The organism is Streptomyces sp. TP-A0356 (assembly GCF_001417775.1).
In the GTDB taxonomy this organism is placed as follows: Bacteria; Actinomycetota; Actinomycetes; order Streptomycetales; family Streptomycetaceae; genus Streptomyces.
Genome location: NZ_BBZJ01000023.1, coordinates 168,184 through 254,535, shown reverse-complemented (window position 1 = coordinate 254,535; position 86,352 = coordinate 168,184). Strand labels below are relative to the sequence as shown.

Annotated in this window: 82 protein-coding genes, 1 tRNA gene and 3 pseudogenes; 32 read left to right on the top strand and 54 right to left on the bottom strand. The window is 70.3% G+C overall.

The genetic code is table 11. From position 1 onward, the window contains the following. From ASC56_RS25460 to ASC56_RS25445, 4 genes are all read right to left on the bottom strand, one after another. A partial coding sequence (locus ASC56_RS25460; protein WP_159039703.1) for a type I polyketide synthase occupies window positions 1-3,786 on the bottom strand: 3,786 nt, incomplete at its 3' end. A gap of 125 nt (window positions 3,787-3,911) precedes the next feature. Further along, a complete protein-coding gene (locus ASC56_RS25455) occupies window positions 3,912-4,775 on the bottom strand; it encodes a thioesterase domain-containing protein (RefSeq protein WP_055493852.1) in 864 nt (287 codons plus the stop codon). Then, window positions 4,759-5,025, bottom strand: coding sequence for an acyl carrier protein (locus ASC56_RS25450; RefSeq protein ID WP_055493851.1), 267 nt, complete (start codon window positions 5,023-5,025; stop codon window positions 4,759-4,761). Before ASC56_RS25450 ends, ASC56_RS25455 begins: the two co-directional genes overlap by 17 nt. Before the next feature lie 576 nt (window positions 5,026-5,601). Then, on the bottom strand, window positions 5,602-7,020 hold the full coding sequence (locus ASC56_RS25445) for a carotenoid oxygenase family protein (RefSeq protein ID WP_055493850.1): 1,419 nt from the start codon (window positions 7,018-7,020) through the stop codon (window positions 5,602-5,604). A gap of 144 nt (window positions 7,021-7,164) precedes the next feature. Between ASC56_RS25445 and ASC56_RS25440 the strand changes: the two genes are divergently transcribed. Both ASC56_RS25440 and ASC56_RS25435 read left to right on the top strand, forming a co-directional pair. Continuing rightward, window positions 7,165-7,683, top strand: coding sequence for a PadR family transcriptional regulator (locus ASC56_RS25440; protein ID WP_055493849.1), 519 nt, complete (start codon window positions 7,165-7,167; stop codon window positions 7,681-7,683). Between the two features lie 34 nt (window positions 7,684-7,717). Beyond that, window positions 7,718-8,458 (top strand): annotated as a pseudogene (locus ASC56_RS25435) (IS630 family transposase); the annotation flags it as partial. 81 nt (window positions 8,459-8,539) lie between these two features. Here ASC56_RS25435 and ASC56_RS25430 read toward each other — a convergent pair. From ASC56_RS25430 to ASC56_RS25415, 4 genes are read right to left on the bottom strand one after another with little or no spacing between them, the layout of a single operon-like run. Beyond that, window positions 8,540-8,728, bottom strand: a complete 189-nt coding sequence (locus ASC56_RS25430) for a hypothetical protein (protein WP_055493848.1) — start codon at window positions 8,726-8,728, stop codon at window positions 8,540-8,542. Between the two features lie 19 nt (window positions 8,729-8,747). Continuing rightward, window positions 8,748-9,245, bottom strand: coding sequence for a GPP34 family phosphoprotein (locus ASC56_RS25425; protein ID WP_055493847.1), 498 nt, complete (start codon window positions 9,243-9,245; stop codon window positions 8,748-8,750). After that, window positions 9,242-9,826, bottom strand: coding sequence for an HAD family phosphatase (locus ASC56_RS25420; protein ID WP_055493882.1), 585 nt, complete (start codon window positions 9,824-9,826; stop codon window positions 9,242-9,244). The genes ASC56_RS25425 and ASC56_RS25420 overlap by 4 nt, the downstream gene beginning before the upstream one ends. Window positions 9,827-9,843: 17 nt before the next feature. Beyond that, window positions 9,844-11,076, bottom strand: coding sequence for a sugar MFS transporter (locus ASC56_RS25415; RefSeq protein ID WP_063785002.1), 1,233 nt, complete (start codon window positions 11,074-11,076; stop codon window positions 9,844-9,846). Window positions 11,077-11,234: 158 nt separating this feature from the next. On the opposite strand from ASC56_RS25415, the gene ASC56_RS25410 reads away from it, so the two are divergent. Then, a complete protein-coding gene (locus ASC56_RS25410) occupies window positions 11,235-11,999 on the top strand; it encodes a DeoR/GlpR family DNA-binding transcription regulator (RefSeq protein ID WP_063785001.1) in 765 nt (254 codons plus the stop codon). Window positions 12,000-12,102: 103 nt separating this feature from the next. Here ASC56_RS25410 and ASC56_RS25405 read toward each other — a convergent pair whose 3' ends face one another. Further along, window positions 12,103-12,615, bottom strand: a complete 513-nt coding sequence (locus ASC56_RS25405; RefSeq protein WP_055493845.1) for a hypothetical protein — start codon at window positions 12,613-12,615, stop codon at window positions 12,103-12,105. Window positions 12,616-12,714: 99 nt separating this feature from the next. Between ASC56_RS25405 and ASC56_RS25400 the strand changes: the two genes are divergently transcribed. Further along, window positions 12,715-13,812: an integrase core domain-containing protein gene (locus ASC56_RS25400; protein ID WP_055493844.1), complete on the top strand. Its 1,098-nt coding sequence runs from the start codon at window positions 12,715-12,717 to the stop codon at window positions 13,810-13,812. A gap of 426 nt (window positions 13,813-14,238) precedes the next feature. Here ASC56_RS25400 and ASC56_RS25395 read toward each other — a convergent pair whose 3' ends face one another. Then, complete coding sequence (locus tag ASC56_RS25395; protein ID WP_079102694.1) at window positions 14,239-15,477, bottom strand: IS701 family transposase; 1,239 nt, start codon at window positions 15,475-15,477, stop codon at window positions 14,239-14,241. Window positions 15,478-15,689: 212 nt separating this feature from the next. Between ASC56_RS25395 and ASC56_RS25390 the strand changes: the two genes are divergently transcribed. Beyond that, window positions 15,690-16,097: a type II toxin-antitoxin system PemK/MazF family toxin gene (locus tag ASC56_RS25390; RefSeq protein ID WP_055493842.1), complete on the top strand. Its 408-nt coding sequence runs from the start codon at window positions 15,690-15,692 to the stop codon at window positions 16,095-16,097. 195 nt (window positions 16,098-16,292) lie between these two features. Here the strand turns inward: ASC56_RS25390 and ASC56_RS39945 are convergent, their stop codons facing one another. The 7 genes from ASC56_RS39945 to ASC56_RS25365 all read right to left on the bottom strand — a co-directional run bounded on the left by ASC56_RS39945 (window position 16,293) and on the right by ASC56_RS25365 (window position 24,900). Then, on the bottom strand, window positions 16,293-17,015 hold the full coding sequence (locus ASC56_RS39945) for a DUF6531 domain-containing protein (RefSeq protein ID WP_159039702.1): 723 nt from the start codon (window positions 17,013-17,015) through the stop codon (window positions 16,293-16,295). A 325-nt stretch (window positions 17,016-17,340) separates the two neighbouring features. Further along, window positions 17,341-18,108: a hypothetical protein gene (locus ASC56_RS40715; protein ID WP_159039701.1), complete on the bottom strand. Its 768-nt coding sequence runs from the start codon at window positions 18,106-18,108 to the stop codon at window positions 17,341-17,343. Between the two features lie 77 nt (window positions 18,109-18,185). Further along, the gene (locus tag ASC56_RS25385) at window positions 18,186-21,017 is read right to left on the bottom strand and encodes an RHS repeat-associated core domain-containing protein (protein ID WP_055493841.1); all 2,832 of its coding nucleotides are present in this window, start codon (window positions 21,015-21,017) and stop codon (window positions 18,186-18,188) included. After that, a complete protein-coding gene (locus ASC56_RS25380; RefSeq protein WP_159039700.1) occupies window positions 20,944-21,642 on the bottom strand; it encodes a transposase in 699 nt (232 codons plus the stop codon). The genes ASC56_RS25385 and ASC56_RS25380 overlap by 74 nt, the downstream gene beginning before the upstream one ends. Before the next feature lie 169 nt (window positions 21,643-21,811). Then, complete coding sequence (locus ASC56_RS25375) at window positions 21,812-22,264, bottom strand: hypothetical protein (protein WP_055493839.1); 453 nt, start codon at window positions 22,262-22,264, stop codon at window positions 21,812-21,814. Between the two features lie 27 nt (window positions 22,265-22,291). Beyond that, window positions 22,292-24,496 (bottom strand): hypothetical protein, encoded by a 2,205-nt coding sequence (locus ASC56_RS25370; RefSeq protein WP_055493838.1) that lies wholly within the window; start codon window positions 24,494-24,496, stop codon window positions 22,292-22,294. 5 nt (window positions 24,497-24,501) lie between these two features. Further along, window positions 24,502-24,900, bottom strand: coding sequence for a DUF6507 family protein (locus ASC56_RS25365; protein ID WP_063785000.1), 399 nt, complete (start codon window positions 24,898-24,900; stop codon window positions 24,502-24,504). A gap of 307 nt (window positions 24,901-25,207) precedes the next feature. Between ASC56_RS25365 and ASC56_RS41285 the strand changes: the two genes are divergently transcribed. From ASC56_RS41285 to ASC56_RS38380, 4 genes are read left to right on the top strand one after another with little or no spacing between them, the layout of a single operon-like run. After that, a complete protein-coding gene (locus tag ASC56_RS41285; RefSeq protein ID WP_055493837.1) occupies window positions 25,208-25,402 on the top strand; it encodes a hypothetical protein in 195 nt (64 codons plus the stop codon). Window positions 25,403-25,423: 21 nt separating this feature from the next. After that, window positions 25,424-25,753: a transposase gene (locus ASC56_RS25355; protein ID WP_055493881.1), complete on the top strand. Its 330-nt coding sequence runs from the start codon at window positions 25,424-25,426 to the stop codon at window positions 25,751-25,753. Window positions 25,754-25,783: 30 nt separating this feature from the next. Continuing rightward, window positions 25,784-26,662 carry an IS3 family transposase gene (locus tag ASC56_RS25350; RefSeq protein ID WP_199836058.1) on the top strand — a complete coding sequence of 293 codons (879 nt, stop codon included), beginning with the start codon at window positions 25,784-25,786 and terminating at the stop codon, window positions 26,660-26,662. Beyond that, the gene (locus ASC56_RS38380; RefSeq protein WP_079102692.1) at window positions 26,628-27,719 is read left to right on the top strand and encodes a recombinase family protein; all 1,092 of its coding nucleotides are present in this window, start codon (window positions 26,628-26,630) and stop codon (window positions 27,717-27,719) included. Before ASC56_RS25350 ends, ASC56_RS38380 begins: the two co-directional genes overlap by 35 nt. On the opposite strand, the gene ASC56_RS25345 is transcribed toward ASC56_RS38380, so the two are convergent. The 5 genes from ASC56_RS25345 to ASC56_RS25330 all read right to left on the bottom strand — a co-directional run bounded on the left by ASC56_RS25345 (window position 27,684) and on the right by ASC56_RS25330 (window position 32,379). Further along, window positions 27,684-27,768, bottom strand: a tRNA-Leu gene (locus tag ASC56_RS25345). The genes ASC56_RS38380 and ASC56_RS25345 overlap by 36 nt on opposite strands. A gap of 247 nt (window positions 27,769-28,015) precedes the next feature. Next, the gene (locus ASC56_RS25340) at window positions 28,016-29,557 is read right to left on the bottom strand and encodes an aldehyde dehydrogenase family protein (protein WP_055493836.1); all 1,542 of its coding nucleotides are present in this window, start codon (window positions 29,555-29,557) and stop codon (window positions 28,016-28,018) included. Between the two features lie 285 nt (window positions 29,558-29,842). After that, window positions 29,843-30,790, bottom strand: coding sequence for a beta-ketoacyl-ACP synthase III (locus ASC56_RS25335; protein ID WP_055493835.1), 948 nt, complete (start codon window positions 30,788-30,790; stop codon window positions 29,843-29,845). Window positions 30,791-30,950: 160 nt separating this feature from the next. Beyond that, window positions 30,951-31,079: a hypothetical protein gene (locus ASC56_RS42870; protein ID WP_267887636.1), complete on the bottom strand. Its 129-nt coding sequence runs from the start codon at window positions 31,077-31,079 to the stop codon at window positions 30,951-30,953. Further along, a complete protein-coding gene (locus ASC56_RS25330; RefSeq protein ID WP_055493834.1) occupies window positions 31,054-32,379 on the bottom strand; it encodes an OFA family MFS transporter in 1,326 nt (441 codons plus the stop codon). The genes ASC56_RS42870 and ASC56_RS25330 overlap by 26 nt, the downstream gene beginning before the upstream one ends. A 406-nt stretch (window positions 32,380-32,785) precedes the next feature. Here ASC56_RS25330 and fdhD point away from each other — a divergent pair, with 406 nt between their 5' ends. Then, the gene (gene fdhD, locus ASC56_RS25325; protein WP_055493833.1) at window positions 32,786-33,634 is read left to right on the top strand and encodes a formate dehydrogenase accessory sulfurtransferase FdhD; all 849 of its coding nucleotides are present in this window, start codon (window positions 32,786-32,788) and stop codon (window positions 33,632-33,634) included. Window positions 33,635-33,687: 53 nt separating this feature from the next. Here fdhD and ASC56_RS25320 read toward each other — a convergent pair whose 3' ends face one another. Continuing rightward, window positions 33,688-34,506, bottom strand: coding sequence for a LysR family transcriptional regulator (locus tag ASC56_RS25320; protein ID WP_055493832.1), 819 nt, complete (start codon window positions 34,504-34,506; stop codon window positions 33,688-33,690). Between the two features lie 128 nt (window positions 34,507-34,634). Here ASC56_RS25320 and ASC56_RS25315 point away from each other — a divergent pair, with 128 nt between their 5' ends. Next, the gene (locus ASC56_RS25315) at window positions 34,635-35,354 is read left to right on the top strand and encodes an SDR family oxidoreductase (RefSeq protein WP_055493831.1); all 720 of its coding nucleotides are present in this window, start codon (window positions 34,635-34,637) and stop codon (window positions 35,352-35,354) included. A 4-nt stretch (window positions 35,355-35,358) separates the two neighbouring features. Here ASC56_RS25315 and ASC56_RS25310 read toward each other — a convergent pair whose 3' ends face one another. Together ASC56_RS25310 and ASC56_RS25305 are read right to left on the bottom strand one after the other, a co-directional pair. Then, entirely contained in the window at window positions 35,359-35,886 is a 528-nt protein-coding gene (locus ASC56_RS25310) for an isochorismatase family protein (protein ID WP_055493830.1), read from the bottom strand. Between the two features lie 19 nt (window positions 35,887-35,905). Continuing rightward, window positions 35,906-36,343, bottom strand: coding sequence for a MarR family winged helix-turn-helix transcriptional regulator (locus ASC56_RS25305; protein WP_055493829.1), 438 nt, complete (start codon window positions 36,341-36,343; stop codon window positions 35,906-35,908). A gap of 82 nt (window positions 36,344-36,425) precedes the next feature. On the opposite strand from ASC56_RS25305, the gene ASC56_RS25300 reads away from it, so the two are divergent. The 3 genes from ASC56_RS25300 to ASC56_RS25290 all read left to right on the top strand — a co-directional run bounded on the left by ASC56_RS25300 (window position 36,426) and on the right by ASC56_RS25290 (window position 41,102). Next, a complete protein-coding gene (locus tag ASC56_RS25300) occupies window positions 36,426-37,343 on the top strand; it encodes a zinc-binding dehydrogenase (RefSeq protein ID WP_055493828.1) in 918 nt (305 codons plus the stop codon). A 632-nt stretch (window positions 37,344-37,975) separates the two neighbouring features. After that, window positions 37,976-39,868 carry a sialidase family protein gene (locus tag ASC56_RS25295; RefSeq protein ID WP_055493827.1) on the top strand — a complete coding sequence of 631 codons (1,893 nt, stop codon included), beginning with the start codon at window positions 37,976-37,978 and terminating at the stop codon, window positions 39,866-39,868. Window positions 39,869-39,878: 10 nt separating this feature from the next. Then, entirely contained in the window at window positions 39,879-41,102 is a 1,224-nt protein-coding gene (locus ASC56_RS25290) for a DUF4185 domain-containing protein (protein ID WP_055493826.1), read from the top strand. On the opposite strand, the gene ASC56_RS25285 is transcribed toward ASC56_RS25290, so the two are convergent. Further along, complete coding sequence (locus ASC56_RS25285; protein ID WP_079102690.1) at window positions 41,041-42,078, bottom strand: bile acid:sodium symporter family protein; 1,038 nt, start codon at window positions 42,076-42,078, stop codon at window positions 41,041-41,043. The genes ASC56_RS25290 and ASC56_RS25285 overlap by 62 nt on opposite strands. 132 nt (window positions 42,079-42,210) lie before the next feature. On the opposite strand from ASC56_RS25285, the gene ASC56_RS25280 reads away from it, so the two are divergent. The 4 genes from ASC56_RS25280 to ASC56_RS25265 all read left to right on the top strand — a co-directional run bounded on the left by ASC56_RS25280 (window position 42,211) and on the right by ASC56_RS25265 (window position 47,179). After that, window positions 42,211-43,074, top strand: coding sequence for a LysR substrate-binding domain-containing protein (locus ASC56_RS25280; protein WP_055493824.1), 864 nt, complete (start codon window positions 42,211-42,213; stop codon window positions 43,072-43,074). Between the two features lie 373 nt (window positions 43,075-43,447). Then, window positions 43,448-45,274: a long-chain fatty acid--CoA ligase gene (locus tag ASC56_RS25275; protein WP_055493823.1), complete on the top strand. Its 1,827-nt coding sequence runs from the start codon at window positions 43,448-43,450 to the stop codon at window positions 45,272-45,274. A gap of 190 nt (window positions 45,275-45,464) precedes the next feature. Further along, window positions 45,465-46,301 carry an aldo/keto reductase gene (locus ASC56_RS25270; protein WP_055493822.1) on the top strand — a complete coding sequence of 279 codons (837 nt, stop codon included), beginning with the start codon at window positions 45,465-45,467 and terminating at the stop codon, window positions 46,299-46,301. Between the two features lie 182 nt (window positions 46,302-46,483). Next, window positions 46,484-47,179 carry a glycoside hydrolase family 75 protein gene (locus ASC56_RS25265; RefSeq protein ID WP_055493821.1) on the top strand — a complete coding sequence of 232 codons (696 nt, stop codon included), beginning with the start codon at window positions 46,484-46,486 and terminating at the stop codon, window positions 47,177-47,179. A gap of 130 nt (window positions 47,180-47,309) precedes the next feature. On the opposite strand, the pseudogene ASC56_RS39940 reads toward ASC56_RS25265, so the two are convergent. From ASC56_RS39940 to ASC56_RS25240, 6 genes and pseudogenes are all read right to left on the bottom strand, one after another. Then, a pseudogene (locus ASC56_RS39940) lies at window positions 47,310-47,530 on the bottom strand (short-chain dehydrogenase); the annotation flags it as partial. Between the two features lie 81 nt (window positions 47,531-47,611). Further along, the gene (locus tag ASC56_RS25260) at window positions 47,612-48,541 is read right to left on the bottom strand and encodes a trans-aconitate 2-methyltransferase (RefSeq protein WP_055493820.1); all 930 of its coding nucleotides are present in this window, start codon (window positions 48,539-48,541) and stop codon (window positions 47,612-47,614) included. A 220-nt stretch (window positions 48,542-48,761) separates the two neighbouring features. Further along, complete coding sequence (locus ASC56_RS25255; protein ID WP_055493819.1) at window positions 48,762-49,076, bottom strand: hypothetical protein; 315 nt, start codon at window positions 49,074-49,076, stop codon at window positions 48,762-48,764. 183 nt (window positions 49,077-49,259) lie between these two features. Next, complete coding sequence (locus tag ASC56_RS25250) at window positions 49,260-50,000, bottom strand: class I SAM-dependent methyltransferase (protein WP_055493818.1); 741 nt, start codon at window positions 49,998-50,000, stop codon at window positions 49,260-49,262. 13 nt (window positions 50,001-50,013) lie between these two features. Further along, entirely contained in the window at window positions 50,014-50,319 is a 306-nt protein-coding gene (locus ASC56_RS25245) for a 4a-hydroxytetrahydrobiopterin dehydratase (protein WP_055493817.1), read from the bottom strand. A gap of 85 nt (window positions 50,320-50,404) precedes the next feature. Continuing rightward, the gene (locus ASC56_RS25240; protein ID WP_055493816.1) at window positions 50,405-51,469 is read right to left on the bottom strand and encodes an ADP-ribosylglycohydrolase family protein; all 1,065 of its coding nucleotides are present in this window, start codon (window positions 51,467-51,469) and stop codon (window positions 50,405-50,407) included. Between the two features lie 27 nt (window positions 51,470-51,496). On the opposite strand from ASC56_RS25240, the gene ASC56_RS25235 reads away from it, so the two are divergent. From ASC56_RS25235 to ASC56_RS25225, 3 genes are all read left to right on the top strand, one after another. Next, window positions 51,497-52,324: a helix-turn-helix domain-containing protein gene (locus ASC56_RS25235; protein WP_055493815.1), complete on the top strand. Its 828-nt coding sequence runs from the start codon at window positions 51,497-51,499 to the stop codon at window positions 52,322-52,324. A gap of 66 nt (window positions 52,325-52,390) precedes the next feature. Continuing rightward, window positions 52,391-53,254, top strand: a complete 864-nt coding sequence (locus ASC56_RS25230; protein WP_055493814.1) for a helix-turn-helix transcriptional regulator — start codon at window positions 52,391-52,393, stop codon at window positions 53,252-53,254. Between the two features lie 42 nt (window positions 53,255-53,296). After that, on the top strand, window positions 53,297-54,100 hold the full coding sequence (locus tag ASC56_RS25225) for an SAM-dependent methyltransferase (protein ID WP_055493813.1): 804 nt from the start codon (window positions 53,297-53,299) through the stop codon (window positions 54,098-54,100). 56 nt (window positions 54,101-54,156) lie between these two features. On the opposite strand, the gene dnaK is transcribed toward ASC56_RS25225, so the two are convergent. Together dnaK and ASC56_RS25215 are read right to left on the bottom strand one after the other, a co-directional pair. After that, on the bottom strand, window positions 54,157-56,019 hold the full coding sequence (dnaK, locus tag ASC56_RS25220; protein WP_055493812.1) for a molecular chaperone DnaK: 1,863 nt from the start codon (window positions 56,017-56,019) through the stop codon (window positions 54,157-54,159). A gap of 164 nt (window positions 56,020-56,183) precedes the next feature. Next, window positions 56,184-56,609: an OsmC family protein gene (locus tag ASC56_RS25215; protein WP_055493811.1), complete on the bottom strand. Its 426-nt coding sequence runs from the start codon at window positions 56,607-56,609 to the stop codon at window positions 56,184-56,186. A 259-nt stretch (window positions 56,610-56,868) separates the two neighbouring features. On the opposite strand from ASC56_RS25215, the gene ASC56_RS25210 reads away from it, so the two are divergent. After that, window positions 56,869-59,520 (top strand): VWA domain-containing protein, encoded by a 2,652-nt coding sequence (locus ASC56_RS25210; protein ID WP_055493810.1) that lies wholly within the window; start codon window positions 56,869-56,871, stop codon window positions 59,518-59,520. Between the two features lie 132 nt (window positions 59,521-59,652). On the opposite strand, the gene ASC56_RS25205 is transcribed toward ASC56_RS25210, so the two are convergent. The 5 genes from ASC56_RS25205 to ASC56_RS25185 form a co-directional block, all read right to left on the bottom strand. Further along, window positions 59,653-60,105 (bottom strand): hypothetical protein, encoded by a 453-nt coding sequence (locus ASC56_RS25205; protein ID WP_055493809.1) that lies wholly within the window; start codon window positions 60,103-60,105, stop codon window positions 59,653-59,655. 202 nt (window positions 60,106-60,307) lie between these two features. Next, a complete protein-coding gene (locus tag ASC56_RS25200) occupies window positions 60,308-61,387 on the bottom strand; it encodes an MBL fold metallo-hydrolase (protein WP_055493808.1) in 1,080 nt (359 codons plus the stop codon). After that, entirely contained in the window at window positions 61,384-62,628 is a 1,245-nt protein-coding gene (locus ASC56_RS25195; RefSeq protein WP_055493807.1) for an aminotransferase class I/II-fold pyridoxal phosphate-dependent enzyme, read from the bottom strand. Before ASC56_RS25195 ends, ASC56_RS25200 begins: the two co-directional genes overlap by 4 nt. Before the next feature lie 191 nt (window positions 62,629-62,819). Beyond that, window positions 62,820-63,683, bottom strand: coding sequence for a hypothetical protein (locus tag ASC56_RS42865; protein ID WP_055493806.1), 864 nt, complete (start codon window positions 63,681-63,683; stop codon window positions 62,820-62,822). Between the two features lie 356 nt (window positions 63,684-64,039). Next, entirely contained in the window at window positions 64,040-64,834 is a 795-nt protein-coding gene (locus ASC56_RS25185; protein ID WP_055493805.1) for an RNA polymerase sigma factor SigF, read from the bottom strand. Between the two features lie 304 nt (window positions 64,835-65,138). Here ASC56_RS25185 and ASC56_RS25180 point away from each other — a divergent pair, with 304 nt between their 5' ends. The 5 genes from ASC56_RS25180 to ASC56_RS25160 all read left to right on the top strand — a co-directional run bounded on the left by ASC56_RS25180 (window position 65,139) and on the right by ASC56_RS25160 (window position 69,164). Then, a complete protein-coding gene (locus tag ASC56_RS25180; protein ID WP_055493804.1) occupies window positions 65,139-66,932 on the top strand; it encodes a thiamine pyrophosphate-requiring protein in 1,794 nt (597 codons plus the stop codon). A gap of 82 nt (window positions 66,933-67,014) precedes the next feature. After that, window positions 67,015-67,389 carry a DUF2795 domain-containing protein gene (locus tag ASC56_RS25175; RefSeq protein ID WP_055493803.1) on the top strand — a complete coding sequence of 125 codons (375 nt, stop codon included), beginning with the start codon at window positions 67,015-67,017 and terminating at the stop codon, window positions 67,387-67,389. 106 nt (window positions 67,390-67,495) lie between these two features. Next, a complete protein-coding gene (locus ASC56_RS25170; RefSeq protein WP_055493802.1) occupies window positions 67,496-67,936 on the top strand; it encodes a CBS domain-containing protein in 441 nt (146 codons plus the stop codon). Next, entirely contained in the window at window positions 67,933-68,625 is a 693-nt protein-coding gene (locus ASC56_RS25165; protein WP_371330275.1) for a diguanylate cyclase, read from the top strand. Before ASC56_RS25170 ends, ASC56_RS25165 begins: the two co-directional genes overlap by 4 nt. A 5-nt stretch (window positions 68,626-68,630) precedes the next feature. After that, window positions 68,631-69,164, top strand: a complete 534-nt coding sequence (locus ASC56_RS25160) for a type 1 glutamine amidotransferase domain-containing protein (protein ID WP_055493878.1) — start codon at window positions 68,631-68,633, stop codon at window positions 69,162-69,164. Between the two features lie 292 nt (window positions 69,165-69,456). Here the strand turns inward: ASC56_RS25160 and ASC56_RS25155 are convergent. After that, window positions 69,457-69,752 (bottom strand): annotated as a pseudogene (locus ASC56_RS25155) (DUF6158 family protein); the annotation flags it as partial. Between the two features lie 62 nt (window positions 69,753-69,814). Here ASC56_RS25155 and ASC56_RS25150 point away from each other — a divergent pair. Continuing rightward, window positions 69,815-70,921 carry a Vms1/Ankzf1 family peptidyl-tRNA hydrolase gene (locus tag ASC56_RS25150; RefSeq protein WP_055493800.1) on the top strand — a complete coding sequence of 369 codons (1,107 nt, stop codon included), beginning with the start codon at window positions 69,815-69,817 and terminating at the stop codon, window positions 70,919-70,921. Window positions 70,922-71,039: 118 nt separating this feature from the next. On the opposite strand, the gene ASC56_RS25145 is transcribed toward ASC56_RS25150, so the two are convergent. Next, complete coding sequence (locus ASC56_RS25145; protein WP_055493877.1) at window positions 71,040-72,659, bottom strand: ABC-F family ATP-binding cassette domain-containing protein; 1,620 nt, start codon at window positions 72,657-72,659, stop codon at window positions 71,040-71,042. Between the two features lie 199 nt (window positions 72,660-72,858). Between ASC56_RS25145 and ASC56_RS25140 the strand changes: the two genes are divergently transcribed. From ASC56_RS25140 to ASC56_RS25130, 3 genes are all read left to right on the top strand, one after another. After that, a complete protein-coding gene (locus tag ASC56_RS25140) occupies window positions 72,859-74,352 on the top strand; it encodes a bifunctional phosphatase PAP2/diacylglycerol kinase family protein (RefSeq protein WP_055493799.1) in 1,494 nt (497 codons plus the stop codon). A gap of 206 nt (window positions 74,353-74,558) precedes the next feature. Beyond that, the gene (locus ASC56_RS25135) at window positions 74,559-75,374 is read left to right on the top strand and encodes a class I SAM-dependent methyltransferase (RefSeq protein WP_055493876.1); all 816 of its coding nucleotides are present in this window, start codon (window positions 74,559-74,561) and stop codon (window positions 75,372-75,374) included. 41 nt (window positions 75,375-75,415) lie between these two features. Continuing rightward, entirely contained in the window at window positions 75,416-75,586 is a 171-nt protein-coding gene (locus ASC56_RS25130) for a hypothetical protein (protein ID WP_055493798.1), read from the top strand. 93 nt (window positions 75,587-75,679) lie between these two features. Here ASC56_RS25130 and ASC56_RS25125 read toward each other — a convergent pair whose 3' ends face one another. From ASC56_RS25125 to ASC56_RS25065, 13 genes are all read right to left on the bottom strand, one after another. Further along, window positions 75,680-75,979, bottom strand: a complete 300-nt coding sequence (locus ASC56_RS25125; protein ID WP_055493797.1) for a gas vesicle protein K — start codon at window positions 75,977-75,979, stop codon at window positions 75,680-75,682. Next, window positions 75,976-76,170: a gas vesicle protein gene (locus tag ASC56_RS25120; RefSeq protein WP_055493796.1), complete on the bottom strand. Its 195-nt coding sequence runs from the start codon at window positions 76,168-76,170 to the stop codon at window positions 75,976-75,978. Before ASC56_RS25120 ends, ASC56_RS25125 begins: the two co-directional genes overlap by 4 nt. Next, window positions 76,167-76,940, bottom strand: coding sequence for a GvpL/GvpF family gas vesicle protein (locus tag ASC56_RS25115; protein ID WP_055493795.1), 774 nt, complete (start codon window positions 76,938-76,940; stop codon window positions 76,167-76,169). Before ASC56_RS25115 ends, ASC56_RS25120 begins: the two co-directional genes overlap by 4 nt. Next, window positions 76,937-77,296: a gas vesicle protein gene (locus tag ASC56_RS25110; protein WP_055493794.1), complete on the bottom strand. Its 360-nt coding sequence runs from the start codon at window positions 77,294-77,296 to the stop codon at window positions 76,937-76,939. Before ASC56_RS25110 ends, ASC56_RS25115 begins: the two co-directional genes overlap by 4 nt. Next, the gene (locus tag ASC56_RS25105; protein WP_055493793.1) at window positions 77,293-78,408 is read right to left on the bottom strand and encodes an SRPBCC family protein; all 1,116 of its coding nucleotides are present in this window, start codon (window positions 78,406-78,408) and stop codon (window positions 77,293-77,295) included. The genes ASC56_RS25110 and ASC56_RS25105 overlap by 4 nt, the downstream gene beginning before the upstream one ends. 2 nt (window positions 78,409-78,410) lie before the next feature. Next, window positions 78,411-79,034: a hypothetical protein gene (locus ASC56_RS25100; protein ID WP_055493792.1), complete on the bottom strand. Its 624-nt coding sequence runs from the start codon at window positions 79,032-79,034 to the stop codon at window positions 78,411-78,413. Then, window positions 79,031-79,300, bottom strand: coding sequence for a gas vesicle protein GvpG (locus tag ASC56_RS25095; RefSeq protein WP_055493791.1), 270 nt, complete (start codon window positions 79,298-79,300; stop codon window positions 79,031-79,033). The genes ASC56_RS25100 and ASC56_RS25095 overlap by 4 nt, the downstream gene beginning before the upstream one ends. A 3-nt stretch (window positions 79,301-79,303) precedes the next feature. Continuing rightward, on the bottom strand, window positions 79,304-80,074 hold the full coding sequence (locus ASC56_RS25090) for a GvpL/GvpF family gas vesicle protein (RefSeq protein ID WP_055493790.1): 771 nt from the start codon (window positions 80,072-80,074) through the stop codon (window positions 79,304-79,306). Beyond that, window positions 80,071-80,499, bottom strand: a complete 429-nt coding sequence (locus ASC56_RS25085) for a gas vesicle structural protein GvpA (protein WP_055493789.1) — start codon at window positions 80,497-80,499, stop codon at window positions 80,071-80,073. Before ASC56_RS25085 ends, ASC56_RS25090 begins: the two co-directional genes overlap by 4 nt. A 70-nt stretch (window positions 80,500-80,569) precedes the next feature. After that, the gene (locus ASC56_RS25080) at window positions 80,570-80,914 is read right to left on the bottom strand and encodes a gas vesicle protein (RefSeq protein ID WP_079102689.1); all 345 of its coding nucleotides are present in this window, start codon (window positions 80,912-80,914) and stop codon (window positions 80,570-80,572) included. A gap of 159 nt (window positions 80,915-81,073) precedes the next feature. Then, window positions 81,074-81,985: a non-homologous end-joining DNA ligase gene (gene ligD / locus ASC56_RS25075; RefSeq protein WP_055493787.1), complete on the bottom strand. Its 912-nt coding sequence runs from the start codon at window positions 81,983-81,985 to the stop codon at window positions 81,074-81,076. A gap of 14 nt (window positions 81,986-81,999) precedes the next feature. Then, window positions 82,000-83,847 (bottom strand): transketolase, encoded by a 1,848-nt coding sequence (locus tag ASC56_RS25070; RefSeq protein ID WP_055493786.1) that lies wholly within the window; start codon window positions 83,845-83,847, stop codon window positions 82,000-82,002. Next, on the bottom strand, window positions 83,844-85,181 hold the full coding sequence (locus ASC56_RS25065) for an NAD(P)/FAD-dependent oxidoreductase (protein ID WP_055493785.1): 1,338 nt from the start codon (window positions 85,179-85,181) through the stop codon (window positions 83,844-83,846). Before ASC56_RS25065 ends, ASC56_RS25070 begins: the two co-directional genes overlap by 4 nt. 188 nt (window positions 85,182-85,369) lie before the next feature. On the opposite strand from ASC56_RS25065, the gene ASC56_RS25060 reads away from it, so the two are divergent. Next, on the top strand, window positions 85,370-86,326 hold the full coding sequence (locus tag ASC56_RS25060; RefSeq protein ID WP_055493784.1) for an LLM class F420-dependent oxidoreductase: 957 nt from the start codon (window positions 85,370-85,372) through the stop codon (window positions 86,324-86,326). Window positions 86,327-86,352 lie beyond the last annotated feature (26 nt).

Sequence of the window (86,352 nt, the reverse complement as noted above, 5' to 3'; positions counted from 1 at the left end):
GAAGCCCACGATGTCCTCAAGCGTCCGCAACTCGGCCAACTGCTCCGGACTGGCAGCCGCACCCAAGGCGAACCGCTCGTGCAGCACACCCATGATCTCCACCCGCTTGATGGAATCGATGCCCAAATCCGCCTCGACATCCATCCCCAGCTCCAGCATCTCCGCCGGATAACCCGTCTTCTGCGCCACCACCTCCAACAGCACCGAAGCCACCGTCGCCACGTCAGGCCCCAAAGCGGCAGCCGAAACGGGAGCGGCGGCGACCGGCGCGGGCGCCGGGGCCTGGGCCTGGGCCGGGGTCTGCGCCGGGGCCGGGAGCGCGGCGATGGCGGGTGCGGCGGGGACGGCCACCGACTGCGCCGCGGGGGCGCGGACGGCGGCCGGGGCGGGCGCGGTGTACGCCTCCGGCATGGGCGCGGGGGCGGCCACGGCAGCCGGCGCCGTCCGGGCCGCGGGAGCCGCGCCGAGTTCCAGTCCGGCCAGCTCGCACAGGATCTCGTTGGCGCGCAGGTGGGTGCGGCCGATGGCCAGGCTATGGTCCTTGACGGCGGTGACGCCGGAGAGCACCTGGTCCAGCTGCCCCTTGTCGTAGGCGCGCTCCAACAGACCGGCGAGGCGCTGTGCGCTGTTCAACTGCCCGTTGAGGTACTCGTCGTGCAGCGCCAGGTGGTCGGCGATCACGTTGGCCAGACGGTCGTTGTCCACGGATGCGGTCTCCTGAGCAGTGGGGACGGGTGCGAGGGCCGGGGCGAGGGACGGCGCAGGAGCCGCCACCGGCAGCGTGGCGACGGCCGCGGCTGTGCCCCGTTCGGTGTCGGCCGTCGGCTGGACGGCGGCGGCGACCGCGCCGGGCAGGTGGGCGACCGGCAGCGGCGCCACCGGCTCGGGCGCGGGGTCAGACGCGTTCGGCTCGGACGGCACGGAGAGCGTGGTCGGCGCGGCTGTCCGGTAGCCGTTCTCGATCGCCTGCCGGTACGCGGCCTTCCGCTCCGGCGAGACGTAGTTGATGCCGTTGAGCATGATCGCCATGCCCTTGACCGGCCCTCGCTCCACCGGCGGGGCGACGTACCGGTCCGCGGTGCTCAGCGGCAGCCCCAGGACGGCGAGTCGGGCCACCGCCTGCTTCAGCGCCAGGTCCGCGTCGCGGCCCGGGCCGGCGTCCACAGCCAGCGCGGTGTGGGGGCGCTCGCCGAGAATGCGCCGCACCAGCTGGGTGAGCACGCTCTTCGGCCCGAACTCGACGAAGGTGCGGAACCCGGCCGCGTACATCTCCTCGACCCGGGCGGCGAAGTCCACCGGGTGGATGAGCTGCTCGGCGAGGATCCGGCGATTGGCCGCGAGGTCCGCGCCGTAGGCGACGCCTCGGGTGTTCGCGTAGACGGGTCCGTGCGGCTCGGCCACCTCTGCGGCCTCGACATGGGCCCGGAACGCCTCCACGGCGTGGCCGACGTAGGGGGTGTGGAAGGCCGCGGACACCGGCAGCCGGGACGCCTTGATCCCGGCCTCGCCCGCGGCGGCCACCAGCTGCTGTACGGCCTCGGTGGCGCCCCCGACCACGATCTGGTCCGGCGCGTTGCGGTTGCAGACGTGCAGCCCGGGGATGCCGGCCAGCAGCTCCGCCGCCCGTTCCTCCGGGGCGCTGACGGCGGCCATCGCCCCGGCGTCGAAGCCGGGCTCGGCGGGCGGCGCCATGGCGGCGCCCCGGGCCCTGGCGAGGGCGAAGTACGTGTCGTCGTCCAGCGCCCCGGCCGCCCACAGCGCGGTCAGCTCGCCGAAGCTGTGCCCGAGGTAGCCCTCCGGGGCGAAGCCCAGCTCGCTGAGGTAACGGAACTGACCGGCGGCGAGGGCGCCGATGGCGGGCTGGGCGTACTCGGTGGCGCGCAGTGCGGTCTCCTGGGCCGTGCGCGTGGCCTCGTCGAAAGCGGGCGGCGGGAAGGCGATCCGGGAGAGCGGCTCGGCGCCCCGGAAGTGCCGGTTGGCGCGGTCGAAGGCGGCGCGCAGCGGCGGCAGCGCCAGCACCGCGGTCATGCCCGGGTTGACGTACTGGCTTCCCTGCCCGGCGAAGAGCGCGCCGATCCTGCCGCGCTCCCCGGCCTCGGCGGCGCGGCGACGGAAGAAGACGCCCTTGGGGTGCGACCAGGAGTCGGCCTCCGGGCGGGCGCGCAGTTCGTGCAGCGCGAGCTCCCGCAGTGCCGCGGCGTTCTCGGGGCCCTGCGCGGCGAAGGCGACACGGGCGTGACCCTCGGGGACGGGACCGCCCTGCGCGGGCGCGCCCTCGGCGAGCGCGGCGGTGAGCGCCGCTGTATCGGCGGCGTGCCACAGGTGGACCTGGGCGACCGAGAACATCACCTGGAGGTCCTCGCCGTCGCTGTACTCCTCCAGCACCACGTGGAAGTTGGTGCCGCCGAAGCCGAAGGACGACACGGCGGCCCGGCGCCGCGGGCGGCGCGGGTCGCGGATCCAGGGCCGCAGCTGCGTGTTGACGTAGAAGGGGCCGCCTGTGAAGTCGACGGCCGGGTTGGGCTGGTCGACGTTGATGGTGGGCGGCAGCACCTTGTGGTGCAGGGCCAGCGCGAGCTTGATCATGCCGGCCGCGCCGGCCGCCGCCTTGGTGTGCCCGATCTGCGACTTGACGCTGCCCACGGCCGCGTACTGCCGCTCCTCGGTTGCCGCGGTGACGACGGCGGCGAGCGAGCTGAGCTCGGTGGCGTCGCCGACGGCGGTGCCGGTGCCGTGCGCCTCGAAGAGCTCGACGTCGCCCGGGGAGCAGTCGGCGTCGTGGTAGGCCCGCTCCAGGGCGAGGACCTGGCCCTCCTTGCGCGGGGCGTAGATGGACTTGAACCGGCCGTCACTGGCGGCGCCGATACCGCGCAGCACGGCGTAGACGCGGTTGCCGTCCCGCTCGGCGTCACTGAGCCGGCGCAGCGCCAGCATGCCGATGCCCTCGCCGATCAGCGTGCCGTCGGCGTCCTGGTCGAAGGGCCGGATGCGGCCGGACTTGGAGAGCGCCGGGGTCTTGCTGAAGCAGAGGTACATGAAGATGGTGTTCTCGGCATCGCAGCCGCCCACCAGCATGGTGTCCGCACGGCGCTCCAGCAGCTCACTCACGGCCGCCTTGACGGCTCCCAGCGAGCTGGCGCATGCGGCGTCGACGGTCATGTTGATTCCGCCGAGGTCCAGCCGGTTGGCGATCCGCCCGGCGACCACGTTGCCGAGCATGCCGGGGAAGGAGTTCTCCTCCCAGGGGGCGTAGGCGAGGCGGAACTTCGCCGCGATCTCTTCGGCGTCCCGGTCGGAGAGGCCGCAGCTGCGGACGACCTCCTTCAGGACGGGGGTCTGCAGGCGGGCGGTGAGCGGCTGGGTGAGCTGGTTGGCGCCGGTGATGCCCAGCACGACGCCGGTGCGCGAGGCGTCGTACCAGGACTGTTCCGCCCCGGCGTCCTTGAGCAGGTCGCGGGCGACCACCAGGCTGAGCAGCTGGAGGACGTCGGTGACCTCCAGGGTGTTCGGCGGCAGCCCGAACTCCAGCGGGTTGAAGGGCGTGTCCGGGATGAAACCGCCGCGCTTGGCGTAGGTCTTGTCCGGCACCGCCGGGTCGGGGTCGTAGAACTCGTCGACGTCCCAGTGGGTGGCGGGCACGTCCTCGATGCAGTCGGCCGCCGCGGCGACCTTGGCCCAGAACTCCCGCAGGTCACGGGATTTGGGATAGAGGGCGGACAGACCGACGATCGCGATCGGGTCGCGGGCGAGGCGGCGGTCGAGGTCGGAATCCTGCGAAACGTTCACAGCGAGGCTCTCTCGAGTGTCGGGGCAGGGCAGTGCGGCCCGGCCTCGTTGCGGAGGGTGGGCCTACCGGCGAAGGTTCTGCTGGTACTCGATGCCGAGATACCTGAGGTTCCCGGTATCCGTGGTCAGGCGGCTTCGAGCAACGACGCGATGGCGGCCGCGGCGTCGGGGCGGGTGAGCATGGTGTAGTGGTCGCCCGGGCAGGAGTGCACCTCGAGGCCGTAGGGAGCCAGGGGCTCCCAGCCCAGCGTTCGGTCCCCGGGGATGAGGCTGCGCTCGGCCTTGACCAGCACCACGGGAACCGGTGCCGGCAGCGGACGGTGAGGATTGGTCAGACGGTTGTTGCGCAGCAGGCCGTCAACATAGGTGTCGTAGAGCTTGCGCAGTCCCGGGAGCGGGGTGGAGGGCAGCAGCACCTCGGCGGCGATGGCGGCCTCCAGCACCACCTTCAGGCCGTCGTCGACACCGAGGCCGGCCAGTCGCTCCGCGTCGAGGGGCAGCGGGCGGCCCCGCTTTGCGCCGAGGTACATGGTGAACCAGCCGAGCAGGAGGGGCGGTTCGAGCGCGTCGTCGTCCTGCTTGTACGCCGCGACGGGCGCGATGCTGTCCAGCAGCATCAGCCGCCCTGGACGGCGGTGCGACGCGGACAGACCAACCATGGCGTGCGCCACCACACCGCCGAAGGACCAGCCTGCCAGCACGTAGTCGCCCTCCATGTGGGCAACCCGGAGAGCCGTCAGCAACCGGGAGGCCAGGGCGTCGACCGTGGTGGCGGCACGGCCGCCGGTGAGCGCGGCCTGCCAGTACTCCGGCAGACCTCCCAGGTCGAGCACGGCCAGCCCCACGCCCGTGGGGAGGGCCTCCGCGAGGCCGCGGTGGACGGACGCGTCGAGCGCGCCGGGATGGACCAGGTAGACGGTGTGCCTGCCCGTCGCCGCTACGCGGTAGCGGTGGACGACGGGCCGTTCAGCGCTACGCGGAGGTTGCACGTCGGTCGCTCTCCTCCGCTATGTGAGCGGCCAGGTCCTTGATGGTGGGGTGGTACCACAGCGTCGTCGTGCTGAGCTCGAACCCCAGCCAGTTCTCGATCTCGCCGGCGAGGATCAGGGCTTCCGTCGAGTCGAGGTCCATCTCGTCGAAGTACATCTCCGGCGAGACCTCGGCCTGCTCTGCACCGAGGCGGTGCGCGACCTTCTCGATCAACCACTCCTGCGCCTCGAGCGCGCTCACTGCGGGCATGATGATTCCTTTCCGGGGAAACGGGACGGACCCGAGCGGGACAGAACGCGGTAGGGCTCGCGTGAAGAGTTCTACGGACGGAGGAATTCCGCAGACAGCCGCGAATCATGAGGACGAAAACAGCGGAACAATCCGACCGACTTCACTGGAGACGGCGACCCCATCGCCATCCAGAAGTCGCCGGAACGACAGACCCAAAGCCCTCCTTACCCCCAGTAAGCCCGGATCCAGGTTCGCTCTTCGCTCGCCGACGGCGATGGGACACTTCCGCGACCGGCTCTTTCCAGCCAGTAGTTGAAGCCTAGAGCGGCAGTTATGGACCCTCAAGAGACCACTCGTTAACAGTGGGTATCCATTGTTTTCCGGAAAATGAACGGAGTCAGGATTATTACCGGGCGGTCAGATGGAGAGAAATGGCTTTCCTTAATTCGCGAAAGAGAACACGGCACTCGCCACTTCCAGATGCGCAAGGAATGCCATGGACATGACAAATCTGCGGCCAAATTCCGAACGCGGACGATCTTCCGCGGCCTCAGAATTATCTACTTCCGGAACCCGAATTCACCCGCTGCGGTGCTACCGGAGGAAGGTGCCGTGGAACCCGAACGGGACGGCGTGCGGGACCTCGGCCCGAGCCAGCTCCTGGAAGGTCCGCGCATCGAGCGCCAGGAGATACGACGACGCGGTCGCCGAACGCAGGACGACCGCGAGCACGATCCCGTCGTCTTCCGCTCCGCGCCGCCCGTGACCGCTGGGCGCCGTGACAAAGACGGGCTCGCCGGGGTAGCAGCCCTCCTCCCGCCACAGAAGCGTGCTGCCGTCACCGACGTCGAGCTTCACCAGCTGGTTGAGGAAGTCATCGGTCCGGCGATCACGGGAACCGACACCGTACGCGTAGCGGTAGGCTCGGCCGTTGCGCTGCCCATAGGCGATGCGCGGCAACTCCAGGGATTCCCCCGACAGCTCTTCCGCCGTGACCGTGCCGGCCTCGGGATCCACGGAGAACCGCGTGGGCGTGGCCTGCGGGAGAGCACCCCCGCCACGGAGGGTGTCGAGGTACAGGGCCTCGATGATCGAGGCGTCCCGGTATGCGCACAGGTCGATGAACAGCCGGCCGTTGTCTTCCCAGGAGTTGATGTGGTGGAAGGCGAAACACGCCGGGCCGCGCAACACCGCGCGCACGTGTCCGCTGTCTCGGTCCATGACAATGAACCGAGTTCCGCGCTCCGGCTTCCAGCGGTAATTCTCGATGAACGGCCGACCGCTCAGCAGAAGCCTGAAGGGGTTCACCACCAGGGGAAATTCGACGAGCACTACGTGCCCGGAGGTGATGGCAAAGCTGTGCATATAGGCGGGCTCGTCGACACGGTACCGCCCGAGCAGTTCGCGACGCGGCCTGCCATCATGCCTCTGACGGTACACACGATATTCGCTGCGCCGCGAGAAATGCGTCACGTAATTGACGAGGTCGCCGGTGACCGGGTCCTGGTGGGGGTGCGCCGTCGTCAACTGCCCGCCGAGCCGGTCGTCGTAATCGACCACTCCGACAGTGGCGAGGGTTCCCGGCGCGAACTCGACCGGCAGCGGCGATTCGGTGAGCGCGACGACCTGGTCCCCGAACCTGGCGATGTTCACGTTCGGGTTGACGGGCCGTGTGCGCTGGAAAGGCGTGAAGAAACGGGCGAAGAGACTTCGGCAGGGGTCGGTGGCGAATTCCTGGTAACGGATCCGGCCCTCCCGGAGAACGGCCCGGCTGCTCGGCGTGTCGAGGTAACGGTTGGTGTACTCCACCCGGCCGCCGTCGACGGCGAACCGGTGGACCATGGCCTGTCCGTCGAACCAGTGGCGGAACCCCGTGCCGCCGGCCTCGAACCTGGCGGGTCCGTTCCGCAGCAGCACGCCACTTAACCACTCGGGCAGGCGCCCGCTGACCGGGAGCTCCACTGCATGAGTCTCGTCATCCAGGCTCTGGAAGCCGAGGCCGAACCGCGCCATCACACCACTCCCCGTTGCGCCGTTCCCACAAGAGCCCGGTCCGGGCGGCACAGGGGGGAATTGCACATTGGACCGACCACAGTGGACTATCGACGGCCAGCATCATGTACCGTCCACTGTGGAGTGTCAAGGGAGGGCCGCTTCATGGACAGCCTCAACGCCACAGCCGCCACACTCCTCGGGTTTCTCCACACCGGGGAGGCAAGCGGATACGAACTCGTCGCCATCGCCGAGGAGCTCGTCGGCGACTTCTGGACCGTCACCCGTAGCCAGGTCTACCGCGAACTCGCCGCCCTCGCCGAGCGTGGGCTGGTCACGGCAGGGGACGCCGGACCGCGCGCCCGCGTCCCTTACCGCCTCACCGAGGCCGGGCGCGAGGCGTTCGCACAGTGGATCGTCACGCCCCCGGGCACGGAACAGATCCGCTACCCCCTGCTGCTGACGATCGCCTTCGGCGGTCACCTCGACCGCGACCGGCTGCTGTGCCACGTCGACCACCACCGCACAGTCCACCGGCAACGCCTCAAGACGTACCAGGCGCGTCTGGAGACCGCGGGGATCGACGCCTACCAGCGCGCCACCCTGGCCTTCGGGATCCGCTACGAAGAAGCGGTCCTCGCTTGGATGGACGACCTTCCCGCCATTCTCGGCCCGTCCGACTAGTGTCCTGCGCCGGTAGTCCGTCGTTAGATCTCGTATGAGTTCTCCTGCCGGGGTGCCGGTGCCGCGTCGTGGTCCGAAGTTGGAACCGCTGCTGCTGGGCGATGACGAGCGTGCTGTGCTGGAACGCTTGACGAGGCGGGCCAACTCCGCCCAGGCGCTCGCGTTACGCGCGCGGATTGTGCTGGCGTGTGCCGGTCCTGATGTCCCGCCGATCGTCGAGGTGGCCCGCAACCTGCGGATTTCCGCGGACACAGTCCGCAAGTGGCGACGGCGGTTCCTCGCCGAGCGGCTGGACGGCCTGGCCGACGAGCCCCGGCCGGGCCGGCCACCCACCATCAGCGTCGACCAGGTGGAGGCGGTGGTGGTCGCCACCTTGGAGGAGATCCCGAAGAATGCCACGCACTGGTCGCGGAAATCGATGGCCGAGCACAGCGGCCTGTCCAAGTCCACCGTCGGTCGGATCTGGCGGAAGTTCCAGCTCAAGCCGCACCTGACAGACACCTTCAAGCTGTCCACGGACCCGTTCTTCGTGGACAAGGTCTACGACGTTATCGGGCTGTACTTCAACCCGCCCGAGGGCGCGGTGGTCCTGTCGGTGGACGAGAAGTCCCAGATCCAGGCCCTGGACCGCTCCCAGCCGGTGCTGCCGATGATGCCGGGCATGCCCGAGCGGCGCACCCACGACTACGTCCGCAACGGGCCGACCACGCTGTTCGCGGCGTTCGACGTCGCCACCGGCGAGGTCATCAGCTCCCTGCACCGCCGGCACCGGGCGGCGTGACGGGGCTCCGGGACAGAAGTCAGCTGGCGGCTCATGTGTCCGCCCAACTGACTCCCGCCCTGTGAGCCTGCCCGTCTATGCCCTGGTGCGGGACTGCTTCTGCTTCTTCTGCATCACATTGACACCCGCCAGAACTATGGCGAGTAGTAGTGGCATCACGACCGCAACGGGGCTGTTCCCGAAGAGCGGGGCCACCAGTGCCAGGACCAGCAGGATCACCACTGGGCTCCAGCGCAGGATTGCCTTCTTCTTGCTCTTATTCATGCTGGTTCTGTCCCTCCGTTTAGGTCTCTTCTTCTCGACGGGCCAATGGGTCAGGAGACTTCGTATCGTAGGAACCGCAGTCCACCCAGCACCGCGAAGGCGACCGCATACAGCCCCAGCACAAGGAATCCGGTCCCTTGCCCCATGCCGGTGGCCCCGGTTGCGCCCTCGCCTCGCCGACCCGCCGGCGCAGCGCACCGGGGGCGGCGGCGTGGGCACACTCCTCCTCGACGTGCCGCAGCGCGTCGGGGCCGAGCAACTCCATCCAGACCCAGGGTGCCCGTGCCCGACCGGCCCTGCTGACGCGGCCGAGCAGCTGGTCCTGCACCCCGTCACCCGTCGGGCCCCCGCCACACGGCACGACGCGATCGTCGGACAGCTCCAGTCGGCCCTCGCGGGCGAGTTCGAACAGCGCCGCTCCGACCACCGCGCGTCCGGCCTCGCTCCGGGACGACCAGGGCCAGCCCCCGTCGTCTCCCGGCCCGCACAGGGCCAGCAGGAGAGGGGTCGACGTCACCCGCCCGCTCCCTCCTCCAGGGCCGCGGCGAGGGCGCCGACGCCTGTGAACACATGGCCGTGCATGCCGACCTCACGGGCCGCCCGGACGTTGTCGGAGCGGTCGTCCACGAAGAGGATCTCCTGGGCGGACAGCCCAAGTTCACGGCTGCACCACTCGTAGGCCGCCGGTTCCGGTTTGGCGCTGCCGATCCGGCAGGACAGTCCGACCACGCTGAAGTGTCCGAGCCAGTCCTGGGTGGCCTCGTAGTGGGCGGCGAGCTCCTCGGGGATGTTGGAGAGAAGTCCGAGCCGCAGCCCCCGGCGGGCCACCTCGGCCAGGAAGTCCACGCTCTCCTGGTCGATCTCGCTCCAGCTGGCCAGGTCCGCGGCGATCAGGTCGTCGACCTGGCCGCCGGTCAGCGACATGCCGAGCCGTTCACCCACGCCCTTCCAGTAGGCGGGGCCCTGGACATCACCGCGGTCGTACGGCGGGCGCAGTGACCAGTAGGCGTCCCAGAACCATTCTCCGCTCACACCAGCTGTTCGTTCGATCAGAGCTTGCGACTGCGGAGACTGCACACGTGCCAGGACTCCGAACATATCGAAGAGGACGGCCTTCACGCCTGCACCTCCGAAGGGCTGGCGGCCCCAACGGGGCCGGGGCTCGATGTGGGCAGCCCGTCGGGATCTGGGGCATTCTTGCGCAGCCAGAGGCTGAGCAGCAGGCAGACGCTGGCCAGGGCCAGCAGGACAAGTGGGAGCGCCTTGATGGCCAGGCTGTCGATGACCACGCCGAGCAGCGGCGGGAAGGCGACGCCGCCGATCATCGATGCGGCCATCACATAGGCGCCGGCCGCGGCGACGCTCGGCACCGCCCGGTCCAGCCAGGGCAGGCAGGTGGGGAAGATCGGCGCGATGGCAAGGCCCACTCCGAAGTAGGCGTAGGGCGCCACCGAGGGAAGGGTCGCGAGCAGCAGGAATCCCGCCATGCCCATGCAGCACACTGTCAGGATCGCGGGTGCCGAGAAGCGCAGGCAGAGCGGGACCACGACGAAGCGGCCGATGGTCATGGCCGCCCAATAGGCCGAGGTGGCCGTGGCGGCGGCGGCAGCGCCGTAGCCGACGGTCTCCAGGTGGGTGGGCTCCCATCCGCCGACCCCGGTCTCGATCGCCACGTGGAGCACGTAGATGCCGATGAACGCGGCGATGATCGGCGCGACACGCGCACCTGTGCCGGACGCCGTCTCGGTGACGAGCTCAGGATCCCGCGCGGCCACGCCGCCGAGGGTGAACAGGATGAGCACACAGACGACCGCGACGCCGACGAAGATGGCCGGATACTGCTCGGCGCCGAGCCATCCCACCAGAGCGGGCCCCGCGATGGCACCCACGCCGAAGTGGCCGTTGAGCACGTTGAGCATGGCGGTGCTGCGGCGGCCGAAAGCGCCGGCGAACAGCTGGTTGAGGCCGTAGTCGACGCCGCCGAAGCCGAGGCCGATGACAAAGGTTCCGGCGAGGGCCAGGGGCCAGTTGGGCGCGACGGCGAAGAGCACGGCTCCCAGCGCCATGAGGAGGTAGGAGGCGCCGAGCAGGACGCGGTGGCCCAGTCGCGCACAGAGCACGTGATAGACGAGCACGCCGACCACTGCGGCGGCGAAGTGTCCGCTCAGGCTGAGTCCGGCGACGCCGGGGCTGACACCGAAGTCCTTGCGCAACTGGGGGATCGCCGGACCGTACAGCGCCTGGAGGGCTCCGATCACCACGAAGGCCACGCATGACGCGACGATCGCCAGCGCGGTGAGCTGCCGTTGCGTGACCCCGGACGGATCGGGTCTGCGTGCGGTGGGCATCGAACTCCTCCAGGGATGGTTAGGCGGACATCTGACACACCAGAAAGCCCACATCACATGAGCGGCACGGCTCAATACTCCCACAGATCATGTGGTTTCGAACAGATCCTATGTTCAATCGATCAGGGCTTGTCCACACAGCCGATACCCTCGCTGACATGAACGTGCTGGAGAGACACAACTTCGTGATCGAGCTGCTCATGCGGGAGAACCGCGCCACCGTCGCAGACCTCGCCCATGCGACGGGGGCGTCCGAGATGACGATCCGCCGTGACCTGGAAGTCCTGGAATCGCGCGGTGCCCTGCGCAGGGTGCGTGGGGGCGCGGTGAGCAACCTGCCGGGCGGGGTGGAACCGCCGTACGCCATCCGCGCCATGTCGGGGATGCAGACGAAGGAGCGACTCGCGCGCACGGTTCTGTCGCTGCTGACGGACGGCGAGACGGTCGCCCTGGACACTGGTACGACCCTGGTGGCCGTGGCCAAGGCCATGGAGAACCGGCAGTTCACGGTCACCCCGCTGTCGCTGCACGCCGCCTTCGCCCTCTCGACGTACTCCGACATCCAGCTGCTGCTGCCCGGTGGCCAGATCCGGCCGGGAGAACTCTCCTTCCACGGCCACACACCCGCCGAAACCTTCAAGGAGCTGTGCTTCGACACCTTTGTCCTGGGCTGCTGCGGGGTGGACCCGGCCCACGGAGCCACCGCGTACAACCTCGACGACGTCCGGGTGAAGCGGGCGGCTATCGACGCGGCGCAACGGGTGATCTTGGTGGCCACGGCGGAGAAGCTCGGTCGCGTGGCGCTCGGTCGTATCTGCTCAGTCGACGAGATCGCCCTTGTCGTCACGGACGCTGCCCCGGACAACCCGGTCGTGGAGGCGATGCGGGAGCGGGGCGTACAGGTGGTACACCCGCAGCCCTGAGCTGCCTGGAACGCTGTTCGGTATCGCGATCCACACGACCGTGCCGCCCACCCGGCCGTCGGCGTCGCGGCTGTGCTGCCCGACGGAACCGGAGACCGGGGAGTCACTGCCGGGAAGCGACTGTGGTGTCACGCCGCCGGGAAGGTCCGCAGGCGCTGCGCGAGCTGCGCGCGGTGTCTTCGGGCACGGCCTCGCTGACGAAGGTGCCAGCTCCCAGCTCACCGGCCGCCAGCCGTTTAGGCCGGTCCGGCCGGAAACGGTCGGAGATGATCTGCGCGTGCAGGTGGTTCGGATGCCGGTCTCGCCGGGCCGGTGCCTGTACCCATGTCGCTGTGTAAGGCAACGCCTCTTCCGCGACGTCCTCGAAGCACCGCAGTACGTCGCGGTATACGCCGGCCAGTTCCGCCCGCTCAGCGGAGGCCAAGCTGGGAAGGTCGGGCATGTGCCTGCGGGCGTTGAGATGCACCTCGTACGGCCACCGGGCGGCGAACGGGGCGAAGGCCGCCCCGTGCTCCGACCGCAGCACCACACGTTCACCGGCGCGCTCCTCGGCAGCGAGCGCCTCGCAGAACAGGCAGCGCCCTGGGACCCTGCCCTTGCCGAATACCTCATCCATGCAGGTGGGAGCAGCTACCGCGGGTGTCTGAGCGTCGTGACGCGGTGGACGTCTGCATGCGCCCACGTGAGCACGATCACCGCGACATGATGGGTGGTCATGTTGCTGCGACTGACATACCTGGGCATGACGAACGCGTTCGCGATGCTGCGACTGCTGCCGATGGGTGACCGGGAGAAGGATGTAGAGATCCTGGCCTTGCGCCACCAGGTCGCCGTGCTCGAGAGGCAACTGAGCGGGCAGCGGGTGCAATTCGACGCGGGTGACCGGGCGCTCCTCGCCGCACTGCTCCACGGTCTGCCGCGAGAGGCGCTTCGCCGGATCCGGTTGCTGGTCCGGCCGGACACGGTGCTGCGCTGGCACCGCGACCTGATCGCCCGACGTCACGCCGCCGCCTCCCGGCCCAAGCGAGGCGGCCGACCGCGTACCGTGCATTCCATCCGAGCACTGGTACTGCATCTGGCCAGGGAGAACCCGAACTGGGGTTATCGGCGCCTGCACGGCGAACTGCTCGTCCTCGGGGTGACGGTGGCGGCTTCCACCGTCTGGGAGATTCTCAAGGACGCGGGCATCGACCCAGCGCCCGAGCGAGCCTCGAGCACCTGGGCGGGCTTCCTGCGTTCCCAAGCCGACGCACTGCTGGCATGCGACTTCTTCGAAACGGTCACCCTGACCGGAGCACGGCTGTACGTGCTCGCGGTGATCGAGCACACGAACCGGCGCATACGGATCCTGGGCTCGACTGCTCACCCGACCGCCTCCTGGGTGACCCAGGCCGCAAAGAATCTCGTCATGGACCTCGAGGACACCGGCTGTCGAGCCCGCTACCTGATCAGGGACCGGGACGGGAAGTTCCCCAAGCTGTTCGATGCGGTCCTCCAGGACGCTGGCATCGAGATCGTCCTCAGCGGCATCCGGATACCCCGCATGAATCCGATCACCGAGCGGTGGGTGCAAACCTGCCGCCGAGAACTGCTGGACCGGACACTGATCTGGAACCAGCGCCATCTCCTTCACGCCCTGCGCGAGTTCGAGACTTTCTACAACGAGCACAGGCCGCACCAGGGCCTCGCGAATGCCCGTCCTCTGCGTCCGTTGCCCGAACCAATCGACGATCCGGAGCGGATCGCACGCCTCGACATACGACGACGCGCGAGGCTCGGCGGCACCCTGCACGAGTACGCGCATGCAGCTTGACCAGCACGGATGAGGTATTCGGCAAGAGCAGCCTCCTCGAACGCGGCGTGCCGCTCGGCGAACAGGTCGGCGCTGGCGAATGAGGTGGTGCGCAGATAGCCGATCACCTGCTGCGGCGTCCAGGCCCGAGGGAAGCGGAAGAGGTGCTGGCTGACATCGCTGAAGGCAGAGTCGGCGAGGTCCTCCTCGTAACGGCGGCTCGGCTCGGCGTAGATGCCGTGGCTACCAGCACGGCGATCAGGCCCGAGATAGGACTGGATCAAATCCTTCAGCACAGCGGTCCAGCCGGCATCGTCGGTCCACAGGCTGCCGTCACCCATGAGTGCGAGCGTCGTGTGGGGCTGCGACCCGGTCGGCCATCGCCAGCACGGCGGGGCGATTCATCCAGTTTCTCTGAACTAATACTCCAGCTGTAGATCGTGATCTTCATGGCTGGTTCGCGGCTTGTCGGCGGTTATGACCGGCTTGGGCTCGGGCCTGATGGCGACGTCGCCAGGCGGACCAGCGGAGCCGGTGGGCCGCATCGTGCACGGGCCGGACGATGAGTGTCGTGAACAGCCGCTGGATTTCGTTGCAGGTGAGCGGGATCAGATCGTCCGGGGCGGGGTGACGGGCATGTTCATCAGCGCGAACGACAGCGAGGAAGGCGTGAGCGAGCATGGCCAGGGTGACCCAGCGAGACCACGAGGTGAAGCGGCGGACCTGGTGTTCGTCCAGGCCGGCCAGGCCCTTGCCGGCCTGAAAGGTCTCTTCCACCCGCCACCTCGATCCGGCGACCCGCACCAGCGTGGCCAGGGGCACCGGGGCGGGCGAGAAGCAGCGGTAGTAGGCGAGTTCGCCGGTGGCGCGATTGCGGCGGATCAACAACTGGTGGCTGCCGGCCCGGGGTTCGGCCAGGTCGATGACGGCCCAGTCGTAGAAGCGGTGTCCTTTGGCGCCGGCCCCGGCCGACAGCTTCTGCCAGGCCCGCCTGGGCACCTTCGCGGCCAGGGCATCCGCACGGAACTTCCCGGCACTGGTGGTGACTTCAGCCGAGCAGGCGCTGGCGAGCACGTAGCCGACCTGGCGCTCTTCCAGCGCGGCCCGCAGCTTCGGGTTGCCGCCGTAGACCTCGTCTGCTGCGACCCAGCCCACGCGGTGCCCGGAGTCCAGGAACCGGCCGATCATGCGGGCGGCCAGCTCCGGCTTGGTCGCGAAGACGGTGTCCTCGCCCAGCCCTGCGGCCCGGCAGCGGTCCGCATCGCACGTCCACGAGCGCGGAATGTACAGCTCACGGTCCACCGCCGCGTGTCCGCGGCGGCCTGCGTAGACGAGGTAGACAGCGACCTGGGCGTTTTCGATCCTCCCGGCGGTGCCGGTGTACTGGCGCTGGACACCGACGGTGTGCGTGCCCTTCTTCACGTCCCCGGTCTCGTCGACGACCAGCACCGCATCTTCGTCGTGCAGATGTTCCAGCACGTACTCCCGCACGTCATCGCGCACCATGTCGGCATCCCACTTGGCCCGGCCGAGCAGGTGCTGCATGCCGTCCGGGGTTGCCTGCCCGGCCCACTCGGCGATGCTCCAGCAGTTTTTGCGCGGCAGGTCCGATAGCAGCCCCAGCACCAAGTCCCGCACCCGACGCCGGGGTTCAACCCACGCGAACCGGCCCGCTATCCGGGACATCAGGACCTCGAACGCCTCCTGCCAGCGGGCAGGGTCTACGCTGTGACTCGCGGCCACCGCATGATCTTCAGTCTTCACACACCGATGATCAACGGTGGCCGCGCCCGTCTTCACCGCCCCTCGGTCACGACGTGCGAAGACGGGGCCGCATCCCTTCCGTGTCCCGCACGGGGCACGCAGCGTTCGCCCGCCGTCTCGTGCCAGGAGGACACATGCAACGCGGTGAAGTCTGGTGGGTCGACTTCGATGAGCGACGCCCGGTCGTGCTGCTCTCGGACGAGGAGTCATCCGGGTTCCAGGCGATGCAGGTCGTCGCTCCTGCGGGCATCGACATCAGCGGCCTCGGCGTTGAAGTGGCCGTAGGCCCCCTGGAAGGACTGCCCTTCGAAGGCGTGCTGCGGTTCGCGTTCCCGCATCCAGGCTTTACTCCTTGCACATGGCTGACCACCGTGGCCCGGGACGACCTGGTCGAGCGGGCGGGCGTGTTGTCCTCCGCGAAGCTCAGCGAGGTTGGAGAAGCCCTCCATGCCGCTGGACAGAGGAGGGAGTGGACCCCGATGACGGCTGCCAGACTCCACGAGATCAAAGATGCCCGCCGTCTCGGAGGACTCGACGAGTAGCGGACACCTCTGCTGCCCAACTCGATCTCGTCGATGACCGACGGCGGCCCCCTCTCCGCCCTACTCCAGCAACAAGATCGCGATCTACGGCTGGAGTACTAAGGGCTTGCAGGGAATCAAGGTTGCGTCCCTGCAAGCCCTTAACCTCACGCTTGCAGCAGCGTCGTCTCCGTCGCGGAACAGGGCCGATGAGGTCTACTGAATTAGTCGGCCCTCGGAGTCGTAGACATACGTCCGTACTGTGCCGTCTACTCCAGCTACCTTTGAAAGATAGCCTTGGCTGGTGTAGGAGTACGCGATGTGGCCGCCAGCCGCCAGAGTGACGCCTACCAGCTGTCCCGAGCTGTCAGTGGAGAAGTACGCTACTCGCCCTTCCGCGTCAGCGACAGAGGCTATTCGGCCTGTCGATGTATACGCGAGTTTGAGACCTGCGCCCGCACCGTTCACGACGCTGGTAAGTCGACCGGACTTGTCGAAGTTACGTACCAGACTTCCGTCGTTAGCCTTGAGAGAGTAACTCTCACCTGCTGCGGTGAGCTTGTATGGCGCACCCTCTGGCGACGTATACGTACCGTCGCTCTGCTTGATGAATGGCACTTTGGTTCCGTCGGCATCATCCAAGATGATGGTGTCTGCTGATACCTCGAGCCTAGCTTCCAGGGAAAGCCTCCAACCCTTGCCAAGCATCCCTGACGAGGCGGCTGGATCCCAGTGGTAGTAGCGCGTGAGGTTGAACGGAACACCCTTGCTGGCGACCTCTACATCGACTACCTGCAAGTCGCCTGCTGCTCGGAAACTCTCAACCTTCTGCTCGACTCGGGCGGGCCCAAGGGATGCCGCAGCCGCCTGGGTAACACTCCCTCCAAGCACTGCTGACAAGCCGGCGACAGCAAGGAACGTTGGCATGCGAGAGGCCACAGAACTCACTCCTTGATTCCAGATTTTGGACCTACGAGAAAATGATCACAAACTGGTACCTTGGCGCGAGGAACTTTTAGGTCAAGCTGGTTCCAAACTCAGCCACTCTTGGGATGTGCAAGGTGGCGGAAACTCGATGAGGTTGACCGTGCAAATGACACGCATGAATTCGCACCACACCACCTTGCCGAGGTCTCGCTCCCCCCACTTGCTGAGAACGCCAGTGCTTAACGATGGCATGCGACTCAGCCGTGAACCTGACGAGGGCATCTTTGTCCGGCCAAGAAGCACCCTCGGCAAAGTCAAAAATTTGATGCGACACTGGTTATTCTGTTGAACGCCTAATAGCGACCGCCCCCAGAGGACGCGCGAAGTCATCGGACACGGCACAGGTTGCCTGCCACCCGTAATCATCGAAGAGATGAAAGATTCGAATGGTTGCGTCATCTAGCCCCGACATAACTTGGGCAAACCGGTCGAGGTCAAGGCTTGTCAAGTTGCGACTGTTTACATCTGTCACCATGGCGCGCTCTCTGTAATGGCGCGCCAGGGTCACAGGCGACGCGATCCAGACAGGGTGTTCATCCCCCTCTGAATTGGCTAGCTTTTCTACGGCGATATTTGCCGCATCCCATCCGTCTTCCATTAGTTCTCGACATAGAGCGAGAGCTTGGCCTCCCGAAATAGTTCCCACCGCGCCAATGCTATTCGCTGCCGAATTCTGCCCCACACCGGTGACTGCCGTCGCCGCGAGCGGCGAACGCATGTCATCCGACAGGACAACAAGGATGCGCCATATTTTGAAGCGGACAGAGAAGAAGCGAACGAAGGGTTCAGTACTTTCTGTCAGCGATTGAACAAATCGACCGATATCAAATGTCCTTTGGGGGAGGTCGGCATTTTGCGCTAGACGAGTACTATAGATTCCCGCCATGGACGCGGTTTTGACGCGAGTTGTTTCAATAGTCGCCCCTGGGTATTGTTCAAGGGCTGACGCGGCAAGCTGCGCTGATTCCCACCCTGAGTGGGAAAGTTGTGCGCAGCGTTCCACGGCTTGACCCACGTCCATTGTGACGATATCCGGCACTTCCATTCGCCTGCTTTTCCGTTGTAGGGGTAGGGGGAGGGCGGCCGCGGCTGTATGCCGCGGCCGCCTGGAGTTCGACCCCTCTATGGAGCTGGAACGTGGAACACCTTAGCTCCTTGGACGAGCCCTTCCACCAAGCTCTCGTTGCTTTCCCACAGCTCAGTGCTAAACATGATCGCCGGGTACACCGGCTGGCCAAGAGGGAGCTTCACTTGGAGGATGACGCCGGGAAGATCGCTTCGGCCTTCGGCAGCCCCGCGTGCGTACGACAGGGCCGTCTGCTTCGACGTGCTCCACGAGGTGTAGGGGCTGTTCGTGTTTCCATCGTGGTGTTGCTCCATACTTGCAGATCCACCGCGAGGCTTGGCTATTCCTTGCGCTGCGTCATCGTATGCCGGGCTCGCGATGGAAACGCCGCGGTACAGATAGTTGAATCCGGGCTCCTCAGGAATCGAATCCAGCGAGAAGGAGCTTCCGCCGCGGAAGGCCGGATCATCGGCATGCGCAGCCCCAGGCCCGAAGCGCACGCCCGAAGTGAGGTCTGGCGAGAACTTCCCCTTGAGCCAGTTGAACGCTGGCCCGAGAAGGCTGCTGCTCGCTCCCCCGGCAGCACCAATGAGCAAGTCCCAAGGGTCTGTGGGACGGCAGTGGGCCTGGTTGACGCCCCAGGAGAAGGCTGCCCCAACGCCAGCGTTGACGACCGAGGAGGCGGCGAGTGCGCGCCCGCCGGTAAGACCGAGGCCGCGGGCGAATGCGTTACCGATGCCGGGCATGAGAGCTCCGGCGATGCCACCGGTGATCGCACCTTCGCCGCTCGCCTTGGCAAGGCCGCCCCAAGTGAAGGCGCCGTTGCGATGTTGCCAGGTGTAGATCCCTCCATCAACCACTGCGCCGAATGCGGCGCCGATGCCGGCGCTCACGCACAGTGGACATTCGCCGGAGGGGTCGGCCTGATTGAGCGGGTCGTTGTTGGCGTACGCGTACGGGGCAGGGTTGGCACTGAGCTTGCCAGCAGGGGCGGGGTCGATGGTGGTGAAGCGGCCGGTGCTGGGGGTGTAGTTCCGTGCGCGGAGGTCGAGGCGTCCAGTGAGGTAGGGGTCTGTGTACTGGCCGGTGTAGCCAAAGGGGCTGGTCTGGCCGTTGGTGACGCTGGCTTTGCCGGTGGACTCGCCCCAGGGGCTGTAGGTGTAGGTGTAGTTCTCTTTGCCGGCTGCGTCGTGGACGGCGCGGATGGATTCCTGGCGGTCGTGCAGGAAGTAGAAGGCTCCGCTGCTGCGGTTCATCGCCTGGGGTGTGCCGGACGGGTTGTAGTTGTAGTCGGCGATGAGGGCGCCGGTGTTGTTGGTCTCGGTGGCGATCTGGGGCAGTGAGCCGTTGACGTCCCAGCGTGAGGTGCGGTCGAGCTTGCTGTTTTTGTTGGTGACGGTGCGGTTGCCGTCTGCGTCGTAGACGAAGGCGAAGGTGTCGGCGCCGATGGTGGCGGACCTGACGCGGCTGGCCGCGTCGTAGGCGTACGTGCCCTTGTCGTCTTTGGTGAGGTTGCCGTCGGCGTCGTAGGTCAGGTCCGTTGTCGTGGAACCTGCGACGCGTTTGGTCAGTTGGTCAGCATCGTCGTAGGTATTGCTGACATTGGTGGTGCCTGTTGTGGTGGCGAGGTTGCCGACCGGGTCGTAGGTGTAGGCGGTGCCGCCGGTCCCGTCGATGCAGGAGGCGGCGGTGGAGGTGTCGGTGCAGGCCCGGGTGAGGCGTCCGACTGTGTCGTAGCCGTAGCGGTTGGCCAGGCCGGTGGTGGTGGCGCTGGTGAATTGGTCGGCGATGACGCGGCCGTCTGGGTCCCGGGTGATTGTGCGGGCGCCGGTGCCTTCCGAGATCGAGGCGAGGCGGCCTGCGCGGTCGTAGGTGCGGGCCTCGGACAGCGCCGCGGTCGTCGGTAGCTGGACGGATTTGAGGTTGCCTGCTTCGTCCCAGCTGTAGGTGAAGGTCTTGCCGGCGGTGGTCTGGGTTTTGATGCGGCCGTCACCGTCGTAGTCGTAGGCGATGGCGTAGCCGTCGGGGTAGGTGCGGGTCTTGATCTGGCCGCTGTTGGTGTAGGTGTACGTGAAGGGGTTGGTGGCCCCGGGCGAGGTGATGGTCAGTGGACGGTCTGCGTTGTCGTACTGGAGTGTGCGCGTGCCCGTGCCATCGGCGGTGGTCTTGGGACGGCTGGCGTCGTCGTAGGTGTAGGTGACGGTGGGCGTGCCGTCCGAGTAGACGGTCTTGGTGAGCAGGTTGCGGGCGTCGTAGGTGTTGGTCTGGGTTTGCTTGCGGGCGTTGGTGATCAGCGTGCGGTTGCCGTCGGGGTCGTACTGGAAAGCGGTGAACCGCTGGAGCGGGTCGGTGATCTTGGTGAGGCGGTTGGCGTTGTCGTACTCGTAGCTGGTGGTGTGCTGATTGGCGTCGGTGCGTGTCTTGAGGTTGCCGACCTCGTCGTAAGTGAAGGCCGTTTTCCCGTTGTCGGGGGCCTGGACGCTGGAGAGCTGGTTGAGCTCGTTGTAGCCGTAGTCGGTGGCGTCTTTGCGGGCGTCGGTGGTTCTGATCAGGTTGTTGTCTGCGTCGTAGAGCCGTGTGGTGGTGTTGCCCAGCGGATCTGTGACGCCGGTGACGTTGCCTGCGGCGTCGTAGGTCGTGTGCCACGTGTACTGGGCGGAATCGGCACCGGTGACGTTGCCGCGCGGCTCGACGGTATCGGTCAGGCGGCCGTTGTCGTCGTAGGCGTAGGTGGTCTTGTTGCCCAGCTGCGTCGTCTCGGAGGTCAGGTTGCCGGCGTCGTCGTAGCCGTACAACACGGCGCGTTTGTCCGGGTCAGTGACGGTTTTGAGCTGACCGTCGTCGTCGTAGGCGTAGGTGGTCGCCTGGAGCAGGCCGTCCTTGGTCACGCCCCGAATACACGTCGTCACCGGCGAACCAGCGTGCCCGGACGCCCAGCTCGAGCGCGTTCTTGACCATGGCGGCGGTCTGCTGCAGCTTCGTCGCGAACATGATCCCTTCCGGGACGCCGGCTGCTTCACGGCGTTCCTCGTCCGCAGCCCAGTCTCTCGGGAGATACAGGGCCCGGTCGATGACCACCCGCACCGACTCGGTGACCGCGGCCAGATGCACGGCGACCTGACACAGTCCGACACCTTTGAGCGCGCCGGAGTACTGGCGGCCGGCGCCGACGCAGTCGGTCGAGGACTTCGCGTCCCCGGTCTCGTCCGCGACCAGCACCACTTCCTGACCTACGAGTTCACGCACGACCAAGCGGGCAATCTCCTCCCGGGCCCGGTCATGGTCGAACCTCGCCCGTGACAGCAGGTGCTGTAGCCGGTGCGGGCCTGGATGCCCCAGCGCCTCAGCCAGCGTCCAGCAGTTCCGCGTGTCCACCTCCCTCAGCAGCCCGGTGATCATCTCCGCTGCCGTCGCACGTGTCTCACGCCGCGCGAAGCAGCCCGCGATCGCATCCATTGCCGCCCGGAACACCCGGTCCCAGGCAGCCTGGGCTATCGTGGCCTCCACGGCCACCTGGTCCTGAAACGTCGTCACAAACGTTCATGATCATGGTGGCCGTATCTGTGCCCGCACCCGACCCCGCAAGTCTCCTACCAGCGCCGACGCCGGAACTACAACTGCCGTGTCTGACCAGGATTTTCTGCCGGACTCTTCATCTGTCCTGCCGCTTCCCGGGCCGTGCTCATTCGTTGTCGGCCTGTGGCGACAATTTCAAGGTGAGCTCTGCGCTGGCCAGCATCCGGACGATTTCGATCGGGCGGTTGGAGAATTCCTTGGCTACGACATCGATGGGGTCAACCCGACGAGTCTGCCCATCGAGTCCGGTTGCCTCGATGACATAGCGGAACCCGACGGGCCCCGTGGGATCGTCCACGACGGTCCAGTGCGCGTCGTACTTCTGGATGAGGAAGTCCGCGACATAGGATGCCAGGTCCAAGTGCAGAGTGACCCAGTCGGACTCCTCGAATTCACTCAGAGGGGCCCGAGATACATAGTCGTCCAAGGCTGGAATGACGCTCATCGGGTCGCTGGTATACACATCGAGAGGCACCCCGAGCATGTCCGCAATGTCGATGGCGTTCCGGCGCCTCTCCTCGCTCCAGCCTTGAAGGTCTGGTTCATTCGCGTTTACCACGCCTTGTTCCTTTCATGGGATTCGGAGCTACTTGGGGGCCGGGCCGTACTCGATGAAGATGATGCGAGCCTGTATGAGGTAGTTCCTCAGCGGCTGAGATGGAGGCGCATGCAGGAAGAGCCAGCGTGGATCGAAGCGGGGATTCAGGCGTCGTAGCGTCAGGTCCTTGTTGATTTGCTCAATTATGCCATCATTCAGGGGAACTTCGCCCATCACCGGGCGGGTGCCGCCGTCCTTGAGTTTGATCGTCCTCCATTCAAGATAGTGCTTTACCTCCACAGCCAGAGTACGACCGCCCGGCATATCCACCGGGACATCAACATTGCGGCCACCTGGTGCCTCTACAGGGTAGTAAGGGTGGTCGTGGGTGGGCACGCGATAGTGCCGCTCCGGTGCACCGCCGGCAATCTTGCGGACGTAGTCCTCCGCGCCCTTGTACCGCTCCCGGCTGTGACGCATGCTCCGCATCTCATGCAGAGTGCGGTCAGCGGTGCCTGGCGGGAGCGCACGGCGCGTGTAGTCGGGTTCGCCGTCGGAGCTGCCGTGATGGTGTGCTTCGGGCGAGTGGCTGCCCGCATCGGCGTGTGAATCGTGAGCCTCGTGCGCATCGGCAGCGTCGTGGTCGGCCGAGCTGTGGTCGGCTTCGGAACCGTGAGAGCCGTGTCCTGCCCCTGGGGAGCCGTGTCCGCCTGTTCCGCCACCGGCCCCGGACCGTCCGTACGACTCTGTACCGGCGGATCTGGTGGACGAGCCTTCGCGTGATGCCGTGTGACCGGCGTCGTGTCCGCCTGCCTGCCCCGGTATGTGCCCATACGTATGAGTGGCGCCGGTGCCATGCTCCGCCCGGGCGCCGATCCCGACCAACTCGTGCGATCGGTTCGAGTGGGCGGAGACATCCGTTGCGCCGCGTGACGAATCGGAGATCGTGTGGCTCGGGGACACCTCGCCGTGGCCGCGGTCGGCGGCGGCAGCCTCGTGCGGGGCTTCGGCAAGGTTGGGCGTGCCGTCGGCGTTGATCGGGATGAGCTGGCCGTCCTTGCCCACGCGGTAGCGGTCGTTGAGGTCGAGTACCGCGTCGGGGAACTTCGTCGGAGGCAGCCGAAGGCGGTCGCTGATGTTGGCCAGCACCTCCGAGACCTTCGGCAGGTTCGAGATGGCTTTGGCCGCCTTCATACCGCCGGAGATCGGGTCCAGGACGTCGCCGACCTTGGCCACGGTGCCGGCGGTTTCCGCGATCCTGCCTGCCTTGCCCAGCTTGGCGAGGGCACCGCCGGCGCCTGCGACCGCGGTGAGGATGTTGAAGGAGGCGACGGCGTGCGCGCGGGCCGGGTCCTCGTCCCACATGTCATAGGCGACGAACTGCTTGCCGAACTCCTTCGCGTACGCCTCGCTGCCACGCTGCCAGCCCGAGAGATGGTCACCCTGCCCGGCCGCGTCCATCCCGTAGGCGTAGGCGCCGACGACGGTGCGTCTGAGGCCCTCCCAGGTCTGGTGCTGTGCTTCGGAGCCGTTGATGCCCAGGAGGTTGTCCTCGAGGATGCCGAGACCGACGAAGCCGCCCCAGATGCTGTCCTTAGCGATGCCGTCCCACGCCCAGCTCTTGATGCCGTGGCCCCACCAGTCCAGGCTCCAGCGCTCGTAGGTGCGGCCCTCCGGGCTACCCCACGGCAGGTTCTTCGCGTCCTTGAGCATGGAGGTGCTCACGCCGTACATGCCGGGCGCGTGGCTGCCGTCGTCGGCCACCCAGCCGGGGCGGCACAGCGCCGGGCTGATTGCGCTGATCTTGTTGGCGGCGTTGCGTTCGGCTTCCTGGAAGCCTTCGACCGCCGCCGCCACGCCGTCCATCAGCGCCTGGTGCTTGTCGACCTTCTTCTGGTCGTGGGACCAGTTGTCATCGCCCTCGACGCTGTCGACGAAGGCAATGGCGTCCAGCCTCAGCTGCTTCAGCCGGTCGGCACACGGCTTGGCTTCCGCGACGAAGGTGTCCAGGGCATTGGCGAGAGACTCGATGTCGCCGGCGAACTCATCCGCCGCGTCCATCACCGGTTGGGTGCAGGAGAAAAGCTGCTCGGCCTCCGGGGCCTTGTAGTACGCAGCCGTGGCCTGGAAGCGGGAATGGACGTCCTGACCCGCGTTACGGATGCCGGATGCGTGCGTGCGTAGATCGGAGACGGCCTTGTCCAGCTTGGTGAAGTCGCCCGTGTACTGCGGTATGCCACCCGGATCGATCACGTCGACTACTTCTCCCCGTTGTGGTTCGTCGGGTGCGCCACGGCACGCAGTTCAGCGGGCGTGGGTACCTTCGACGCCTCCCGCTGGGCCCGCGCGGCCATGGTCAGATCGCCCTCGACGTACTCGGTGGTGGCCTTGACCGTCCCGTCCATGGTCTTCTTGATGCGAGCCGCCATGAACGCGATCCGGCCCTCGGTGTCGGACACGAAGTTCGCCACCGCCGCACCCACCGGCCCCTCGGGGGCCGTGCCGCAGTACGGACCACTGATCGTGCCCGCGGACAGGGCCGCGTCCTGAACGCTCTCCCCGTAGCCCTTGACGTCCTTGCTCAGGTCGTCGGCCGCAAGACCCACCAACGACAGGATGGACTCCACCCCACTGGGCGTGATGTCCCAGCCCGTCACTCCAACCCCCGTGCGTCCCCTAGCAGATACGTTCCATCAGCGCTGCTCAGCATCGCATGCTCCACTGACAGCAGAACCTCCATCAGTAGCAGCCCGCTTGTTGCACCAGCAACGCGCTTCAGGCCAAAGGAGTGCCGAGTCGATCACACAACGCCACGACGGGCCTCTATGACTTCAGCGCTCCGGAGCGGCGATGCAGACGCCGTTGAACGTTTCATCCGTACCCTGCACGAAAAAGTACTGCGCTACGTCGCCCGCCTGAGTGCCGATCCTCAGTCAGCCGACGATCTCGCTCAGGAGACGATCCATGTTCAGTGCGGCCACGACCAGGTCCGCGTCGTGGTGGGCACCCAGCGCGATCCTCTCTGGCCACGCTACCCGGGTCGCCGCCGAGATGACCGCCCAGGCCGAGCGGGAACATCTGTCGGCCTCCCGGCGCGAGGCCGTCGACGCCTGTGACCGCTACCGGACTGTCCCTCCCCTCGTGGCGTGGAGTCCGTGAATGCAGGGGAAGTTGAGGTTCATGGGGTCCAAGCAACGGACGTACACGCCTGAGTTCCATGAGGGCGCTGTACGCATTGTGATCGAGACGGGCAGGCCGATCCCGGAGGTCGCCGAGGAGCTCGGTGTCCACTCCGGGACGCTGCACAGCTGGGTGTCGCGGTGGCGGCGCAACGGCTCGGCATCCTCCGACCGGCCCGCGCCCGCTGCCTCGGGCGACCGGCTGCGGGACACCGAGCGCGCCGAGCTGGAGCGGCTGCGGCGGGAGATGAGCGAGAAGAACAAGCGGATACGCGAGCTGGAGATGGAACGTGACGTCTTCAAACGCTGCATGGCCTTGTGGGTGAAGTAGCTGCGGCGGACCCGGCCCAAGGTGGCCGGGGTGATCAGCGACTGCAAGGCCGAGCAGGACATTCCGTACACCCTGACCTGCCGTGCGCTGGGTGTGAGCGAGTCCTGGTTCTACGAGTGGCGCAACCAGCCCGTCACCGCTCGCGAGGTGCGGCGCGGGAAGCTGGCCGACGCGATCCGGCAGATCTTCGATGAGTCGGGCGGCACGTATGGTTCCCCGAAGGCCTGGATCACGCTGGTGCGCCAGGGCTGGAGGGTGTCGGTGAACACCGTCGCCAAGCTCATGGCCGAACTCGGCCTGGCCGGACGCAAGATCCGAAGGCGCCGGGGGCTGACCAGGCCGGGAAACCGGCCCGCGTTTCCGGATTTCGTGCGCCGCGACTTCAGCGCCACCGCTCCCGACCAGGTGTGGGCCGGGGATATGACGGAGATCGTCACCAGCGAGGGCAAGCTGTACCTGGCCACCGTGATCGATCTGTTCTCGCGCCGCCTGCTCGGCTACGCGATGGGCGAGCGCCACGACGCGGAGCTGGTCGTCGCCTCCCTGCATATGGCCGCGGCCACCCGCGGCGGCGACATCAGGGGCGTGATCTTCCACTCGGACCGCGGCAGCGAATACCAGTCCCGGCGCTTCAGGCGGGCCTGCCGCCGGCTCGGCGTGACCCAGTCCATGGGCCGTGTCGGCTCATGTTTCGACAATGCCGTCAGCGAGGCGTTCAACAGCGTGCTCAAGGTCGAGTACGTCCACCGGCGCACCTTCACCACCCGCACCGAGGCGCGGCTGAAGATCGCCACCTGGATCACCGGCTTCTACAACACACGTCGGCTACACAGCGTGTGCGGATACCGGAGCCCGATCGACTACGAACAAGACCATCAAGCCGCCCCCGCCGTGGAGTTGGCCGCTTGAAAGGTCTCCACGGCGCGAGGGGATTGACACCTCCGCCCACGACGCCACGCGCAATCCGCACCGCAAGAAGACCGCATGGCAGCAGGGCGCCGTGCGCGCCATCCTCCTCAACCCCCGCTACACCGGTCACGAGGTCTGGAACAAGCAACGCAAGGAAGAACGCCTCCTCGACATCGACGACGTCACCCTCGGCCACCGCACCCACATGACCCACAACCCGCCCGACGAGTGGATCCACTCCAACGAGCCCGCCCATGAAGCGATCATCAGTCCCGATCTCTTCGATGCTGCCCACATCGTGCGCACACAGCGTGCCCGCAACCAGGGGTGCCAGGAGCGCTCCGGGAAGCGGGGCGGGCGCCCCTACGCTCTGCGCGGCCGGGTCCGGTGCAGCCTGTGCGGGCGCAAGATGCAGCCCGCCACCATCCGCAGCCGCGTCTACTACCGCTGCGAGTTCAAAGACGAGGAGGCCGCCCTCTACCCCGACCTGACCCACCAGCGCACCGTCTACCTGCGCGAAGACATCGTGTGCCAGGCCCTGGACCGGTGGATCGCCCGGGCCTTCGCCCCGGACCGGCTCTCCGCCACCATCGAAGCGCTCACCCTCGCCAGCGCCGCAGCGAGCGCCGCAGAGCCCCAGACCCCCGAGCAGGCCCAAGCACGCCAGGCGATCAAGGAGTGCGAGCGCCGGCTCGCCCGCTACCAGGCAGCCCTCGACGCCGGAGCCGACCCCGCCGTCGTCACCCAGTGGATCAACGAAGCCCAGCGGGACAAGGACGCGGCGCAGAAGAAGCTCGACGCGCACCCCGCCGTCACACGGAAGAAGCAATCCCCGCTCAACGCGCAACAGATCCGGGAAATCACTGAGGGTCTTGGAGATATTGCACAGCGCATCCAGACCGCAGCCGCCGACAAGAAAGGTCCGCTCTACGACGCCCTGGGCATCACCATCAGCTACGAACACGCAACGAGGACCGCGACCGTAAGGTCGAGGCCCTCGTCACCGTATCGTCAATCGTTGTGTCCGAGGGGGGACTTGAACCCCCACGCCCGATAAAGGGCACTAGCACCTCAAGCTAGCGCGTCTGCCATTCCGCCACCCGGACCAGGTGTCTGTCGCCCGGCGGAGTCCTCCCCGCGGCGACAGGGACAACAATACCAAGGTTTCGGAGTGGCTTTCACCTGCGTATCCGTCCCGTGCACGCCCTGGTGGGGGCACGGGTTGCCAGGGCCGGTGAGCTCACGTTCGGCGACCGGTGCGTCGCCGTCAGGCGTGATCCGCTCGCGTGTGGTGGGCAAGGGCTCGCAGCGCCGGGCGGCGCCCGTGGGCCGTCGGCGCCGCCCGGCCGATGGTCATGGCATGAGCTGGTAGTCCGGGAAGTTGCCCGGCAGTCGCTCCCCGGCGGGTCCCTGTGTGACCGCGCGGACCAGGAGTTCGCCGCCTACGAACGCGCCCCGCCAGGACGCGCCGAAGCCGCCGAAGAGTTCGTCGCGGTCGCCGCGGGAGCGGGGCTTGCCGTGGCCCACCTTGAACGCGCGGATCTGCGGGGCGAGGCGGTCGTACGTCGCCCTGTCGTCCGTGGAGAGCGTGGCGACCAGCGCGCCGTTCGACGCGTTCATCGCGGCCAGCAGCTCCGCCTCGGTGTCGACCAGGACGATCGTGTCGACCGGGCCGAACGGCTCCGCGTGGTGCAGCGGGGAGGAGCGGGGTGGGCTGAGGAGCGTGACCGGCTGGACGTAGGCCGAGGTGTCCTGGCCGGGCAGGAAGTGAGCGTCGGCCGCCTTGCCGCGGTGCAGTGGGACCGCGCCCCGGTCGATGGCCTCGGCGACCTGGTCGGTCAGTTCCTTCGCCTTGGCCGCGTTGATCAACGGGCCGAAGTCCAGTTCCGGGAACGGGTCGTCACGGCGCTCCACGGCGAGCGGATGGCCGACACGCAGTGTACGGACGGCGGGCAGGTACGCCGCCAGGAACTCGTCGAACAGGGAACGCTGGACGACGAAGCGCGGGTATGCGGTGCAGCGCTGTTTGCCGTAGTCGAAGAGCTTCGGGATGACCGCCGTGAGCGACTCCCAGTCCGTGTAGTTCCAGATGCCCCAGGTGTTGAGGCCCTCCTGTTCGAGGATGTGCCGTTTGCCGAGGTCGGCGACGGCGGTGGCCACCGCGGCGCCCGTGTCCCGGCCCCCGACGAAGGAGACGCAGCCGATCTCCGGCGCCCGCACCAGCGCCTCCGACAGCTCGCCTCCGCTGCCGCTGACGAGGGTGACGGGGATCCCCTCGCGCGCGGCGAGCGCACAGGCCAGGGTGAGGCACGCCACGCCGCCGTCGGTCGGGGTCTTCGCGATGACCGCGTTGCCGGCCAGGGCCTGGACCAGCATCGCGTGGACCAGGACGCTCATCGGGTAGTTCCAGCTGGCGATGTTGGAGACCGGGCGGTCCAGCGGGGACCGGTCGCCCATCATCGGTTCGATTCCGTCGACGTACCAGCGCACGCCGTCGATCGCCCGGTCCACGTCGGCCCGGGCGAGCCGCCAGGGCTTGCCGATCTCCCAGACGAGGAGGAGGGCGAGCAGGTCACGGTGTTCGGCGAGGGCGTCGAGGGTCGCGGCGACCCGGGCACGGCGCTCGGCCAGAGGCACCTGGCGCCAGGCGCGGTGCTGGTCCAGCGCTGCCCGCACGGCGCGCCGGGCGGTCTCCCGGCCGACGCGTGGCGGCCCCGCGATGGGGCCTCCGTCGACCGGGCTGGTGGCGGGCAGCGCCCGGCCGTCCGGCTGCCAGGAGGAGTCCCAGAGGTTGAGGACACGGTCGTCCCGGAACGCCTCGGGGGCGACAGCGAGGCAGCGCCGCCAGGCGTCGGCCCAGGACGTACCTGACTTGAGGGTGAGGGTGGGTGCCATTCGGTTGCTCCGCTCTCGGTGCACAGTCGGGGGCGGGAAGTGCATGGCTCGTCCGCGTAGGTGATCGCAGGGACCGTACGCGGACGTCGTGATGAGGACGCTAGCGAGACGCCCCCGCGTCGGAAAGTAACCTCACCTCAACTATGAGTGACGTCACGCTTCGCTTCCAGTGGCTCAGGACGTCTGTTCGTGCGGGGTGCGACCGCGGCGTACGGGCGGTAGGAGCTGGTCGGCCTCATGAGTTCGAGCAGCGGGGCCCCTCGTGTGGCCGCTCGAGACGGCAGCTCAAGGACACCGGACGACCTGCCCGGCGTACGACAGGTTCCCGCCGAAGCCGAAGAGCAGTACGCGGTCGCCGCCCGAGATCTCCCCGCGTTCCACGAGCTTCGACAACGCGAGCGGGATGCTCGCCGCCGAGGTGTTCCCGGACTCGGCGACATCGCGGGCGACGACCGCGTTCACGGCGCCGAGCTTCTCCGCCAGCGGCTCGATGATGCGCAGGTTCGCCTGGTGGAGCACGACGGCGTCGAGGTCCTCGGGCGCGATCCCGGCCCGCTCGCAGACCCTGCGTGCGATGGGCGGCAACTGGGTGGTCGCCCACCGGTAGACGCTCTGCCCCTCCTGCGCGAATCGCGGAGGCGTGCCCTCGATGCGCACCGCGTGCCCCATCTCGGGCACCGAGCCCCACAGCACGGCCCCGATCCCGGGTTCGTGACCGGGAGGGCACGCCTCGACGACGGCGGCCCCGGCGCCGTCCCCGACCAGCACGCAGGTCGTACGGTCGCTCCAGTCCGTCACGTCGGACATCTTGTCGGCGCCGATGACGAGCGCCCGTGTCGCCGCGCCCGCGCGCACGGCGTGGTCGGCGGTGGCGAGCGCGTGCGTGAAACCGGCGCAGACGACGTTGACGTCCATGGCGGCGGGCCCCGGGATGCCGAGCCTGGCCGCGACCCGGGCGGCCGTGTTGGGCGAGCGGTCGACGGCCGTGGAGGTGGCGACCACCACCAGGTCGATGTCGCCGGGTGCCAGGCCCGCCGCGGCGAGCGCCTTGGCGGCGGCGTGCGCGGCCAGCTCGTCGACGGGCTCGTCGGGCCCGGCGACATGGCGTGTCCGGATGCCCACCCGGGTCCTGATCCACTCGTCGCTGGTGTCGACCATGGCCGCCAGGTCCTCGTTGGTGAGGACCTGGGCGGGCTGGTAGTGGCCGACGGCGGCGATGCGCGAGCCGTGCATGGGTGGATCCCCCTCGTTGCCTTGGGTAGCGGGATCCACCAGTCTGATCAGTGACCCATGGGTACGACGGCAGGTGAAGCGACAGGAATGGGACGCCCGTGTTGTCGGCTTCGCGCAGACCCTCGGACGCCCGACCATCTCCCGTACGGCCGTCCGAGTCTCACCCGGTGAAGAGCTGTTCGGCCTTCAGTACGAGCTCGTAGAGGCCGTAGCCCAGCGGCGCCCCCACCCAGAGCCAGGCGAGGACGATCAGTGCGCGCCGGTCAGGCGGGCTGCTCTCGCCGGCCATCGGCGGCCTCCTTCGGTGCGGGGATGTGGTGGCGGGGGTGGACGGGCCGTACCAGTTCGTTGGCCACGAATCCGATGACGAGCAGCCCGATCATGATCATGAAGGACAGTCCGTAGAGGGACGCCCCGTGCTTGCCGGCCCCCTTCTGGTGGTCGGCGATCCAGTTGACGATCAGCGGGCCGAGGACACCGGCGGTCGACCAGGCGGTGAGCAGCCGACCGTGGATCGCGCCGACCTGGTACGCGCCGAAGAGGTCCTTCAGATACGCGGGAATCGTCGCGAAGCCGCCGCCGTAGAAGGACAGGATCACCAGGGCGCACAGGATGAACAGCGGCTTGGACGAGTCGCCGAACGACGCGATGACCAGATACATGAGCGCGCCGGCGCCGAGATAGACGCGGTAGATGTTCTTGCGCCCGATCAGGTCGGAGGTCGAGGACCAGCCGATGCGGCCCGCCATGTTGGCCGCCGACAGCAGTGCCACGAAGCCCGCGGCCGCGGAGAGGGACACCGGCGTGGACGTGCCCGCGAAGAAGTCCGTGATCATCGGGGCGGCCTTCTCCAGGATGCCGATGCCGGCCGTCACGTTCATGCAGAGCACGACCCACAGGCACCAGAACTGCGGGGTCCGCACCGCATTGCGGGCGGAGACCTGCACGCCCTCGAAGGCGCTCGGCCCGGACGCGACCGGCTTCTCGTCGCGCGGCACCCGCACCAGGAGCACGCCGAGCGACATGAAGACGGCGTACGACAGTCCGTGCACCAGGAAGGCGAGGGCGATCCCGGAGTGGCCGGAACCGAACGACTGCAGCATCTGTGCCGACCAGGGCGAGGCGATGAGCGCGCCGCCGCCGAAGCCCATGATGGCGATGCCGGTGGCCATGCCGGGCCGGTCCGGGAACCACTTGATCAGGGTGGAGACGGGTGAGATGTAGCCGATGCCGAGACCGATACCGCCGACGAAGCCGTAGCCGAGGACGATCAGCCAGTACTGCTTGCTCGCGGCGCCGAGCGCGGAGAGCAGGAAGCCGGAGGAGAAGCAGATCAGGGCCACGGTCATGGCCCAGCGCGGCCCGTTGCGCTCCACGAGCGTGCCGCCGAACGCGGCGGACAGACCGAGCATCACGATGCCGAGCTGGAAGGGCAGCGCGCTCTGTGTGCCACTGAGGTGGAGGGCGGATTCGAGGGGTGGCTTGAACACACTCCAGGCGTAGGCCTGACCGATGGAGAGGTGGACGGACAGAGCGGCGGGCGGGACCAGCCAACGGCTCCATCCCGGGGGTGCGACAGGAGGGCTCATGATCCCGAACGGTAGGGGCCCACAAGGCAGTTGAGAACCACCGGGTCGTCGGGATGCGGTGAGCGGTATCCGGGGTGCGCCGAACGGTCGTTCCGGCCGGTACGGGGCCGGTACGCAGCCGGTCCACGGCCGGTACGGGGTTCGGTCCACGGCCGGTACGCGGTTCGGTCCACGGCCGGTACGCGGTTCGGTCTGCGCGCGGCGGGTACCTGGGACGCGTCGGCGCGGACGCGGACCACCACGGTCCGCGTCCGCGGCGGTGGGCCGCCACTTCGCTCGGCACGCATGCCGGACAATGAGATGGTGAAGGTCACCTTGCCGCACCAGGAACCGGTGACCCTCGGCAACCTCCGCAGCAAGGGCCGTTTCGGCTGCCAGCACGTACAGAACCGGGGCTGATCAGGACATGGGACGAGTCACGGAACGACGCAAGGTGATCCGCATCCGGCAGGGGGCGGTCTCCAGCCGGCCGGACACGCTCGTCGCCGAGGAGCCCCTGGAGATCAGGCTCAACGGCAAGCCCCTCGCGATCACCATGCGCACGCCCGGCGACGACTTCGCGCTCGCCGCCGGGTTCCTGGTCAGCGAGGGCGTGCTGGCCGAGCGGCAGGACCTGCAGAACATCGTGTACTGCGCGGGGGCCACGGTGGACGGCTCGAACACGTACAACGTCGTGGACGTGAAGACCGCGCGGGACGTGGCGATCCCCGACATCACGCTGGAGCGCAACGTCTACACGACCTCGTCGTGCGGGCTGTGTGGCAAGGCGAGCCTGGACGCGGTCCGGACGACGGCGCGCTGGCCCATCGCGGACACTCCCCCGGTCCGGGTCGAGCCCGAGCTGCTCGCGCGCCTGCCCGACCGGCTGCGGGCGGCCCAGCGGGTCTTCGACCGGACCGGCGGACTGCACGCCGCGGCCCTGTTCGCCGAGGACGGCGAGCTGCTCGACGTACGGGAGGACGTGGGCCGGCACAACGCGGTCGACAAGCTGGTCGGCCGTGCCCTCCAGAACGGCCACCTGCCGCTGTCCCGCACGATCCTGCTGGTGTCGGGCCGGGCCTCCTTCGAGCTCGCGCAGAAGGCCGTGATGGCGGGCATCCCGGTGCTGGCGGCGGTCTCGGCGCCCTCGTCACTGGCCGTGGACCTGGCCGTGGAGACCGGGCTGACCCTGGTGGGCTTCCTACGGGGCAGCTCGATGAACGTGTACGCGGGCGAGGACCGCATCGCACTGCGGGCCACGGCCGACCGGGGCTGACCGGTCTCTCGCCCCACCTGCTCGGGGACGCCCCCTGCGCCGGGAGGCCGGCCTCACCCCTGTGCGGTCCGGGCGGCACGCGCGAACGCCGGGATCAGCGGGGAGCGGCGGCTCGCCTCCCAGGCCAGGAGCACCTCGTCGCGCTCCGCGTCCGGGACGGGCACATAGGAGATGTCCGGGCGCGAGTACTGCCGGGCGACGGACTCCGGTACGAGGGTGATACCGGCGCCGCTCGCCACGCACTCGAACTTCTCCTCGACGGTGCGGATCGGCAGGTCGTCGGGGCCGGGATGGGCGTAGCTCAGCCGGGGCTCGTCCACCAGGTCGGCCAGGGACAGCTCGTGCTTGCCCGCGAGCCGGTGGTCCGCGGGCAGCATCGCCACCCGTGCCTCGGTGAACAGCGGCAGGAGCTTCAGCCCCTGCTCCCGGACCGGGCGGCGCACATGGGCGACGTCGACGGTTCCGTCCAGGATCAGCTGTTCCTGGTCGTCCCATTCGACGCGGCGGGCACGGACTTCCACGTCCGGGTGCGCGGCGCCGAAGGCGCGCAGGGCGGCGGTGACGACGACGCCCGCCCGGAACCCGACGACCAGGCGGCGGGGGCCGCGGGCGGCCCGGCGCACCCTGCGTCGGGTGGCGTCGGCGGCGGCGAGCAGGTTCCGTGCGTCGTCGAGGAGTTGGCGTCCGGCCGCCGTCAACGTCACGCCGTGGCTGTCCCGTACGAAGAGCGCGGCGTCCAAGTCCTTCTCCAGGGCCCGGATCTGACGGCTCAGCACGGGCTGTGCGATGTGCAGGCTCTCGGCCGCGCGCCCGAAGTGCAGCTGTTCGGCGACCGCCGTGAAGTAGCGGACCTTCCGCAGGTCGAGGTCCATGGCCGCCCCTTCCGCCGTTCCGGTGGCGATGCCTTCAGGGTATCGCCGACGCCGCAGGAGGTCTTGGACGGCGGGGTGGCCGCAGGCGCAGGCTGGATCACGTCACCGAGCGTGGAAGGGGCACCGGAATGGGCCTGCAAGGACAGCGGATCGTCGTGATCGGCGGTACGTCGGGGATCGGACTCGCGGTCGCGCAGGCGGCCGCGCGGGAGGGGGCGGAGGCGGTGATCGCCTCGCGCAGACAGGAGAGCGTGGACGCCGCGCTGCGGCGACTGCCGCGGGGCGCCGAGGGCCATGTGCTGGACGCGACCGACGAGCCCGCCGTGCGCGCCTTCTTCGAGCGGACCGGGGGCTTCGACCACCTCGTGTACACGGCCGGTGAGTCACTGCTGCTGGAGAGCCTCGCCGAGTCGGACCTGGCCCGGGCCCGGCGCTTCCTGGACACCCGGTTGTGGGGCGCGTACACGGCCGTGAAGTACGGCGCGCCCTGGATCCGTGAGGGCGGTTCCGTGGTGTTGACCACCGGGACCGCGGGCCGTCGGCCGCTGCCGGGTACGACCGTCGCCGCGAGCCTGTGCGGCGCGATGGAGTCGCTCACCCGGGCGCTGGCCCTGGAGCTGGCCCCGATCCGGGTCAACGTGGTCTCCCCCGGCCTGGTCCGCACCGAGTTGTGGCGGGACCTGCCGGAGGAGGAGCGCGAGGGGCTGTTCGAGTCCGCCGTCGCATCGCTCCCCGTCGGCCGCGTGGGCACGCCCGAGGACGTGGCCGAGGCGTATCTGTATCTGATGCGCGGCGGCTACAGCACCGGTTCGGTGGTGGTCGTGGACGGCGGCGGGCTGCTGGTCTGACCGGTCAGCCGGTCGTGAGCCGCACCTGTGAGGCGGCCACGACCGTCCCCAGCCGAGGGAAGTCGAGCCGTACCGAGGCGTCGTGCTCGGCGGCGGTGAACGCGGCCATGGCGTCCTCGGCGAAGACGAGGCCGTAGCCGAGGTCGGCGGCGGCGCGGGCGGTGGACTCGACGCCCAGGTTGGTGGCGATGCCGCCGAACACCAGGGTGGTGATGCCACGCTCGCGCAGGCGCTCGTCCAGGCCGGTGCCGTGGAAGCCGCCGACCGTGCCCTTCACCACCTCCAGGTCGCCCTCCCTGAGCAGGCCGGCCACCAGCCCGCTGCCGGGCGGCTGTTCGGCGATGCCGTGGCGCTCGACGCGGATGAGGACGACGAGTGCGCCGGCCGACCGGAACGCGCGCGCCAACTCCTCGGCTTTCACGAGGACTTCGGTTCCCTTGCGGGGCTCCAGGGGCAGAGCGACGATGCGGTCCATCAGGTCGACGAGCACCAGGGCGGTGCGCGCGGGATCGAGTGCGAGGGCTGCGGTCATGACGGAACGTTAGCCGTCATCAGCCCTCCGTACCGGAAATCCGGATCAACAGCCGCATGAACTGGTCGCGTTCGGCCGCCGACAGGGGGGCGAGCAACGCGTCGTTCGCCTGCCGGGCCGCCTTCTCGCAGCGCTGCAGCAGCCGCTCGCCCTCCGCCGTGAGCGACACCGCGTTCTTGCGGCGGTCCCTGGGGTCGGGCGCACGGAGGACATGGCCCGCGGCCTGCAGGTCGTCGAGGACGCCGACCAGATCCTTGGGGTCGAGCCCGACGCCGCGTCCGAGGTCGGCCTGAGCGACGGGGGCGAGGTCACGGACGGCGGAGAGCACCACGTGGTGCCACATCTTCATGCCCTCGACGGCGAGGGCCTCGGCCACCAGTGCGCGGCCGCGCGCGGCGGCACGGCCGAGGAGCCAGCTGGGGAGGGAGCGGATCGCGAGGAGGGGTGCTCGGGCCATGGACGCAGCCTAGCGAAATGTCGTTGGGCTTCCCAATGAATCGTGGATATCGTTGGGACACCCAACGACCTATGGAGGTCCGATGCGTCGCGTCCGGTACGACTCCACCGGTGGCCCCCTGTTCCTGGAGGAGGTCCCCCCGCCCGAGGCGGGCCCCGGTGAACTTCTCGTGCGCTGCGAGGCCGTGGGGGTGACCCTGCCCGTCGTACGCAAGGTCACCGAGGCACCCGAGCCGATTCCGCTCGGCGGCGAGATCGCGGGCGAGGTGGTGGCGGTCGGTGACGGCGTCAGGCGCTTCCGGGTCGGCGAGCGCGTGACGGGGCTGTGCTTCGGGCACGGATACGCCGACTTCGCTCTGCTGCGGGAGGCCATGGCCTCCCCCGTCCCCGATGCCGCGAGCGCCGTGGACGCCGTCGCGCTGGTCCGCAGCGGGCTGGTCGCGCTCGGCGCGCTGGAGGCGGCACGGCCGGTGCCGGGCGAGTCGGCACTGGTGACGGCGACCGCGAGCGGCGTCGGCCATCTCGCCCTCCAACTGGCCCGGATCCGCGGGGCGTCACGCGTCGTGGGCGCGGTGTCCGGCTCCGGCAAGGCGGAGTTCGTGCGTTCGCTGGGCGCGGACGAGGTGGTCACGTACGACACCCCGGAGTGGGGGGAGCCGGTCGACTACGCTCTCGACGCGGTCGGCGGCGAGCTGCTCACCCCGGCGGTCGCCGCGCTCGCCCCGGGCGGGCGGCTCGTCGCGTACAGCTCGGGCGGCGGCACGGTTCGGGCGTACGACCTGCTGGTGGGCGCCAAGTCCGTGATCGGGTTCCAGATGGCGCGCATCGCCCGCACCGAGCCCGAGCTGTACGAGCGATGGCGGCAGGAGCTGTGGCGGCTGTTCGCGCAGGGGGCCCTGAAGCCCGTCGTGCACGCGGAGTTCTCCCTCGAGGACGCCGTGCAGGCGCACGAGGCGATCGAGTCCCGGCGCAACCTGGGGAAGGTGGTGGTGCGCCCCTGACCACCCCCTCGGATCTCCCGGCCCGCCGGGCGTACCGGGCCCCTCGGGGCCGCCCGGCAGCGACGGCAGCAACGGCAGCGACGGCAAGGATGGCAAGAACGGCGTGGCGGGCCCCGCTGGGCCACCGGGCAACCAGGGCACGGCGGGCGTGAAGGGCGACCCTGGCGACTGCGGCGACCGCGGAGACCATGGCGACCGCGGAGACCATGGCGACCGCGGAGACCGCGGCGACCATGGCGACCGCGGAGACCGCGGCGACCATGGCGACCGCGGAGACCGCGGCGACCATGGCGACCGCGGTGAGACCGGCCCCAGGGCCCGAAGGGCGACCCGCGCTCGGCATGCCCGCACGGCTACAGCCTCCAGGCGCCGGCGAGCGACCCGGACGCCCTGGTGTGCCGCAGGGCCGGGGCCCCCGGGCCCGGCACCCGCGCCGAGCCCAGTACCCCGGACGGCGGGCGTCCTGCCCCCGGCTCTCCCCGCTCCGCCGCCGCTCACCCGATACGGACCGCGGACGAAGGTGATCCCTGCACGCTTCTTGTGGGGCCATTGAGCGCCCAAGTACCGTCTGTGGCACGCACGTTGGACGTGGGATGTCCAGTATGTCCAGACGTAGGGAGGGCGGCCGCACGATGACGTCCAGTCTCCGTGCACAACCCGGATCGACGCTGGCCGCCATTCTCACCACCGCCGTTCTCTCCACCACCGCGCTCCTCGCCGTGCCGAGTCCCGCGGGCGCCCGGGGGGCCGCGGCTCCGGGCCGCTTCGAGCAGCAGGTCCTCTTCAAGGCCTCGCAGGATCCGGGCTACTCCTGCTTCCGGATACCGGCCGTGGTACGGACGACGAAGGGCACACTGCTCGCCTTCGCCGAGGGTCGCGTGCTCAACTGCGGTGACGCGGCCGACATCGACATCGTGGTCAAACGCTCCACCGACGGAGGCCGCACCTGGGGGCCGTTGCAGGTGGTCACCGAGGGCGCCGGCGACACGCACGGCAACCCGGCACCCGTCGTGGACCGGAGGACGGGCCGCGTCCTGCTGGCCGAGACGTACAACACGGGTCGCGCCGACAGCGCGAGCTGCTCGGTGCCGTGCGACCGCACCCCGCATCTGCAGTACAGCGATGACGACGGACTGACCTGGTCGACGCCGCGCGACCTGAGCTCCGAGATCCGCCCCGCCGGCTGGAACTCCTGGTACGCGACCGGGCCCGCGCACGGCATCCAGCTGACCCGTGGCAGACACCCGGGCCGGCTCGTCCTCGGCGTCAACACCGAGACATGGAACGGCAGCCGGGTCACCGCCAACCACGCCGCGCTCGTCATGAGCGACGACGGGGGCCGCCACTGGAGGATCGGTGCGAGGGACACCTGGCCGATCGCGGACGACGGCACCTTCCGCCAGAAGCCGTCCGAACTCGCGCTCACCGAACGTCAGGACGGCTCGGTCCTGGTCATCGGACGCGAACAGGACGGCACCGACCTCGGCCACCGCACCCAGACCGTCAGCCGCGACGGCGGCGACAGCTTCGTCTCCCCCTTCCGCGACCTCCCCGACCTGTACGCGCCCCAGGTCCAGGGCTCCGTGCTGCGCCTGGGCGACCGCCTCCTGCTGGCCTGCCCCGGCGACCCCGACCGCCGCCGGACCATGATGATCCGCTCCTCCTACGACGGCGGACGCACCTGGGACAGCGTGGACCGCGGCACGGTCGTCACCAGGGACTGGTCGGGCTACTCGGACATGGTCGGGATCGACACCGCCACCGTGGGGCTGATGTACGAGGGCGGCGCCGTCGACGCCCGCGACGAGATCCGCTTCGCCCGCTTCACCGAGGACTGGCTGCGCCCGCGCCGCGGCCCCGATCCGACCGCACCCGACCTGGCCCCGGGCGCCCGGCCGGCCGCCGTTCTCGGGGGCGCCAAGGAGACCGGCGGTGTGTTCGGCGGCGCGCTGCGGTTCGACGGCACCGACGACGCGGTGCGCCTGCCGTACCGGCCCCGACTCGCCCTCGGCGCCAAGGACTTCACCGCCTCGCTGTGGTTCCGCTACACGGCGGCGACCGGTGAACAGCCCCTGCTCTGGATGGGCGGCGTCGGCACCTCGCAGCCCCAGGTGTGGCTGCGCGGAGAGCCCGCCGCGGGCCGTGTCCAGGGGTTGATCACGGTCCGCGACGGCGCGTCGGCCCCGAGGTCGGCGTACGTGCGTACGTCGGGCGCGTACAACGACGGGGGATGGCACCATCTGGCGCTGCGGCGGGGCGGTGGCCTGCTCACCCTCTTCATCGACGGCACGCCGATCAGCACGGCGGACGCGCCCGGGTCCGTGAGCCGCAACTCGCCGTTCGGCGTGCACATCGGCCAGCGGATGGACAGCCGGGCCTTCTTCACCGGCGCGATCGACGACGTCCGGGTGTACGACCGGGCGCTGAGCGACGCCGAGATCTCGGCCGTGCGCACCGGCGGGACGGTGTCGACGCGGGACACGGTCCTGTGGCTGCCCATGGACCGGGTGAGCGGCAGCCACTAACGTCCCGCACGTGCCCGACGACGCACGAGCACGACGGCGGGCCGGGACCGGTCTCGGCCTGGTCCTGGCCCTGGTCTGCGCGGCCGTGCTGCTCATCGCCCTCCCGCACCACGACCGGGAGGGCGACCGCACGTGCACGGAGCGCACGGTGCGGTCGTGGACGCCCGACACCGCGCTGAACGCCGAGTTCACCCGGTACGGCGACGACGCCACCCGCACCGACGACTGGACCGGCGGCGACGGCACCCACTCGGTGCGGCTGCCGGACGGACGGGTGCTGTGGCTGTTCTCGGACACGTACCTCGGCCAGGTGCACGGCCCGCCCAACCCGGTCGGTGAGTCCTATGCCTGGCGGGACCCCTGGGCCCCGCTGGTGCGCAACTCGGCGGTGGTGATGTCCCGTGCGGGCCGGCTGGAGAACACGCTGCCCGCGCCGCTGTTCCCGGACCCGGCGCCGAACCGGTGGCGCTGGCCGGTGGCGGCCCGCGTCGAGCCCCGCTCCCCCGGCTCGTCCGAGCAGGTCGTCCGCGTTCTGCTGTGGACCCGTACGACCGGGGCGTACCCCTGGATCTACGGAGTGCCCACCGCGACCGAGGTGGCCACGCTCTCCCTGCCCGACCTGCGCGTCGAGGGCATCGTGCGGATCCTGGGCCAGGAGGAGGTCCCGGACCCCTCGCGGCGTGTGCTGTTCGGTACGACGCTGGTGGCCGGCGGCGACTGGACATACGTCTTCGGCGGTGACGACGGCCAGGCCGCCGCCCGCCCCGCCTCGCGGGCGTATCTGGCCCGGGTGCCACGCGGTGGGCTGGCTCGGCCTGCGGCCTGGCGGTACTGGGACGGCTCGGCGTGGACGCCCCGGCCGTCCCCCGTGGCCGTGCTGGGGGACGGCCGGGACACGGGTGTGGGCAGCGCGTTCACGGTGGTACGGGACGCGGGGACGTACGTCCTGTTCACGATGGCCGCCGGGACCCGGGGGCTGACCACGGTCACCTCGTACTGGGCGTGCGCGCCGACCGGTCCCTGGCACGGGCCGACGAGGGGGTTCAGCCCGCCGTTGCCGGGGGGTCGGGTGGCCGCGTACAACCCGCAGGCGCATCCCGAACTCGGTGACGGCCGGCTCGTCCTGAGCTACGACGTCAACTGGCTGGAGCCCACCGGTGCCTCCGCGAACCTCAGCCGGAACGTGTCCCTGTACCGACCGAGGTTCGTGACCCTGCGGCTGACCCGGGGCTGACGGCAGGCCGCGGGTCGTGGGAGCGGCGCTTGGCGATCACCGCGCACACCATGAGCTGCATCTGGTGGAAGAGCATCAGCGGAAGCACGGCGAGCGAGGCGTGCGCGCCGAACAGGACGCTCGCCATGGGCAGCCCGGAGGCGAGCGACTTCTTCGACCCGGCGAACTGGATCGCGATCCGGTCCTCCCGGTCGAAGCCCAGTGCCCGGCCGCCGTACCAGGTCAGAACGAGCATCACGGCGAGGATCGCGGCCTCGACGCCGAGGAGGACGCCCAGCCTGAGCGGGCTCACCTGGTGCCAGATGCCCTGGACCATGCCCTCGCTGAACGCGGTGTAGACGACCAGCAGGATCGATCCGCGGTCGACGAGCCCGAGCACCTTCCTGTGCCGGGTGATGAAGCCGCCGATCCAGTGTCGCAGGACCTGGCCGGCGAGGAACGGCACCAGCAGCTGCAGCACGATCTTGACCAGCGAGTCCAGGGAGAAGCCGCCGCCGCTGTTGCCGAGCAGCGCCGCCGCGAGCAGCGGGGTGATGACGATGCCGGCGAGCGAGGAGAAGGAGCCCGCGCAGATCGCCGCGGGCACGTTGCCGCGCGCGATCGAGGTGAAGGCGATCGACGACTGGATGGTCGACGGCACGAGCGTGAGGAAGAGGAGGCCGGTGTAGAGGTCGTGGGTCAGCACCACCGGCACCAGGCCGCGGGCGGCGATGCCCAGCAGCGGGAAGAGCACGAACGTGCAGGCCAGGACGGTGACATGGAGTCGCCAGTGCTTGAGCCCCGCCACCGCCTCACGGGTGGAGAGCCGGGCTCCGTACAGGAAGAAGAGGAAGGCGATCGCGGCCGTGGAGGCACCCGACGCGACCTGGCCGGCCGCGCCCCGTGCCGGGAGGAGGGCGGCGAGTCCCACGGTCCCGAGCAGCAGGACGATGTACGGGTCGACGGGCATCCGACGCGGCCACTGCAGGCGTTTCACTGTGCTCCACTACTTCGCTGTACGTCCGGTGGGCACGGTCGCCGTGCCCTCTTCATCGTCCTCCTCCCACCGGCGATCGGGTATCCGGTATACCGCTCTGACTGTCATCGTGAATCGCGATAGGCTGGCGACGTGTACGACCCCTCCCAGCTGCGTACGTTCCTGGCGGTGGCCCAGACGCTGAGCTTCACGGGGGCCGCCCGGCGGCTCGGGCTGCGCCAGTCCACGGTGAGCCAGCATGTGCGGCGCCTGGAGGATGCCACCGGGTGCCGGCTCTTCTCCCGGGACACGCACTCGGTGGAACTGACGGAGGACGGCGAGGCGATGCTCGGCTTCGCGCGGCGCATCCTGGAGGTGCACGAGCAGGCGACCGCGTTCTTCACGGGGACGCGGCTGCGGGGCCGGCTCCGCTTCGGCGCGTCGGAGGACTTCGTGCTGACCCGGCTGCCGGAGATCCTCGAGGGGTTCCGGTACGAGCATCCCGAGGTGGACCTGGAGCTGACGGTCGAACTGTCGGGCACGCTGCACGAACAGCTCGCGGCGGGCCGGCTCGACCTGGTGCTGGCCAAGCGGCGCCCCCAGGACCCGCGCGGCGAACTGGTCCGGCACGACAAGCTCGTGTGGATCGGCGCGGAGCGGCTGCGCCTGGACCCCGACCGCCCGGTGCCCCTGATCGTCTACCCGCCGCCGGGCATCACCCGCGCCCGCGCCCTGGAGGCGCTGGAGAGACAGGGCCGCGCCTGGCGTGTCGCCTGCACGAGCGGCAGTCTCAACGGCCTGATCGCGGCGGCCCGCGCCGGCCTCGGGGTGATGGCCCACTCCCGGGGCCTGGTCCCGCCGGGCCTGGTACGGGTGCCCGAGCGGGCGGGCCTGCCGGACCTGGGCGAGATCGACTTCGTCCTGGTCCACGGAGAGCGCCGGGGCCCGGCGCAGCACGCGGCCCGGGCACTGGCGACGGCGATCCTGGCGGGCGGGGACCGACTGCACCGCCGTTAGCCGGCCCTCTGGGCGCTCATGGGGCCCACGATCACCACCCCGGCGTTAGAGCTCCGAACGAAATGGGCGCCCGGCTCGCGGCGTCTGGCACGCTCGCTCGCCGCGAGCTGATCGGACTCCCATTTCGCTCGGAGCTCTTACTCATGAGTAGGGCGTGTGGCACGGTAAGTGGGTCGTACAGATTCCGTGGAGATTACGGGCCTGGAACCTACGCCGCCGTAAGGAATTCTGTCCGCCCCTTCCCCTTGTGCGGGCATTTCCTCTGGCTGACCTGTGTGTTTGCGAGGAGGCCCGGAGCTTCGAACCCCCTCCCGCCCGGCCCTGTGGTGGGGTAGCTTTCACGGCGCTGTGCGGAGCGCCACAAGGAGCGGGATTGCGCGAGTTCACCAACCCTCCGTTGGCGTCGGCGCCGCCGGTGGGCGGTCTGGCCGACGTTGTCTTCGAGTATGCCCAGGAAGATCCGCTCCGTATCGCCCTCGGTCGCAAGGACGAGGAGGGCCGGTGGCGCGACGTGACGGCCGCCGAGTTCCGCGACGAGGTCCTGGCGCTGGCCAAGGGCCTGCTGGCCCAGGGGGTCAGGTTCGGGGACCGGGTCGCGATCATGTGCCGTACACGATACGAGTGGACGCTCTTCGACTTCGCGTTGTGGACGATCGGTGCCCAGGTCGTGCCCGTCTACCCCACCTCGTCGGCCGAGCAGGTCTTCTGGATGCTGCACGACGCGCAGGTGTCCGCCGCGATGGTGGAGCACGAGGACCACGCGATGACGATCGCCACGGTCATCGACCGGCTGCCGCAGCTGCAGCGGCTGTGGCAGCTGGATGTGGGCGCGTTGCAGGAGCTGTACGACGCGGGCGCGCACATCGACGACGACGTGGTGCACCGGCACCGGACCGCGGTCACTCCCGAGTCGCCGGCGACGGTCATCTACACGTCGGGGACCACCGGCCGCCCCAAGGGCTGTGTCATCTCGCACGGCAACTTCATGTTCGAGGCCGACACGGTCATCGAGCGCTATGAACCGGTCTTCCACACCAAGAAGGGCGACGAGGCGGTCACCCTGCTGTTCCTGCCGCTGGCCCATGTCTTCGGGCGGATGGTGCAGGTCGCGGCCGTCCGCGGCAAGGTCAAGCTGGGCCATCAGCCGCAGCTGAACGCGGCGGCCCTGCTGCCCGACCTGGCCGCGTTCAAGCCGACGTTCTTCCTCGCGGTGCCGTACATCTTCGAGAAGGTCTTCAACGCGGCCCGCCGCAAGGCCGAGAAGGAGGGCCGTTCCGGCCCCTTCGAGAAGGCGGTCGAGGTCGCCGTCAAGTACGCGGACGCGGTCGAGAACAAGGCGTGGGGCGTCGGCCCCGGCCCGTCGGCGAGCCTGCGCGTGCAGCACCAGTTCTTCGACAAGGTCGTGTACGCCAAGATCCGCGCCGCGATGGGCGGCCGGGTGCGGCACGCGATGTCCGGCGGCTCGGCGATGGACCGCCGGCTCGGCCTGTTCTTCGCGGGGGCCGGCGTACAGATCTACGAGGGGTACGGTCTGACGGAGTCGACGGCGGCCGCGACCGCGAACCCGCCCGAGCGCACCCGGTACGGCACGGTCGGCCAGGCCATCCCCGGCACGACCGTGCACATCGCGGACGACGGCGAGATCTGGCTGCGCGGCAGCCACGTCTTCCAGGGCTATCTCAACAACCCCAAGGCCACCGACGAGGCCCTGCACGACGGCTGGCTCGCCACCGGCGACCTCGGTTCACTCGACGAGGACGGCTTCCTCACCATCACCGGGCGCAAGAAGGAGATCCTGGTGACCTCCGGCGGCAAGAGCGTCTCCCCCGGGCTGCTGGAGGAGCGCGTACGGGACCATCCGCTGGTCGCGCAGTGCATCGTCGTCGGCAACGACCGCCCCTACATCGCCGCGCTCGTCACGCTGGACTCGGAGGCCGTGGAGCACTGGTTGCAGATGCACGGCAAGCCGCGGCTGACCCCGGCGCAGCTGGTGCGCGACCCGGATCTGGAGACCGAGGTGCGGCGCGCGGTGGTCGCCGCGAACACGCTGGTCTCGCAGGCCGAGTCGATCCGCACCTTCCGTATCCTCGCGCACCAGTTCACCGAGGAGCACGGCCTGCTCACCCCGTCGCTGAAGCTGAAGCGCAAGGCGATCGAGAACGCGTATGCGAGCGAGGTGGAGGCGCTGTACCGGGTGTGAGCCCGGCACGGCGGCCCCCCGGGTGACGGCTGGTGGTAGCGCTCCTCGGCGACGGCGCCGTCGGATCCATTTCCGGCCAATCTGTGATGCCCGTCGAGATTCCGCGAGGAATCGGCTGGTCAGGAATGCGTGCCGAACCGTGATCGTTGACGATGTGAGTACCACCCGACGACTGAAGGATCGAGAGCTCGTGAGCAGCAAGGTCCCCCCGATCATCCTCAACAACGGCGTCGAGATGCCCCAGCTGGGCTTCGGCGTCTGGCAGGTGCCGGACGACGAGGCCGAGAGCGCCGTCGCCACCGCCCTGGAGGCTGGGTACCGCAGCATCGACACAGCGGCGATCTACGACAACGAAGAGGGCGTGGGCCAGGCGATCGCCTCCTCCGACATTCCCCGCGAGGACCTCTTCATCACCACCAAGCTCTGGAACAGCGACCAGGGTTACGACTCCACGCTGCGCGCCTTCGACCTGTCGCTGGAGAAGCTCGGCCTGGACTACGTGGACCTGTACCTGATCCACTGGCCGCTGCCGTCCCGGGGCAAGTTCGTGGACAGCTACAAGGCGTTCGAGAAGATCCACGCGGACGGCCGCGCCAAGGCGATCGGTGTCTCCAACTTCCTCCCTGAGCACCTGGAGACGCTGATCGGCGCGACGTCCGTCATCCCGGCGGTCAACCAGATCGAGCTGCACCCGCATCTGCAGCAGCACGCGGCGCGCGACTACCACGCGGAGCAGGGCATCGCGACCGAGGCGTGGTCGCCCCTCGGCCAGGGCAAGGGCCTGCTCGAGGTCCCGGCCATCGTCGCCATCGCGCAGAAGCACGGCCGTACCCCGGCCCAGGTCGTGCTGCGCTGGCACATCCAGCTCGGCAACGTCGTGATCCCGAAGTCGGTGACTCCGTCCCGGATCAGGGAGAACATCGAGGTCTTCGACTTCTCCCTGGACACGGAGGACATGGCCGCGATCAGCGCACTGAACGAGGACCGTCGACTCGGCCCGGACCCGGCGACGTTCGACATGGGCTGACGCCGGCCCGTTCGGTGGATCACCCGACCTGACGGCCCGACCGCATTGAGCGCGGTCGGGCCGTCGTCGTGTGCCCGACTCGGCCATCGCCTGCTCCACGGGGGTTGACGCGGTCATGCAAGTCGCGCCACCTTGTACGGCACTCGGTAAGGAAACTTTCCTAACAGAAGGGTCCACCCGCAGTGCGTACTCGAACACTGACCCTCGCCGCCGCCGCCGGCGCCGCACTCCTCGCCACCGCGACCCTCCCCGCGAGCGCCTCGGGAGCGGCCACCCCCAAGTCCGCCCAGGAGGGCTCGGTCAGCGCGGCCGACCTGCTCGCCAAGGTGACGTCCTGTTCACAGATCTCGAACGGCAAGTACAGGACCGACCAGGAGACCGCGGCCACCGTCCCGGTGTGCGGCAAGAACGGCGCGGTCTTCTGGAAGGCCGACATGGACATCGACTGTGACGGCCAGACCACCAGCAAGTGCAACAGCAGCACCGACCCCTGGTTCCAGAACGACACGGCGTTCCACCAGTCCGACGGCAAGCCGCTGCGTGCCGACTCGCTCCCGTACGTGGTCGTGCCGAGCCCCAGCGGCATCTGGAAGTACTCCGGTTCGGGTATCAAGGGCGGCGGCGTGGTCGCCGTCATCTACAACAACAAGGTCGAGTACGCGGTGGTCGGCGACACCGGCCCCACCCAGATCATCGGTGAGGCCTCGTACGCCACCGCCAAGGCACTCGGCATCGACCCGAACCCGGCGACCGGCGGCGCCGACTCGGGCGTGACCTACATCCTGTTCAAGAACTCGCAGGTGTCGCCGATCGAGAGCCACAGCGCGGCGGTGACCCTGGGCGACAGGCTCGCCAAGCAGTTCATCGCCGGCAACTGAGCCGGGGGAGGCTGGACACGCCTGGTACCACGCTCCGGCGCGGTACCAGGCGGAGTTCGGTCGGGCCGGCCGAGGGCCCGTACGACCACGGTGCCGAACTCCTTCGGCGTGCTGCCGACAGCCGCCCGCCCCGGCCGTACTCGGCCGCCCGCACCCGGCCGTACTCGGCCGCGCTCCCGGTCATCGTCAACAGGCCGCCGGGATGCGCGAGTTCGCCGGCGAAGGCCGCAGCCGCCGCTCACCGCGCCCGGTGACGGCCACCCGGTACCCGACATCGAGCAGTTGCCCCGCGACGGCGGCCCCTGTGCCGCTGCCGCCGCCGGTGGTGAGCGCGACCGGAGCGCCGGTCATCGGCCCTCCCCGGATCTCGGGAACGCAGGGAAGTCCACCACGTGAAGCGCTCTCCGAGTCAAGCGGCCGCGAGGTTTGGCCTCACGCGGATCGGACGGCCGTGTGCACCGTGTGTGCCTTCAACACGAACACGTCGCTGCGGCGGTGCACGCTCGCCTCGTCCCCGGGGTCCAGGAGCCGGTCGAGGGTGGCGCGGTCGTCGCGATCGAGGCCGTCGGGCAGGGCGTCGCGGAGCCGGGTCAGCACGGCGGCGACATACGCTCGGGCCTGGTCCGTGACCGGAGCGGGCAGGTCCAGCAGGAAGCTGCGCGTACCGGTGTGCTTGAGGCCGGCGGCGGTCAGCAGCGCCGGCCAGTCCTCGGTCTCGGTGACGGCGCCGGGCAGTTCGGCCCGCATCCGGGTGAACCACTCCGCCTCCACCACGTCCAGCCGCGTCTGCAGACCCGGGCGCCCGAAGCCGATGTCCCGTGGCAGGAACCGCGCGGGCAGACCGCCCTCCAGCAGGGCCAGGGTGCCGCCGGGCGCCAGCCGCTCGGCGAACGCGACCAGGGCGGCCCGCTGGTCGCCGAGGTGATGCAGGCTGTTGCTGGCCCACAGCAGATCGGCCGGATAGTCCAGCTCGCCCAGCGCGCCGGGAAGTTCACCCGCGATCGTCCCGAAGCGGTCGGCGAGGGCGAGGCGGGCCGCCCGGGCGCGGGCCCGCTCCAGCAGTGGCTCCGAGCCGTCCACCGCGACGACTCGCGCGCCCGGGAACGCCTCGGCGAAGAGACAGGAGACGACGCCCGGCCCGCTGCCGGTGTCGACGATCAGACCGGGCTCGGTCACCTCCTTCGCCAGCCACGCCATGACGCTTCGGTACAGGGGCGCGAACAGTTCCGCCTGGGCCTCCAGCATCGGTGCCATGACGGCCCAGTCGACGTCGGTGTGCCCGTGGTGGCCGTGGTGGTCCTGCCGACCGTGATGGCCGTGGTGGTCCTGCCGGTCGTGGTGGTCGTGGTGGTCGTGCGCCATGGCGGTCAGCCCTCTCTTCTCGGTGCCGTCAGCCTGCTCCGACGCTCCGCACCAGGGCCACTTCTGTTGCCGGGACGGCAAACAATGGGGTGCGGCGCCGTCGGCCGGTCGCCGCTGGGAGCGCTCCTGCCGGCTCGAGGCGAGGGGCTTCGCGATCAGCGGTACGACGTGCACGGGCGGCCCCGTCAGAACGCCTCTGACGGGGCCGCTTGTCCTGTCGCTACTGGGCAGGTGCCGACGCCGACGCCTGACCGGTCTGCTTCTGCAAGCCCTCCCGCCCCCGCCGCTTCGCCTCTTGGAGCGCCTTCAGGTAGTCGTCCGGTGACAGCTTCGCGCACTCCGGGGCGCCGTTGTCCGAAGTGCTGTCCTGTCGCGCGACGATCGCGTTGGTGCAGGCGGCGATCCGGTCGGTGGACGCGCTCGACGATGCGGCCGGGTGTGGCGTCGTGGGCTTGCCGCTGCTCGAACTGGACAGGGAGCAGCCACTCAGCGCGAGCACGGCAGCGGCGGTTACGGTGATGGAGATGCGGCTCATGGGACTCCTTGAAGGGCCAAGGCGGTGGGCGGCATCATGCATGCGTGCGAGCGCTTTCGAGTGGCCGTGTGTCCGTGTTGTGACCTGCGACCGTCGAGCCGGACTCTCAGGTGTCGAGTTCCGGAGCCGTCGTCGCTCCGGGCGTGGTTCACCTGACGTACGTCGCCGGGGGCGACACGAAGGTCAGTCCTTGCGGAACGCCCGCAGGGTGAACACCGGGTCGGGGCGGGGCCGGTCCTGGTCCGGTAGTGCGTTCAGTTCGGCGGCGATCCGTTCGCTGAGCGGGGTGCCGGGCGGCAGCGTGGTGAACCAGCCGCGCCGGAGGTCCGCGGCGGTGCGGCGGGGGCTGCGGCCCTGGTCGACCCCGGGGAAGCGGGACTGTCCGACCGGAACCAGACCGTATGCGGCGGCGTGCTCCGCGACCGCCGCCGCGTCGTCACGGGCCGGGCGGCGCGGGCGCGGGGCGAGCACGGCGTCGATGTCGCTGCCCACGTCGTGGGCGGCGGCCTTGTCGACGGTGGTGACGTACACGCCGCCCGGCCGCAGCACACGGGCGCACTCCGACATCACGGCCCGTACGTCCTCCGGGCCGTCGACGAGATGGAGCAGCCACACGGTGGTGACCGCGTCGAACGTCCCGTCCCCGAACGGGAGTCGGCGGCTGTCGGCGAGGACGACGGCGCCGGGCAGACGGGCGGCGGCCCGGCGCGCCATGCCGAGCGAAAGGTCCGCGCCCGTGACCCGCAGACCGGGGCGTGCGGCCGCCAGCAGCCGGGTCACCATGCCGGTGCCGCAGGCCACGTCGAGGAGCCGGCCGGCGTTCTGCGGTATCAGCCCGAGCACGGCGCCGGCCGCCGCCGCGGCCCGGGGCTCGCCCCCACGCGTGGCGTCGTACGACTCGGCCTCCTTGTCGTAGTCGAGCATGCGCGGCCACCGCTCAGTGCGCGCCGTGGCCGGGCGCCAAATCCTCGATCCTGCGGGCCAGTCGGAAGTCCAGTTCGGTGACCGCGCCGCCGGCACTGTGCGTGTTCACGGTGAGGGAGACGGTGTGGTAGCCGAGGGTGAGGTCGGAGTGGTGGTCGAGCTCCTCCTGCACCTGGGCGATGTGCACGACCATCGCGGTCGCCGCGAAGTGCGAGCCGAGCCGGTAGGAGCGGGCGATCCGGTCGCCCTCCAGCGACCATCCGGGCAGCTCCGCCAGCCGGTCCTCGATCTCCTTCTGCGACAGCGGTTCGACGGGCATGACCTGGCTCCTTCCGTACGACGCGGGCGGTGCGCCCCACCCTGTCACATCCCCTCGCCGCGGCACCGTACGCGCGGCCGTGCCCTCAATGTCGTGCGCACTCCGCGGCGAAGTCGTCGGCCAGGACGGTGATCTCGGCGCGGCCCTCGACGCCCTCCAGCCACTCCTGGGGCAACCGGTGGTCGCCGTGCCGGGCGCCGAGGAGGTTGCCGCAGATGGCGCCGGTCGAGTCGCTGTCACCGGAGTGGTTGACGGACAGCAGCAGGGCCCCTCGGACGTCCGGTTCGGCGAGGGCGCAGTACACGGCGATGGCCAGTGCCTCCTCGGCGATCCAGCCCGCGCCGAGCGTCTCGGCCTTCTCGGCGGTCGGCGAGCCCTCGGCGGCCAGGTCGAGGGCGTGCTGCAGCGCGGCCGTGGTCTCCTCGTGCCCGGGGTACCGGGCGAGCAGGCGCAGGGCCCGCAGCACGGCGCCCTCCAGGGATTCACCCTCGACGAGGTGCGCGACGATCGCGGCGAAGGCGCCGGCCGAGTAGTAGCCGGTGGGGTGGCCGTGGGTCGTCATGGCGCAGCGCGCGGCCATGGTGAACGCGGTCTCGGCGGGCACCCGGGTGAGGCCGAAGGGCGCCGAGCGCATCACCGTGCCGCAGCCCTTGGAGTCGGAGTTGACCGGGCCCGGGCGGCCCAGCTCGGCCGTCGGATCGGGGACGAAGCCCTGGGCGAGGCCGGAGAGACAGGCGTTGCCGGGGGCGCGGCGCGCGTACAGCCAGGGCTGCGCGGCGAGGCCGTGGGCACCCTCGGGCGGCCCGGACAGGCGCTGGGTGTCGAACCAGCGGCCGTACGCCTCGCGGACCAGCCGGGACCAGCCGCCGCCGATCCCCTTGTGGCGCTCACGCTCGTGCGCCTGCTGGAGCCCCTCCACGGTGAACAGGGTCATCTGGGTGTCGTCGGTGACGCGGCCCACGACGCCTCCGCCACTGGGCACGAACCCCGTGATGCCCTTGGCGCCGTGCGTGGCACGGATGCGGTCGAGGGCGGCGAACTCGATCGGATAGCCAAGGGCGTCACCTATCGCGCCACCGAGCAGACAGCCGCGCACCCGGGCCCGGTAGATCGCCGTGGCCTCCCAGGACGGGTTCAGCCGGTCGTACATGCACCACTCCTCGACTACGGTCCTCGTATGACCATTGTCGCGTCCGGCGCAGCCGCCCCGTCACCGGCCCCCTCCGACCAGCGCATCGGCCCGCTGCTGCGCGGCTGGCGGGAGCGGCGGCGGGTCAGCCAGCTGGAGCTGGCGCTGCGGGCCGGCTCGTCCGCGCGGCACATCAGCTTCGTCGAGACGGGACGGTCGCGGCCGAGCGAGGAGATGGTGCTGCGGCTCGCCGAGCACCTGCAGGTCCCGGTCCGCGAGCGCAACGCGCTGCTGCTGGCGGCCGGTTACGCCCCGCGCTACCCGCAGACGCCGCTGGACGACCCGTCGATGGCGGCGCTGCGCGCGGGTGTGGAACGGCTGATCCAGGGCTACGAGCCGTATCCGGCTCTGGTGGTGAACGCGACGTACGACGTGGTGGCGGCGAACCGGGGCGTCGCGATGCTCCTGGAGGGCGTCCCGGACCGGCTTCTGGCACCGCCCCTGAACGCCATGCGTCTGACGCTGCACCCCGAGGGTCTCGCGCCGCGCATCCGCAACCTGCGCGCATGGCGCGACCATCTGCTGGCCCAGATGGACCGTCAGATCGCCCTGCAGCGCTCCGAAGCCCTGCGCGCGCTGTACGAGGAGGTGGCGGCGTATCCGGTCCCGGAGCTGACGGAACCCGAACCGGGCGAGCACGCATCGTACTTCGCGCTGCCGATGCAGATCGAACACGACGGCCGGGTGCTGTCCTTCATCTCGTCGATCTCCACCTTCAACACCCCGATGGACGTGACGGTCGCGGAACTGGCCATCGAGACGTTCCTGCCCGCGGACCCCTCGACGGTGAAGTACCTTCGGGCACTTGGGCCCTGACGGGTCGGCATTTCACCCGCACATGTCACACTGCTCGCATGCTTCGGCACGTAGGGGAGGCGTGGCGTGAGTGAGCGGCGGGCTGCGCCCACCGTCGGGCAGGTGGTGCTCGGGCGGCGGCTGCAGGAGTTGCGGGAGGCCGCCGGGCTCAGGCGCGAGGAGGCCGCGCGCGTGCTGCGCGTCGCCCCGGCCACGGTGCGGCGCATGGAGACCGCCGAGGTCGCGCTGAAGATCCCGTACCTACAGGTGCTGCTCACGGCGTACGAGGTACCCGCCGAGGAGATCGCCGCCTTCGTCCGCCTCGCCGAGGGGGCCAACCGGCCCGGCTGGTGGCAGCGCTACCACGATGTGCTGCCGGACTGGTTCAGCCTGCACGTCAGCCTGGAGGGAGCCGCGCGCATCATCCGGTCGTACGAGCCGCACTTCGTGCCCGGGCTGCTGCAGACGGAGCCGTACGCGCGTGCCGTGCTGGAGGCCGGCACCGTCGGGCAGGTCCGTCCCCTGGACGTCGAGCGGCATGTGGCGCTGCGGCTGGCCCGGCAGAAGCTGCTCACCCGGGAGGACCCACCGCACCTGTGGGTGATCATGGACGAGACGGTCCTGCGACGCCCGGTCGGCATCCGTTCCGAGGTGATGCGCGACCAGCTCGACCGGCTCCTCGCCGCCATCGAGAACCCGTGCATCACGCTCCAGGTCGCCGAGTACGCCTCCGGCCCGCACCCGGGCACGCACACACCGTTCGTCCTGTTCCGCTTCGCGGAGCCGGAGCTGCCCGACATGGTCTACAGCGAGTACCTGACCGGCGCCCTCTACCTAGACTCGCGTGCCGAGGTGGCCATGCACCTGGAGGTGCTGGACCACATGTCCGCGAGGTCGGCCTCCGTCCAGCGCACGAGGACGATCCTCCGGGAGTACCGCGACGCCTTCTGACCCGATGCCGTACCCGTTCCCCACACCTTCAGGAGCATCCGCATGACCAGCGGTCGCGAAGCAGCACCCACCCGCATCGACACCGCCCGGCCCCATCCCGCGCGCGTGTACGACTGGTGGCTGGGCGGCAAGGACAACTACCCGGTGGACGAGGAGCTGGCCCGGAAGATACTCGCCGTGGACCCGACCGTGCGGCGCGGGGCGCGCGCCAACCGCCGGTTCATGCACCGGGCCACCCGGACGCTGGCACAGGCGGGTGTGCGCCAGTTCCTCGACATCGGCACAGGCATCCCCACCGAACCCAATCTCCACCAGGTCGTGCAGGGGGTCGCCCTCGAGGCACGGGTGGTGTACGTCGACAACGACCCGATCGTGCTGCGGCACGCCGAGGCGCTGCTGCGCGGCACCGCGGAGGGCACCACCGACTACGTCCACGCGGACGTCCGCGACCCCGACACCGTCCTGGCCCTGGCCGCCGAGTCCCTGGACTTCGCCCAGCCGATCGCGCTGTCGCTGATCGCGCTCACCCACTACCTCGGTGACGAGGTCCATGACCTGCTCAAGCGGTACGTCGAGGCCCTCACGCCGGGCAGCCACCTGATCCTGTCCCAGGTCACGCCGGATCTGAACCCGGAGGCCGTCGAGAAGGCGGCCGGCCTGTTCCGGCAGAGCGGCACGCCCTTCTTCCCCCGCTCGCTCGCGGAGTTCTCCCGCTTCTTCGAGGGTCTCGAACTGCTGGGCCCCGGCGTGATCCCCGTCTCCGGATGGCGCCCGGATCCGCAGGACGTGGCGGCCCAGGCGGAGGGCATCGTGCCGGTGTACGCGGGGGTCGCGCGCAAGGCCTGATCCGTGCCGGTGCCGTGGACCGGTCCGTGGGCCCGCGGTCCGGGACGACCCCGGGCCTACGCCGCCCCGCCCTTGGTGTCCTTGTCGTCGTCGACGATCTCCGCGTCGACCACGCCCTCCTCGTCCTGCGGCGGGGTGCGCTGCTCGGCGGACTCGGCCGGCGCCTGCTGGGCCTGGGCGTACATCGCCTGCCCCATCTTCTGACTGACGGTGGCCAGCTTCTCCACCCCGGTGCGCAGCGCCGCCGTGTCCGCCTCGTCCTTCAGCAGTCCCTTCAGTTCGGTGACCGCCGCCGTCACCTCGCTCCTGGTGTCCGCCGGGACGCGCTCCTCGTTCTCCCGCAGGAACTTCTCCGTCTGGTAGACGAGTTGCTCGGCCTGGTTCCGTGTCTCCGCGCCCTCGCGGCGCTTGCGGTCCTCCTCGGCGTACTGCTCCGCGTCCCGCATCATCCGGTCGATGTCGTCCTTGGGGAGGGCGGAGCCGCCGGTCACGGTCATCTTCTGTTCCCGGCCCGTCGCCAGGTCCTTCGCGGAGACGTGCATGATCCCGTTGGCGTCGATGTCGAAGGCCACCTCGATCTGCGGCACGCCGCGCGGCGCGGGCGGCAGCCCGGTCAGGTCGAAGACGCCGAGCTTCTTGTTGTACGCGGCGATCTCCCGCTCACCCTGGTAGACCTGGATGCCGACCGACGGCTGGTTGTCCTCGGCGGTCGTGAAGATCTCCGAACGCCGGGTGGGAATGGTCGTGTTGCGCTCGATGAGCTTGGTCATGATGCCGCCCTTGGTCTCGATGCCGAGGGACAGCGGGGTGACGTCGAGCAGCAGTACGTCCTTGACGTCGCCGCGGATGACACCGGCCTGCAGGGCCGCGCCGACGGCCACGACCTCGTCCGGGTTGACGCCCTTGTGCGGGTCCTTGCCGGTGAGTTCCCTGACCAGCTCGGTGACGGCGGGCATCCGGGTCGAGCCGCCGACGAGGATGACGTGGTCGATAGCTGACAGCTTCACGTTCGCGTCCTTGACCGCCTGGTGGAAGGGGGTCCGGCAGCGGTCGAGCAGGTCGGCGGTGAGCTCCTGGAACTGAGCCCGCGTCAGCTTCTCCTCCAGGTGCAGCGGGCCTTCGGCGGAGGCGGTGATGTAGGGCAGGTTGATGGTCGTCTCGCTGGAGCTCGACAGCTCGATCTTGGCCTTCTCGGCTGCCTCGCGCAGCCGTTGCAGCGCCATCTTGTCGACGCCCAGGTCGATTCCGTACTGCCCCTTGAAGCGCTTGACGAGGTGGTCGACGATCCGCTGGTCCCAGTCGTCACCGCCTAGGTGGGTGTCGCCGTTGGTGGCCTTGACCTCGATGACGCCGTCGCCGATCTCCAGGAGGGAGACGTCGAAGGTGCCGCCGCCGAGGTCGAAGACGAGGACCGTCTGCTCCTCGCCGCGGTCCAGCCCGTACGCGAGCGCCGCGGCCGTCGGCTCGTTGATGATCCGCAGGACCTTCAGCCCGGCGATCTCCCCGGCCTCCTTGGTGGCCTGGCGCTGGGAGTCGTCGAAGTAGGCGGGCACGGTGATCACGGCATCGGTGACATCCTCACCGAGATACGCCTCGGCGTCCCGCTTCAGCTTCTGCAGGACGCGGGCGGACAGCTCCTGCGCCCGGTAGCGGGTGCCGTCGACGGACCCCTGCTCCGGGAAGCGCCAGTTGGCGTCGCCCATGTGCCGCTTCACCGAGCGCGCGGTGCGCTCGACGTTCGTCACGGCCTGCCGCTTGGCGACCTCGCCGACCAGCACCTCGCCGTTCTTGGCGAAGGCCACGACCGACGGGGTGGTGCGCGCGCCCTCGGCGTTGGCGACGACCGTGGGCTCACCACCCTCCAGGAGGGCCACCACCGAGTTCGTCGTACCCAGATCGATCCCGACCGCGCGTGCCATCGCCGTCCCCTTCCGCCAGGGCGCTTCCCGCACTCCATCACAAAACTTGAGCGGCCCCTTGTCAATGCCCCCGGTTCACGGGCGTCTCTTCGAGCGGGTACCCCGAAAACGACGGTGCCGCGCCCCCCGGGGGGGTGGGCGCGGCACTTGCGGACGTACGGGTGTCAGGCGAGCTTGGCCGACAGCGTGATCGTCGTGCCGGCCAGGGCCTGGCTGACCGGGCAGTTCTTCTTCGCGTCCTCGGCGGCGGCGACGAACGCGTCGTTGTCGATGCCGGGGACCGTGCCCTCGACGGTGAGGTGGATGCCCGTGATGCCCTCACCCGGCTGGAAGGTGACGTCGGCGGAGGTGACGAGCTTGGTGGGCGGGGTACCGGCGCCGGTCAGTCCGTGCGACAGCGCCATGGAGAAGCAGCTGGAGTGGGCGGCGGCGATCAGCTCCTCGGGGCTGGTCCTGCCGTTCGGCTGCTCGGCGCGCGACGGCCACGAGACCGGCTGCGGGTCGATGCCCGAGGAGTCGAAGGTGACGACGCCGTTGCCCTGAAGCAGGTTGCCTTCCCAGACGGTGTGTGCGGTGCGCGTGGTTGCCACGGTACTTCCTTTCGCGTGAGGCCCCGGTTCCGGGTTCCGTGGGCACCATCCGATCACAACTGTGCCGGGCAGACCCGCCGGACGGGGCGGTGTGCGGGACCGGGTGGAGGAATCGCCTGACGAACATCACAAATGGGCCCTACAGTCCCTTCCATGGACGGGTTCCTCCACGGTCTCGGGGGGCCGGGGCGTGAACCCGGCAGGCGGAGGAACGGGCGCGCGCGGTAGCGGCTCGGCGCCCGAACGACGGGGAGTGCACATGGCGAGTGACGTGAACACGGGGGAGGCCGGGCGACCGGCCGTGATCTACAGCGGCCCGCCCACGGCCGGGGGCGGAAGCCACCGCGCACCCGACCGGTGGGCGGCCGAGGCACGTCGGCGAGCCGTCCTCGCCGGCCTCGCGCCGCTGGATCCGGTGGCACGGACGGTCGAGGAGGCGGACGCGCAGCTTGCGTCGCACCCCGACGCGGAGATCGTGGTCCATCCCGGCACCGCCCCGGTTCCGTCGGAGCCGAAGCCCGGTGCCGCGCTCTGGTACCTGCTGCACAGCGGCACGGTGCTGCGGCTGTGCGCCACCGGGGACCGGGACGGCACGGGGACGGTGCCCGAGCCACCGTCCCGGACGCGTCCGGCGTTCCTGGTGGTCGACCAGGTGCGGCGGTCCGTGCCCGGCCTGCGCCGCTACCCCGGGGACCGCCGTCGCGAGGCGGACTGCCGTGCCTACGCGGAAGAGCGGGGGTTATCGGTACAGGCGGTGCTGACGGGCCGTCAAGCCAGCTGGCGCAGTGCGGTCGCGCTCGTGCAGGGGCATGAGCCACCGCTCGTCCTGGTCCATCCCGAGGTCCCGGCACCCAGTCCCGGAACCCCGGACGCCCTGCTGTGGGGATGGCTGCGGCAAGGACGCGTCCTCCACACCGGGCTGGACAACGGTCACGACGAGATCGAGTCCGGGGAGACGGCCCGCTATCTCATCCTGGACGAGCGCCGACACCGGGACCAGGGGCACCGCGCCCCCGCACCCGCCTCCCTGCCCCCGTCTCCGCCTTCGCCGGCGCCCGCCTCCCCGCCCCGGCGTGCCTCCCTTCCCCGGCCCGCCTCCGCTCCCCGGTCCGCGCCTCCCGCGGCCGCCGCCTCTGCCGGACCGGCTGCCGCTGCTGCTGGCCCCTTCGATCCCCTGCGGTGGCAACAGTCCGCAGTCCGCAGAGCCTCCAAGGAGGCAACCACGAACAAGCTCTCGGGCCATGTGACCGGCAATGTGTTCCAGGCCGGATTCATCGGCTCCGTCAACTGGTACGGCGGACCGCAGGACCCGCCCCACCCTCGCGACCCCAGCGAGCCCCTCCCCCACGACGGCCTCTTCATCCGCCGTAACAACGCCTTCGGCACCCGGTCGGCGCTCGGGGTGAAGGACCTGATCGAGCAAGGTGTCATCGTCGGGCAGGATCAGGTCCGGTTCGACGACTTCGTCGTGGCCCGTACCGAGCAGGTGCCCGGCCCCCGCCCCGGCGAGGCCGTCGCCGTCAGTCATGGACTCGCCGCCGCGCCGGGCGCGTTCAAGGCGAACGAGGCCACGACCCACTTCGTGGAGATCACGCTCAAGGCGGGCGACGCCCCTCCCCCCGACGCGCCCGCCACCGAACCGCTCGCCGTGAACTTCGTGTTCGTCGTGGACACCAGCAGCTCCATGGCGGGCGAGAAGCTCGCCACCGTCAAGTCCGCGCTGCACGCCCTCTATGAGGAACTGCGGCCCATGGACTGCCTGGGCGTCATCACCTTCGATCACACCGTGCGCACCCTGCTGCCCGCGGTCGCCAAGAAGGACCTGACCACCGACCGTTTCGCGGAGGCGGTCGCCGGGATGACTGCGTCGGGCGCGACGGACATCAACCTCGGGGTGCAGTACGGCATCGACGAGATCAGCCGCCAGGCCCGCAGCGGTCGCACCGTCAACTGCCTCTATCTCTTCTCCGACGGCGATCCGACATCAGGAGAGCGCGACTGGATCACCATCCGTACGAACATCGCGGCCAAGCTGCGCGGCGACCTCACGCTGTCGTGCTTCGGCTTCGGCTCCGACGCCCGCATGCCCGAACTGGCGGCCCTCGCGGGGCTCGCGGGGGGTCACTCGACCTTGGTGACCCGTCCCGAGCAGGTCGCGGCGGACCTGCACGCCGACCTCAGCCGACGCGACCACCTGGCCGCCATCGACATCCAGCTCAGGATCGAGATCGACCCCGAGGTGGAGGTCCGCCATCTGTACGGGCACGACCTGGTCGTCGACCCGAGGGTCCGGGCCGCCGTGCTCCACGATGCGGCCCTGGCCGCGCAACGCGCCCGCGAGGACTACGGCACCGAGGCGCTGTCCGACATCATCACCGAGGAGAAGGGGATCCGGATCTTCGCGCCCGACCTCGCCTTCGAGGAGACGTACTGGGTCGTCCTGGAGGTGCGGGTGCCACCGGGCCGTGATCTGTCGAGCCTGGGGACCGCGACCGTGCAGTACGTGGACACCGCGGCCCGCGACAGCCGCCGCCACGCGATCGACCTCGCCGGGAGCCCGACGCTCTCCGAGGAGACCGTCACGGTGCACGCGGTCGGACTGTGGACCAGTGAGGTCACCTTCTACGCGCTGGACGACCTCTACGACCATGACAAGGAGGCGGCCAAGAACCGGCTGGAGCAGCATCTGCGAGCCCTGGATGCCGCGCACCGCCACCTCCCGGCAGACGAGTTCCGCGACGACCAGGTCACGATCCGCAAGTTCATGACCCTGGCCGGGACGCTGGGCACGACGGTCGCCTTCAGCGACGTGTCGACAGGTGGCGGGTTCCTGCACACCGTGAAGACGATGAACGACTTCGGCAGGGTCCGGTCGGGGTTCGCACCGCGCCACTCCGCCGATATGGCATAGAGCTCACCGCACGAAGCACGGTGGTCAGGCGGCGCGTTCGTCCTCGTCCCGGTGTGCCGTCTCGGAGAGCCGACCCACCTTGTCACAGCGGCCGGGTGCCGTCGTCCACCACTCCGTGGCCGGTCCTCGGGGTCACCGCCCGTCGTAACCCGCCGTCGGCAGGGACAGACGGCGGTGGACCCGGGCCTTCATCTGGGCGTCGTACGAGGGTTCCGCGCCGCCGACCGTCTCGACGCGGACGCCCCGCCGCTCGCACTCGGCGGTGAACTCGTCCACCGAGGACAGGGCCCGTTCCAGGACGCGGCGGCTGGGGGCCACGAACAGGTCGACCAGGCCCGCCTCCACATCCGACCACAGCGCGCTGTGGTCGGGACGCAGGCCGCGTACCAGCAGCTCCCTGGTCACCACGTATCCCCGCTCGGCCGCCCAGTGCGCGCACATGGCGTGCTGGCCGCGGGAGTCGACGAGGAAGGGCTCCGCGTCCAGCTCCTCCAGCGGCGTCAGACTGGCGATCGCCGCGACCCGGACCCTGACCGGCCGACCGCGGGCGTCGCGTGGGCCGGAGGTGCCGTGCTCATCTCCCATGGTGTCCCCCTCACCTCAGGGTTTCGCCGCCGACCCTACTCCTGCCCGTAGGTTCGGGGGGAGTCACGCGAAGGAGGCATTGGAGTGCCGGTGCGGCGTCGCGGCCCTCGCGGCCTTCCTCGGGGACATCGCGCTGTACTGGCTCGGGCGGCGCGGCATGCGGTCGCGTGGACCGCCGCCCCCTGATCACCGCGCGCGGGACTCACTCCAGCACCCGGGACGCCCCCACCGGCAGGTCCCACAGGTCCTCACGGGCCAGCCCTGCCTTCTCCCAGGCCACCCGGGCCCGCGTCAGCGGTTCCAGGACCGGTTCCGCCGACAGCACGAACGTGCCCCAGTGCATGGGCGCCATCCGCCGCGCCCCGAGGTCGAGGGTCGCCCGGACCGCCTCCTCCGGGTCGCAGTGGACGTCCCTGAGCCACCACCGCGGGTCGTACGCGCCGATCGGCATGAGCGCCAGGTCGATCCCGGGATAGCGGCGCCCGATCCGCTCGAACCAGTGGCCGTACCCCGTGTCGCCCGCGAAGTAGACGCGCTGGCCGTCCGCCGCCGTCAGAACCCAGCCGCCCCACAGCGAACGGCAGGTGTCGGTCAGAGTGCGCTTGGACCAGTGGTGCGCGGGGACGAAGTCGAAGCGGACGCCGCCGAGTTCTGCTCCCTCCCACCAGTCCAGCTCGGTGACACAGGCGAACCGGCGCCGCCGGAACCAGGGAGCGAGGCCTGCCGGTACGAACACCGGTGTGCCGCGCGGGAGTCGCCGCAGGGTGGGGGCGTCCAGGTGGTCGTAGTGGTTGTGGCTGATGACGACCGCGTCGGTGCGCGGCAGGGCGCTCCAGGCGATGCCGACGGGGGTGATCCGGGCGGGCGTGCCGAGGATGCGCCGGGACCAGACGGGGTCGGTGAGGACGGTCAGTCCGCCGATCCGCACCACCCAACTGGCGTGCCCCGCCCAGGAGACGGCGACGGTGCGGGCGCCGACCCGCGGGAGCGGGGCCGGCTCGTACGGCAGCAGCGGGATGTCCTTGAGGCCCTCGGGCGCGGGCCGCACCGCGCCCTCGCGGGCGAAGCGGGCGAAGGCCTTGAGGCCGGGCAGGGGTGCGGTCAGCCGGTCGACGAAGGAGCGCGGCCAGATACGGCGCTCGGCGAGCGGACGGGGATCGGCGAGCGGCGGGAGCGGGGCAGGCGACCCGCGGCCCGGGCTCAGCAGAGACGTGGAGGCCGACTCACCGGCATCCACGTCCGCCGAAACCGCGCTTGTGGTCGACTCGGACTGCTGCGTCATCGAGGAGGCTCCCATCGCTGAGCGTCGTCGCGGAGGTCGTCGAAGACCGATCCCAGGAGGATCAACGCGCGTTGTACGTGTGGCAGTTCCAATGGATCGGGTGCGATCAGGCACTCGGCCCGTTCCTCGGCGGTCGTGCCGAGGAGGGGTCCGGTGGACAGGCGGACGCGCAGCGCCTCCAGGTCGTCCCCGAAACGGTGGCCGCCGGGCGCGGGCATGCCGAGCCGGGCGGTGAGGAAGTCCTCCAGTTCCTGTGCGTCGCCGACACCCTGCTCGCCGAGGGCCGAGCGCAGCGGGCCGAGGTCGGCGTAGAGATGGCGCCCGGCCTGCGGGGGCCGGGCGAGAGCCCCCGCGGCCACGACGGCCCGGTGCGCGGCGGCGGCCACGCGCGCGTGCAGCGCGGTGCCGGCGGTGAGGCGCTGGGTGACGTCGAGGGGCTCGCCGAGGGCGTACGTGGCCGCGGCGGCGATCGGGTCGGCGATCCGGGCGCCGAGCGCGGTGAGCACGTCGAGGACACGGGCCCGCAGTTCGCCGCCGCCTGTGGTGGCCGGGAAGCGGGCGACTGCCGCGGGCCAGCCGGGCGGCAGGAAGGGACCGGCTAGGTCGGTGACGACGGTGACCCGGTCGGAGAGCATCTCGGCGGGGCTGAGCAGCACGGTGTCGTGCAGCCGATGCACGGTGTCGCGCCAGGTCTCGTCGCTCACCAGGTGGAGCCCCTCGGCGGCGGCGGCCTCGACGGTCTCGTGCACCACTTCGGGCGGTGCCACGGTGGCGGTGGGGTCGTCGGCGACCGCCAGCACGAGAAGGCGGGGGTCACCGCCCTCGGCCCGGATCCTGCGGACGGTCTCCAGAAGGGCGTACGGGTCCGGTATGCCGCCGCACTCCGCGGGCGTCGCCACATGGAACACGGAGCGGCCGAGCGCCCTGGCCTGGGGCGCCCACCAGGCGGGGCACGGCCGTGGGACGAGGACATCGCCGCCGATCACGGCGGTGATCGCGACGAGCAGGGCGGGGGCGCCGGGCGCGGCGGCCACCGTGTCGGGGTCGGCGCGCAGTCCGCGCCGGCCGAAGTAGCCACAGGCGGCGTCCAGGAGGGCGGGGGCGCCGCCGGAGGGGTCGGCGCCGTCACGATACGCGGCGTCGGCGAGCGCGGTGGACAGGCCCGGCAGGAGGGGCAGCCCCTGCTCGGGAAGGGGCGGGCCGTAACGGACGGGGCCGTGTCCCTCCGGATCCGTCCGCATGCATGCCTCCGCGCAGTCCGTGGTGTCGTGCCGGTGCCGCCGGGCGCCGACTCGCCGCGGGCCCTCCGCCCATGGCCGCCGTCTGTTCCCGCACTCCTGTTCCGCTACGACGTCAAAGGGACCCTCGGGCTCTGAGTACCCAGAGTTCCTGCCGGTCATGGGCGTTCCCCCGGGTTGCCCTGGTCACCGGGTCAGCCGCCGCCGGACGGCCTGCGCCGCCAGACCCGGTGCACCGCGGCACCGAACGCCCCGGCGATCAGGACACAGCCCGTGACGAGCGCGGGCACGGACTCGTTGAAGGCGCCGCCCTCGCCCGCGTTCACCCCGTGCTGGGATCCGACGGGCGGCCGCTCTCCGTCCTGCCTGCCTTGGCTCTCCCCCTGCTGCTTGCCCTGGTGACCGCCCTGGTTCTCTCCCTGCTGCTTCCCCTGGCCTTCCCCCTGCTGCTTCCCCTGGCCTTCCCCCTGCTGCTTTCCCGGCTGTCGGCCGTCGTCCTCCCGGGGTGGCCTGCCCTGGCCCTCCCCGGTCAGCCTGCCCGGGGTCTCCCCCTGCTGCCGGCCGTCGCCCTCGCCCTGCTGCTTCGCCGGCTGCCGGCCGTCGCCCTCACCCTGGCGCCCGGAGCCCTCGCGGCTGACGGTGAAGGACGCGTTCCACACCTTGTCGCGGCCGGACGGGGCCACCGGGCACCGTCCGTCGATGCCCCACTCCTGGTCCCGACCGGACGGATCGGCGCCACCGCCGACGCTCCCGGCGGCCGGAGCACGGGCCGTGCCGCTGTACAGGACGCCGGCCTTGCCCTCCCCCGCCCCACCGATGCCGTCGACCCTTCTGAGCCGGATCTTGCCCTCCTCGAAGCCCTGGGAGGCGGCCTCGATGGTGTCGGGCAGGGTGCCGCCCATCGCGTCGCAGGACACCGAGATGGTGACCGTGCCGCCGGGTGCGACGGAGCGCGGGCTGACGTCCGCGGACGGATCGGCGGACGCGGGCGCGGCGAGGGCGCCCACGGCGGCACCGGCCAGAGCGGCGGCGGACAGGACACGGGCACGGCAGCGCATGCGGCGGGGCTCCTTCAGCCGGGTTCCTCCGGGGCACGACGGCCGTGCCCCCGAAACCCCATGACAGCCCGTCCGGCCGGGGCCCGCGCGCGGCCGGGCCCCATTCGCGCTACCGGCACCGCCGGGCGGGTGATGTGAGGGGCCGCAGCCCGGCGGGGCGGTCGGTGAGGAAGGCCGGCTCCCGTTCGCGACCGCGCCGGCGAGCCGCCCGCCTGGAGCTCCGCCACCGGGCGTACCGAATCCACATCGACGGCGACGCCACCCCGGCGGGCTCCGTGGAACCCCCGGAGCAGCGGCCGCCATGTCCGCTGCGGACGCCCGCCCCGTGACGGGCACGGGGCGGTGGCATCGTCCGGTTACGCGGCGTCCTTCATCACCTGCTCCCGGAGCCGGTTGCAGCAGCGGCTGATCAGACGGGAGACGTGCATCTGGGAGATGCCCAGCCGTTCGGCGATGCTGCTCTGGGTCATGTCGTCGAAGAACCGCATGTAGAGGATGGCGCGTTCGCGTTCGGGCAGGGCCTGCAGCCGAGGCTTGACGGCCTCGCGGTCGACGACCGTGTCGAGCGCGGGATCGGGTGAGCCGAGGGAGTCGCTGAGCGAGTACCCGTCCTCGCTGCCCGGCAGCTCCGCGTCCAGGGACAGCGCGGTGAAGCTCTCCAGGGCCTCGAGGCCCACCAGAACGTCCTCCTCACTCATCTTGGCGTGCTCGGCGATCTCGGCGACGGTCGGCCTACGGCCCGAGATGGTCCCGGACAGGTCCTGGCAGGCGAACCGCACGCGGTTGCGCAGATCCTGCACGCGGCGCGGCACATGCAGGGTCCACATGTGGTCGCGGAAGTGCCGCTTGATCTCACCGGTGACGGTGGGAACGGCATAGCTCTCGAAGGCGTGGCCACGATCGGGGTCGTACCGGTCGACGGCCTTGACCAGGCCGAGCGCCGCAACCTGGCGCAGATCGTCGAAGCTCTCACCGCGGCTGCGGAAACGTCCCGCGAGCCGCTCGGCCATGGGCAGCCAGGCCTCGACGATCCTGTCGCGGAGCGCGTCGCGCTCCGGGCCCGGGGGGAGTGCCGCGAGCCTGCGGAACGCCTCCGCGGTGTCGGGGGCGTCGTCGTGCGGGTGGTGCTTCACGCTCGCTCGGTTCTGCATGGTGGGCCGCAACTCCCTTGCTGGTGCCTTGGGTGGACGGTCAGCGTGGGAGGGGCACCCGGACCGGAGGGGTACACACCCGGGGCGGGTCTCCACCGCTCCCACGGACGTGCCTCCTGTCCGAAGCACTGAGACAGCGCCTGCCCCGGCGCATGCAGGGCAAACACGGGGATGCCCGGAAGAGTGAACGGAGCGCCCCACCAGGCGGGACGACGCCCCCCGGCTCCGCCAGGTTTTCCCAGCACGCCCCGGGTGACTCGTCAGGTGCGATTGCTACGCCCCCTTTCCCGACGGGAGGACCCCGATGAGCACCAAGGTCGCCGACCATGTCCTGGAGCGCTTGCGCGAATGGGGTGTCGAGCATGTCTTCGGGTATCCCGGCGACGGCATCAACGGCCTGCTGGCCGCCTGGGGCCGGGCCGAGGACCGGCCTCGGTTCCTCCAGGCGCGCCACGAGGAGATGGCCGCGTTCGAGGCGGTCGGGTACGCGAAGTTCGGCGGCCGTCTCGGGGTCTGCGTGGCCACGTCGGGACCCGGTGCGATCCATCTGCTCAACGGCCTGTACGACGCCAAGCTCGACCATGTGCCCGTCCTCGCGATCGTCGGCCAGACGCACCGCACGGCGATGGGCGGCTCCTACCAGCAGGAGGTCGACCTGCACACCCTGTTCAAGGACGTGGCCTCGGACTTCGTGGAGACGGTCAACGTCCCCGAGCAGTTGCCGAACGTCCTCGACCGCGCGATCCGCACCGCGTACGCGCGTCGCGCCCCCACGGCGGTGATCATCCCCGGCGATGTGCAGGAGCTGGACTACAGCCCGCCGACGCACGCGTTCAAGATGGTGCCCTCCAGCCTGGACCGCAGCGCATGGACCGCCGTCCCCACCGAGGAGTCGCTGCAGCGGGCCGCCGAGGTCCTCAACTCCGGCGACAAGCCAGCGATCCTGATCGGCCAGGGCGCGGCGGGAGCACAGGCCGAGGTGCAGCGGATCGCCGAACTGCTGGGGGCGGGTGTGGCGAAGGCGCTGCTCGGCAAGGACGTACTGAGCGACGAACTGCCCTATGTCACAGGCTCGATCGGCCTGCTGGGCACCCGCCCCTCCTACGAGCTGATGCGCGACTGCGACACACTGCTGACGATCGGCTCCTCGTTCCCGTACAGCCAGTTCCTGCCGGACTTCGGCAAGGCGCGGGGTGTGCAGATCGACATCGACCCGCACATGGTCGGGATGCGCTATCCCTACGAGGTGAACCTCGTCGGCGACGCGAAGGCGACCCTGGAGCGGCTGATCCCGCTGCTGGACGAGGACCGCGGTCGCGAGTGGTACGACACGGTGTGCGCGAACGTGGCGCGCTGGCGCGAGGTGATGGAGAGGCGGGCCCGGCTGTCGGCGGACCCGATCAACCCGGAGTACGTGGCCAGGGCCCTGGACCCGCTGCTGCCCAGCGACGCGATCATCACGTCGGACTCGGGTTCGGTGGCGAACTGGTACGCGCGGCATCTGACGATGCGGCCGGGGATGCGGGGGTCGCTGTCGGGGACGCTGGCGACGATGGGGTGCGGGGTCCCGTACGCGATCGGCGCGAAGTTCGCCCACCCGGACCGGCCCGCGATAGCGCTGGTGGGAGACGGGGCGATGCAGATGAACGGCCTGTCGGAGCTGATCACGGCGGCGAAGTACCGCGACCGCTGGGAGGACCCGCGGCTGGTGGTGGGCGTCTGGAACAACCGTGACCTCAACCAGGTGACGTGGGAGATGCGTGCGATGGGGGGCGCCCCGTCGTTCCTTCCCTCGCAGGAGCTGCCCGACGTGCACTACGCCGCGTTCGCCCGCTCCCTGGGCCTCACGGGCGTCCGGGTGGAGAAGCCGGAGGACGTGGAGGCGGGCTGGCGCGCCGGCCTGGAGGCGGACGGCCCGGCGGTCATCGAGTTCCTCACGGACCCGGCGGTGCCGCCGATCCCGCCGCACGCCACCTGGGAGCAGATGGAGGCCACCGCGACCTCGATCCTGAAGGGCGACGCGGACCGCGGGTCGGTGATCCGCCAGGGCTTCAAGGCGAAGGTGCAGGAATTCCTGCCCGGCCGCGGCGGGAAGTAGCCACCGACTACCTGTGGCGCCTCCGTGTCGATCCCGACCCACCGGGTACGCGAGGGCCACCCCCGAACATCTGGAGGGAGTCATGCAGCGAGGCAGCGACCGGCTGAATGTCCACCGTGACGACGAGATGAAGCACGAATTGCAGAGTCTGCTCAGGTCCGGGCATCCCACGCGGTCCGACGAGTGGCACGACCCGGAGCCGACCGCCGACGACGACCCGGAGGTCTGGCGCGGAGCGGTGGTGCCCGGCGACCCCCGGATGGCCCTGGAGTCGGCCCGTCTGGAGCTGGCCCGGTATCTCGTGCGCGGCAACTTCCCCGCGAGTCCGGGCGAACTGGTCCGCGTCCTGCGCGCCAAGAACGCGCCCGACCCCCTGATCGAGGCGGTGGAGCGGCTTCCGCGCTCGACGCGCTACGCCAACGCCGAGGAGCTCGCCGAAGCCCTCATAGAGGCGTGAAGACGCCCGCACCGCGCATGGGGGCGCGGCTGGGGGGTACTGCGGGCGTCGTCCCACTGACGTCCCGCCCCCACAAACGGGGAAACGCAGAAAGGACCAACAGGGTATGGCTGAGTTCGTCAGGCAGGTCATGACGCCCGGCGTCGTGGCGGTCCGCCCGGACGCCTCCCTCGTCGAGGCGGCGCAGCTGATGCGCGCGCAGGACATCGGAGACGTGCTGGTGGCGGGTGCCACAGGGGTCGTCGGCGTGCTCACGGACCGTGACATCACGCTGCGGGCGGTCGCGGACGGCGCCGACCCGCTGACCGTGAGCGCCCAGGCTGTGTGCACTCTCGATCCCGTGGTGGTCGCCCCGGACGACCGGGTCACGACGGCGATCGAGCTGATGCGCGGCCACGCCGTGCGCCGACTGCCGGTCGTGGAGGACGGGCTGCCGGTGGGCATGGTGAGCCTGGGGGACCTCGCGGTCGCCCAGGACCCCACGTCGGCCCTGGCGGACATCAGCCGGGCCGAGCCGGGAGGCGGCCCGAACGGTACAGAGGCGTGAGCGCGGCCGGACGGGTGAGAAGCCGCCGCGGCCCGGCCGCCCGGGCCGGCTCGTACGGCGCCACCGTGGATGTCGGCGACGCGACCAGCCGCTACCTCCTGTACGGGCTGCTGCCCTCCTGGTTCCTGCCCGGCCTCGCCGACTGGGTGATGCACCGGCGCAGCCGGATCGAGGACACGGCCGGTACGAAGGAGTCCCTGATCCACGCACTGATGATGACCGAGGTGGGCGTGCCCATCGCGCTGACCCTGCGCTACGAGGTCAACCCCCTGCTGCTCTCCGTGCAGTTGGCCGGGGCCGCGGTGCACGAGGCGACCGCGCTGTGGGACGTGCGCACCGCCGTGCACAGCGACCGCGAGGTCACCCCGCTGGAGCAGCACATCCACAGCTTCCTGGAGTCACTGCCGTTCGGCGCGCTCGCGGCGCTGGGATGCCTGCACGCCGACCAGGTGCGGTCGCTGCTGCGCGGCGGGCGGGGCGATCCCCGCGCCTGGCGGCTGGTACGGCGTCGGCGTCCGCTGTCGCGGGGCTATCTCGCGGGCATCGCGGCCGCGATCGGCACTTGTGTACTCCTGCCGTACGGCGAGGAGTTGCTGCGCTGCGTCCGCGGCGCGCGCCGCCGGGAGGGCGAGAAGGAGGCGGGGGGCGACGAGGCCGAATGGCACACACAGGCAGAGAGAGGACTGTGAGCAAGATGCGTATCGCGTTCCTGACCGCGCCGGAGGGCGTCGAGCAGGTGGAACTGACCGATCCCTGGCAGGCGGTGGTCGACGCCGGACACGAGCCGGTCCTGGTGTCGACGAAGCCGGGGCACATCCAGGCCTTCCACCACCTGGACAAGGCGGACACGTTCCCGGTGGACGCGGTCGTCGGCCAGGTGCAGGCCGAGTCCTTCGGCGGGCTGGTGCTGCCGGGCGGCGTGGCCAACCCGGACTTCCTGCGACTGGACCAGCGGGCGGTGGAGTTCGTCCGTTCCTTCTTCACGCAGGGCCGTCCGGTCGCCGCGATCTGCCACGCGCCGTGGACGCTGGTCGAGGCCGACGTCGTACGGGGCCGGACCCTGACCTCGTGGCCGAGCCTGCGCACGGACATCCGCAACGCGGGCGGCACATGGGTCGACGAGCAGGTACGGATCGACCAGGGGCCCAACAAGCTGATCACCAGCCGTAAGCCGGACGATCTCAAGGCGTTCAACGAGGCGATCCTGACGGAGTTCACCGAACAGTAGGTCGAAGCCGACAGGACGCACGGAGCGGCGACCGGTGCCCGGCTCACCGTAGGGCTACCGGTCGCCGCGCCGTGCGCGCGGCTCATGGGGCCGATCATGGGTGATCGAGGGCCGGAGCGTCGGGCCGGCGAGCGCGGGGCAGGCAGGGCCGAGGCTCCGCGCGGCCGGATCGGGGTCCCATCGCCGATCGGGCGGCTCGTCGCCGGGCCGCGCGGGCGGACGTGGGTGGCGATCCGGGCCGGTCATCGACCCCGGTGCGCCACCCGGTGGGGCGGGACCGGCGCGGGCGCGGTCACCGAGCGGGTTCGGCGCCCCGCTGCGCGCTCCCGAGTTCCCGGAAGGCCAGTTCCCGCACCCGGGCTCCGTCGCGGGTGCGGCTCGCCGCGATCAGGCGGCGCGGATGGCGGCGCAGGTATTCGCCCTCCAGCTGCGCCATACGGTCGTTGTGGGCGCGCAGCGCGTCGTTCGAGCCGTACAGCAGCGTGTCGTGGCGCGTGCGGTGGATCGTCTCCAGCTCCTTCATGAGCTGCTGGTCGGTCAGCCGACCCGGCTCGACTCCGGTCATGGTGTACCCCGCTCGTCGTGTTCCCCGGTGTGGTCCGGGTACCCGCCCGGATAGCAGTACCCCGAGCGGCATCCGGGAGGGAGCCATGGATCTCGCCTTTCTCCATCCACTGTACGAACATCCTGGCCCCTGGGCCTCCGTATACGTCGACACCTCCCGGCCCGCCGAGTCCACGCCCCACGAGCGCGCCCTCACCGCCCGGGCCCTCGCCCGCGACCTGGCCGGGCAGGGCGCGGACGAGCCGACGTGCCGGGCCGTGCGGACCGCGGTCGCGGAGCTGGCCCACACCCCCGAGCCGTACGGCAGGGCTCTGTTCGCCCGTGCGGGCGAGGTGGTCCTCGATCCGCCCCTGGCCGCCGCCCCGCCCGGCTCCTCGGCCCACTGGGCGCCGCTGCCGCACACGGCTCCGCTGCTGGACCTGGCCGACGAGGACCCGGTGTGCGTGGTGGCGTACATCGACCGCAGGGGCGCCGAGTTCGAGCTGCGCGGGGCGCTGGGCAGCCGGGACGCCGACGCGGTGACCGGGACGCAGTGGCCCCTGCACCGTACGACCAGCGCCGACTGGTCGGTACGCCACTTCCAGCTGCGGGTGGAGAACACCTGGGACCACAACGCGGCGGAGATCGCCGACGCGCTCGCCGTCTGCCAGGAGGAGACCGGCGCCGACCTGGTGGTCCTGGTCGGCGAGGAGCGCGAGCGGCGCGCCGTGCGCGAGCGGCTGCCGCACCGGCTCCGGGGCCGGGTGGCCGAGGCGCCGCACGGCTTGGGCGGCCGACTGCTGGACCGTGACGTGGAGCGGATCCGTGCCGAGCATGTGCACCAGCGCGCGGCCGAGGAGCTGGAGCGCTTCCTGGCCGCCCGGGCGCCCGACGAGGAGGGGCGGACGGGCGCGGTCGAGGGCGTGCCGGCGGTCATCCAGGCGGTGCGGGAACACCGTATCGACGAACTCCTGATCTGTCCGGACGCTCCGGACGCCCGCCGCGAGGTGTGGATCGGGGAGGCCCCGGACCGGGTCGCGATCCGCCGCAGGGACCTGGAGGCGCTGGGCGAACGGCACGCCCGGCCGGCCCGCGCCGACGACGCGCTGCTGCGTGCCGCGGCGGAGACGGGGGCGGTGGCCGTCTCGGTGACGGTCGCGACGGCGGACGAGGTGCCGACGGGCGGGGTGGGCGCGCTGCTGCGCTGGGAGTAGCCGGGGACCGTAGGACGCTCGCGACGGCCCCCGGGCGGCGGATCGCGCTCGTGCGCGGGTGGGCGAGGCGACCCACCCACGGGTGTCCGCGGTCCGCCCGGACGTCCCCGGCGGTGTGTCAGCGTGCCCGTGCCACCCGCCGCTCGTCCCACACCGGCTCCGTCGTCTCCCGCACCCGGCCGTCGGCGCCGAAGACGAGGTAGTGATCGAAGGAGCGGGCGAACCAGCGGTCGTGGGTGACGGCCAGGACCGTGCCCTCGAAGGCCTCCAACCCCTCCTGGAGCGCCTCGGCGGACTCCAGGTCGAGGTTGTCGGTGGGCTCGTCGAGCAGCAGGGCGGTCGCTCCGCGCAGTTCGAGGAGCAGGATCTGGAACCGGGCCTGCTGGCCCCCGGAGAGCCGGTCGAAGGACTGTTCGCCCTGGCCGGTCAGCTCGTAGCGCCGCAGCCGGGACATGGCGGCCCCGCGGTCCTGGGAGTGGTCCTTCCAGAGGATGTCGAGGAGGCTGCGGCCCTCCAGTTCCGGGTGGGCGTGGGTCTGGGCGAAGTGGCCCGGTACCACGCGGGCGCCGAGCCGCCACACTCCGGTGTGGTCGACGTCGTCGCTGGCGAGGAGGCGCAGGAAGTGCGACTTGCCGGAGCCGTTGGAGCCGAGGACGGCGACGCGTTCGCCGTAGAACACCTCGAGGTCGAAGGGTTTCATCAGTCCGGTGAGTTCCAGTCCCTCGCAGGTGATGGCCCGGACTCCGGTACGGCCGCCCTTCAGCCGCATGGTGATGTCCTGATCGCGCGGCGGCTCGGGAGGCGGCCCGGCCTCCTCGTACTTCCGCAGCCGGGTCTGGGCGGCCCGATAGCGCGAGGCCATGTCGGCACTGACCTCGGCGGCTTGACGGAGCGTCAGCACGAGCTTCTTCAACTGGGCGTGCTTCTCGTCCCAGCGGCGGCGCAGCTCCTCGAACCGGGCGAACCGCTCGCGGCGGGCCTCGTGGTACGTCGCGAAGCTCCCGCCGTGCACCCAGGCGTCGGCGCCCGCGGGCCCCGGCTCGACGCTGACGACCTTCTCGGCGGCCCGGGCGAGCAGTTCCCGGTCGTGGGAGACGAAGAGCACGGTCTTGCGGGTCTGGGCGAGCCGCTCCTCAAGCCATCGTTTCCCGGGCACGTCCAGGTAGTTGTCGGGCTCGTCGAGGAGCAGCACCTCGTCGGTGCCGCGCAACAGCGCTTCGAGGACGAGCCGCTTCTGCTCGCCGCCGGAGAGGGTGCGGACCAGGCGCCACTGCGCCTTCTCGTACGGGACGCCGAGGGCGGCCGTGGTGCAGATGTCCCACAGGGTCTCGGCCTCGTAGCCGCGGGCCTCGGCCCAGTCGGCGAGGGCCTGTGCGTAGCGGAGCTGGGCGGCCTCGTCGTCGACGGTCATGACGGCGTGCTCGGCGGCGTCGACGGCGCGGGCGGCGTCGCGGACACGGGGCGAGGCGACCGACACCAGCAGGTCCCGTACGGTCGTCTCGTCCCGCACGGACCCCACGAACTGCCGCATGACACCGAGTCCCCCGCTGGTGGTGACCGTCCCGCCGTGCGGTTCGAGCTCACCGGAGATCAGTCGCAACAGGGTCGTCTTTCCCGCCCCGTTGGGCCCGACGAGCGCGACGACCGCGCCCTCGCCGACCCGGAAGGACACATCGCCGAGCAACGGCCTTCCGTCCGGGAGGTGGTACTCGAGGTGCGCGGCTTCCAGATGTCCCATGCGGCGCATTGTGGGCGGGCGCGCGGAGGCCGGGCAAACGGTTATCGCGTCGCCGCCGCCACTGCCGGTATCGGCCCGAAGCCGCTCGAACGCGGGACCCGTCCGCCACTTGGCGGCTTGTCGCGAGGGAGGAGGGCAGCAGTTCGGCCGCACCGGAGGGCGCCCGCACGGTTCGTCCGTCCCGGGGTATCCGGCTCCCATGACCCCAGACGTCGATCTCACCCGCCGCCTGCCCGGCCCGCATCCGCTCCGCGACCGGCTCCTCGCCTTGGACTGCCGTCTGTTCGAGGCCGTCGCCGCCCGCCACTGGCCCGCCGCGGACCCTGTCCTGCCCCGACTCAGCCGCGCCGCCAACCACGGTGTCCTGTGGTTCGCCACGGCCGCGGCCATCACCGCCGCGCGCACCCCCCGCGCCCGACGGGCCGCCGCCCGTGGAGTCGCCTCCCTCGCGCTCGCCTCGGCCACCATCAACACCATCGGCAAGCGAACGGTCCGCCGCACCCGCCCGGTGCTCGACCCGGTGCCTGCCGTCCGCCGGCTCAAGCGCCAGCCGATCACCACCTCGTTCCCCTCAGGTCACTCCGCCTCGGCCGCCGCCTTCGCCGCGGGCGTCGCCCTGGAGTCGCGCGGCTGGGGCGCGGCCGTCGCGCCGCTCGCCGCGGCCGTCGCCGTCTCCCGCGTCTACACCGGCGTCCACTTCCCGAGCGACGTCCTGGCGGGGGCGGCCCTGGGCGTGGGCGCCGCCTACGCCGTGCGCGGACTGGTGCCCACTCGCGATCTGATGCCGCCACCCGGCCGCCCGCGCGCGGACGCGCCCGCGCTGCCCGACGGTGCGGGGCTCGTGATGGTGGCGAACAAGGGCTCGGGGACCGCGGACCGGATCAACGCCCTGCGGGACGCCCTTCCCGGCGCGGAGACCGTGGAGTGCGAGCCGTCCGAGGTGCGCGCCGAGTTGGAGAAGGCGGCCGCCCGGGCCCGCGTCCTCGGCGTGTGCGGCGGTGACGGCACGGTGAACACCGCCGCCGAGGTGGCCCTGCGCCACGGCCTTCCGCTCGCCGTCCTCCCGGGCGGCACCCTGAACCACTTCGCGCTCGACCTCGGCATCGAGGACGCCCGCGATCTGGTCCGCGCCCTCCAGCAGGGTGACGCCGTCCGCGTGGACGTGGGCCGCTTCTCTTCGGGCTCGACCCAGGGCTGCTTCATCAACACCTGCAGCCTGGGCGTGTACCCCGAACTGGTGCGCGAACGGGAGCGCTGGTCCCACCGGATCGGCGGCTGGCCGGCCGGCGTCCTGGCCGCGCTGCGCGTCCTGCGCGCCGACCGCCACCCCCTGCACGTCGACCTGGGCGGCACGACCCGCCCGCTGTGGCTGCTCTTCGCCGGCAACGGCACGTACCACCGCATGGGCCTCGCCCCCGCCCGCCGCTACGACCTGGCCGACGGAAAGCTGGACGTACGGGTCGTGCACGGCGGTCGCCGTCCCGCCACCCGGCTGCTGTCCGCCGCCCTCGCGGGCCCGCTGTCCCGGTCTCCGGTCCACGCGGCGGAACGGGTGCGACGCCTGCGCCTGACCGGCGTGGCCCCGGGCACACCCCTCGCGTACGACGGGGAAGTGACGGAGGTGGAGGGCGAGGTGACGCTCGAGAAGCTGCCGGAGGCGCTGACGGTCTATCGCCCGCTGCCCTTCAGGTGACCACCGATGGGGCACCGGCGATGGGGCACCGGCGATGAGCGGGCAGTGACCGATCAGTCGTCGGGCTTCGTCAGCCCACACCTATTGTCCATATAGCAAGACGTGGGTCTCATCATTCGACATGAAGGCCTACGGTGATGCGTACCGCCCCGCGGCGACGCCGTCGGGGTCCGTACGACGGGAACACCGACGGGAAGAGGCAGGTCATGTCGAAGGAGACGGCCGTCTACACGCACGGCCACCATGAGTCCGTGCTGCGCTCGCACACCTGGCGGACCGCCGCCAACTCCGCGGCGTACCTCCTCGACTCGCTCAAGCCGCACATGCGGATCCTGGACATCGGCTGCGGGCCGGGCACCATCACCGCGGACCTGGCGGCGCTGGTGCCCCAGGGCCATGTCACCGGCGTCGACCGGGCGCCGGGCGTCCTGGAGCAGGCCCGGGCCACGGCCGCCGTCCGTGGCCTGACCAACGTGGACTTCGCGGTCGCGGACGTGCACGCGCTGGAGTACCCGGACGACACGTTCTGCGTGGTCCACGCCCACCAGGTGCTCCAGCACGTGGGCGACCCCGTACGGGCGCTGCGGGAGATGCGCCGGGTCACCAGGCCGGGCGGGTTCATCGCGGTCCGCGACGCGGACTACGCGGCGATGAGCTGGTATCCGCCGTCCGAGGGACTCGACGACTGGCTGGATCTGTACCGGCGGGTGGCCCGCGCCAACGGCGGCGAACCGGACGCGGGCCGGCGGCTGAAGTCATGGGCGATGCGGGCGGGCCTCAGCGACATCACCGCCACGTCCGGCACCTGGACCTATGCCACCGCCGAGGAGCGGGCCTGGTGGAGTGAGCTGTGGGCCGACCGCACGCTCGCCTCCGCATACGCGGACCACGCGGTCGAGGGGGGCCATGCGACCCCCGAGCGGTTGCGGGCGGTCTCGGCGGCCTGGCGGGAATGGGGGAAGCAGGACGACGCCTGGTTCTCCGTACTGCACGGAGAGATTCTTTGCCGAAAGGACGTCTAATTCTCGACTTTCGGGAAACTCGGCAGGCAGGAGGTCACACAATGGTTCCTATCCTGCTGGTTCTTCTGCTGGTCCTGATTCTCTTCGGCGCCGGATTCGCGGTGAAACTGCTGTGGTGGATCGCTTTGGCGGTGCTCGTGCTCTGGCTGCTGGGATTCCTGGTGCGCGGCACGACCGCGGCCGGAGGGCGAGGCCGATGGTATCGATGGTGACCGGTCGGTGATCCGTCCGGCACCGGATGCCGATCGCCCGGTGGACCTTGGTCGGACGACCCGGTCCACCGGGCGTTCGGGATCCATCGGCGATCAGTCACGCGGAAGCAACGGTCCAAGCGGCCCGAGGTCCAGATTCAGGTCCTCGGGCCGCAGTCCGTAGCGCTCACGCAGTTCACCCATACGGTCCTCCAGGAGCATCAGCGTCAGCCCGATCCGCTCCTCCTGCTCCTCGGTCAGCTCCCCCGTGTCGAAGCGGCGCACCGCCTGCCGCTCCATCAGCTGGCGGAGCAGTTCGACGACGGTCAGCACCAGCTTGACGAGGTCGCGTTCGACGGTGTCGGGCTCCAGGTCCAGCCGGTGGCGCGGCCTGTCGGACGTGCTGTCTGTCATGGTCCTGTGGCCTCCGGCCAGGGCGAGGGTACTTGGGCGTTGACCGAGCTGATCAGGGCGTTCAGATCGATGCGGACGAGGTCGACGTCCGCGATGCGCAGCGTGATGTCGCCGGTGATGACGACCCCACCCGCGAGCAGCCGGTCGAGCAGGTCGACGAGGGCGATCTCCCGGTGTTCGACGGCGATCACTCGGCTCCTTCCGTCAGTCCGGTGAAGGAGTAGGCCGCCCAGGGACCGGTGAGCTCGACCCGGATTCCAGGAGTGTCGTCCTCGTAGCGGTCCACCAATTCGACGAATTCCTCGGAACGCTCCCGTGGCACCAGATAGGAAGCATTGAGCACGTTGCGGCCCGAGGCGCCGGAAAGAGCGGCGTTCTGCGGGGCGTGCAGCCGGCAGTCCTCGGCCTGTTCCGCGAGCGTTCGATGCAGTCGGCGCGCGTATTCCTCGGCCTTCTGCCACAATTCGTCCTGCGCCAGGGTGCGCGTGCGCCGTTGCCGGAGGTAATCGCGTCCGGAGGCGGGCTTCGCGGCGGGGCTGCCGCTCGCCGCCGTCTCCGTCGTGCTGTCGCCGACGTAGACCTTGACGCCCCATTCGACGCGTCCCTCCAGCCGGTCCAGGGCGCGGCGGAAGTCCTCCTCGCGTTCCTCCATCATCACGCGGACGCCGCTGTCGTCCCGGAACACGGTGCCCAGCCGCAGCGGCAGCGGGGTGGTGACGCCGGTGAGCGCGTCGATCACGTTCTGGTGGGCGCGGGCCGTGGCGGTGAGCCACTCCAGGTCCTCCAGATGCGCCTTGAGCGGCCCCTCGGCGAAGTCCTCCTCCGGGACCTGGCTGAGCACGGCGATGAGGCCGTGGTGCTCCAACTGCCGCGGGGGAGCACCCGCCACCCCCGTCAACTGGGCCTGGAGAGGCGCGTCGAGGGGGCGGCAGACCGCGTAGACGTACCGCAGCGCGGTCACCGTGACGACTCCTTCCTGCCGTGCGCCTCTTCCAACTGTTCCTCGGCAAGGCCAGCTTCCAGGCGCTCGAGACGGGCGCGCAACTCGGCGTTCTCCCGGGTCAGTTCCTGGCGCCGGGCGCGGGAGGACAGCGCCGGGTCGTCCTCCCACCAGTCGATGCCCATCTCCTTGGCCTTGTCGACCGAGGCGACGATCAGCCGCAGCTTGATGGTGAGGAGTTCGATGTCCAGCAGATTGATCCGGATGTCGCCGGCGATCACCACACCCTTGTCGAGCACCCGTTCAAGGATGTCGGCGAGGCTGGCACCGCTGCTGGGTCCGCCGTAGGGGTCCGGAAGCCTGCGGGGCGTCGTCATCGCCGGCTCCCGGCGCCCGCCCGCTCGTCCTCACGCTCGTCGCCCTCTTGCTCGTACTCCCCTTCGTCTTCCTCCTCGGCGTACTCGCCCTCGCCCTCGTCCTCGCCTTCGTACTCCTCCTCCGGCTCTTCCTCTTCCTCGTACTCGCCCTCCGGCTCCTCCTCGGGCTCTTCCTCTTCCTCGTACTCGCCCTCGGGTTCCTCTTCCTCCCCCTCGGCACCCTCGGGGCCCACTTCCTGCTCGCTCTCCTCCTCCTCGATCGCCTCCTCGTGGGTGCGGACGACCTCGCCGTCGCGGATCTCGCCGCGCCAGCCGTCCTCCGCCTCGCCCTTGAGGGTGATGTAGCGGTCGAAGTTCTTGAAGTCGAGGCGTACCCGGCGGCCCTGGGCCCGCCAGATGTTGGCGGTCTTCTCGAAGAAGCCGCTGGGGTAGTACTCCATCACCAGCAGGATGCGGGTGAGGTTGTCGTCGAGCCTGTGGAAGGTGACGACGCCCTTGTGGGTGCCCTTGGCGGCCTCCGACGACCACTGGATCTTGTAGTCGGGGATCTGCTCGACCGTGAGGCCCTTCCAGCTACGGGTGGACCACCAGATCTTGCCCGTCCAGTCGGAGGTCGTGTCGTCGATGCGGCTCGCGCTCTTCACGCCCTTGGCGAAGGTGGTGAAGTCCTGGTACTGGGTCCACTGGTCGTAGGCGGTCCGCACCGGCACACCGACGTCGATGGACTCGATGATGACCGTGGGCTTGTTGCCGCCCTTGCCCTTGCGCTTGCTCTTGCCGCCGAAGAGGCCCTTGACCGCCTCACCGACCTTCTCCTTGGCCTGGCTCGCGCCCGTCTCCAGGACGGCGCGCAGCGGGCCCTTGCCCTCGGCGAGCTTGCGCCCGCCCTCCAGGGCGAGTTGAGCGAAGCCTGGGCTGTTGCCCTCGGCGATGTCGTTGAGCTTGAGGGTGGTCTCGCCGAGCTTGCGTCCCACCCCGACGAGCAGTTTCTCGGCCTGGGCGGTGAGGTATCCCTGCAGTTCCTTCTTGAGGTGGTCGACCGCCTCGCTCTGGGCGACTTGGGAGAACCCGCCCTTCGCCGTGTCGGTCGCGGAACCGACGGTGTCGGCCATCGTCACCGCCTCCCTTCACCGCTCGACCCGCGTCCGCCATCCTGCGCTCCGGCGGTCTTCTTCGCGGGGGCCTTCTTGGCAGGAGCCTTCTTCGCGGCCGCCTTATTGGCGGCCTTCGGGCCCGCCTGCTTGGCGGGCGCCTTCTTCGCGGGGCGTTTGCTGGGCGGGGCCTTCCTGGCCGCCTTCTTGGGCGGCGGCGATTCCTCTTCCTCGGGCGCCGCCGCCTCCTCGGAGTCGGCGGCCTCCCCTTCGGCCCGGCCCTCTTCCGACTCCTCTCCGGGGCCGGTCAGGTCCGAGACCTGGGATGCCGCGCCGGAGAGCTGCCCGCGCACCTGCTCGGTGCGGCTGTGCAACCGGCCGGCGATGCCCTCGATCTGGCGCTCGAGCAGCGCACCGGAGGCGGCCTTGCCCGCACCGCGCAGATCGTGGCGCAACTGGTCGCCGATCTCCTTGAACTGGGGGTTGTCCCGCAGTTGTTGGTTGACCAGGTCGGCGAGCGCCCGCGGGCTGAGCTGCATCCGCTTTCCCGCGGCCAGCGTGCCCAGGGCGAAGGCGAGCTTCATCTTCTTGGTCCGTCCGAGGACATACCCGGCCCCTACCGCCAGGCCCAGTGCCGCTCGATTCATGTTGTCGTCCCCTCGCCGGTTCCCGATCCCGTTGCATGGCACAGGCCGATCTCCAGTCGGTCGAGGAGTGCGTCCTCCTCGCGGTCGAACTCCTCCTCAGTGATCTCGCCTTCCTCGAGCCGGCACTCGAGAAGGGCGAGTTCGGCCCGGACGGTCGCCGGGTCGTAGTACTGTCGCTCGGCCTCGGCGATCACCTGTCTGATCACCCAGAGGCTGCCGCGCGCCGGTGCGAACGGCAGCAGCAGGGCCTCCGTGAGCAGTCCCATGGGTCACTCCTCGCCCATGGCCGTCCCGGTCGTGCTTCCCGCGGGCTCGGCAGGGCCGGGCTCGACGAAGCTGTACGGCGGCAACGGCCCGTTGACCCGCAGTTCGAGGTGCGGGTTGCCCTTGCGGGCCTCCTCCACGGCCTCCAGGAACTCCCCCGCGGAGTCTCGGGGCACCAGGAAGGAGAGATTGGCCAGCCAGCCGGAGGACTCAGGGCCGGAGCTGACTGCCTCGGCGGCAGGTTCCAGAAGGCGCCGCAGTTCCTCCGCGTCCATCGCCTCGCGGCTCTGCACCGCGGCGGCGACCATCTCGCCCAAGCGCAGCCGGTCTTCGTAGCTGCCCCCGCCGGCCTGCCGGTTATCCTCGGCCAGGGCGCGCATCTCCGTGCTCTCCGCCATCACCAGGTGCAGGATCGCCTCCTGGTCATGGCTGGCCTTGATGTTGTACTCGACCCTGCCGTCCAGGGCCGTCAGCCGCTCCCGGTAGTGGCCCGTACGCTCGGCGAGCACCTGGGTGACGGCGGCGTCGTCCGCGGCCACACTGCCGAACCGCATGGGCAGTACAGCCCCGCCCGCGCCCGCCTCACTGAGCACGTTCTGATGGGCAAGCAGATCCCTGCGCTTGGGCCGCAGCCCCTCGGGGGCGTCGCTCACGATCGCGACGAGCTCACCCTCCTCGAGGATCCTCACCGGGCACGGCGGATCACCGACTCCGCCCATGTCCTTGGGGAGCGAGGGGTGCGAGCTCGGGGCGATGCCATAGACGTACGTGCTCACTCCTGCTCCTCCTCCTTTTTCCTGGCGGACGTCGTCTTGCGCGCCCGCGGCCTTCCCTCGCTCTGGCCCTCTTCACGGGCCTGCTTGAAGGCATCCGAGATCGTCTCCGCGGCACCCGACAGGGCGCCCTTCGACTTGCCCCGCGCGCCGGACTCGGTGACCTCGCCGACCAGCTCGGGCAGTCCGGGGCTCTTGTGCGGTCCGGACTCCAGGTCGAGCCGGTTGCACGCCTCGGCGAAACGCAGATAGGTGTCGACGCTCGCGACCACCACTCGTACGTCGATCTTCAGTATCTCGATGCCGACGAGGGAGACACGGACGAACGCGTCGATGACGAGCCCTCGGTCGAGGACGAGCTCCAGTACGTCGTAGAGGCCGCTGGAGCCGCCTCCCCCTCCGGTCTGCTGTGCCGGGACAACGGTCATGCCGACCGCTCCTCCTTGTCTGTCTTGTCGTGTGTCTCGCCCATGGGGACGGGTCCGGAGCTGCCGTCTCCTACCGACCGCCCGGCCGATGTGCGTCAGCCCTCCCGCGTTCGTAGCGGCGAACGCGCCGGTAGCCGGCGAGCTCGCCCTCGGGGGTCAGCTGCACCTCGTAGCTCGCGAGCAGGCTCATCGTGTCGGGAACCCGCGCGAGCTCCAGGACCTCGATCTCCAGCTCCCAGCCGTCCTCGGTCCGTTCGAAAGACGAGACGGACTCCGGGGTCAGTCCGGTCAGCTCCGCGAACTGGGCGCGCGCCTGGCGCACCACTTCCATTAGGCTCGGCTGCCTCTTCGCCGCACCGTCCTCCGACTTCCTGGGCGAATCCTGTTCATTCGAATCACGCGGTGTGTTTGCCATTGGTGACCTCGTAAGTCGAGTGCCCAACGTCCTCCGCGCAAACCTGCGAGCCCCGTTTTGGGACAGGAGGATGCCGCACAGGGCTTGATCCGCCTCACCCTCGCCCCGCGACGGTTCCCCCAGGCTCACCCGGAGCAACGAATTGACTTCATTGGGTAGTCAGCGCAGCGCGTCGAGACGTCTGCGCGCGGGGCGGAGCGCCCGGGCCCGCACTCCGGCCCAGGGTCGGGTGCGGGCCTGGTCCACCGCGTCGGCGATGGTCCAGCGGCGGGCATCCACGTCCGGCTCGTCGAGTTGCTCCCAGGACAGGGGTGTGGCGACCGGGGCGCCGGGCAGGGCCCGGACGGTGAAGGGGGCCACCGCGGTCTGCGCGTACGCGTTGCGCTGCACGTCGAGGTAGAGCCGCTCGCCGCGGTCCTTCTTGCGCGCGGCCGTGGTGAACCGGTCGGGGTGGGCTTCGGCGAGGGTGTCGGCGACGTCCCTGGCGAACTCCCGCACCGTGTCGAAGTCGTGGTGTCCGCTGATCGGCACGACCACGTGCAGCCCTCGCGAACCGGTGGTCATCAGAGCGGACGGCAGCCTCAGTTCACCGAGGAGCTCGCGCAACAGCGGGGCGGCTTCCCGAACTTCGCCGAAGTCGTCGCCCGCCGGGTCGAGGTCGAAGACGATCCGGTCGGGCCGATCGAGCCGGCCTACGCGGGAGAGCCAGCGGTGCAGGGTGATGCAGGCCTGGTCGGCGAGGTAGAGAAGGGTGGCCGTGTCGTCACAGACGGTGTGGCAGACGGTGCCACCCTCCTTGGGCACCTCGACGCGGTGGATCCAGTCCGGGTAGTGGTCCGGGGTGTTCTTCTGCATGAACCGGGGCCCCTCGATGCCGTCCGGGTGCCGCTCCAGCATCAGGGGGCGGCCGCGCAGATGGGGCAGCATGTAGGGCGCGACGGACCGGTAGTACGCGACGAGGTCGGCCTTCGTGTACTCCTTGCCGTCCCCGTCGCCGGGGAACAGCACCTTGTCCGGCCGGTGGATCTCCACCGTGCGGCGGCCCACGCGTACCGTCCGCGTGCTGCTCATGTCGCTCCCTCCGGTCACGGCACGACGGCGTGTTCCACCAGCAGCCGGGCCGCGGCTGCGATCGACTCGGCGTCGATGCCCGCGGCGTGCAGCTGCTCGGCGGGCGTCGCCGAGCCCGGCATCGTACGGACGGCCAGGCGCACCAGGCGGGGTACCGGACGGCCGTCGAGGAAGGCGTCCAGCACGGCGTCGCCGAGTCCGCCCTCCGCGCGGTGGTCCTCGACCGTCAGGAGGCAGCCGGTGCGCTCGGCGGCCTCGCGCAGGGTTTCCCGGTCGACGGGCTTGACCGAGTACAGATCGATGACCCGGACCCGTATGCCCTGCTCGGCGAGGGCGTCGGCGGCCTTCAGCGCCTCATGGACGGTGACCCCGGCGGCGACCAGGGTGAGCCGGTCCTCGGAGGAGGCGCGCAGCACCTTGCTGCCGCCGACCGGGAACTCCTCGGTCGGCCCGTAGACGACCGGCGTCTCCCCGCGCGAGGTGCGCAGATAGCGGATGCCCTCGAGGCCGGCCATCGCGGCCACGAGTTTGGCGGTCTGGTTCGCGTCGCACGGGTACAGGACCGTCGAGTCGTACACCGCGCGGAACATCGCGAGATCCTCCAGGCCCATCTGCGAGGGCCCGTCCTCGCCGATGGCGCAGCCCGCGTGGGAGCCGACGAGGTTGATGTCGGCGCCGCTGATCGAGGCCATGCGGATGAAGTCGTGGGCGCGGGTGAGGAACGCGGCGAACGTCGCCGCGTACGGCACCCAGCCGCGTATCGACATGCCGACGGCGGTGGCGACCATCAGCTGTTCGGCGATGTAGCACTCGAAGTAGCGCTCGGGGTGTTCCTTGGCGAAGTACTCGGCGCGCGTGGAGTCGCCGACCTCGCCGTCGATCGCGACGACGTCCCCGCGGGCGTTGCCGAGCGCGGCCAGCGCGTGGCCGAAGGCGTCACGGGTGGCGACCTCGTCACCGACGTCGTAGCGCGGCAGCTCCAGGTGGCCGCCCTGCACGGCGTGCAGGGTACGGGCCGGGGGCGGCGGCTGGACCTCGACCCGCAGGTCCCGTACGCCGCCGAGTTCCGCGATCGCCTCCTCCGCGTCCTTCAGGGGCTTCCCGTGCAGGCCCTCGCGGTCCTCGACGCCGGTGACGCCCTTGCCCTTGAGGGTGCGGGCCAGGATCACGGTGGGCTGTCCGGTGGTGGACTCGGCCTCGCTGCAGGCGCGGTCGATGGCCTCCACGTCGTGTCCGTCGATCTCGATGGTGTGCCAGTCGAAGGCCTTGAAGCGACGTGCGTACGCGTCGAGGTCGTGGCCGTGGCGGGTGGGCCCGCGCTGGCCGAGCCGGTTGACGTCGACGATCGCGATCAGGTTGTCGAGGTGTTCGGTCCCGGCGTGCTCGGCGGCCTCCCAGACGGAGCCCTCGGCCAGTTCGCTGTCGCCGCACAGCACCCAGACGCGGTAGCCGGTGCGGTCGAGCCGCTGCCCGGCCAGGGCGATGCCGACGCCGATGGGCAGCCCCTGGCCGAGCGAGCCGGTGGCCGTCTCGACCCAGGGCAGCCGGCGGGGCGTGGGGTGGCCTTCGAGACGGCTGCCCAGTTTGCGGAAGGTGAGCAGCTCGGTGTCGTTGATCGCGCCGGCGGCCTTGTAGGCGGCGTAGAGCAGGGGTGAGGCGTGTCCCTTGGAGAGGACGAACCGGTCGTTGGCGGGATGGGAGGGGCGTTCGAAGTCGTAGCGGAAGTGGTGGGCCAGCAGGACCGCCATCAGGTCCGCGGCCGACATCGAGGACGTGGGGTGACCGGACCCGGCCGCGGCGGCGGCGCGGACACTGTCGACGCGCAGCTGTTGGGCGAGTTCATGGAGTTGACGGCTGTTCATGTGTTCTCCTCCGTACCGGACTTGGTGGGGCGTCCCGGTACGCGGGCCAGTTCGGGCGAGGCCGTGTCCAGCGGCACGGACCAGGAGCGGACCAGCCCCAACTGGACGGCCTGGCGCGGCAGTACGGCGTCCAGGAGCCAGTCGGCGGCGACCCGGATGCGGTTGCCGGGCATCGCGGCGAGGTGGTACCCGCGGGCGACGGCTCCGGCGAGCGGCCCGGACAGCGGGATGCCGAGCGGGTTGGCGGCGGCCCGCGTGCCGCCCAGGTCCACCACGAACCCGAGGTCGTGGTGGCGGTAGGCGCGCCGGGAGCCGATGCCGAGAGAGGCGGCGACATTGCGGGCGCAGACCTTGCCGTGCCGCCAGGCGTGCTGTGCGGTCATCGGCGTGTACTGGCCCGGCTTGTCGAGGTCGGGTACGGCCGCCGCGTCGCCGCACGCGAACACCTCCGAGTGGCCCGGCACCTGGAGATAGGGGTCGACGAGCAGTCGGCCGCGCTCCAGGGGGCGGTCGAGGTGCTCGACCAGCGGATCGGGCCGTACACCGACGCACCACACGAGGGTGCGGGTGTCGATGAACTCGCCGTCGGTCAGCAGGACTCCGTCGTGTGTGGCCTCCTTCACGGATGTCCCCATCCGCACGTCGACGCCGCGCCGTCGCAGCACGCGGTCGGCGGTGCGGGAGAGCCGCTCGTCCATCTCCGGCATCACGCGCGGCGCGATGTCCAGCAGCAGCCAGCGCGGCCGGATGCCCTCCCACAACGGCTGTTGGCGCACCAGCTCATCGGTGAACAGCTGGCCCTGCGCGGCCACTTCGGTCCCGGTGTAGCCGGCGCCGACCACCACGAAGGTGCAGCGGGCGGCGCGGCTCTTGGGATCCTCGGCCGCGGCGGCCAGTTCGATCTGGCGGGTCACATGGTCGCGCAGGTACAGCGCCTCGGGCAGTCCCCGGAAGCCGTGCGCGTGCTCGGAGACGCCGGGGATCGGCAGCAGCTTGTTGACGCTGCCGACGGCGAGCACGAGCCGGTCGTAGGACAGTGTGCCGACGTGGCCCTCGGGGTCGGTGTAGTGCACGGTGCGCGCGTCGAGGTCGACGCTGTCGGCCTCGCCGAGCACCAGGCGCACATGGCGCAGGGTGCCGGGGAGCGAGACGGCCACGCGGCGCGGCTCCAGGATGCCCGTGGCGACCTGCGGGAGCAGGGGCAGATACAGGAAGTAGTCGGTCGGGTTCAGCAGAGTGATGTCGGCCCGGTGCCGGGTCAGGCGCGAGAGGGTGCGGGCCGTCTGGTACCCGGCGAATCCGGCACCGACGATCAGGATGCGGGGTCGACTCACTGTTCGCCTCCGGCGTGGTCGCGCGTACGTGGTCTGCCTGGGCGGGCACACGGATGCCCACCCGTTGGACCTTCCGCGTCCCCCTGGTCAGGGCGCCCAAACGCCACCGCGGGGGGCGTTTCGCCCCTGTCCCGGCGGTTACCCGGCCGGAAAGCGACGCGGTAGGCCCTGCCCCGGAGGTTCACCCCATGACCGAGTACGGCTACTTCCTCTCGTGCGAGGAGTTCGGTCCCGCGGATCTGATCGAGCAGGCCAGGATGGCCGAGCAGGCCGGATTCCAGCGACTGTGGATCTCGGACCACTACCACCCGTGGCACGACGAGCAGGGCCAGAGCCCGTTCGTGTGGTCGGTGATCGGCGCGATCTCGGAGGCGGTGTCGCTGCCGATCGAGACCGCGGTCACCTGTCCGACGGTGCGGATCCATCCGGCGGTGGTGGCGCAGGCCGCCGCGACCAGTGCGGTGATGACCGGGGGCCGGTTCCGGCTGGGCGTGGGCAGCGGCGAGGCCCTGAACGAGCACATCCTCGGTGGCCCCTGGCCGCCCGCGCATGTGCGTCTGGAGATGCTGGAGGAGGCGATCCAGGTCATGCGGCGGCTGTTCACCGGTGAGGAGGTGAGCCACTACGGCACCCACTACACGGTGGAGAAGGCCCGCCTCTACACGGTTCCCGACGAGCCGGTGCCGATCGACGTCTCCGGCTTCGGTCCCGCGGCGACGTCGTTGGCGGCGCGGGTGGGCGATGGCTACATCACGATGATGCCGAACGAGTCGCTGGTGTCGCAGTTCCGCAAGGGCGGGGGCGGCGCCAAGCCGGTCAGCGGCGGCACGAAGGTCTGCTACGGCACCGACCGGGACGAGGCCGTCCGTACGGTGCACCGGCTGTGGTTCAACGAGTTGCTGCCCGGCGAGATGGGGCAGATCCTGCCCACGCCGAAGCACTTCGAGCAGCTCAAGCCGCTGATCACGGAGGAGATGGTGCGCGAGAACAGGGTGTGCGGGGACGACGTGGACGAGCACGTGGCCGCGCTCACCGCGTTCGTGGACGCGGGCTTCGACCATGTCTACGTCAACCAGATCGGCCCGGACCAGCGCGGCTTCTTCGACTTCTACCGCACGAAGGTGCTGCCGCAACTCCGCCACTAGAGCTCCGCGAGCCACCAGAGCTCCAC

What these genes read in the sequence shown, in the direction of transcription:
- ASC56_RS25140 (WP_055493799.1), top strand. Translation starts at nt 72,859, where the DNA reads ATGACCCCAGACGTCGATCTCACCCGCCGCCTGCCCGGCCCGCATCCG.
- ASC56_RS25240 (WP_055493816.1), bottom strand. Translation starts at nt 51,469, where the DNA reads ATGTACGACCGGCTGAACCCGTCCTGGGAGGCCACGGCGATCTACCGG.
- ASC56_RS25415 (WP_063785002.1), bottom strand. Translation starts at nt 11,076, where the DNA reads ATGCCCACCGCACGCAGACCCGATCCGTCCGGGGTCACGCAACGGCAG.
- ASC56_RS25255 (WP_055493819.1), bottom strand. Translation starts at nt 49,076, where the DNA reads ATGAGCCGCATCTCCATCACCGTAACCGCCGCTGCCGTGCTCGCGCTG.
- ASC56_RS25095 (WP_055493791.1), bottom strand. Translation starts at nt 79,300, where the DNA reads ATGGGACTGCTCACGGAGGCCCTGCTGCTGCCGTTCGCACCGGCGCGC.
- ASC56_RS25235 (WP_055493815.1), top strand. Translation starts at nt 51,497, where the DNA reads ATGACCATTGTCGCGTCCGGCGCAGCCGCCCCGTCACCGGCCCCCTCC.
- ASC56_RS25210 (WP_055493810.1), top strand. Translation starts at nt 56,869, where the DNA reads ATGGCGAGTGACGTGAACACGGGGGAGGCCGGGCGACCGGCCGTGATC.
- ASC56_RS25245 (WP_055493817.1), bottom strand. Translation starts at nt 50,319, where the DNA reads ATGCCCGTCGAACCGCTGTCGCAGAAGGAGATCGAGGACCGGCTGGCG.
- ASC56_RS25315 (WP_055493831.1), top strand. Translation starts at nt 34,635, where the DNA reads ATGGGCCTGCAAGGACAGCGGATCGTCGTGATCGGCGGTACGTCGGGG.
- ASC56_RS40715 (WP_159039701.1), bottom strand. Translation starts at nt 18,108, where the DNA reads ATGGAAGTGCCGGATATCGTCACAATGGACGTGGGTCAAGCCGTGGAA.
- ASC56_RS25430 (WP_055493848.1), bottom strand. Translation starts at nt 8,728, where the DNA reads ATGAATAAGAGCAAGAAGAAGGCAATCCTGCGCTGGAGCCCAGTGGTG.
- ASC56_RS25135 (WP_055493876.1), top strand. Translation starts at nt 74,559, where the DNA reads ATGTCGAAGGAGACGGCCGTCTACACGCACGGCCACCATGAGTCCGTG.
- ASC56_RS25225 (WP_055493813.1), top strand. Translation starts at nt 53,297, where the DNA reads ATGACCAGCGGTCGCGAAGCAGCACCCACCCGCATCGACACCGCCCGG.
- ASC56_RS25105 (WP_055493793.1), bottom strand. Translation starts at nt 78,408, where the DNA reads ATGGCCGACACCGTCGGTTCCGCGACCGACACGGCGAAGGGCGGGTTC.
- ASC56_RS25305 (WP_055493829.1), bottom strand. Translation starts at nt 36,343, where the DNA reads ATGGCCCGAGCACCCCTCCTCGCGATCCGCTCCCTCCCCAGCTGGCTC.
- ASC56_RS25185 (WP_055493805.1), bottom strand. Translation starts at nt 64,834, where the DNA reads ATGCAGAACCGAGCGAGCGTGAAGCACCACCCGCACGACGACGCCCCC.
- ASC56_RS25250 (WP_055493818.1), bottom strand. Translation starts at nt 50,000, where the DNA reads ATGCTCGACTACGACAAGGAGGCCGAGTCGTACGACGCCACGCGTGGG.
- ASC56_RS25150 (WP_055493800.1), top strand. Translation starts at nt 69,815, where the DNA reads ATGGATCTCGCCTTTCTCCATCCACTGTACGAACATCCTGGCCCCTGG.
- ASC56_RS25410 (WP_063785001.1), top strand. Translation starts at nt 11,235, where the DNA reads ATGAACGTGCTGGAGAGACACAACTTCGTGATCGAGCTGCTCATGCGG.
- ASC56_RS25440 (WP_055493849.1), top strand. Translation starts at nt 7,165, where the DNA reads ATGGACAGCCTCAACGCCACAGCCGCCACACTCCTCGGGTTTCTCCAC.
- ASC56_RS25205 (WP_055493809.1), bottom strand. Translation starts at nt 60,105, where the DNA reads ATGGGAGATGAGCACGGCACCTCCGGCCCACGCGACGCCCGCGGTCGG.
- ASC56_RS25130 (WP_055493798.1), top strand. Translation starts at nt 75,416, where the DNA reads ATGGTTCCTATCCTGCTGGTTCTTCTGCTGGTCCTGATTCTCTTCGGC.
- ASC56_RS25085 (WP_055493789.1), bottom strand. Translation starts at nt 80,499, where the DNA reads ATGACCGTTGTCCCGGCACAGCAGACCGGAGGGGGAGGCGGCTCCAGC.
- ASC56_RS25355 (WP_055493881.1), top strand. Translation starts at nt 25,424, where the DNA reads ATGGGGTCCAAGCAACGGACGTACACGCCTGAGTTCCATGAGGGCGCT.
- ASC56_RS25330 (WP_055493834.1), bottom strand. Translation starts at nt 32,379, where the DNA reads ATGAGCCCTCCTGTCGCACCCCCGGGATGGAGCCGTTGGCTGGTCCCG.
- dnaK (WP_055493812.1), bottom strand. Translation starts at nt 56,019, where the DNA reads ATGGCACGCGCGGTCGGGATCGATCTGGGTACGACGAACTCGGTGGTG.
- ASC56_RS25300 (WP_055493828.1), top strand. Translation starts at nt 36,426, where the DNA reads ATGCGTCGCGTCCGGTACGACTCCACCGGTGGCCCCCTGTTCCTGGAG.
- ASC56_RS25335 (WP_055493835.1), bottom strand. Translation starts at nt 30,790, where the DNA reads ATGCACGGCTCGCGCATCGCCGCCGTCGGCCACTACCAGCCCGCCCAG.
- ASC56_RS42865 (WP_055493806.1), bottom strand. Translation starts at nt 63,683, where the DNA reads ATGCGCTGCCGTGCCCGTGTCCTGTCCGCCGCCGCTCTGGCCGGTGCC.
- ASC56_RS25395 (WP_079102694.1), bottom strand. Translation starts at nt 15,477, where the DNA reads ATGTCCCGGATAGCGGGCCGGTTCGCGTGGGTTGAACCCCGGCGTCGG.
- ASC56_RS25180 (WP_055493804.1), top strand. Translation starts at nt 65,139, where the DNA reads ATGAGCACCAAGGTCGCCGACCATGTCCTGGAGCGCTTGCGCGAATGG.
- ligD (WP_055493787.1), bottom strand. Translation starts at nt 81,985, where the DNA reads ATGAGCAGCACGCGGACGGTACGCGTGGGCCGCCGCACGGTGGAGATC.
- ASC56_RS25400 (WP_055493844.1), top strand. Translation starts at nt 12,715, where the DNA reads ATGTTGCTGCGACTGACATACCTGGGCATGACGAACGCGTTCGCGATG.
- ASC56_RS41285 (WP_055493837.1), top strand. Translation starts at nt 25,208, where the DNA reads ATGTTCAGTGCGGCCACGACCAGGTCCGCGTCGTGGTGGGCACCCAGC.
- ASC56_RS25260 (WP_055493820.1), bottom strand. Translation starts at nt 48,541, where the DNA reads ATGGCGCACGACCACCACGACCACCACGACCGGCAGGACCACCACGGC.
- ASC56_RS25070 (WP_055493786.1), bottom strand. Translation starts at nt 83,847, where the DNA reads ATGAACAGCCGTCAACTCCATGAACTCGCCCAACAGCTGCGCGTCGAC.
- ASC56_RS25110 (WP_055493794.1), bottom strand. Translation starts at nt 77,296, where the DNA reads ATGACGACGCCCCGCAGGCTTCCGGACCCCTACGGCGGACCCAGCAGC.
- ASC56_RS25450 (WP_055493851.1), bottom strand. Translation starts at nt 5,025, where the DNA reads ATGCCCGCAGTGAGCGCGCTCGAGGCGCAGGAGTGGTTGATCGAGAAG.
- ASC56_RS25445 (WP_055493850.1), bottom strand. Translation starts at nt 7,020, where the DNA reads ATGGCGCGGTTCGGCCTCGGCTTCCAGAGCCTGGATGACGAGACTCAT.
- ASC56_RS25080 (WP_079102689.1), bottom strand. Translation starts at nt 80,914, where the DNA reads ATGGCAAACACACCGCGTGATTCGAATGAACAGGATTCGCCCAGGAAG.
- ASC56_RS25390 (WP_055493842.1), top strand. Translation starts at nt 15,690, where the DNA reads ATGCAACGCGGTGAAGTCTGGTGGGTCGACTTCGATGAGCGACGCCCG.
- ASC56_RS25145 (WP_055493877.1), bottom strand. Translation starts at nt 72,659, where the DNA reads ATGGGACATCTGGAAGCCGCGCACCTCGAGTACCACCTCCCGGACGGA.
- ASC56_RS25160 (WP_055493878.1), top strand. Translation starts at nt 68,631, where the DNA reads ATGCGTATCGCGTTCCTGACCGCGCCGGAGGGCGTCGAGCAGGTGGAA.
- ASC56_RS25295 (WP_055493827.1), top strand. Translation starts at nt 37,976, where the DNA reads ATGACGTCCAGTCTCCGTGCACAACCCGGATCGACGCTGGCCGCCATT.
- ASC56_RS25200 (WP_055493808.1), bottom strand. Translation starts at nt 61,387, where the DNA reads ATGACGCAGCAGTCCGAGTCGACCACAAGCGCGGTTTCGGCGGACGTG.
- ASC56_RS25405 (WP_055493845.1), bottom strand. Translation starts at nt 12,615, where the DNA reads ATGGATGAGGTATTCGGCAAGGGCAGGGTCCCAGGGCGCTGCCTGTTC.
- fdhD (WP_055493833.1), top strand. Translation starts at nt 32,786, where the DNA reads ATGGGACGAGTCACGGAACGACGCAAGGTGATCCGCATCCGGCAGGGG.
- ASC56_RS25175 (WP_055493803.1), top strand. Translation starts at nt 67,015, where the DNA reads ATGCAGCGAGGCAGCGACCGGCTGAATGTCCACCGTGACGACGAGATG.
- ASC56_RS25100 (WP_055493792.1), bottom strand. Translation starts at nt 79,034, where the DNA reads ATGAATCGAGCGGCACTGGGCCTGGCGGTAGGGGCCGGGTATGTCCTC.
- ASC56_RS25060 (WP_055493784.1), top strand. Translation starts at nt 85,370, where the DNA reads ATGACCGAGTACGGCTACTTCCTCTCGTGCGAGGAGTTCGGTCCCGCG.
- ASC56_RS25125 (WP_055493797.1), bottom strand. Translation starts at nt 75,979, where the DNA reads ATGACAGACAGCACGTCCGACAGGCCGCGCCACCGGCTGGACCTGGAG.
- ASC56_RS42870 (WP_267887636.1), bottom strand. Translation starts at nt 31,079, where the DNA reads ATGGCCGGCGAGAGCAGCCCGCCTGACCGGCGCGCACTGATCGTCCTC.
- ASC56_RS25310 (WP_055493830.1), bottom strand. Translation starts at nt 35,886, where the DNA reads ATGACCGCAGCCCTCGCACTCGATCCCGCGCGCACCGCCCTGGTGCTC.
- ASC56_RS25420 (WP_055493882.1), bottom strand. Translation starts at nt 9,826, where the DNA reads ATGTTCGGAGTCCTGGCACGTGTGCAGTCTCCGCAGTCGCAAGCTCTG.
- ASC56_RS25170 (WP_055493802.1), top strand. Translation starts at nt 67,496, where the DNA reads ATGGCTGAGTTCGTCAGGCAGGTCATGACGCCCGGCGTCGTGGCGGTC.
- ASC56_RS25195 (WP_055493807.1), bottom strand. Translation starts at nt 62,628, where the DNA reads ATGCGGACGGATCCGGAGGGACACGGCCCCGTCCGTTACGGCCCGCCC.
- ASC56_RS25320 (WP_055493832.1), bottom strand. Translation starts at nt 34,506, where the DNA reads ATGGACCTCGACCTGCGGAAGGTCCGCTACTTCACGGCGGTCGCCGAA.
- ASC56_RS25340 (WP_055493836.1), bottom strand. Translation starts at nt 29,557, where the DNA reads ATGGCACCCACCCTCACCCTCAAGTCAGGTACGTCCTGGGCCGACGCC.